Source organism: Ruegeria sp. CDSA020, from assembly GCF_059612345.1.
Map to the genome: position 1 here is coordinate 1 of NZ_JBXWQK010000010.1, position 111,269 is coordinate 111,269.

Below are 111,269 nucleotides of genomic sequence, written 5' to 3' on the forward strand. Positions count from 1 at the left end.
ACGGTAACGGTGAGGCCGAGGCCAAAGTCAAAGCCGAAGTCGCAAACCTCTGCGCCAGATTCCCTATCTATCCAAACCTGTAAGAATTCAGTCATCCAAGAACAAAACGGCGCCAATCCGGCGCCGTTTTTTTTGTGGTCAGATAAGCCCCTGCCACAACATGAAGATCAGCAACAAAGCAGAAAAGGCCAACAGGTTAAAAGTCAGCCCGCCCAGCATTCCCAGAAACCATCCCATCCTCCGATCCGCCAAATTGATACCCCCCAGATGTTTTTGAACCTCTTCCGAGGCCTGGATCAGTTTTGGATTGTCCAGCACAAGTCGCAGTTTTGGATGGGCCGCCATCTGCTCTGCTTGTGCCAGAACCATTGCCTGTTTGTATATCCGGCGCGGCAGTTGCCTTTTGGCCTTTTTGACCGAGGCGGTCAGCGTTTTGTCGCGCACACCCAACTTGTCACGCAACAGCTGTATGGTCTGCGCAATTTGGGTTTGTATATCTGTGTCTTGCGGCATGCTGCGGCCTCCTGAGCTGACAGTTTACCCATGTGGAACAGGGGCCACAATGGGGCTGGCCGTTTCAGATTGCGGCGGGTATCACGGTTATATGCTGAACACGATCATACATGGTGAACCAACCGACAAGCCCCCTTTGCTGATCGCCCATGGCCTATTTGGCTCGGCCCGGAACTGGGGGGTCATCGCCCGCCGGCTATCTGACGAGCGGCAAGTTGTGGCGGTTGATATGCGCAACCACGCAAACAGCATGTGGACGCATGACCATGGGTATTCCGATCTAGCAAATGATCTGGCCGAAGTTATCGTCCAGTTCGGCGGACAGGCAGATGTCGTCGGACATTCGATGGGCGGCAAGGCATCCATGACTTTAGCCCTGCTGCACAGCGCAAAGCTGCGCAAACTGGTGGTGGCAGACATCGCCCCGGTGGCCTATAGCCACAGTCAGATTCAGTTTATTGAAGCGATGCGCGCGGTGGACCTTTCCCGGGTCGAGCGTCGCTCGGACGCTGAACAACAACTGGCCGACAACGGAGTCGAAAAATCCCTTCAGAGCTTTTTCACGCAGTCACTCGACATCAACGGACAGCGTTGGCTTTTGAACCTGGATACTTTGGCCTCTGAAATGCCCAAGATCATGGGCTTTCCTGAAATAGACGCATCCTGGGGTGGTCAAACACTGTTTTTGTCCGGGGGGGAGTCCGACTATGTGCTGCCTGAACATCGCTCAGTGATCCGCGGAATGTTCCCTTCGGCACGTTTTGCAAAAATACCTGGTGCAGGACATTGGTTGCATGCGGAAAAACCGCGTGAGTTCGAGGCCGCCGTCAGGACATTCCTCAACGCCTGACCTGACCTTTCGACCGATCACAGCTCGGGTTCTGGCGTTTCCTATTGGCTAGGCGACTTCGCCCCCGCCATTCACCCAATCGACCAAGCCACCCAGGTTATAGACCTGCTCATACCCCATGTCCTGCAACAGCTTTCCCGCAAGGGCGGCGCGGCCACCCGAGGCACAATACAAGACAACTGGGCGATCTTTGCGAAGCTCTGGATCATGTGATTGCAGAGTGTCATCGGCCCGAAACTCCAACATACCGCGCGGGATATGATGAGACCCCGAAGCACGCCCTGTCTGCTGCAATTCCGCTGCATCGCGGATGTCCAGAAGCAGGCCACCTCGCTCCAAGATCTCGACCGCTTTGGCTCTCTGGATTCGCTCGACGGTGGAGTTCGCAGCTTCCATCATTTGTTTCACGGTCAACGGCATATGGTGTCTCCTGAAGAAATTTACGGGATGCTAACATGCAGGAACTGGAAGGTGTAGCCTGACAGGCCCTCACCTTAGGCTGGATAGATATTGGACATTTAATGCACGACACCGATTTTTGCGCTGGACCAATCCCGGTATTCAATTCCCGCCGAACCCGAACCAAAGCAAATCGGGAGAGGTTCCGCTGCATCGAGACTTGAAAATCAATCAGGGTGTCAGAGGTGGTGCGGGCGGTGGGACTCGAACCCACACGGGCATACGCCCTTCAGATTTTAAGTCTGATATGTCTACCATTCCATCACGCCCGCACAGCGCGTTGGGCCAGTTTTTAGGCTGAAAGCACCAGTAAGGCCATAAGGCTATGAACACAATGCGTTTCGCCGATGCAACCTGCGGAAATTCAATCGCCGCCTTTGACCACCACCCCATTTACGCAGGCCATCAGAAAAAGTCCTCGGAGAAACTCTTCGTTGCGCAAAGCGCCTGCGCTGTCCCAAACATTGTGACTTTAGCAAAATCAAGGAACAGAAGGAATCTTAGAGTGAAATGGTGCCCCCACACGGACTCGAACCGCGGACCTACTGATTACAAATCAAGTAGCAAGGGTGTTGCAAGGGCGTGCGAACCATTGCGATGCGTTGCATCTAAGAGATTGATTTCATTCCATTAACGGTGCCAGCCGCATTGCGAGGCGTTATCATTTGTTACATGCGAATGCGACGCGTGATTTGTGAAATTGTCTGCCATATGTCTGACAGCAGCACAGGAAAAGTGATCTTATTTCTTGTTGATGCGCAGATCCCCGTCGCCCTACGGATGAAGAGGCCAGACCAGAAATAGGTCGGCCAGTTTGAAAGGGTTTGGATATGGTTGAACGTGTCAGATTGACGGATCGCTCGGTGGCTGCGCTTAAGGCGCGGGACAAGCGCTATGACGTATCGGACAGCCTACGGGTTGGTCTTCGTGTTCGAGTAACCCCGACTGGGATCAAAACTTGGGTGTTTGAAAAGCGCATTCGTGGCGGTCCCCTGCGTAGCCACACCCTTGGCCGTTTTCCTGCCATCAGCCTGTCTGAGGCACGGGAGAAAGCAATCGCGCTTGAGAAAGAGGCCATGGAAGGCGTCGACCGCAAGGCCGAGCAAATCCGCAATACAACGGTCGCCACAGTTTTGGACGCTTACAAGACGCTTCATCTCGACAACCTAAAATCCGGCGCTGAGCGTTACCGCCAGTTACAGACCGCGTTGGCTGACCACTCGACCAAGCCGATTTCCAAGCTGACCCGGCGCGATATGCAGGCTTTCATTGACGCGACCGCAGCAAGTGCCCCGATCCATGCAAACCGCTACAAGGCGGCATTGAGTGCATTCGGCAAGTTCGCATGGCAGCGGTCATATACGGATGAAAACATCGGCGCTGGTTTGTCAAACGCAGTGCGGGAAAAACCACGCGACCGGGTTCTGACGCTGGACGAAATCCGCGCCATCTATGACGCCGCCGAGTTCCTTAGCCCCCTGTGGACACCGATAGTTCGCCTGCTCATCCTGACTGCGCAACGCCGCTCGGACATTGCGCACCTACGCTGGTCTGAGGTCGAACTGGAGAAGCAGCGCTTCACCCTGCCTGCTGCTCGCACCAAATCAGGACGCGCCCATATCGTTCACTTGTCAGAGGCCGCACTGGCGGAACTGCCAGAGCAAGGCGATTGGGATTTGCTTTTCACGACCACAGGAAACAGCCCGGTTTCGGGGTTCAGCAAGATGAAGCGGGAACTGGACAAACTTCTGCCTGATCTTGAGCCTTGGCGGTTTCATGATTTCCGCACATCCTTTGCAACAGTAATGGCGGAATCCGGGGCCAATGAAGGTGTGGTGGATCGCATCCTCAATCACGCCGCCACAGGGTCGGCGGCGTCAGCGGTCGCGCGGGTTTACAACATGTCCAGCCAATTGCCCCAGCGCGCCAAGGTATTGGATGATTGGGCCGCATTGATCACGCAGCGAGAATCCAATGTGGTGAGACTGGCGGTATGACAAGCGCAACCGATCCCGTGGGCCTGCTGACCCACTACCTACAGCGCACCTATCCCGAACCGATCATTGCTGCAATTCGGACCAGCGATGCCGTGCTACTGCGTGAACTTGGATACCCGGCAATCCCTGATCGAGTTCAGGCGTTCAATGACTATTGCGCTCTTGATCCCGACGCACAACGGGACTTGGTACTGCGGTTGTTAAACGTGGCGGCGGAAAAGCAAAACCAAGCAGCATGGGACGAGGCAGCGGATTTGGTTAACCGAATGACCGCGGCATATAAAATCTGGGGTGTGGAACACCGTCACTTCCGCGACCTTCAATTTGAACTTAATCTGGTTCCACGTCCAAAACCCGGAAAACGGCGGCCCAACGCGACCGCCGATCAGCGGAAGGCGCTGATGAAAACTTTAGTTACCATCCTTGTCGAAGAGTTCGGGCTACAAGCTTCGCACAATGATGCCAACGATAACGATTGCGCCTGCGCAATTGTCGCCCGCGTCTGCGCCGCCCATTTCGAAGACACACGGTTCACCGAATCTGCGGCGCATACCGCGTACTATCGAAACTAACGCTCTGCCCCTCACGCCCATCCCCGATATGACCTCGACGCCCCAAGTGTCGCGCTGTTGCTAGGATCGCAAGGCGATCACTCCCACAAATGCCCCAACACACACGACGCCCCTAAAACCGCCTTACAACGCGGAATTTGAAAGTGGCCAAATAGACGCCCCATGCCTCGAATGACAGAAGCGCCCCGCCCAACTGTGGTCGCTGTGTCTCTGTGTGAAATTTGGGGGGCCTCCCCATACATCACACGCGCACGCTGAACACGCCGCTTACGTTGATTGCAGAACAGCAATTGAGGGCGACACAATGGACGAGATCAGACTTCTCCGGCGTCAGCAGGTTGTCGATTTGACGGGTCTGTCCGTCTCGACCCTGTACGCGAAAATCCGAAACAACGAATTTCCCAAACCGCTCAAGACGAGCGCAAACACCGTGGCGTGGCGATATTCAGACGTCGCGGCATGGGTACAATCACTCCAAGAAGTGGAACGCTGAAATGACCGAGGCAATTACGAAAGAACTGAACTTGAGCGGCGAGATTAAGCGGGCGTTGAAAACCCATGGCAAATCCTTCACGCCAGACGCGGTTCAACACCTCATCGACGAAACCAAGTCCCTCATTGGCGATCTCGAAGGCGAAATTACCGAAAAACAGAAGGTTGTCCGGGACATCACCACCGAAGACGACGACCGCGAAAGTGCAAAACGTGATCTGTTGGCGCTGCAAGGGCAATTGGACATGTTCAGCGATGCCTTGCCACGATTGGAGGAATTGCATCGGCTGGTCACAGTCCGGGTGCGAGATGAACAGCAAAAGCGCGATTACACGGCGCTGCAAAAGGAGGGGGCAGAACTACACACCTTGATGCGTGAGTTTATGCAAGCTTGTCCCGGTTTCGCGCGACTGTTGGCTCGCACGGCGCGGTATCACGATGCCATCCGCCGTTTCAATCAGCCACCGCAGGCAGGCCACCAGTTCATCAACCCGAAGGATCGACTGGAAAGCAAATATGAACCGCTGCCTCATATCGCCCCTGACGCTTTTGTCCGCCAATCCGTGATCTGCGACATGACCGGGGCTGTTCTGTATTCTGGTGCTACACCCAAAGCCAGTCACCCAGCCCCAATAGCGGCAAACCCTGTGGACACCGTTAAACACGCCTCCGAAATTGAGCAGGTAAAGCAGACTAGGGAAATGCAATCCCATGCCCAAAACCGTCTCAAGGCATTCGCTGTGACGGCTCAGGCGCAAGGCGTTACAATCGAGACCGTAGCGTCATGGCAAAACATGACCGACGTTGACCTTAAACGAGTTCAAGAACAGGCTGACGGCAAGTTCTTGGCAGAGGCACAGCGCGAACTTGAAAAGGCCATTGGCGCGGAACAGCCCCCTGCGAAGATGGACGGGCCGAGCGGTGGGCATTGAGCCTGTATCGCCCTCAAAAAATCGGCTCGCTGACAAATGATCAGCGGGCCAATCTCAAACTACCCATAAAAATCAAAGGGGTAATCTGACCTGCTGCTTCCAAGCAGACGTATGTCAGACAAAATCCCGTTTTCGATACGGAATGAGGCAGAAGTCATGCCGCGATTGACCACACCATTTGATGCTTCCGCTGTGGCCCCCATCCCAAGCGCCACAATACGCTTTGCTATGATCCCACCTGAAATGAAAGCCAGCCGCAGCTGGTTAGTATCCACAGGCGGGAAAAAGAAACCGTTCCCCGTCCGCAATGGCAAAGTCATCGTTGATAACGCCGACACCGGGGCGAGATGGAAAAACCCGGATTACCTTTGCTCGTATGAAGAAGTTCTTGAAGCGGTCGAGCAAGACCCCAGCCTGAACCTCATGTTCGTTTTGGGCGTCGGCAATGATTTCATCTGCCTCGATCTCGATCCCATGGAGAAAGTCGCCGCTGCATTTGTGCCGATGGCGACAAAGCTCCGCGAGGCGCTGGCGTCGGCGCTTGGTGGCTTCACCTATTGTGAGCGGTCAATCTCTGGACGCGGGTTGCACTATATCGGTCGCGGCCCTGATGTGCAGCACCATAAAGAAAAGCTGCCCGTCCGGGATGTGGAATTGGATTTGCTTTTCACCAGCTGCCTTCTGATCACAGGCAACGCGGTCGATGATTGCACCGACACCCCGGACATTAGCGAGGCGGCAAATAACCTGCTGCGCGACTTCGCCAAGAAGCCAGTGGCGCGACCCACTGTGGACACCAAGATCACACCTTATGTAAGCAGCGAGGCGCGATTGCGGGCTATCATCGGCAACGGCATCCATGGTCGCGCGTTCCGCACTGGTGAGTGCGGCGACGTTTCACAGGCCCGTATCGGTATCATTCACACATTAGCCGAGTTCTGCACGGATGAGCAGCGGGCTTACAACATTCTCGCCAGCAGTCCACTTATGCAGATGGATGATGGCAGCGGCGAAACGCGCTTGGCCAAGATGGATCGGCTCTGGGCCGATGACTGGAAAGCTGCTCAAGTCACCACCGAGGCGAACCGCAGGCAGCGGGCTTTGTCCGAAGGTCAAGACGGGGTGATTGAAGACCTGACCCGCGAAAGCCTGTCGGAACAGAGCGACTACGTGAATTACCGCGTTCAGCATCATGCCCTTACCCTGTTGCAGCAAGCCGTGATGCGGAGACACTGCGACACCGACGCGTTGGCCCCGGTTGTTGGCTATCTCGAACGCGGCGTCCGGGACTTGGGGGAAGTACGGGATGTATTTGAGAAACGAGATAAGCAGCGGGCAGTTGAACGTTTGCTGGCAATCCAGATGGCGTTTGAAGCCTTTGGGCACGACTTGCCCGAGTCTGCCGAAATGAACCGGTACATGATGGCTATGGTGCTTGAGGAAGCGCAGATAGACCGCCGAAATGTTTTTCGAAAATACAAGGAAATGTACCACATCATCGAGAACTACGGCGGTAAGAAAATGGTATTCCTCAACCAGCCGGACGGTTTCACAGGGGCATATGCCTGCTGGACAGAACCCGAATTTGCCCGCGCCCGCCGCCAAGACAAGGTGTTGGCTGGTTGGGATGAAAACGGCGCACCCATCATCAAACCGGCCGCGCAGGAATGGTTGGATTCCCCAATGTCACCCCGATATTTCAAGCGGGAGATGTGCTACGGGGTGACAGAGCGGGTTGTCATGCGGCCCGAGGGGCGTGTCCTGAACACATTTGAGGGTTGGGGCACTCAGCCGGTCGCCGGGGAATGGCCTGCTATCCATTATCTGATCCGCGACATTGTTTGCGCCGGAGACGAGACATGCGCGGCCTACGTTCTCGACTATCTCGCACATATGGTACAACAGCCATCGGACTTGCCCGGAACAGCCATCATCCTGCAAAGCGAAGAACAAGGCACCGGGAAATCAACCTTCATGGAAATTCTGCGCGAGTTGTTCGGCCCGAAATACTGCGGAACAACGGCAGACGCAGATACGTTTGTCGGTCAGTTCAATTCCGCCGCCAAGGATAAGTTGCTCCTTCATTTTGAAGAGGCGATAGCGCCGAACGACCGCAAACTTGAAAGCAAGCTCAAAGCCCTGATTACCAATGAAACCTTGAGCTACAACGCCAAAGGCATTGCGGCAGTCGAGGCACGAAACTGCGCCCGTGTGTTCATGACTTCCAATGCCGCCTATGTCGCGCACCTCGCCCGTCATGACCGGCGCATGTTTGTTCTCAAGGTATCACCCAAACATGCCGAAGATCGGGCATTCTGGGGTCAGTTCCGGGCGACCTACAAGCCCGAGTTGGGCGCGTTCATGCACCACCTGTGGACACGGGATATTGGTCACTTCAAGGCGACACGCGTTCCATACACCGCCGGTCGGGATGAGCAGAAAATGGAGTCCGCCACCGGCCCAGACCGGATTTTGCGGGAGTTGCTACGGGAGGGAATTTTGCCAATCGGTTCCGAACTCAAGGCCGAAGGATGGGCGGTCCGAGCGAACCTTCTGCATGAACACTTTGTCCGACAAGGCTACGCAGGTAAAGGCCTGTCGGCGCGGGGTGGCAGCGCCGCCGTGAAACCAGTCACCACAGGGGCGAAAAATGCCCGATCAACGATTAACGGCGTTTCCAGCGTTGCCCGCCACCTGTTCCTGCCACCGCTTCCCGAGGCGCGGCAAATGTTCCTGGATCACATGGGCATTCAATCATTTGATTGGGGCGACGATAGCGACGACTGGGCCACGGCCTGATACCGGCTCTGTCGCCCTCTGAGGCGCGGTATGTGGGGTCGATAGGCGTTTTCGTGGCCTCCCGCCCCCAATCACAAATCAGCCCCGTAGAACCAACGAAACAATGGCGAATAGCTAACATATCCTTGGACGCTGCTAACTGTCGTCGTTGTCGGAATCGTCTTCAACGCCTTCTGCAATGTGACGGTCAAGTTTGAATGAGATTGCGCGATCCACAAAGTGGGGCAATTCCATCATCAGAATGTGGCCCGACTTAGTTTTCATCATCCGTTCACCCCAAGGGCCACGGGTAGTCATCTCGACAATCTTCATCAAGTTGTGACCAATTTCCCTTGCTTGAGACGGTGATGCGTTCTTTAGATCGCGTCGAGCCTCAATCAAGACCTCTGCCAGCCAAGGCATTCTATCTCGGACGAAGCCGGCTAGCAGGGCCAGAGATAGATCGCTGTCCCGACTGTCCATCATCCTATGCATCATTTCGTCCAAAAAACGTGGATCAAGATCACGGGACCGAGGGTACGAGTACCTGATTTCACGTTCCATCATTTCCGGGTCAAAGTCTCGCATACGAGCGCCGAGGCCGCGGACCTGTGACACCAAATCTTCAAGGATTTCGGTCTGCGGACGCATATGCTTCTCTGCTTCTCCCTTGTCCGGGATTTCAGCGAGCTTGCCCTCAAGTTGTGTCCACAGTGCTGGAACCAATTGCTCAATGGTCGCGTCGGCAGCTTTGTTCTCGGCAACATCGTTGATGGACTTGGCAACATCAAGCATGCCTTGTTGATCAACTTTGATGGCTTGGAATTGAGACAACGGGCCACTCAAATCGCTAAGCTCAAGTCCGAAGAGTAGTGGAATGACTTTCGCGTCCTGCATGGACTTGGATAAAGCCCCGGCTTCGAACAAAATCCATTCAGAGTTCAGGTTTTCAGGTGTGATGCACAGAATGCCAAAGTTGGAGGTTTCGAGTTCACCCGCAATTGCCTGCGCCCAGCGGTCGCCCGCTCCAATGTCCTTATCCGACACCCAAGGTTCTGCGTATTGCAGAATTAGTGGCAACCATTCCTTGAGCGCTACAGCCATCGCTTTGCTGCGTTTCCCGCTCCAACTAATGAATACTTTCATAGAATCCCCAAACCGAATTTACTTGATCGCCACAACATCGCTCCATTCTGAGTTGTGCGCAAGCAAACCTGTGGCTTTGGGGGGCGTCCTTTTCGATTCAAAAGAACCAGCGGCGTTGCTGGTCATAGATACCCAGATGCTCAATCATGGTGTCGTGACCGCGCACGTCCTTGCCACGGGTGCGCATGATGCAGGGGTTCAGGTGTGACATGCGCAGCAGGGATTTGCGGAGCAGGATCATATGGGCGACTTTGGGATAATCGGCGGCTGGGTATAAGTTGGAAACCTTGTCGCCGATCTTCGCCCATGCCGCCCGGGCCACTGTGGACACCTTTTGTGGCCCCTTTTGCTCCATAAGGGCCATCATCGCGTATCCTGCATATGGGTCGCTCTCTTCATACTCAGCCCGGTAGTCGATCCGGGTTAGCCCATGCCCGCCGCCGTTAACCGGCTTCCATTCAAAACCATGAAATTCGGATTTGCCGCGCCGACCGTCCAACACATAGACGCGGGCGTGGGTCACTCTGGGGCCAGACTTGCGACGGAAATATTCAACGGCGTTGTCCTGCATGTCTGCCAGCGCCAGTTCGAAATCCGGGAAGCAGAAGAACTTCCGCGCATACAGGCTTTTGTCGTTTGAAAGCAGGTTGAACGCACCAAACATGAGGCGGTTTTGGATCGCCCAATCCAAGTCCTTGCGCATGTCCTTCTCGTCAAAATCCATCCCGGTCGGCACGTCATTTTTAAGCATCGTTTTGTCCTCATTTCACGCCCCCATTTTATGCGCTTAGGCGATTGCTCCCAAACGGTAATCCATGTTTCCACAGGGTAATGAGATGGCGTTTGCACCCCGCAATCTGAGACCGTTTGCCACGCAGATTCAGCCGCCATATTGTTGTGGGCAGATGTGAGGATTTCGACATGACACCCGAAGTAGAACAAGGAGTCCGGCAGGCGCTGGAACTCAAGGCCCGTTCTGGTAACGTAGACGCCGCCAAGTTGCTGTTTGCAGAACGCGCCAAACAAGTGCGCCCCGTCAAATTTGATGACTGCCCCAACGTGGACGAGTTGCAAAAACGCTTTGGCGAATACATGGGCCAAGAGAGTTTGACCGCAGCCGAGGCCGACGCCGCCTCCAAAGCATTCGACCGGCTATTCAAAACCATCGTGGCCCGCGACAAGCTCGCCAAAGAGCAAGCCGCCAATACCAGCCGAACATCCGGCTTAATGATGGTCCCGGTTATGAATGTCGAAACGTGGGAAGCCGAGGCGGAGCGGTCTCAAGCGGCCCTGAAACTACACGCCCGCGCATAGTCGATCTGATCAATCCCCATTCCAGTGTCCACAGGGTTCGTGTCACCAGTGGACATCCTCGCCCCCGTGTCACTGGCATGGGGGCTTTTTTTTGTACTCATTGAGCCGGGTTCTGGGGGGATATTCATGCTGGCTCGTCGGGCCTACCCCCGCACATTTATCCGTGTTTATTCGATATATCCGGTAGGCTGTTTGGCGTCATACCTGAACCTGCCCCCTATTTGTTACGTTTCAAAATAACACATCAACGCATTGAAATCATTCACAAAAAAATGGATTTGTGACGTTTGTTACGTTGTGAGGGGGGCCTGAAATCGTGTGTTTTTCGGACGATTTTCGCGGGGGATACGTGGCACAAGTACGCGTTGCCTATGTAGTATATACGTATTTTTGATATTTATATTATGATGAACTTATATACGTAACAAATATAACAAACATAACAATATAATAAAAACAATGAGTTAGGTGGAGTATATCCGTTATGTTTCTGTTATGTCCGTTACGTTCCAGCGGGTTTGATGCGGATTGAGCGGTATCGCCCTGCACACCCCGATGCGCCCTGCTGAGTTTACTACCGCTTGGGCACGAGGTGCCGAGACGTGCGAGCGCGGCGTTGGCTGCATGGCCTAGTATAACATACCCCCCCTATGTAGTGGGGGGTGGGGTCCGATCTGGGTGGAGGTGTCCATTTACTTATGCGCCGCATTTTCGGCTGAAAAAGGCGCTTGAGATAAGCGGCCCCATGACCGCGCCCCCCTGTGGTCACTGTACCAACCTGCGAATTACAGGAGGAGTGGTTTTCCCGTCAAAAAGGTCGTGGTGCAAGATCGCCAACGACTTCATGTGGTCGGACAAATTCTGTCTGACTTGGGTTTGCGTCAGACGTTGCACCCCCATTGGCCGGGATCACAGCCCTGTCGCGCCCTAATACGTCCACGAATGCAGGCCGTCTGCGATAAAGGGGCGGATTGCACGGCGATGAAGAGCTTGCGGGTGATGGCTATGCGTCAATCAGGGCTGACGCCCCTATAATCCGCTTATCGTGTATTTTCGCCCAACTGAGGCCCCCAGAATCATGGCCCCCTGTGGCTACCAATGTCGGCCTGCGCAAAATGTCTGCCATATGTCTGATCGCGCGACCAACAGCAAAAGTGCGCGAGCAACAATCGCGTAACTTATTGATTTTTAAAGATTAAATGGTGCCCCCACACGGACTCGAACCGCGGACCTACTGATTACAAATCAGTTGCTCTACCAGCTGAGCTATAGGGGCACTTGGTGTCGATTAATGCCTCTCGTTACGGACTTCAAGACAGAATTTTGCCGCCGCTTAACGATTTTCTGTATTCATGGCACTGGGTCTGGCCCAGAGATTTTACTCCGCCTGGTTTGACTGTGCGGAGTACAGCCTGTAACCCAGCAGATAATGTGCACGAACGCGAGGGTAAAAACCGAATATGCAGGTTGCAATCCACGCAGGTGCTGCGTTCACCGATGAAGGTCTCGTATTGCGGTCCCTTCAACGCAACACCGGCGCGTTGCATCAAAATGGTGCATCCGTATTTGGCCCGCGCCGATATCGACAAATTTTCGAACCCGCCTTTGCTGCCATTGAAAACCAGGATGAAATCGGTGCCGCAATGGAAATGCTCCGGGATGGGTTGCGATCAGCTCCGAAGGTCGATCGTTTGATTTACTCATGCGCCAGCTTTGCAGGTGATGTTGGAAATGCACTGGACGACGGGCAGCTATACCCAAATGCGGGACGCCGAATGGAGTTGCTTGAAAAGTCCTTTCCTGACCACGAAATTGAGCTTTGTATGGGTTTTTTAAGCCCTGGCAGATTTATTCCCAAAGCTTTGATGTCGCTACCTGAACAGAGTCGCCTCGACAAAATGCGAAGTACCGATATCAGCTGCCTCAGCTGGATCAGCATGGTCGAGGACATCAGAGATCTTGCGCCCAATGTCAAAATCACACTCTGGAGCAACGAGGACGCACCACTGATCTGGGGAGATATAGTCCGTGCAATCGCGGCCCTTCCCTCGGACAACACGCTGGTTGATGAGTTTGATTTACTGCTGTCACTTCTAGACGATTCAGGCAAATCCAAAGGTCTGGCATTGATTGATCAAAGCCTGGAACAGGACGAACATTTGCGTGACGACCTTGCCACGGTTTTGGAGGAACACGCCAAAACCGAGCTCACAACAGAAGAGCTTGATCTGCCAGATTGGAGCATGGAAATCGTCGACGCGTTTGCAGAATTATATGCGCAGGACATGGACCGGCTTGAGTCCATGCCCGGAGTGCAGGTTCTAAAACCTTGAGTCTATAGCGGGAAAGCAGCCGTTACATTCCCAGCGCTTCTTTGTACATTTCCAACACCGCCTCTTCCTCGGCAATGTCGTCTTTGTCACGTTTGCGCAATGCGATCACTTTCCGCATGACCTTGGTGTCGTAGCCCCGCGCTTTTGCCTCGGCCATCACTTCTTTTTGTTGCTCCGCCAAATCTTTCTTTTCCGCATCCAGACGCTCGATCCGTTCGATGAACTGGCGCAGCTCACCCGCGGTTACACGGTAATTCGCGGCGGCCTGATCTTCGGTATTCTCTTCCATCTAAGTCTCTCCCAAAGGCTGGTTTGTCATGCTGAAAAGGTGGGCAACAAGCGGGATACATCGGGGCGAGCCAAGCCGCAAGCATGCAAAAAACCAGTCTCGCTTGTGCGGGCCAGCGCGATCAGTTAAGCGCTCAGGTCAGACGTTGAAAGATGGAAAACGATGTTCGAATTCATCACCTGGGGCGGTGCCGCCCTGTCACTTATCGGCCTGGCTGGGCTGGTTTGGTGCATTCTGCACGTAATGAAAGCGCGCAAATCCGGCCTGTCTGACGATGAACTGCGCGCCGTTGTTCAACGGGTGCTGCCCTGGAACATGGGCGCGCTCTTTTTGTCGGTGATAGGTCTTATGCTGGTTATACTTGGAATCTCGTTCGGTTGACTGCGGCTATCAAACCGGCAGATTGTCGAAACGCGCTTCCATAACGTCCTCGCACAGGGCCGCATCCAGACGGCGCAGGCGCGCAGGAACCTCAACACCCTGCAGACGCATCTTCTCGATGACCTTTGTGACACTGGGCTGAAGGGCAAGGCGGGTATCAACACTGGCGCCCTTCAGTTTTTTCTCAAGTTGTTCGGCTTCGGAATACAAATCGATTCTCGGCATATCCATCCTCCCAAATGTCATCAGTTACCTATAATTTAGTAACGGTTTTAAGACTTACATCACTCTGTTATTCTATCGCGCGAATATTCGCCCGACCGCCCCCTAATATCGGCGCGCTTTCGCAGGATGCCAGAATTTTAGCCCAACTTTGCCGCTTCTGCCTTGACCGGCATCAAATCACCAAATGTTGATTGCTTCACATTCCGTTATTAATATATGACTAAGACCTAACCGGCGGAGGAAACCATGACGCCCAAAGTGAAAGCATTTTTTGACGCCGAGACATTCACGGTGTCTTATCTGGTTCAGGATCCTGAAGGCGATGCCTGCGCGATCATAGATAGTGTTCTGGATTTCGATCACGCATCCGGCCGGACCAATACGCGATCTGCGGATGAGATCATCGGATATGTCCAATCCAATTCGTTGCGAACCGAATGGATTCTGGAAAGCCATGTCCATGCCGACCACCTTTCAGCAGCCCCCTATTTGCAGCAGAAACTCGGAGGCAAGATTGGCATCGGTGATCAAATCGTCGCCATCCAGGAAACTTTCGGGAAAATTTTCAACGAGGGTACCGAGTTTCAGCGCGATGGTAGCCAGTTCGACGCCTTGTTCCGCGACGGCGACGGATTTCATGTCGGCCAAATGAGAGGGGACGTCTTGCACACCCCCGGGCATACGCCCGCCTGCATGACCTATGTCATCGGCGACGCGGCATTTGTCGGAGACACGCTGTTCATGCCGGATTTTGGCACCGCGCGATGCGACTTTCCCGGCGGATCGTCCGGAGATTTGTACAACTCGATCCAGAGGATCCTTTCACTGCCGGATGCGACACGCATCTTTGTCGGGCATGACTACAAAGCTCCTGGGCGGGACGAGTTTGCGTGGGAAACAACTGTTGAAGAGCAAAAGGCCTTGAACGTGCATATCGGGCAAGGTCGACCTATCGAGGAATTCGTTGAAATGCGCGACGCCCGCGATGCCACTTTGGCCATGCCGCGGCTGATCCTGCCCTCTTTACAAGTCAATATGCGGGCGGGTCAGATGCCGCCTGAGGATGAGAATGGCGACGTGTTCCTGAAACTACCAGTGAACAAACTTTAGACGGCTAGTGCCGAACTTCTTGGGGGAACAAATCAGTGTATTCAGAATGGATATGGGGACTGGTAGGCGGCCTGTTGATTGGTCTTGGCGCAGCAGTTTACCTGCTTGGAAACGGTCGTGTAATGGGGGCGAGCGGTATCTTGGGAGGGCTTGTCGATCGCTCTGACCGCTCGGCCGAGCGGCTGTATCTCCTCGCTGGGATGATTGGGACGCCGTTGATGCTAAGCCTGTTTTTGTCGCCGGGGCCGCAGACAAACCTGACCTCGAATTTGACGGTTGTGATCGGGGCTGGGCTGCTTGTCGGTATCGGGACACGAATTGCCAACGGGTGCACCTCTGGACATGGGGTGTGCGGCATTTCCCGGTTTTCGGTGCGCGGGATCGTGGCAACGATCCTTTACATTGCGGCCGGGGCAGTGACGCTGGCCTTATTTCGCCATGTCTGGGGGTTGATCTGATGCGCAATCTGATATCGCTTCTTTCGGGCTCCTTGTTCGGAGCAGGCCTATTGATTTCCGGCATGACTGACACAACCAAGGTTCAGGGGTGGCTGGATATTTTCGGCAACTGGGATCCGACACTCGCATTTGTGATGGGGGGAGCCATTGTGCCCATGATGATCGCATGGAGGCTGGTTCCAGATCGCAAACCGCTGTCGGGTGGGAAATTCCCGACGATGGTTCAGCATGAACTGGATCGCCGCCTTATCATCGGATCGGTCATGTTTGGCATGGGATGGGGATTAGCGGGACTGTGTCCCGGTCCAGCCATCGCGTCTCTTACGTATGGCGGAACCGGAGGCGTTGTTTTTCTGGTTTCCATGCTCGCAGGGATGTATGCCGCTCCTGCCCTAGGTGCAAAACTGGACAGAACCGTAAACGCGACCTAAGCAGTAGCCATGGAGATTCGACCGATAACCCCCCGCTATGCCGTCTCGCCGCAAATTTCGGTCGAGGATGTTCCCACTATTGTCGAGGCAGGCTTTGTCAAAGTGATCTGCAACCGGCCGAACAGCGAAGTTCCCGAGGATCTCCAGTCAGATGCTATCGGACAGGCCGTGCGTGCTGCCGGGTTGGAATACGAAGTGCTAGAGCTGACGCATCAGACCATGACGCCCGAAAACGTCTCCTTGCAACGTGACCTGGCAGAATCCTGTGCCGGTCCGGTACTCGCATATTGTGCATCGGGCACGCGTTGTTCTGTGATCTGGGCATTGGGGCAGTGCGAAAGCATGAGCACCGAAGACATCCTTCAGGCGACGACCAAGGCAGGCTATGCGTTGGACAACCTACGTCCAACCTTGGAAGAAATACGCAGATCAGTGACTTGAGCTGTCTGCTAACTGCCTTTCAGCGCGCTTTCATCCCCAGATAAACCAGCCAGTTGAGATATCTCGGCAACCATGTGTTCCGAATTCTCAAGGTTCAATTCTGTCCCCTCCTGGCCCAGCGCGCCGGGGGAAAATGGCATTATCTCCTGCCCGTGTTCGGTTGGCGCCTCTTCGCGTATACTGGCTGAACTCGCCTCAAGGAACTCATTTGCTTCGGGCTGGGAAAATATCTGAGTTTGGTAGGTTTCGTTCAGGCGCACCGCACGCAGTCCTCCGCATTGGCCGAGCCGTCCGATCGCGGCCCGGCTGCGGTCGATCGCCACAATCTCGGTACGATCCAGCCGCGCCCCGATCAATGGCAACACATCCCCCACCGCCAGTTCTGTCAGCGTCGCCAGGGACAAGGGCATCCGGCAGACCACCGTATTCAAATCTGCTCTCAACACGCCCGATGCCTGATCAAGCCTGCCCTCTGGCTCATCATGAATCACCTCCGTCTCGGCCGTTTCAGCCGGTCGGATAGGCAACAATACTGAAAGCTGACCTTGTCTCAGCCCACCGCCAAGTTCGACTGTCAGTTCAAAAACTCGGTATTCCTCTTCCACCATCGCCAGGGTCAAAGTTCGCAGATCCGCAAGGCGCGAAGCATATTCAAAACCGATCAGGCACATGCGGTCACTCGCCGTTTCGACAAGTGATGCCGCGCGGGACAGCCCCTCTTCGATCCAAGAGGACACCATGGCCGCGTCGGTATCGGTGAACCCCCGCGCAGAAGGCGCTCCCGGCATCACCTCGCCTATTGTCTGAGCCTGCACGACAGCCGACACTAACCCTATATCCATACAGATCGCAGCCAAGCTGCTGTCAGAGCCTGAAAAGAGCAGCAATATCCAATCCTCATCCAAAGACTGTGTCAGCCCACCTGGTGGCCGACAGGATTGTTTGGCGCCGATAACCGACAACGGCATCTGCAAACGATCTTCTGCCGCGCGAGCAAAAGCCAGACGCAGCGCACGTAGGATCGAGCGAGGCTTGTCACCCTTTTCCTCCTGACTGATCGAAAGCTTGCGCGCCAGAGCCGCGCTGACAGATTGCGTCATGCCTAAAACCGCTGATTGTTCCTGCATTCTCTTTCAGGTCTAACCCGGCGATAGTTACCAACCTGTTTATACAGCCGTCACTGCGCAGCCTGTCGGTAGGCCTGTGGCAGCCTGACCCGGAACGCAGCCCCACCATGGCCGGGCAAGTAGCTGATATCGCCCCCCAGTCTTTGCATAATCTCACGGCAGATCGCTAATCCCAGCCCCGCACCACCTGCCTTGTCGCCTCCGACGCGGGCAAATTTCTCAAAAACCATCTGCCGGGCATCTGGAGGAATGCCAGTGCCGTTATCAGCAAAATCAATGACGACCTGCCCCCCGACATCATGCGCAGAAATGGTCAGAACCGGTTCTTTGGCATCACAATATTTCTGAGCGTTCGAAATCAGGTTGATAAACACCTGCCCCAGACGGTCCAAATCCGTATGCAGGACAACGCGTTCGGAGGTTTTAGACCGCCGAACGGTCAGTCTTTGGCTGTTTCCAGCCAAGGCGCTGGACACGGCACGGTCCAAGACCGACCGCAGGGTGTCACCGCTCTTGTTCAAATTGACTCGTCCACTTTCCAGAACACTCAGGTCCAGCAAGTCATCCAGCAGCCGTGTCAACCGAAGCGCCTCGTCATGGATGATGGCAGCGTAACGCGTTCTCTCTTCGCCGGTCAGGCCTTCTGTATCCCGCATGATCTCGGAAAATGCCCGGATCGAGGTCATGGGGGTTCGCAATTCGTGGCTGACCTGGCTAAGGAACCCGTCCTTCTGTTCGGAAATCTGGGTCAGTTTGGTGTTTGCCTCGCGCAGTTGGCGCGCCGTACGGCTGAGTTCAGCGGATTTCGCTTCCAGTTGGCTGGAGTATTCCAACATCTGCGCGGATTCGTCGGCCACAGCGAGCAAATCCTCGACCGAAACGGAGGAACCACCAACAATCTGCCCGATCATCGCATGCGCTGTCGCCGCCCCGACCGAGCCGCTGAGTTCACGTTCCAACCGCTCCAAAAACCCAGGCGTAGGTTCGGGCAGGCTGGAACGCCCACCCTGCTGTTCCGCCTGCGCCTGAAAGAACTCTTGCGCCGGACCTGCGCCCAAAATGCGCTGGGTCATGATCATCAGGTCCTCGCTTTGCGCTACCGATCCGGTCCAACCGCGCAGCGCGACCGAATGGTCGAATACGTTGACGAATTGCGCCCCCTGCAAACGTTCGAGCGGGCTTGGAAAACTCAGCAAAGAGGCCGCGCAAAATGCCAATGTGTTCAGAGAAAGCGACCACAACACCGCGTGTACCATCGGGTCCATTCCGTCGATTCCGAACAGGGCCTGCGGGCGCAACCAGCCCCATCCGAACGGCCCGTTCTGCAGGACGCTATCCGACATAATCGCGCTGCCCATTCCTGGCAACAAAAGCGTGTAGATCCACAACAAGAATCCCACAGTCAGTCCGATCAAAGCCCCTGTTCGCGTCGCCCCGCGCCAGAACAGCCCGCCAACCAGCGAAGGCAAAATCTGGGAAATCCCGGCAAAGGCCACCAGACCAATCGAGGCCAGCGCGGCCCCGCCGCCGGAAATGCGGTAATACGAGAACCCAAGCACCATGATCACGGCGATTGAAATCCGCCGGGACAGCAAAACCACATTGCGGACATCACCGGATACGGCGCCAGTGCCCTCCTGCCGGCTAAACCAGATCGGCATCACGACGTGATTTGACACCATGGTCGATAGGGCCATTGCCGTGACAATCACCATCGATGTGGCGGATGAAAAGCCGCCAATAAAGGACAGCATCGCCAGCCATTCATTGCCCTGCGACAGGGGCACCGTCAGCACGAACAGATCCGGATTCGATCCTTCGGGCAAAAGGTCCAATCCTACGACCGCGATTGGCACCACAAAGAGGCTCATCAACAGCAGATACAGGGGGAAGGCCCATGCGGCTGTCCTCAGATGCCCTTCATCGGCGTTCTCGACCACCATCACCTGAAACATCCTCGGCAGACACACAAAGGCCGCAGCCGATAGAAATATAAACGTGGTCCAGCGTCCGGCATTCACATTCCACTGCCCGATCTCAGAGGCATCGATGCGGTCCATCATCGGACCGACTCCTCCGGCTATACCCCAGACAACGAAAATGCCCACGGCCAGCAGCGCAAAGAGTTTAACGACAGATTCCAATGCGATGGCTGTGACAACACCATGATGGCGTTCGTTGGCATCCAGATTGCGGGTACCGAACAGAATGGCGAACACCGCCAGCCCCGCCGCAACCCAGAACACACTGGACCCTTCGCGGTAAAGACCGCTTGGGTCAGCCTCGGCAAAGATTGAGAATGACAGCGTAATGGATTGAAGTTGCAGCGCAATATAGGGCGTCCCGCCCAACACGGCCAGAATTGTGACGCAAATCGCCAGAGTGTTCGACTTGCCATAGCGAGACGAAATCAGGTCAGCGATTGAGGTCACCCTCTGGCTGCGGCCAACCCGAACCAGCTTGCGCAATCCCCACCACCAACAGATCATGACCAGCGTGGGGCCCAGATAGATCGTTACGAACTCCAGCCCCGACCGGGCGGCGTTCCCTACCGCGCCATAAAAGGTCCAGGCGGTACAATAGATCGACAGCGACAGCGTGTAGATCAACGGAGATCGCAGCCACGCCCCCCTGCCCGCCGCGGCCATTCTGTCGGCGGCAAATGCGACGCTGAACAACAGCACCACATAGCCCAAACAAACCAGGATCAGCACGTTCAGCGTTGCCATCAGTCTTGACCTGGCTCGGAATCATCGCCGGTTGATATGCGTCTTGCGGCGAACCCAAAGAGAACGCTGGCAACGATCAAAACCGCCCAGCATGTGAAGATATAGAGAATCGCAGAAGACAGCGGCACCCCGTCCGCTGCATCGCCCCCACGCGGCCACAGCAACGGAATCGCAATCAGCGCGCCCCCCAGAATGGGCAGCAATCGGGCGGCGTCGGTCAGCCTGCGTCGGCGGTAACTTTGACGTTCAAGAAACAGCGACGGCCGCGCACCAGATGGTTGGCGGTCGTCCTGCATGCTCATGACCGCGAGGCCTGCGCGTGCAAATCGCGGACGGCGGTCAGAACTTCGGCATTGGAAAACGGCTTTGTCATGAACCGGCTGACCCCTGCATTCTCGGCCATCTCACGATCTTTCGATTGGCCACGAGCCGTTAGCATCAGAACCGGAAGATTTCGCAGCTCTTCGAGTTCGCGCAAGTCGCGCAAAATCTCCATCCCGCTTTTGCCCGGCAGCATCACATCCAGAATCACAAGATCGGGCTTTGCTCCCAGAATCACCAGCAGCGCATCCGTCCCTTCAGCATGCGTTTCAACCTGCCATCCCTCGCGGGTCAGCAAAAACCGAATGGCTTCAGCAATGTTCGGCTCATCCTCGATCAACAGAACCTTTCGGCTCATATATTTCATTCCTCCCCGAGACGGGCTGCACCACTGTCAACCTGTCCGAAACAGCTTATGCGCAGTGTCACGAAACTGTCAAAAACCTTCGCTCAGAATCGATGGCTCTCGGCGCGATTCACAGTCCTTATTGGGACATACACGGCAACTTGGGCCAACATGGGCAACCGCCTGACTGCCCAGAGGGCTTTCTTCGACGGATCGAACCAGCATGACCGAACGATAAACCGGCGCATCGTCATAGCCGGAAATGGATTGCGGCCAGGCATAGGCATAACAATCGAATTCCGCAGCCGTTCGCCCCAACTGGACGATCCGTTTTCGGATCGGAACCAGCGGCCGGTTCAGCGCCTGAAACAGCGGCCACAGAGGACACGCCTCGCCGAATCTGGGCATGGCAAAACCGGGCACCGATTTGCTGAACAAAATGCTGCCCGAGGCATCACAAATCACCAGCCCGGTCGGGCGCGACAAATACCCTTTAGGCAAGGCGGCCAGCCGCCTCAGTACGCTGGCAACGTCGACTGAATACTCTGCTGCCAAAAGCAAAGGATCTGTAACTCCCCGATCCAAAGCCCCTTTGAGCGCATCCAGAGGCAAAAGCCGAGCGTCGGATTCGTAGACGTCCAGAATATCCCGCGCCACTTTTCGCGCGGCAGAGGAATCAATCTCATTCAGATTAACATCTGCGCTTCCGCCTCCGGATTCGATTTCCGGGAAATGGTGATCATGCCTGTCAAAAAATGCTTCGACATCTTCCAGAGGGACCCCGCGACGATCCTCGGCCCCCTCGGAATCATCCAGATAGGCCACCAGCGATTTGGAGCTATCGGCCAGGCGTTCGGCATCCTGGTGCAGGTTCCGGTGGAATCGGTCTTGCCACTCGGGTTCAATCTCTTGCGTTTCAGCAAGAATGGCAGCGGTGGAACGAATCGCGGCGGCTGTCGAAAGGACCTCGTGCATGGATGCCGCCAGATGCGGATCGTGGGTCAAACGATCCGACAGGGTTTCAATCGTTCGCTCTAACGACACCACTCGGCTGTGCATTTGCGCCAAAACGCCCGCCCACCCTGGAAACCTACTTGCGAATTCCTCAAGCCCGTCCACTTCGGCTTTCTGGCCAACTGCATCTGCCGCAGCCTCGCGCAGCGCAGAAATCAGCGTCGCCTCGATCCCCTGGGTTAGCACCGAAGGCTCAACGGTCAGAGCCGCAGCGATATCCACCAGCAGCTTTCCTCCGATCCTGCGGCGGTTATGCTCGATCAGGTTCAGATAGGATGCCGAGATTCCAACCTGCCGTGCAAGCTGGGCCTGACGCAATCCTGCGATCTGCCGCCTTTCGCGAATACGGCTGCCTGTTAACGTGTCCCGCAAAAATTTCCTCTTTTTCCGCTGGCTCCTTTGGTCAACCTCAGAAGCATTTTCAAAACTATTATTTAAATATAAGTATTTAGCAACTAATTTTCTTGAGCAATTTACTTTCTTCACAAACGCATCCCGCAATTCCAAACACCCGGTCCACGGTGTAACCCATTTGCATATTTCGAAAATCACAGGCCTTCCCCTTCTATTTTCGGCAAAACACCTGCACCATGGACATATGAGCGACCCAGCCTTTGAATATGCGCCGATCGGATTGGTCGAGTTGGAGAACCGCGTGATCCGCCGGTGCAATCTGCAGTTCGCACGCACTTTCGGCGGTGAAGAGGCCGATTACCGCAACATGCCCCTGCTACACCTCTACCCTTCTGTCGCAGATTGGGAACGTATCGGCGCACGGAGCCTGCAAATCATGCGCGACACCGGATATTACACGGATGAGAGGGTCATGCGTCGCCGCGATAGCGACTTATTCTGGTGCCGCGCGCGCGGACGTTCGCTAACGCCTGAAGATCCATTCCGCCATGGCATCTGGAGTTTTTCGGATATTTCCGAGGAACGCCCTTTGGTCGAGCTAACCAGCCGTGAGCGCGAGGTTGCCATTCTGTCCTGCAAGGGCTTGTCGGCCAAGGAAATCGGTGCGGAACTAAACCTGAGCTATCGTACAATCGAAGCCTACCGTGCGCGGCTGCTCGAAAAATTCGGGGCACGTAAACTGCCTGAACTGGTTGCGAAACTCTCCGGAATGCCGCTGTAACGCTGTTTACCACTGGTAATCTTCAGCAAAACCCCCATCTGACAGGCCGAGACTGTGCTTTTCATGGCCGTACGCTTAGCTTATAACGCTGCGTAATCAGACCAAAGCCCGCGCGAAACAGACGGGCCAAAGGGGAACCGTCGAGGACACTCATGACAGATACCAAACACGAAGCGGATGTGGCGTTTATCAAGGCACTGGCCGAACTGCTGCGGGAAAACGACCTGACCGAGTTGCAGGTAAAGCGTGATTATGGCGAAGATGACAGCCTGAACGTACGTGTTAGCCGCATGTCACCCGTCGCCGCTCCGGTCCAGGTTGCGGTCCCGGCGGCCGCGCCAGCCGCAGCCCCGGCAGCCGCACCTGCAGCAGCTGAAGCACCCGCAGCAAGTGACGATCCAGCCAGCCATCCGGGCGCTGTGACTTCGCCCATGGTCGGCACCGTGTACATGCAGCCCGAGCCGGGTGCGCCGTCCTTCATCTCCGTCGGTGCCAGTGTTTCCGAAGGCGACACGCTGCTGATCGTCGAAGCGATGAAAACTATGAACCACATCCACGCGCCTAAATCCGGCACTATCAAGCGTATTTTGGTGGGTGATGGCGATGCTGTGGAATTCGGCACTCCTCTGGTCATTGTTGAGTAAGGCGGCCCCATGTTCGACAAGATCCTGATTGCCAACCGAGGCGAGATCGCCCTGCGCGTCATCCGCGCCGCACGCGAGATGGGGATTAAGACAGTCGCCGTCCATTCAACCGCAGACAGTGACGCGATGCATGTACGCATGGCGGACGAATCGGTCTGTATCGGCCCCCCGCCCAGCCCACAAAGCTATCTGTCGGTGCCTGCGATCATCTCAGCCTGCGAGATCACTGGCGCTCAGGCGATCCACCCGGGCTACGGCTTTTTGTCTGAAAATGCCGAGTTTGTGCAGATCGTCGAAGATCACGACATCACCTTCATTGGCCCCACCGCTGAGCATATCCGCGTGATGGGGGACAAGATCACAGCCAAGGACACGATGAAAGCCTTGGGCGTTCCCTGTGTGCCTGGTTCAGATGGTGGCGTGCCGGATCTGGCCGCAGCCAAGCGGATCGGTGAAGAATTCGGCTATCCTGTCATCATCAAGGCCACCGCCGGTGGCGGCGGACGCGGCATGAAAGTCGCGATGAGTGCGGATGAGATGGAAAGCGCCTTTATGACCGCGCGCGCCGAAGGCAAAGCCGCATTTGGTAATGACGAGGTCTATATTGAGAAATATCTGACCACACCGCGCCACATCGAGATTCAGGTCTTTGGCGATGGCAAGGGCCAAGCGGTTCATCTGGGCGAGCGCGACTGTTCCCTGCAGCGCCGCCACCAAAAGGTATTCGAAGAGGCACCCGGCCCCTGCATCACCCCCGAAGAACGCGCAAGGATCGGTAAGGTCTGTGCCGATGCGGTTGCCAAGATCAACTATATCGGTGCAGGTACGATCGAATTTCTGTACGAAAATGGCGACTTCTTTTTCATCGAGATGAACACCCGCCTACAGGTCGAACACCCGGTCACTGAGGGCATCTTTGGCGTAGATCTGGTGCGCGAACAAATCCGCGTTGCCGCTGGTCAGCCAATGTCATTCGGTCAGGATGATCTGAAAATCAATGGTCACGCCATCGAGGTTCGGATCAACGCCGAGAAATTGCCAAACTTCTCGCCCTGCCCTGGAAAAATCTCGGCCTACCATGCGCCGGGCGGTCTGGGCGTGCGGATGGATTCAGCGTTGTATGACGGGTACACGATCCCGCCCTACTACGACTCACTGATCGCCAAACTGATCGTGCAGGGCCGCGACCGGCCCGAAGCACTGGCCCGTCTGGAACGCGCATTGGGAGAGTTGATCGTGGACGGAATCGACACGACGGTTCCCTTGTTCCACGCGCTGCTGCAAGAAAGTGACGTCCAAAGCGGTGATTATAACATCCACTGGCTGGAGCACTGGCTTGCGGAGAATATGGCCGACTAACTCTGCTGGGTCGGAAGGTTACCGCTTTCCGACCCTGAGGCGCCTGGCATGAGCCTTTCCCCGGAATTACTGCTCCATGGATATTCCATCGGTATCTTCCCGATGGCTGAACATCGCGATGATCCGGACCTGTTTTGGGTTGATCCTAAGTTTCGCGGCATCTTCCCTCTGGACGGATTTCACATCTCACGCAGCTTGGCCCGCAGGATTCGGAACTGTGGGTACACGGTGTCAATCAACAGGGATTTTGCCGGCGTTGTTGATGGCTGCGCTGATCGCACGGATACCTGGATCAATCAGGAACTTCGCACCCTTTACCAAAAGCTGAACCAATCCGGTCACGCCCATTCACTGGAAATCTGGGACGGCCCGAATTTGGTTGGGGGCGTTTATGGCGTTACTCTTGGCGCTGCCTTCTTTGGTGAAAGCATGTTTTCCCGACGCAAGGATGCCTCAAAAATTGCGCTTGCTTATCTGGTCGACCGGTTGCGGTCCTGCGGGTTCAAACTGTTCGATACACAGTTTTTAACCGCGCATCTCGCCTCGCTCGGCGCGATTGAGGTGCCGCGGGCACAGTATCGGAACGCGCTGGAAGAGGCAGTGACTATTGCAGCAGATTTCTCTGCTGATCTCGATCAATCGCCGGATGGCGTGATACAGCGGATCACCCAGACGTCATAGCGCGAATGATCAAGCGCATTCAGGGCTGGCGAGGTGGCAATCATCCACCCGTCAAACAGCTGATCCGTTCCGCCTTGTTCCCAAATGGTCAGGTAGGCAAACGCGTCCCCTGTTGGGTTATCTGCAGGATAGCGGCAATCACCCAGCGCGACATCCAGCCCAAAGACTGTCTTGGATTGGCCGTTTTGCAGTTCGACATCAACGGTCTGGCCATTGACCTTATCCAGCCCTCTGAGCATTGCACCCGGTCCGGATTGAACCTTTTGCTGTGCCGCTACCCCAGAGGCTGCCAGTATTGCCGCGATCAGAGCATATCGCCTCATTCGCCGCCATCTCCGGCGACGAACTTAACCAAAAGCGAAATCAGGCTGACTGCGCCCTGTGTATCCTCGACCTGATCGCCCGGTTCAAAGTTAAAGAGCGATCCGCCTGGCATGACTTCTACAAAGTTACCACCCAGCAACCCTTCGGATGAGATCACGATAGCACTGTCATCGGGGACCAAAATTCCATCAGAAATCGCAAAAGTCGTGTCCGCCCGGTAGGTTTCCGGGTTCAGGGCCACTCCTGTCACGGTGCCGATTTTGACCCCGGCAAGCCGCACGTCCGTTCCGACGCCGACGCCTTCGAGCGAGCGGAAAGAGGCGTTAAGCTCATAACCAGAACCGCCCTGGGACAGGCCTGTCGACTGGCTCGCATAGACGCCAAACGCTATTGCCCCGGCCAGAACAGCGCCTCCGACCAAAACTTCTGAAACTTTGTAAGATGACATTGCTCGCCTCGTCTTATTCCGGGTTCCAGGCCTCATAATCCGAACGCTCGACCGGATCCGGGCGGCGCAAAGACCCCGCCGGTGCATAAGCAAGCGCGGTTCCTGTCAGGTTTTCCTGATGCGGTTTTTCCCAGGATTTATGTGCCAGAGGTTTGTCGGTTGGCGGTTCGTCCCAGGTGCGGTGCAACCAACCGTGCCAATCGGGATCAACCCTGCTGGCCTCGGCCTCGCCGTTGAAGATCACCCAACGCCTGCTGTCATCCGCGGTACGATAAAATATATTGCCTTCATTATCTTCACCGACTTTCACGCCTTTGCGCGCGGTGTAAATCTGGGTGTTCAGGGTGGCCCCGTTCCACCAGGTCACGGCGCGCAAAAGACTGTTCAGGATTCCCATCGGCTGCCTCCGGCATTTTTGTCTCTGCAGATATGGACCAAAGGTCCGCCAAGGTCCAGTGCTAGGGTAACGTTGCGCATCAATCCGGCAAAACTGCGGTCACTTCAATCTCGATGCGGTCCTCTGGCGTGATCAGGTTGCATTCGGTCACTGTCGCCGCCGGCGGGTTTTCACCAAATGCCTCAACCAGCAAGGGCCAGCACAGTTCAAATTCCGACATGTCCGGAAGGTAGTAGTTTACCCGAACCACATGCGCCAAATTTGATCCAGCCTCATCCAAGGCCTTTTCAATCGCCTGCAGCGCGGATTTGCACTGTCCGACGATATCTTTGGGAATGACTTCGCCTTGTGCGCAGGTTCCGGCAACAAAGACAAAACCGTTTGCAACCACTGCCCGGCAATAGCCGACTTTGGCCTCATATTGGCCGCCCGAGGAAATTCGCCTTATCGTCATCCTGCCCTCCCAAACACAAAATGGCGCGGGATCACCGCGCCATCTGTTGCAATTCAAATTCAGTGATTACCCGGCCGAAGCCGATTCCGCCGCATCCGCATAGATGATCAGCGGCTGCTTGTCCGAGGATACAGCCTCTTCATTGACGACAACTTCGGTCACGTTCTTCATGCCAGGCAATTCGAACATCGTGTCCAGAAGGATGTCTTCAAGGATCGAGCGCAGCCCGCGTGCACCGGTCTTCCGTTCAATGGCGCGTTTGGCGATAGCCTTGAGCGCATCGTCGGTAAAGCCCAGCTCGGCATCTTCCAGTTCGAACAGACGCTGATACTGTTTGACCAGCGCGTTCTTGGGTTTTGTCAGAATGGTGACCAGCGCATCCTCGTCAAGATCCTCAAGCGTGGCCAGAACTGGCAGACGTCCGACAAATTCCGGGATCAGACCGAATTTCAGCAGGTCTTCAGGCTCCAGCTCTTTGAAAATCTCACCCACGCCGCGGTCATCATTGTCCCGCACATCGGCACCAAAGCCCATGGCCGAGCCTTTGCCGCGCTGTGCGATAATTCTATCCAGACCCGCAAAGGCACCACCGCAGATGAACAGGATATTCGTCGTGTCCACTTGCAGGAATTCCTGCTGCGGATGCTTGCGTCCACCTTGCGGCGGAACACTGGCGACGGTGCCTTCCATCAGCTTCAGCAGCGCCTGCTGCACGCCCTCGCCCGACACGTCGCGCGTGATCGAGGGATTCTCAGATTTGCGCGTGATCTTGTCGACCTCATCGATGTAAACGATGCCGCGCTGCGCGCGTTCGACATTGTATTCGCTGGCCTGCAACAGTTTGAGAATGATATTTTCGACATCCTCGCCCACATAACCGGCTTCGGTCAGCGTGGTCGCATCGGCCATGGTAAAGGGCACATCCAGAATGCGCGCCAGAGTTTGCGCCAACAACGTCTTGCCGCAGCCTGTCGGGCCGATCAACAGGATGTTGGATTTGGCCAGCTCGATATCGCTGCCGGCCTTCTGAGCGTGATTCAATCGTTTATAGTGGTTGTGAACCGCTACTGACAGAACCCGCTTGGCCGTAGCCTGACCGATCACATAATCGTCCAGAACTTCGCAGATGTCTTTCGGCGTCGGCACTCCGTCAGAAGATTTCAGCCCGTTGGCTTTCGTCTCTTCGCGGATGATGTCCATACACAGCTCGACGCATTCATCACAGATGAACACGGTCGGACCTGCAATCAGCTTACGCACCTCATGCTGGCTTTTGCCACAGAAGCTGCAGTAGAGCGTGTTTTTGCCGTCACCGCCTGAATTCGTCGCCATGATCTACCTTTCGGGCTCCATCCTATGCCCCTTGCGGGGCCGCGCTTGCGCCTGTTCGTGCAGCTTAGGCCAGCACTGTGGCGGCTACAATCTCAAAATACCCCCCGTATCGGCGACACGAGGGGTCTGGGCTTAGCTCTCTTCGCCGCTCATCTTGGCGCGGTTTTCAACGATCTCGTCGATGTGACCCCATTCCTTAGCCTCTTCCGGGCTCATGAAGTTGTCACGGTCCAGCGCCTTTTCAACGGCCTTTTTGGTCTGTCCAGTATGGCGTACATAGATATCATACAGGCGATCCTTCAGCTTTTGCGTCTCAGCTGCGTGGATCATGATATCACTTGCCTGACCCTGGTATCCGCCACTGGGCTGGTGCACCATGATGCGGCTGTTCGGCAGGGAAAAGCGCATCCCGTTCGCGCCACCGGCCAGCAGAACCGACCCCATCGAGGCCGCTTGACCGATCACCAATGTTGAACATTTCGGTTTGATATACTGCATTGTGTCGTAAATCGACAAACCGCTGGTGACCACGCCACCCGGCGAGTTGATGTAGATCGAGATTTCCTTGTTCGGGTTTTCCGCCTCAAGGTGCAGCAGCTGAGCAACCACAAGATGGCTCATCCCGTCGTGGATCGGGCCGTTGATAAAGATGATCCGCTCTTTCAGAAGGCGCGAGAAGATATCATATGCGCGCTCACCCCTGCTGGTCTGCTCAACGACCATTGGGACAAGCGTGTTCATGTATGTGTCAACGGGATCGAACATAAGAAACCTGCCTGCTTTGCTATGGATCGGGACACTACCCGAAAATCTGTTACCTGAGTCTTAGTATCGCCACAGTGGGGCTGCAAGGGGTGCAGGAAACTTCATGCCCTGCAAATGCAAATTGATATTCAGCGGTGACTAAAGCGATACGCTCTTCAAAGTCGAAATCTGCGTCGAACTCTCACAAGTTCCCCTTTTCCCCTCACCTCATTTTGATTCATGCATATGAGAGTAAATGTTCATAATTAGCTGACTTGCGACCTTCTCCAGGCAGCAACACAAACAGGCGCCCAAAGTGTGGGCTGGTAAGGAAACAGAGGATGGCCCTTCCACAACTTTCACAGGAAATATCTCCGGAAAATTTCGACAAAATGGTTGAGAATGCAACGCATGCTGCAAATTTTCTCAAGGCCATCAGCCACGAAGGGCGTCTCATGATCCTGTGCCACCTGGTATCGGGAGAAAAGTCAGTAACAGAACTGGAAGAGCTGCTTTCGGCGCGGCAAGCGGCTGTTTCGCAACAACTGTCGCGGTTGCGACTTGAAGGGTTGGTGACGCCTCGCCGCGAAGGCAAGGCGATCTTTTATAGACTTGCCGATGAACGGCCACGCCGGATGTTAGAGGTTGTCTACGAACTCTTTTGCAACGAAGAATAAGAGCAATCCGCTGTCCCGGCTACTTACGACTTACTTTTGGAACAGTCTTGATAGCCGGCGGACATGGCCATTAACAAACTATCATAGTGCGAAATTCCCGTGTCAAAACTCACGCCTACGGGATCCAATTCAAAGATCGTGGCCCCGGTTCCTTCGATCGCTGTCCGCACCAGCCTTGTGTCAAATTGCGGCTCGGAAAAGGCACAAACAATTCCTTCATGCTCAACCTTTTCACGCAAAGCCGCCAATCGCGCCGGCCCGGGAGAGGACGCATCGCCAAGACTGACTGCGCCGGATGACTCCAGCCCAAATCGCTTTTCGAAATACTGATAGGCATCATGAAACGTTATGAATGACAGCGTCTGCATATCTGTCAGATCTGTCATAATTTTTTCTTTCAGCTCAACCAGTTCCCGATCTGCGGTCGCCGCGTTCTGCTGATAAGCATCGGCGTTTTCAGGGTCCGCCTCTGAGAGCGTTGCGGCAATTACCTGAACCCAGATACGTGCATTTTCGGGATCCAGCCAGGCGTGGGGGTCAACCCCTTCGTGATCATGGCCATGGTCGTCTGCATGGCCCGCATGGTCGTCGTGATCGTCATGACCCGCATGATCGTCGTGATCCGCGTGATCGTCGTGATCCGCGTGATCGTCGTGGCCATCATGATCCGCACGGTCATCATGGTCATCATGGTCATCATGGTCGGTAGCATCCCGGAATTCATAGAGAATTGTTCCATCCGCATCCAACAAAGAGACATGCAGCGCATCCGGCGACAGCGCGCCCAAGGGTTTAACCAGCCAAGGGGTCAGCTCTTCTCCGGTCCAGAATACGATCTCGGCGGATTGCAAAGACCGCGCCTCAGAAGGCCGCATCGCGTGATCATGCGGAGACGCGCCGGGTGGAATGATCAAGCTGGGCTCACCCACGCCGTCCATCACCCGGGCGACCAGCGAATGGACAGGCGCAATATCGACGGCCACGCTTGGCGCCTCGGCGATTGCCTGGCCCGCAAACGCAAGTGAGCACACATATAGTGTAGATCGGAACATTTTCCCTCCAAATTGATATGTTATTACATTCGTTGAGCGCTTGTTAATCCGGACGTTATTACATATCAAGTTCAAAATCATTGGAGCCCCGTCATGAGCACAGTTGGATTCAGACAACACGATCACGCCCACTGCGTTCACACTGCGCTGTCTCAGGCCGAAAACAAGTGCAGAACAAAGCGCCTGCAGTTCACCACTGTCCGACGCCGTGTCCTTGAGATCCTGTTGGAAAAGCACCGGGCAATGGGCGCATATGATATCCTGGCTGTGCTAGCTGCAGAAGGGCTCGGGTCGCAACCTCCGGTCGCGTATCGTGCACTGGATTTCCTTGTGCAAAACGGGTTTGTGCATCGTATCGAGCAACTGAATGCCTATACAGCCTGCGCCCACCCGACCCATGACCATGTCCCCGCGTTTCTGATCTGCAGGTCCTGCAAAGCGGTGGCTGAAACGGAAACCGAGCTGACACAGGGCCGATTGGGCGCTGCGGCGAACACCTCGGGGTTTCAAATCGAACGGGTAGTGGTCGAGGCCGAGGGCCTATGTCCCGAATGCGTAGGGTCGGCGGCATGAATACTCCCCTTATTTCATTGAAAAACATGTCCATTCGGATCGACGGCCGCACGATCCTTGAACATGTGAATGCGGCAGTTTCCGAAGCAGAGATCGTGACCATTGTGGGGCCCAACGGATCTGGTAAGTCGACTCTTTTACGGGCGATCATTGGGGCCATTGCCCCATCAGAAGGCCAGGTAAGCCGCGCACCCGGCCTGCGCATCGGTTATGTCCCGCAAAAACTGGCTTTGGACGCCGCTCTACCGATGACCGTGCAACGTTTCCTGGGCTTACCCAAACGGATCTCGGCCCGCAAAGCGCTGGATGCACTAGAACGAGCGGGCGTCCCGGATCTGCGCAACCGGCAAATGACCCAGCTTTCGGGCGGTCAATTTCAACGAGTTCTGCTGGCGCGCGCACTCCTTGATGATCCTCAGGTCTTGCTTTTGGATGAAGCGACGCAAGGCCTGGATCAACCGGGTGCAGCTGCCTTTTATCAACGCATTGAGCAGGTCAGACGCGACCTTGGTTGTGCGATCGTGATGGTCAGTCACGATCTGCACGTTGTTATGGCGGCCTCAGACCGTGTGCTATGTCTGAACGGACATATATGCTGCGAGGGGTCGCCTCATACCGTCGCGGACGCACCTGAATACCGGGCCTTATTTGGCAGCGGAACCAAGGGCATGATGGCCCTTTACCAACATCAACACAGCCATTCGCACGACCATGACCACCACCACGACCAGGAAACAACCAACTGATGTTAGACGATTTTATGGTTCGTGCGGCGCTGGCGGGTATTGGCGTTGCACTCGCGGCGGCCCCTTTGGGGTGCTTTGTGGTATGGCGCCGGATGGCCTATCTGGGCGAGGCCACAGCGCACGCGGCTGTTCTGGGTGTGGCACTGTCTCTGGCGTTTTCGCTTCCGATGCTGCCGTCGATTGTGGCGTCAGCGCTTGCCATGGGGCTTACCGTCACGCTTTTGCGTGGCAAGGGGTTGGCGATGGATACATTACTAGGCGTAATAGCGCATACAGCCCTGGCCGCAGGACTAGTCACCGTCGCCTTGCTGTCCGACGTCCGGCTGGATTTAAATGCCTTTCTGTTTGGTGATATCCTGGCTGTCACCAAAGGCGATTTGGCAACCATTTGGGGCGGCGGCGCGTTGATCCTGGCAGTCATGATCTGGCGCTGGTCAGCCCTACTTGTCGCCACGCTGAACCCGGACATGGCCTATGCATCCGGCATTGACCCAAAGCGCGAGGAGGTGTGGTTGACGCTGACCATGGCGCTGGCCGTTGCCGTGGCAATCAAAGTGGTAGGGGTTCTGTTGATTGCCGCCCTGCTCGTCATCCCGGCAGCCGGCGCGCGGTCTTTAGTGAGAACCCCTGAAAATATGGCGTTCGGGGCCGCCATCATCGGATCAGCTGCCGCCCTTGTCGGGCTGTGCGGTGCGTATCTTGCCGACACTCCGGCAGGGCCCAGCATCGTCTGCGCCGCAGCTGTGATCTTTCTGGTGACAGCAGCCATCGGGCCACTTTTTCGCAAAGAATAGAATGCCGGTTCAAAACTCTGGTTCACCATTAGCAAAACTGCTACGAAAATCGGGACTTATACAAAAGGAGAGACCTATGATCCGAGCCGCACTTATTGGACTGGCCCTTTGCACACTCGCCGCATGTGAAACCGCTAAAGGCGCCGGTAAAGATATTGAAAAAGCAGGTGACGCAATTCAGGGCGCAGCCACCGAGGTTCAGGAAAACATCTGATTCCTTTCGGAATGTAGCGATCAAGATCGGGCGACATACAAGATATAGTTGCCCTCTGCACCCGGACCCGCTATCCTTGCGGACACAGGTGCATAGACGCGGCATTGCATTTCTGACACGATCACGGGGTTCTTGCTTAAACGCTAGAACCCCGTTCCCGTTTTAGGGGGAATTAAATCGCTGCCTGTATGAATCCGGGGCCCGGAAAAAGGAAAAGGCGTCAGGTGCGCAGACGCGGTCTTTGCACGTGCCCAAAGGACACCCCTGACGCCTTACCGGTTCGACACGCCCGAGGGACGTCCCGATCCAGTTGCTTTGTCCCCCTAAGGGGCCACAGCCGCTGAACAGAGCCCGAGGGCCCCGCACAGCACGCATTAACCTTCTGAGAGCTTGATCACCTGTTTCAAACTTGACGCCCAAATCAGCGGATCACGCACCGGTAAGTCTTTGCAGTAGAACAAAATCCTAAGATTTCCCTTCACCGCAGCGACCCCCTTGGTCTTTGCGTCCCACCCAGGATCCTAAGAACCTCTGCGGTAACCTAACTGTTACATCGCGGTCATAAACGGGCAAGAAAATAGCACTGCAGCATAAAAAATAGCCGGGGATAAACTGTTGATATCTCGCTGGAGAGTGATGTGGATAACTCTAGATTTTGCGTTCCTGCGCAGAGTTGCCAATGGACAAGTGAAATTGCGTGCTCGGCCCGGGATTTTGGACTCTTTCTGCAGGCGCGAACGGACTGCACGACCCTTCTGGGGGTTTTGGTGAGCGATTGCGCCGATCCGATCCCTGATATTTCGAATCAAACCCGCCGTGAACGGGTCGCTCTTTGGCCACGGCCTCCGAGGACCGAGGCATTTTCTGACCAATCAGGGCCACCTGCCCGCATTTTGCGCTGAAAGCCTGTTCTGAATTTGAGAAGCGCTCCGACCCGGTTGGGTTACCTACTAAGCGCTGCGGCAATTCGCAGCCAGTACCCCCTAAATTCCAACCGGACCAGAGACGCTTCAGTTCACCTGGAGACCAGAGACGAGCCCGGAACTCGTTCGATCGCGCAGGCTACGCAAATTCAAAATTACATACAGCCCAAGGATCTTGCGCCAGCCCACGCAGCCAACCTAAATGAAGGGGCATTTACCGCTTCGATAGTTGAATTTGCTGCCACTGGCTCACCTCCTGTGCTGGGCCTTTCGCTGGCCTTTTACACAGATTGGGTGGCTGAGGGCCGGTTGCAACTTACCTGAAGGAAGCTTCATGAAGGCTTTAAAAAAGCCTAACCAGTTTGTCGCGCTTAGGCCCAGGCCAGCGCGGTGCCGATCACGACCAGGGAAATGCCAAACACTTCGCGATGCGAGAAGTTTTCACCAAACAGAAAGAATGAGGCGATGGCGATGAGAACAACCTCGGCCCCCAGAATGCCAGTATAGATTATGCCCAACCGTTCGTCGCGCAGCGCGGCGAGTTCGAGCGTCGCCCCGGCCAGCAGGGTCGCGACGATCAGCAGACCAAGCCCCAGGCCAGGGATTTTCCACCAGAACTTCATCGCGACCATGGCAACGGAATAGAGACCCGCTGACCCGAGGGCAATGAATGGGATCATGGACGTGGACATCTGCGCCTCCTGCTAGGGTTCCGCAAGGTAAACTTTAGCAGGCCAGCCGGGATACGGCTGTGAGGTTGGTCACAATGGGTCGAACAGGCCTTATCCCGCGATCTTTCGGGTCACCAGATACGAAACCGGAAACGCCGCAATAAAGCCAGCTCCGGCAGCGATCAGGATAGGGTATAGCGTCGTATACCCCATCGACAGAACCGCAATCACAGCGGACCCGGCAAAGGTAGAGCCAAGGAAGATATGTACGATCAGCATTAGGGGAAGCATGGGGGCCTCATATCAGGGATTCAACTTCCGCGGATCCTAGGATTGAGAGCGCATGCGGTCTTTGATCTGGGTCAGAGTGAGAGGCGTCTTGGAATTCGTCCAGTGGTCGAATTCAGCCGCGAACGGGCGGAGCCCCGAAACGAAAACGCGCCGCCCGTTTTGCCGGAGGCAAACCTCGGTTTAACGGAGGCGGGTCGGCGCGGCCCGGCGGTGCTGCCGGGCGGGTGGTTCGACTAAGGGTAAACTCCGCAAAACCAAATGTATCGCTGGCAAGGAGCGTTACCTTATTCGGACGATCACTAAATATAGGCTACCTAAGCAGGCAATCAGAGTTTTTAACCTCAAAACTCTCAAACCCTGCCCGCACCAACTGGTTTTCAACTTCTTCCAAAGAAAGATCGCTCTTAGGGCCAATGATAACTTCCGAGATCGCCTTTCTCGAATCGTGTGATCCCTTGCTGTACTTCCCAAACGGAAGGGGAATGAATTTTATTCGCCCATTGTCACCACGGCTCTTGAGCTCAAAGCAGACTTCGTTCCCGTCTGGATATTCATAGCTTGGTATTCGAACGCCATTTATGTATCCCGGCCCGCCTATCTCTACAGCAGCGTGGGTCCCACGAACTTCTCCTTCGTATTCCCAAGAAGCGTGTTTTGTAGAAACCACGGCAGAAACTAGTGGAACTGTAACGTTCAACCACTCTGCAAAACCAAGTCTTTGCGCATTATCTACCATTCCAGCCAATAACCGAATAAGTAGTCCAAGAAATTCCGTCTCTGAAACTTCTTTCAAGTACTCAACCTTTTGAATTCTAATCGGCATGTCTTTGATTGCCGTTGGCCTAAACCCAATGCTCAGGCCTTCCGAATTCGAAGCGTACTCTCGCCACATTGGAAGCGAGTCACCGTAGTGTGAAAACGAACAGGACATAATACCGCGTCGCTCAAAGTAGTATTCAAGCTTTGAGGCGAGCTCAACAATAAATGTGTTTCGTGTCTCGGGTGGCATCATTTCCCCAAGACTTTGAATTGAAGATAGAAGCAGTTCCCTGCCTAGATTTATTTCCCTGGGATCGTTGGTTGTAGTCAAATCTGAAAACCAAAGAGATTTAGTCTCTAATATGCCTTTGAAACCCAAGGCGGACGTGTAGTGATACAAAGTACTGTTTGGATCGTATTCTAAAAATGCCATCGGAACGCTTCGTGCTTCTTGGATACCAAATTTGCATCCAAAGGCGTTAACAGAAGTAAAATTAGGCAGCTTTTAGCTGTCCATCTTCAACGCTGAGATAAATGCCTCCTGCGGAATATCCACTTTCCCGAACTGACGCATCTTTTTCTTACCTGCCTTCTGCTTGTCCAGCAGTTTGCGTTTCCGCGTAGCGTCGCCTCCGTAACATTTGGCGGTCACGTCCTTGCGCAGGGCCGAGAGGGTCTCGCGGGCGATGACCTTACCTCCGATTGCGGCTTGGATCGGGATTTTGAACATGTGGCGCGGGATCAGGTCCTTGAGCTTCTCGCACATCGCCCGGCCCCGCATCTCGGCCCGGTCGCGATGCACCATGGTCGACAGCGCGTCGACCGGCTCGTCATTCACCAGCACCGACATCTTGACCAGCGCGTCCTCGGTATAGCCGGTCATCTGATAATCAAACGAGGCATAGCCCTTGGTCACCGATTTCAGGCGGTCGTAGAAGTCAAAGACGACCTCATTCAGTGGCAGGTCATAGACGACCATGGCGCGGCTGCCCGCATAGGTCAGGTCCATCTGGATGCCGCGGCGGTCCTGACACAGTTTCAGCACGTCGCCCAGGAATTCGTCCGGCACAAGGATGGTCGCCTTGATGCGTGGTTCCTCGATATGGTCGACCTTTGACGGGTCGGGCATGTCGGCGGGGTTGTGCAGTTCGATCATCTCGCCGTCTTTCATGAAGACGTGATAGATCACCGAAGGCGCGGTGGTGATCAGCTCGATATCATACTCGCGCTCAATCCGGTCGCGGATGACCTCAAGGTGCAACAGGCCAAGGAAGCCGCAGCGGAAGCCAAAGCCCAAAGCGGCCGAGGTTTCCATCTCAAAGCTGAAGCTGGCGTCGTTCAGCGCCAGCTTGTCGATCGCATCGCGCAGGTCTTCGAATTCGGAACTGTCGACGGGGAAGAGGCCACAGAACACCACCGGTTGCGCGGGTTTAAAGCCGTCCAGCGCGATTTCTGCGCCATTGCGGTCATTGGTGATCGTGTCACCGACGCGCGTGTCGCGGACCTGTTTGATCGAGGCGGTGAGAAAGCCGATTTCGCCGGGACCGAGGCTGTCGACCATCTCCATCTCAGGCCGGAAGACGCCGACGCGGTCGACATGGTGCAGGGTGTTGTTCGACATGAACTTGACGCGCATGCCCTTTTTCAGGGTGCCGTCCATGATGCGGACCAGAACGATGACGCCGAGATAGGCGTCGTACCAGCTATCGACCAGCATCGCCTTGAGCGGTGCATCCAGATTACCCTTGGGGGCCGGCAGATGGGTGACGATGGCCTCCAACGTCTCATGGATGCCCTGCCCGGTCTTGGCGCTGACCTGAATCGCCTCGGACGCGTCGATGCCGATCACATCCTCGATCTGTTCGGCCACGCGGTCGCAATCGGACGCAGGCAGGTCGATCTTGTTGAGCACCGGCACGATGTCATGATCGGCGTCGATGGCTTGGTACACGTTGGCCAGCGTCTGCGCCTCGACCCCTTGGGTCGAGTCCACAACCAGCAGTGAGCCTTCGACCGCACGCATCGAGCGGCTGACCTCATAGGCGAAATCCACGTGGCCGGGAGTGTCGATCAGGTTCAGCACGTATTTCTCGCCATTGTCGGCGGTATAGTCGATGCGGACCGTGTTGGCCTTGATGGTGATGCCACGCTCCCGCTCGATATCCATGCTGTCGAGCAGCTGTTCCTTCATGTCACGATCCTTGACTGTCCCGGTCTCTTGGATGAGCCGGTCAGCAAGGGTGGATTTGCCATGGTCGATATGCGCGACGATGGAGAAATTGCGGATGTGAGCGAGGTCTGTCATGGGTTGGGGATATGCGTCGGAAATGGGCTGCGGTCAAGGTAGGACGAGACCCGACGAAACCCTTTAGTTGCTAGGCTTCGATCCGATCAGACCAGCCCATTTCTAACCAGTTCAGCATTCATCCAATGCGTCTCACTTTGCACATGAACTTCACGTACGTACTTCGCGAGATGAGTGGGCATGTTTTCTTCCTCGAATGCTGCTGTTGTGCGAACGACAAACCCCTCTTGTGTGTCTAGATCTAGGGCTGCAATTACATCAGCGACGACCTGAGCTGAGAACCGTCCCCGATACAGTTCGGAAACAGGGCTGATTCCAAGTTTTGTAAAGCGTGACAGCGTCGCATCCCATGGCTGAACGACGCCAGCTTTGATCCACGCGAATCCCAAAAAATAAGTCGGCAATTCCAAATACACGATGGAATGACGTGCGAATAGATATTCGCCAACAATGCGCTCATCCTTTGTAAGTTGCGGTGCGATACCAGCTGCGAAAGCCTTCATCCAGTCTCGCGACGGGTGATATCTGGCGTCGATACTGCGAGGGTGACAGCCTTGACTGTGGATGGTCGTATTCTCACTGTTCATCTTTTCGGTAAACACGGCTTCGTCCGCTGATGCCAACTCATCAACACTCGACATGATCTTGTCATCGCTCGTAGCACCGGGAGATTGCGGCAAGTGGAATGTACGCCCGTATTTCTTTAGCATTTTGGTCTCACGCTAGAGTTCTAAGCGAAGTCAGGCCAGAAAACGCGACATCAATTATGTGCGCAATCACTTTTTCGCAGCACATGATTGATCCGAAATCCACTTTGATTCATACTCCGCCACAGACCGAGAGGGGCATCAGACCCGTCCGGGCAGGCAAAAACGAGGCAAGAGCATGAAACAGTTCCTCCTAATCGCATTTTGTGCGGCATCGCTGACGGCGATGGCTCCGGCACCCAGCGAGGCTGCGCAGATCAAACGGGCGTGTCTGGCGTCGGACCGGTCGGCGGCGACGCGGGCGCGGTGCAGCTGCATTCAGCGCGTCGCAGATCAGGCGTTGACGCGGGGCGATCAGAAGACCGTCGCCAAGTGGTTCACCGACCCCCATCAGGCGCAGGAGTTGAAGATGTCGCAGACTTCGCGCGATGATGCGCTGTGGGACCGGTATAAGAACTTTGGCCAGATGGCGCAGGCAATCTGCAACTAAGCCGGTCACGCTGCTTGACCTGATGCGCACTGCACCTCAGAAATGGCGCAGCGAAAGGTGTATCAGATGGTAATGAAAGGGCTGACCCTGCGGGGCCTTGAGGTGTTCGAGGCTTTGGCGCGGACAGGATCGGTGGCACAGGCCGCCGAGATTACGGGGCTCAGCCAGCCTTCGGTTTCTCAGCAGTTGCGCAATCTGGAAAAGGCATTGGGCACTGATCTGGTCGATCACGGGCGACGACCAATGCGTTTAACGCAAGCCGGCCGCAGTTTTCTGGCGCGGGTCGAGGTCGTGCTGGCCGAACTGCAAATGGCCCAAAGCGAACTGACCGTGATGGATCTGGGGCATCTGACCACCCTCTCCATCGGTTTGATTGACGACTTCGACAACGATCTGACCCCGCGGCTGGCGACTTTGCTGGCCGACAGCCTGACCCGGTCGAAATTCAAACTGATCACGTTGCCCAGTCTAAACCTGTTCGCCGAGCTGGAGGCGCAGAGGCTGCATATGGCTGTATCCGCGCATTCCGGAGAGGTCCTGAAGGGTGTGATTGAATACCCTCTGGTTCAGGACCCTTTCATTCTGGTGACCCCAAAGGGTATGGGGAATTCAATACAGGACCTGCCCTTTCTGCGATACGCCCGAGATCAGCTGATCAGTCGCCAGATCGAGGCGCATCTGGCGCGCCAGCAAATGGAGTTCGAGGAACGGTTTGAAATCGGCTCGCACCTGGCGCTGATGGCAATGGTCGCACAGGGGCTTGGCTGGGCGATCACAACACCACTGGGATATATGCGTGCGACGCGGTTTCATGACGGGATGGAGGCGCATCCGGTCCCGTTCGGTGACTTCGCCCGCACAATTTCGCTGTTCACCCGCTCTGACTGGTCGGACCAAGTACCCAAAGAGGTTGCAGACATGATCCGACGGCTGATGCGGACCCAGATTGTTGATCCGGCAGTCGCGCAGGTGCCGTGGCTGGGCGGGCAGTTGAAGGTGATTAGTTTGTGTAGGGCACCGCAGATATTGGAAGCATAATTATCAACGTGCCGTGTGTTTCTGCCACCATCTTCATACAGAACTGAACCAGGGTTAGCTGTGCGAACCGAAGCAACCGCTCGACGAATCTCTGCTACAGCAGTCGCAAACCTGTGATAGCAAATTGGAATGGCAACGATATCAACACAGACCAGACCAACTTTTCCCTATCCGATTGCGGTTGCCGGCGTTCTTTTCGCCTCAATTTGTTTCGGGCTGGTTCCTTATTTTAGCCGAGGGCTGACCGAGCAAGGCGTCGCGCCTTATGCCGTCGCGTTCTATCGCTACATCGTTACGGCAATTCTGCTGCTGCCTGTTCTTATAATACACCGAAACGCTTGGCGCGAGATTGCTTGGGGGCTTTCGGCAGGCGCGGTAATGGGCCTTGGATGGATTGGATATGTGACGGCGCTAGAGACATTACCCGCATCGACTGTGGGCGTTCTCTATATGACCTATCCGGTTTTCACGCTGATCATTGCCTGGGCTTTGTTCGCCGATACACCCACAAGGCGCGCATTGTTCGCCTCGGGCCTCATTACGTTGGCGGCACTCATTGCAGGATCGCCCGCATCCGTTCCGATACAGCACATACCAACGCTTCTGATGTCGCTAGCAGCGCCAATCGGGTTCGGCTTCGGGATATGTGTCTTGGTTCACAGGTTGTCCCGCATCGCACCGCTTGCGCGCATTGCTTCGGTTTCCTTGGGATCGGTTCTCGGGCTGTTGCCGCTGATGTTGAACGCCGATGTTGCCAAGTTGCTCCCGCAGGGGCAATCCGACTGGATTTTGATCGTCGGAATTGGCCTGGTCACAGCGCTTGTGCCACAGCTCATTTATACGATCTGCTCACCGTTGATCGGCGCTTCTCAAACTGCGGTCGTCGGCAGCATTGAATTGCCGACAATGTTTGCTGTGGGCTTTCTTGCCTTTGGCGAAGCAATCACAACGCCACAGGCCGTAGCCTGCGCTTTGGTTTTGGGTGCGATTGCGATCACCAGAAGCCGGACGACACGCACCTTATCCACTGTGATTGCGAAAGAACCAAACAGGTGAGCTTGGCCCCGATGCAGGCGTCGATTGATTTTACATCTGAATGTCGAAGACATCAGAGCTTTTACAACTAAGCCCTCAGATGTGCGTCAAGACCTGCGACGGCCTTTTCGATCAAATCCAGCGTGCCCTCGAAATCACGGGTGTAATACGGATCGGGCACATGATCCGCGCCTGTCTCAGTAGCGAAATCAGTCAGCGAGCGAACCGGAGTTTCGTTGCCACGGGGACGCAAGTTTTCGATATTGGTAAGGTTCTCTGCATCCATTCCGATGATCAGGTCAAAGCGGTCAAAATCTTCGGCCACGAATTTGCGCGCGCGCAGATCGCTGATGTCGATACTACGGGCATGAGCAGCCTGCTGCATTGGGCCATAAGGCGGGTCTCCGATGTGCCAGCCAGAGGTTCCGGCGCTGTCAGTGGCATGATGCGGCGCACGGGCGCGAAAAGCACCTTCGGCGGCCGGAGACCGGCAGATATTGCCCAAACAGACGAAAAGGATACGGTGTGTCATACAACCGGGTGTAACGCGTGAGGCGGAAATGCAAAAGATCGTCATTCTGACCGGTGCCGGGATTTCCGCCGAAAGCGGGCTGGGCACATTCCGCGACGAAGGAGGTCTGTGGGCGCAGCACAGGATCGAGGATGTCGCCACGCCCGAAGGCTTTGCCCGCAATCCGGCGGTGGTGCACAAGTTCTACAACGCGCGCCGTGTGCAGGCTGCACAGGCGCAACCCAATCCGGCCCATACCGCGCTGACCCATCTGCAACGCAACTGGCTCGGCGAGGTTATCATCGTGACCCAGAATGTCGACGGCCTCCACGAAGCCGCAGGATCCGAGAATGTGATCCATATGCACGGCACACTCGCTGGGGCCTTATGCACCACCTGCGATCACCGCTGGGCCGCCCCGCCCAAGATGTCGGTGGGTGAACCCTGCCCCGCCTGCGGTGGCCCAACCGCCCGACCCGATATTGTATGGTTCGGTGAGATGCCCTATTTTATGGACCTGATCTACGATCACTTGGCCAATGCTGCTATCTTCGCTTCAATCGGCACCTCGGGTCAGGTCTACCCCGCCGCAGCATTTGTGCACGAGGCGACAATGTCAGGCGCACGAACCGTCGAGTTGAACCTAGATCCGTCATCCGGCGCCTCGAGTTTCGATCAGGTGATACTTGGCCCTGCATCCGAAACCGTGCCACGCTGGGTTCAAAAGCTGCTGCGCGAATCTTAGCCCGCCAGACCGGCACCAAAATTATTGATACGACAATCGAAATAAGAGGCTCCCATGACCGACCCCCACCACACGCGCGAAGAAATCCTGGACGATTCCAGTATGGAGGGCCGCGATACATTTGGCGACCAACTGGCAAATCTGTGGTGGACCTTCCTGTTACGCGGGTGTCTGGCCGGAGCATTGGGGATCGCCGCGCTGTTTTGGCCAACGGGCAGTATCTCTTTGCTGTTGCGACTGGTCGGCCTGCTTTTGGTTCTAGATGGCGGCCTGACCCTACTGGGCTTTGGACGGCGCGGATTGATCGGCGGCGTCGGCATCGGGGCTCTATTGATTGGGCTTGTCCTGTTGATCTGGCCCGAGGGTGTTGCGCGGCTGACGTTTTTCCTGCTGGGTGCTTGGGCGCTGATCGTCGGCATCGGTTCGTTGCTGGCATGGCGGCAGATACCCAGCAACAACCCGGATGCCGTGATGGTGCGAAACTCGGGGATCATTGCGCTGATCATTGGGTTGGTGCTGTTGTTCTGGCCCGGCAGTGGCATGGTCGCACTGGGGTGGGCCATTGCCTTTTCCGCGCTGGCTTTCGCCGCCGTGATGTTCTTTCTGGCAGTGCGCTTCAAACGGGCACATGACCGCGTTTCGATGCGGGTTGTTAACCGTTGAAGCGATAGGCAAACAGGCCGGGCAAAGCCCGGCCTGACGCGTGGATGACGGCCACATAGCGGCTTGAAGGATGACGTGACCTTAGTTCGAGTGGGCGCCCATGTCTTTTCGTTCCAGATCAACCGGCACGTCGATCTCAACCTCACCGGCTTTTTCAAAAACCAGCGTTACAGGCACAGTTGCACCATGTTCAAACGGCGCAACCAATCCCATGAACATCACGTGATCGCCCCCGCGCTTGAGCGCATGCGCACCACCGGCTGGGATGACGAATCCCTCTTCGACATGGGTCATCTGCGCCACGCCATTGGCATCGATCAGATGCGTGTGCAGCTCAACCCGTGCAGCCGCCTCCGATTCCGCGCGAACAAGACGGTCATCCGCCTCGCCTGTGTTCTGAATCACCATAAAGGCCGCGCCCGCTTTCGCCGTTTTGCCGGCGGAGCGCGCATAGGCATCTTCTAATGTGATGGTTTCCTGCGCCATTGCAGTGGTGGCAAATGCGGCCGCAGCCAGGGTTGCCAAAAGTTTGGAAGTGAGGGACATTGTGCCTCTCCTATGTCAAGTGTCTGAAAAAGTTAAATTTAATCAGGCTCTTGCAGGTGGCGCGCGGGCGGGCTGAAACGGAACGGGCGCTGCTATTAGGCTCCTGTCGCCGCGCTCTAAAAATGGCCCGGCATAACTTGGTGCATCGGGCAGCACATGTGAAACGACAGCGATAGCACCCAGCAACGTCAGCGCATAGTCGGGGCAGAAATGCGGGGGCTTCGCCGGTTGCCCCTCCGCATCCATATAGATCACAACAGGACCAACACCAGTACACAGCACCATCTGCCCGACTGCGGTATCAACGCCACGCGACGCAGCCACCCCCTGACCAGTCAGACTGACCAGCAGCGACAGGGCAAATGATAGAAATCTGTTCCGAAAGTGTTTCATCCTGCCTTCGGTATACGCCCGAGACAAAAAGGGCTTCAAGCACAATCGAATGCGCCAGAAGCCCTCGGGTCATTTTGGTCAGTACGAGGTCAGTTGTCCAATCCGGGACGTTTGACAGACCCTTTGGTCAGGCTGGTATGCAACCTGTTCACCTGACGCTGCATCCGCACACATGTCCCAAACGTCTTGCCAAAAAAGGCCGCCAACAGGGAGAGGGAATCAAAGGATTTGAAAGACATGAGATCGAACTCCGCCAATAGAATATGAACAAACATATTCAAACATCAGAACACTGTATGTGAACAAGATCACGCTCTGACGGCGAAATCGTCTAAACTCAATCAGACAAAAGAAAAGACCCTGCACCGTTCGGGTACAGGGTCGAAATCTTTGGTGAAAAAGAACGCTTAGACCGCAGCTTGAGCCTTGGCGATTTCTTTTTTCACTTTCAGTGCGTTGGTGGACAGCTCGTCATCCTTGGCTTTGGCCAGGAACGCATCCAGACCACCACGGTGGTCAACTGAACGCAGGGCAGCGGCCGAGATACGCAGCTTGACGCCACGACCCAGGGTTTCCGACTGCAGGGTTACGTCGTTCAGGTTGGGCAGAAAACGACGACGAGTTCTGTTTTTGGCGTGGCTGACATTGTTGCCAGTCATCGGGCCTTTTCCGGTCAGTTCGCAACGGCGCGACATGGTTTCTTCCTTTGTATCTGCGGGCTGGGTACAGGACCCGTGGCCAAATCACAAGGGGCGCAACCCGAAGTCGCGCCCGAAAACTGGTTGGATGCGTTTAGTGGGAATCACAGGAAGGGTCAAGACGGGCCGTGCGAAATCTTTGCACCCATCTTAAACTCTATAAGACCTAGGCGCCATTGCGTTGAAGCAAGGGTTTGTTGTTCTTCAAATGCCGCTGGATCAGATGGGACTGTTGGCGTCCACATGGAATGAACCGGGCCGGGTTTTCACCATGATTTTCGATCAGTTCCGGAAAGATTTCGAAAATTTCTCGCCGCGCCTCCGACCCGAGGGATTTCAGGGCCTCGACTCCGGTGAACAGGCTTTCGGTTGGGGCATCTTCGGCAAAGATGACATGATGGCGATCAAATAGCAGGTGAAAATACTCAACCGATTGCACGGCCTCATCGATATAGATTCCCGGCAGTGCGGTCAGTTTGATCGCCGGAATCAAAACTTCGGTGGTGCCGAACATGCGTTCCGCGATTCTGGACTGCACCAGCATCCTGTGCTGGCGTGAGACCAGAAGATCGCGATGCGGCAAACCCTCGCCCAGCGCACCTGCAAGGATTCGTACCGGCAAGAGCCGGGGATTTTCCAGCAAGGCGGTGCGGTCAAACTGTCGACGACCGATCCAGCGTATAGGCTGAGGGTCGCACCCCATGGTCGGGACCATGTCCCCGATCCGCAGCGCTTGGATTGCTTTCATGCCGTCCTGCGTCAGGATGTGCGTGTCACGGGTAAAACAAGGAACGCCACTTCCGTTCTCAAAGGCAGAATATGTGACCGTGATACCGGATGGTAGGGTGAATGTCCCGCTGGACAGGGTATAGCCTACGCCATCTACGACGTTAATGACGCCAAAATTGGTATCGGTGATGACGGTACCCACCGGCAAGTTCAACGTGTCGGTCCCGCCGCCGCCACGCAAATCGCCACTGACGCTGGTGCTGGTGAAATTCAGGGTATCGTTGCCGCTCCCTAGCCGGATGTTTCCAACACTCGAGCCACTGATATCGACAGTGTCGTCATCCGACCCGCTGGCAATCCTGCCACCAATGGTGCTACTGGTGACGGTGATCGTGTCGGAGCCGGCATTGCCGATGACATTCCCGGTAATCGTGCTGTTATTGATGTCGACGTCGTCATCGCCACCCCGGCCGCGGATATTATCAATCGGAGTTCCAGCCGGTGAACCGTTCAGGGTCCCCGTGTCATTGTTAACGTCGATATCGTCGTTGCCGTTGGTCCCAGTAATATCGGGCATAGCTGACGGTTCCCGCATATCCGGCCTGGCGACAGATGCGCGGCCTTAACCTGAGTTTGCATCAAGTTTGGGTCAACTTGCAACCTATGGGCGATAACCCACCGATCCGAAATCAGAAAGAGAATGAGATCAAAGGCTTGAATAAGGCCTTAGCCAGCGACTAAAGCAGACAACATATGTTCCGCCGCAACCGACGGACTGAGCTGACCAGTGCTGACCTGCGAGCCCAGACGCTCCATTTCCGAACGCGCTTGTGGAGTCGCCAGGCGTGCCAGAAGGGCAGACCGAACCTCTTGTTCGAACCAATATTGTGCTTGCGTGGCGCGGTTGACCTCCCAGTGGCCATTTTCACGGCGCCATTTACTGAGGGACTGCATCTCCTCCCAGGCTTGAGCCAGCCCATGTTCCTCGACCGCTGAGACAGTCATCGCCTTGGGAAATCCTTCCGGGTCCTGGGGTCGTTTACGCAAAAGACGCAGCGCCCCGGAATAGTCGGCGCAGGTGCGAGTGGCGGCAGATTTCAAGTCACCATCCGCCTTGTTGACCAAGATCATGTCGGCCATTTCCATGATACCGCGCTTGACGCCCTGCAGTTCGTCACCGCCCGCCGGGGCAAGCAACAGCATAAACAGATCCGACAACTCGGAGACAACCGTCTCCGATTGCCCGACACCAACCGTTTCGATCAAAACAACATCGAACCCAGCGGCCTCACATAAAGCGATGGCCTCACGTGTGCGGCGGGCAACGCCGCCCAGGTGCGACTGGCTGGGTGATGGACGGATAAAGGCGTTTTTCTCGCGGCTCAGGCGTTCCATCCGGGTCTTGTCCCCCAGAATGGACCCGCCCGACCGAGTTGAGCTGGGATCTACTGCAAGAACTGCAACACGCAGCCCCTGCCCTGTCAGCATCATACCAAAGCTTTCGATGAACGTGGACTTCCCGACGCCGGGCGTTCCTGACAATCCGATCCGCAGGGCCTGGCGGCCCTCTTTGGTCAATCTGGTCAGCAGTTCCGTCGCCTGCGCACGATGATCGGCGCGACCGCTTTCCACCAGCGTGATACCACGGGCCAGCGCGCGCCGGTCTCCGTTCAAAATCCTGTCACTCAGGCTGTCCAGTTCCATTTCGCCCCCAATCAGTTGCGGCAGTTCTAGTTGCCGTCCCAATGAGGGGTTTGTCCAGACCAGAGCGCACAAGAATTTACCTCTGGGATATGCGCTCTCCGGGCATAAGAGACGGAACTGGACCTTGTCGTACCGTTGGCGGATAAAGCCCGCATGATACGCCTGCCCATCGACGACGCCATTCCTGACCTTCTTGCCGCCCTAAAGGCTTCGGGCCGCGCAGTGCTGCAGGCACCTCCGGGCGCGGGGAAAACAACACGAGTGCCGCTGGCGATATTCGAGGCGGGGCTATGCGATGGCAAGATCGTGATGCTGGAACCCCGCCGCTTGGCGGCCCGGGCTGCTGCCGAGCGCATGGCCGATACGCTGGGACAGCGCGTGGGCGACACAGTTGGTTATCGCGTGCGGGGCGAGGCGAAGGTATCGAAATCGACCCGGATCGAGGTCGTCACCGAAGGTATCCTGACCCGGATGCTGCAAGTCAAACCCGATCTGCCCGGCATTAGTGCGGTGATTTTCGATGAATTCCATGAACGGTCCCTGAACGCGGATCTCGGCCTGGCCTTGTGCCTTGAGGTCGCCGGGGCATTGCGGGACGATCTGATCCTGCTGGCAATGTCGGCAACGCTAGACGCTGAGCCTGTGGGACGGTTGATGGAGGCCCCCGTTGTTACGTCCCAAGGGCGCAGTTACCCGGTCGAAACACGTTGGCTGGACCGACCGCTAGGACAACAGGCGCGAAAGCTGGACGCATTGGTCGATCTTGTGGTTCAGGCCGAGCGCGAAACAGAAGGTGGGATGTTGGTGTTCCTGCCCGGAGAAGGCGAAATCCGCCGGGCAGAGGCCGCCTTGGCTGGCCGGCTATCCAGCAAAGCTACGGTGCGACCACTATTCGGCGCGATGCCTTTTGCTGCCCAGCGCCAAGCGATTGCACCGGTCGAAACCGGTCGCAAAGTGGTTTTGGCTACGTCCATTGCCGAGACCTCGTTGACCATTCCAGACATTCGCGTGGTCTTGGACATGGGACAGGCTCGGCGGGCGCGTTTCGATCCGGGGTCGGGTATGTCCAGACTAGTGACCGAGCGGGTGACGCGCGCCGAGGCAACGCAGCGCGCTGGCCGCGCTGGTCGTGTCGCCGAAGGCAAGTGCTATCGCTTATGGTCGAAGGGCGAAGAAGGCGCGCTGGCCGCCTATCCCCCGGCCGAGATCGAGGCAACCGACCTGACCGGGCTGGCGCTGGAACTGGCACTTTGGGGGGCGGACCCCGAAGAACTGTCTTTCCTGACCCCTCCACCCGAGGGCACGATGACAGAGGCACGCACGTTGCTGATGATGCTGGGCGCGCTGGATGGGAAGGGACGGATCACCGACCACGGGCGGTCACTAGCGGCGCTACCTCTGCACCCGCGATTGGGACATATGCTGGAACAGGTCGGCCCCGCCGCCGCACCTTTGGCCGCTCTCATGGCCGAGCGCGATCCCTTACGGGGTGCTCCGGTGGATATGTTGCTTAGGCTCGAAGCCATGCGAGATATGCGCGCCTTTCAACGCAACCGTGTCTGGCAGGTCAACATTGGTGCGTTAGAACGGATAAAAACCGAGACCAAGCGGCTGCAAACCAAAGGCAACCTGTCCGACTTCAGCCCAGCGGCAACAGCCGCACTCGCCTATCCCGATCGCATTGGACAACGGCGCAAAGGGGATGAGCCGCGTTATGTGTTGTCAGGAGGGAAGGGTGTTGTGCTGGATGGCAGCGATACGCTGGCTGCCGCGCCTTATCTGGTTGTGACCGATACCGATGGCAACCCCCGCGAAGCAAAGGTGCGCATGGCCGCACAGATCTCGGAAAAGGAAATTCGTGACTTGTTCGAGGATCAGATCACCTGGATCGAGGTCTGCGACTGGTCAAAACGTGACCGCCGTGTCGTTGCGCGCAAACAAGAACGGCTAGGCGCAATCACGTTGAGTGATCGTGTTTGGAAAGAGGTTCCGGACGAAGCAGTTGCATTGGCGATGCTGGATGGCGTCCGTGATCTTGGCCTGCGACTGAACGGGGCCGCTGCGCGATTGGCGGCACGGGTGGAACTGGTCCGGACCGAAGGCGCAGAGCTGCCTGATTTCTCGATCGAGGGGTTAACCGACACGCTGCAAGACTGGCTGTTGCCGATGCTTTCCGGCGTCCGCAATGCTGAAGACTGGAAACGGTTCGACCTGTTGCCAGCGTTGCGCGCCCGACTGGACTGGGCCCAGACGCAGGAACTGGACCGGCGCGCTCCAGGGTCGTTTGAAACTCCTCTGGGGCGAAAGGTGCCGATAGATTATGGCGGTGCAGTACCGGAAATCTCGGTGCGGCTGCAGGAACTGTTTGGCGTAACGCGCCATCCAGTCATTGGCGGTGAGGCCCTCAAGATCACGCTTCTTTCACCGGCCCAACGACCCATCCAGATCACGCGCGACCTGCCCGGTTTCTGGGCTGGGTCATACGCGGATGTGCGCAAAGATATGCGCGCGCAATATCCCAGACACCCTTGGCCCGAAGATCCGACCAAGGCCGACCCCACCCTGCGCGCAAAACGTCGAAATTAGGCGGCCGTCGGGAATTTTCGTCGAAAATTCTTGGCATGAAGATGCGGAAAGCACGGCGATTCCGGGCGTTCATTGAAGATTATCTGTTTCATTGCTATGTGGGCTGCTCAGGTAAAACCCGGGTACGCGAACGACAAACATGACAAAATGGCTGCGAAATATTTGGGAAGAGGTCGCCCGGCCTCTGTTCCTGCGCCCCCATCGGGTGCAGTTTGGCGCCTTGTGCACCCGCGAAACGCAGGACGGGCTGCAGGTTCTTTTGATCACCAGCCGGGACACCGGACGCTGGATCATCCCCAAAGGTTGGCCGATTGATGGCCTGGATGGCGCCGAGGCTGCCCGGCAAGAGGCCTGGGAAGAAGCCGGCGTGTGCGCCCAATCCCTATCCAAAGACCCTGTTGGGCAATATACTTATGACAAGATCCTAAAAGACGGAGCCAGCCAGACTGTGGTGACCAATGTCTATCGGATCGAAGTGCAGGAACTGGCCGATATCTACCCCGAGGCCGAGGAAAGGACCCGCGAGTGGGTTTCGCCCGTGATAGCGGCCGAACGTGTTCAGGAACCCGAACTGCGCGCTTTGCTGCTGCAGCTGTGACACCTCCACAAAAAGTGATGACGCCACGGTTGCTCGTCTGAGCTAAACCGTATAGCCGCGGGTGTTCTTTTGGAAACCGCCCGCAATAGCCTGATGTCGAACCCAAGCTCCAAACCCCGTTGGCAATCGCTGGACAGCGATCTGGCGCGCATCTCACGCGTTGAGTATGCCAATGCCCATGTGGCACGCCCCATGCTGGCGCCGGGTATCGCCTTCGCCTTTATTGCGCTGGCCGGGCTGACGGCCGCAGTGGTTTTTGGGCGGGCTGATGGCGGGTTGATCGTTGTCGCGGCAGCCGGTTTTGGGGCCTATATGGCCATCAATATCGGCGCAAATGATGTTGCCAATAACATGGGCCCCGCTGTCGGGGCCAACGCGCTGACCATGACCGGCGCAATCGTCATCGCAGCCATCGCAGAAAGCGCGGGGGCCTTGCTGGCAGGTGGGGATGTCGTCTCGACGATTTCGAAAGGGATTATAGACCCGGCATCGGTTCACGACAGCACCGTCTTTATCTGGGCGATGATGGCGGCTCTGATTTCTTCAGCCATGTGGGTCAACTTGGCCACCTGGGTCGGCGCGCCTGTTTCGACCACACATTCGGTGGTAGGGGGCGTCATGGGGGCGGGCATCGCAGCAGCTGGCCTAAGCGCGGTCAGTTGGACCACGATGAGCGCCATTGCCGCCAGTTGGATCATCTCTCCTGTGTTAGGTGGAACTATTGCCGCTGGCTTTCTGGCTTTGATCAATGCCAAAATTCAGTATCAGGACGACAAGATCGCCGCTGCCCGCCGTTGGGTGCCGATACTCGTTGCTGTCATGGCTGGTGCCTTTACCACCTATTTGGCCGTCAAAGGCCTGAACAAGCTGGTCAAAGTTGAGCTTGAAGTCGCTTTGCTGTTCGGTCTGGCCACCGGATTTCTGACATGGCTGGTGACAGTCCCTTGGGTGCATCGCAGATCAGAAGGACTAGAAAACAGAACGAAGTCTCTGAAAACGCTGTTTGGGCTACCACTTATTATTTCAGCAACATTTCTTAGCTTTGCCCACGGCGCCAATGACGTGGCAAATGCGGTTGGTCCGTTGGCGGCAATCGTGCATACGGCGCAGTTCGGGGATTTCGCTGCACAAGTCGCAATTCCAACCTGGGTGATGGTGATCGGAGCGCTGGGAATTTCCTTTGGGCTGTTCCTGTTTGGCCCAAAATTGATCAGGATGGTCGGCAGTCAGATCACCAAGCTCAACCCAATGCGCGCATTCTGTGTCGCCCTTTCTGCGGCGATCACTGTGATCCTGGCCAGTTGGCTGGGCCTGCCCGTCAGTTCCACCCATATCGCAGTGGGAGCGGTCTTCGGAGTGGGCTTTTATCGCGAATGGCATGCCGAGCGGCGCAGAAAGAACGCGAACCACCAACGACTGCCCGAGCGGCGCCAAGCACAGGAAGAGAAAAAACGCCGGAAACTCGTCCGTCGCTCGCATTTCATGACGATCGTGGCTGCCTGGATCATAACGGTCCCCGCTACCGCAGTGTTATCAGCCGCTATCTTCTGGACACTGACGGCTTTTCTCTAACCCATCAGCTTCGGATTTGCTCGGGAGTAAGCGGGGATTTTGGGTTCTGTGCAATCTTTTCGCGAACCTGCGCGCAGATTGGGGTCGCAATGTCTTGCTGCTCGCCCAAACGGATGATCTCGCCTTGCAGATTGTCGATTTCCGTTGGGCGCCCTGCCATCAGGTCATAGGCCATAGAGGTGCGCGCCGAAGGGTCAATGATCAGCATCCGGGATGCGATCCGCGAAAACAAAGGCGTAGGCAGACGCAGGATATGCGGTGTCATCCAGGCGGGCAGCGGCGTCATTGACACAATCGGTTGTCCTGCGGATCGCAACACGGTCAGAGCTTCGGACATCTGATCTGCCATCAGTTGGCGCCAGTTGCGGTCCAGCAACTGCTGTTTCAACGTCAACCCGGACAGCGCATTCAGCGCGTTATTGAGATTGATCACCAGCTTGCCCCATTGGACGGCTTCGATCTGGTCACTCTCTGACACCGGTAGGTCGGGGCCAGTCAGCTTTGCGCCCAAATCGCCGAGGCCGGATTGGATAACGATTTCACCTGAAGTCGCGCGATGAAATCCGCCGGTATCTGTCGGTACGACGTTGAACGGCACCATACCGGCGCGGACATCGTGGTGCGGAAGCATCGTACGTAAGGTGCCTGCGTTTTCCAGCCCATTTTGCCAAGAGAGGATCACAGCGTCTGGAGCGTGTTTCCCGATATCCTTCGCCATCTCTTCCGTCGCGCCGGTCTTTACCGTGACAATGACTATTTCAGCATCACTCAGTTCCGCCGGATCTTCGGTCAGGGACAGGTTGGTCACATGACACCGCAGGCCTGAAAAATCTGTGACCATCAGCCCCTTATCCCGGATCGGGTCGAGGATTCGTGCCCGCCCCAACAGGGTGACATCGTGACCGGATCGGGCCAGCAAAGCCCCGCAGTAACATCCAATGCTGCCCGCCCCCGCGATTGCGATCCTCATGACGCCCCTCCCCTTCGGCCAAAGATTGCCGCGATCCGCCTGTCAGACAAGGCCAACTGACGCCAGGTCAGCGCGCGCGCCTCGGACGGGTGCGTTCAAGGTCTTCTGAAATCGGGATGAAGTCTTGATCGTCCCCCGGAGGCAGTTGAAAAGCCCCTTTGGCCCAGTCCGCCGTTTTCCATTCGCGGGTGGCTGCTTCTATCTTTTCCTTTGAGGACGACACGAAGTTCCACCAGATATAACGATCCTCGTTCAACGTCGCACCTCCAAGCAACATTAGCCGCGCACCCTGCGGCCCTGCCTGAACGGAAAGGCGATCCCTTGGCCGAAACACCATCATACGACCTTGGGTGAACTGATCGCCGGCAATCTCAACCGTTCCTTCCGTCACATAAACACCGCGGTCCTCCTGATCATCAGGCAAAGGAAAAGAGGCCCCGGGGGCAAGCTGCACGTCCAGATAGAAGGTTTCAGACAGTGTCGTGACCGGGCTGCTTTCACCATAAGCCGAGCCAAGGATGAGACGAGCGCTGACCCCAGCATCCTGAATATGGGGCAGCGCAGATTGTTTGTGATGTTCGAAGTCCGGTGCAATATCTTCCTGGTCCTCTGGCAGCGCGATCCAGGTCTGAATGCCAAAAAGACTGTGTCTTTTGCTGCGCGTTTCCTTGCTGGTGCGTTCAGAATGGGTCACGCCACGTCCTGCAATCATCCAGTTGACCTCACCGGGATAGATCATCTGATGGGTGCCCAAGCTATCACGATGCTCAAATTCCCCTTTATACAGGTAGGTGACCGTGCCCAACCCGATATGAGGGTGAGGCCGGACGTCTATACCGCCTTCTGTGATGAATTCTGCAGGGCCGACCTGGTCAAAGAAAATGAACGGGCCAACAAGCTGTCGTTTGACCGAGGGTAGCGCGCGGCGCACCTCGAACCCACCCAGATCACGTGCGCGAGGAATGATCAGTGCCTCTAAAGACGGGTTCTCAGTCAAACGATCGGGGTTGTGAGACGGGTTCCAGCTCATTCCAGTTTCTCCCTTTTTCGGCAGGCAACGGTTCGCCCCTGCAAGATGCAGGCCGCTGCACCTGAAAGAAACCTCAATAATTGCACAACTCCGGTGGATTTTTGTCCGTTATGATATATCATTAATGTTATTACATAACAATTCTAACAGAAATTCCACCTGAGAAAAGAACCATCCAAACAGCTCGCTACCCGATCACCTGTTTGACAGGGAATGCAGGGCATTTTTGCTGCCCTGCAAAGGAATGTTGCTTACGACTAAAGAAGGTGTCAGTCGCCGTGCTTCAGATCGACAAATTGCCAAACACAATCACGCCAGGCGTTTGGCATAAGACGCACGGTTCAGTTCGACCTCTTGTACCGTGATGCTGCCAACCTCGGGCATGGCAACAGTCAGAACATCCAAAACGGTAGCGTTCAGTTCAGCTCGCGTAGCCCCATCCCGGCCCTGCATCAATAAAAGCGTCGCATGGACAAAGGTCTGCGGTTCGGTCCCGATCCGAAAATAGGTGACCGGGTTGGCCCGGATCTTAAGGGCCGGTGCATCAAACTCAGCATGTTCAGAAAGCACCGCAAACAACTTCTCGCAGACCGCATGGAAATCATGTTTCTCTTCAAGGCCCTGAGAGAATTCGAGGACTATATGGGGCATTGTGCACTCCGGAAATCATGAGAGAGCACACGGCTCTCTCTTGCCATTTTCATGTGTTCAGACGCCCAGACACCAACGCATAACGGCCTTCTGGGCGTGCAGTCGGTTTTCGGCCTCGTCAAAAATGACCGAGTTCGGCCCATCCATGACATCGGATGTCGCTTCTTCTTCGCGGTGCGCGGGAAGGCAATGCATGAACAGCGCATCGGGTTTGGCATGGGCCATCAATTCGGCGTTTACCTGATAAGGACGCAGCAGGTTGTGGCGCCGTTCTTTCGCGGATTGAGAGTCGTGCATCGAAACCCAGGTATCGGCGACAACCAGATCGGCCCCATCTACAGCCTTGTAGGGGTCCCGTTCCACAACAATCTTGGACCCTTTTTGACGGGCAAAACCCATGAAATCCTCTTCGGGGTCGAATTGCGCCGGGCCCGTAAAAGTCAGATCAAACCCGAACTGGCCCGCCGCGTGAAGGAACGAGGCACACACATTGTTACCATCGCCAGTCCAAACGACTTTCTTCCCGGCGATCGGTCCGCGGTGTTCCTCGAACGTCAGCACATCGGCCATGATCTGGCAGGGGTGAGTGCGGTCGGTCAGGCCGTTGATCACCGGCACGTCCGAGTATTCCGCCATCTCGGTCAGGATGGTTTCGTCAAAGGTCCGGATCATGATCATATCGACATAGCGCGACAGCACGCGGGCGGTGTCGGCGATGGTTTCGCCGTGACCCAACTGCATGTCCTTGCCCGAAAGGACCATCGTCTGACCACCCATCTGGCGCACGCCTACATCAAAGGACACGCGCGTCCGGGTTGACGGTTTTTCAAAGATCAGGGCGACCATGCGGTCTTTGAGTGCCAATTCGTCATCCGGTGCCGCCTTTGGCTGCCCCAGACGCGCCTGCTTCATGGCAGCAGCCTGGTCGATCATGCCCCGCAAAGCGGCGGCATTGGTTTTGTGAATGTCGAGGAAGTGCTTCATGTCGTTTCGCTTTTCTAATCGGGTGGGCTCAGGCAGACGCCAGATTGCTTTCGACCTGCGCGGCCGTTTTCTCCAGACGAATAACCGCCTGTGCAATGTCGTCCTCTGTGAGGGTCAAAGGCGGCAATAGGCGGATCACATTGTCAGCGGCGGGAACGGTGATGAGGCCGTTATCATATCCCGCATTCACCACATCCAAGTTGGTCGCCTTGCATTTCAGACCCAGCATGAGCCCTGCGCCGCGCACCTCTTCGAACACGTCCGGATGATTTGCAATCAATCCTTCGAGCTTCTGGCGCAACATGCCCGCCTTGCGATTGACCCCGTCCAGAAAGGCGGGGGTTGCAACCTGGTCGATCACCGCGCAGCCCACCGCACAACCGAGAGGGTTTCCGCCATAGGTCGACCCGTGCGTACCTGCCGTCATGCCGCTGGCCGCGTCTTCGGTGGCCAGCACCGCACCCAGAGGGAACCCTCCACCGATGCCCTTGGCGACCATCATGATGTCAGGCGTGATGCCCGCCCATTCATGGGCAAAAAGTTTACCGGTACGCCCAACGCCGCATTGGACCTCGTCGAGGATCAGCAACAGGCCATTGTCGTTGCAGATCTGACGCAGCGCTTTGAGCTCGGCATCAGGGACGGGGCGAATACCGCCCTCGCCCTGAATGGGTTCGATCAAGATCGCCGCGGTCTTGTCCGAGATCGCATTGGTGACACCGTCAAGATCACCAAATGTCAGGTGTACAAAGCCGGGCAGCAGCGGGCCAAAGCCTTTGGTCATCTTCTCTGACCCCGCAGCGGCGATGCCTGCCGAGGACCGACCGTGAAACGAACCGTCAAAGGTGATGATGTCGACCCGTTCGGGCTGATCTTTATCGTAGAAATATTTGCGTGCCATTTTCACAGCCAGCTCGCAGGCTTCCGTGCCTGAATTGGTAAAGAACACCGTGTCGGCAAAGGTATGTTCAACCAGCTTATCAGCCAGCGCCTGCTGCTGAGGGATGTTATAAAGGTTCGACACATGCCACAGCGCGTGGGCCTGTTCCGTCAGCGCGTTCACCAGCGCCGGATGCGCATGGCCCAGTGCATTCACAGCAATCCCCGCGCCCATATCCAGAAAACGTCGGCCATCCGCCTCGGTCAGCCAAGCGCCTTCGCCCTTCACAAAGGTCAGGGGCGCACGATTATAGGTCGGCAGAACGGACGGGATCATCGGATCATCCTTTTCGATATGTTGAGCCCCGTGAGTGATACACGAGGGCCATGTTCGTCAACTGATTTGGTGGGAGATGCGCCGATTTGGGCAGCGCAAAAGGATCAAACGGGCCGGTTACGCGGCAAAGCGTCGGCGTCGAAGTCGCAGGATATCAGCGTGTTTGATCATGGATGCCGTATAGCGCCGAAGATTTGCGATGAAAAGAGCTTTGTTGCTGCAACGCTGCAACCCCCGTATCAGCCTTCGCTCCAGCGGCCTAATCGACCCATACCGCGCGTAAAAGCCCAGGCCAGAATGCGGGGCATGCCCTTGTTCACCAGCGCATCCAGACAATGGGACTGAAATTCCTCGAACGAGGCACCGGGATGTCGAAACGCACCGTCCGCGTAACAGAGTGAACAATACCGTGTGCTGCGGGTTCCGTCCGCTTCGCTGCCGCCCCCTTCGGTATCCTTGCTAAGAGGCATGCCGCAGCTTTGACATTTGGATCCCATCATCTTTCCCCTTGCAGGCTTTGACCACGAGCCATAAGATCAAAACCATAGAGTATAGTCAATGGTTTTACATATGCGTATCGGAGAACTGTCCCGCCGAAGCGGGCTGCCCCGCGACACATTGCGGTTTTACGAGCGGCACGGATTGATTGCCTCGCGCCCCGGGCCAGAAGCGACAAACAGCTATCGCGACTATCCGGATGACACGCTGATCACGCTGGAACAGATCGGCGATGCACAGGCGGCGGGGATCAGTATCGCCCAACTTGCAACCCTGCTGGGGCAACTTGGTGCGGCTGATCCCGAAACCTTTGACGGCGTAGCATTTCTTCAGGAACGGATCGAAGAGGTTGAGGCGCGGATCGAGCGCGCAAATCGTTTTCTGGACAGCTTGCGACAGGCCAAACAGGCTCTTGCTACACCGTCGGGACAGCCCTGACCGTTTTACCCCTTGCCTTTCGTCCACCCGTACAGCACCGCTTACGCATGTTCGTTCCCAAAGCGCATAACCCGCCCCTAGCGGCACTGTTGATTTTTGTCGCCAGTGCATTCCTTGCAGCAACTACCCTGCTGGCCAAAGCTTTGGGGACAGATACGCTAGGTGCTCCTTTGCATCCAATGCAGATCAGCCACGGGCGGTTTCTATTCGCCTTCCTGGTCATCGTTTCGGCAGTGGGCATCATGCGCCCTAAACTGCGGCGGCCCCATTGGGGGCTGCATATCGGTAGGACAAGCTTTGGCTGGCTGGGAATCACGCTGATGTTTGCATCGGTCGCGTTCATACCGATGGCGGATGCGACGGCGATTTCGTTCTTGAACCCGGTCTTTGCGATGGTTCTGGCCATTCCCTTGCTGAAAGAAGGCGTCGGCCCCTGGCGCTGGCTGGCGGCGGCGGTGGCCCTGATCGGGGCAATGGTTCTGCTGCGCCCGACACCTGCGAGCTTCCAACCTGCGGCGTTACTGGCGCTGGCGGCGGCGGTCGTCATCGGGATGGAGCTGATCTTTATCAAAAAGCTGTCAGGGCGAGAGAGCCCGATCCAAATTCTATTGGTGAACAACGCGATGGGCCTGACCATCGCATCAGTCGCGGTGAGTTTCGTGTTTCAGATGCCCAACCCGGCGCAATGGGCGGCCCTTGCGGGGATCGGCGCATTGATGGCTTGCGCACAGGCCTGTTTCGTTAACGGCATGGCGCGGGCAGATGCGTCTTTCGTAGCGCCGATAAGCTATGCGACACTGCTGTTCGCTGCGCTATATGATTTTGCGATATTCGATGTGGTCCCCGACGCGGTCAGCCTGATTGGATCTGCCATCATCTTGGCCGGAGGGCTGATTCTTGTGTGGCGCGAGGCGCGGCACCGTCAGGCCTTGAGCCGATAGCCCGTTCGCAGCATCTGCCAGGTCAGTGCACCGACCACCAGTGTTGCAGCCGTGCAGATCAACATCCCAAGGTAGGGCGAGCTGTCCGAAACCCCAATCATACCATAGCGCAGCCCGTCGATCAGATAGAAAACCGGGTTGGCGTGGCTTAGCCGGTACAAAACCGGCGGCAATGCCTCGACCGAGTAAAAGGTTCCAGAAAGAAACGCCAAAGGCGTGACGATGAAGTTGGTAATCGCAGCCATCTGGTCGAACTTATTGGCGAAAATCCCGGCAAAAAGGCCCAGCGCGCCCATAAAGGCCCCTCCCAGCACTACAAAGATCATGGCGATCAGTGGGTTCTGCGGGACAATACCGAGCACCAGCGCCAGCGCGGTTGCAACGACGACAGCGATCAGAAAGCCACGGGCAATGCCGCCCGCAAGGTATCCCAGCAGAATCTCTAACGGCGAAAGCGGCGGCATAAGGGTATCGACGATGTTGCCCTGTACCTTCGAGATCACCATCGAGGACGAAGTATTGGCAAACGCATTCTGGATCACCGTCATCATCATGATGCCCGGCGCCAGAAAGGTCAAAAATGGCACGCCCATCACATCAGGCCGGCTGGGCCCGATAGCGATGTTGAAGATCAGCAGAAACAGCCCCGCAGTCACCAGCGGTGCCAAAAGTGTCTGCGTCCACACCGCCATAAACCGCAAAGTTTCCCGCCGGGCCAGCGTATAGAGACCCATCCAGTTCACCGCACCAAAGCGGCGTGCCTCCTGATCCATGAGATTCTGCATGATCTGCCCTCTACCTGATTCGAAGACCGCTTGTAACTCGGACCGCAGTGTTTAAAATAGGGGGCTGAGACGAATTCCCAAGGCGGCCCGAATCCGGGGCCGCTTTCCGCTTTTGAAAGGCAAATGATGTCCTGGACTGACGAGCGTGTAGAGCTGCTTAAAAAGATGTGGGGCGAGGGCCAGTCGGCCAGCCAGATCGCCAAGGAACTGGGCGGTGTGACCCGCAATGCGGTTATCGGCAAAGTCCACCGGCTGGGCCTGTCGAATCGCGCAACCGGCGCGACCCCCGCCAAGGCTGAGCCAAAGGAAAAACCAGCGCCCGCGCCCAAGGCCGAGGCCAAGCCCAAACCCACGCCCAAGACGGAACCGGCACGTCCAGCCGCAGCGCCGGCAGCCGAGGCCAAGCCCGCTGTTCCGGCCCGCCGTCAGATCATCCCGGCCGGTCAACCGCTGCCGCCGCAACCTTCAGCGAACGAGATCAGCCCCGAGGCGCTGGCCAAGGTCAACGAGGTTGAGAAGAAAGCCAAAAAGCTGACGCTGATGGAACTGACCGAGAAGACCTGCAAATGGCCCGTCGGCGACCCCGCGACCGAGGATTTCTGGTTTTGCGGTCTGCCCGTTGAGGCAGGCAAACCTTATTGCGAAGCGCATGTGGGTGTGGCGTTCCAGCCTATGAGCTCACGTCGCGACCGGCGGCGGTAAGGCTTTGACGAAGGCAGGCACCTAGCAAAAGAGCGCGGTGCCCGCAGCAGGCCGGAATGTAGGTAATACACCTGTTTTGGCTCTGCGTCATCTAAGAGCGATCACACTGGAATCGAAGAAGAGTCGTAATCTGCCAAAAGCGGCCGCCGGTTCCGTGCATGCCGAGCGATCAATCGCTTTTGCCGCCCCCCCTCTGGGATTTTGTAGTTGGTCTTTTGCATCGGGGTTTCGACAAGATCGGGGAACAGCGTAAAAAGCTCTTCCATGGCTGCTGCCGGTAGAGATTTCAGTGCTTCATCGCCAAGCAAAAGGCTCTCGGTCGGGGCACCATCTGCATAAATTACCTCATGTTCAGAAAACACCAGGTGGAAATAAGTAACTTCTGTAATTCTGTCGTCGACGTATATCCCCGGAAGCTCGACCAACTTTATAGCTGAGACCAGAACCTCGGGGCACTCAAACATGCGCTTAACGATCGCCGAGGATATCAGCATCCGGTGCTGACGGGACACGAGCAGGTCGCGTCTGGGCAGGCCCTGCCCTAGCGCGCCAGCGCAAATGCGTACTGGGTAAAGCTTGGGATGGCGGCGCAAATCCCGCGCGCTGACATGTCGCCGAATGATTTGTGACAAAGGCTGCGTGCAACCATGATCCGTCAAGACACGATCACCTTGCTTCAAACTCTCGATCAGGACAGGGCCCTGATCGGTCGCAATCAACGTTCCTGCCGTAAGGCACGGTATGGTGCCCGGTGTCGGAGTGGTGTTCACCGAATAGGTTCCACCATCGTCGGTGGAAATAAGTGAATCTCCCGCCCCGGCCTCGCCGATAACCGTCGAGCTCATCCCATTGGCGGGGCCAGCTGTCGCCGTTATCGGGCCGGGGCTGGGGGGATCGCTGAAAGAGCTGAACTGATAAACCGTTGACCCGTCGGATAAAGAGATACCATTGGTTTTACCGAGCCCGGTAAAGGTGGCGGAACTGGCTGAGTCAATTACATAGACGTCCCGGCCTGCGACTGTCGTCGGGGTGATCCCATCAAGCGTGTTAGTGCTGCGGATGGATCCGTCAGAGTTGTAGATCGTAACAACAAGCCCAGAAACATCCGCACCCGCGTCAACAGCGACCTCGATAAAGTCCTGTGGTGGGCCTCCAAGGTACTTGAGTTCGGAAAAATATGGGTCTGCCATATGTCAATTCGCCTTTGTGTTCGGCGTGAGTATGATGATCCGATACTTGTTTCAATATATGAGTACTAGGGTCTCACTAACCAGTAAATGTTCCCAGTGATTTTTGTTCGCAGCTGGAACCGAATTACTGCGCTGGATGCGATGGCAAATCCAGCATCGGCACCCAACCGGGCAGTTCGTTTGGCGAAACCGAGACATGCAGCCGCTCGGATCGGTCGCGGCCTACTTTGCGGTGCTTGCGCAGTAGGAAAATCTTACCCCAACCGCGCCATGTGCCGACCGAACGCGCATGAGGGTCGATCACAAAGCGGTCTCTCCATCCCTCCGGCAAGGGCAGGCCGTGCAGCTCTGCCTTGTCCAGCATCCAAACCAGCGAGATGTTGCTAAGAGGACGGGCTTCTTCAAACCCGTTCAACTGGCCACCCACATCGCCATGGGTGCCTCGGAACCAGACTTGCTCGATATGGCCTTTAAAATCGGGGGTACATTTCCACAGGACCGGCTCGAATACCTCGCGCGTTTCATCCAGCGCCATCGCGTGGTAGCCGTGGCGCGTAGCGGGACCAAGCTGATGGTTGTGGAAGGCGTGGCGATCCTCGGCCCACCGCCAAAGCAGCGGTAGACGCAAGCCCAGCGCTTTTACTGTATCCCACACGCCGATCATTTCGATTGCAACATCTTCATGGCAGAACTGCCGGCGAAACGAAGCGGCGGCGCTACCATTGGCATTGCATTCATAGTGGCGGTAGGCCTGTTTGATATTCCTAACGGTCGCGTGCTCGGCCTTGAGCAGGCCAATCATGTCGATCACACCCGCAAGGCTGCGCACACCGTAGGCCCCACGTGAGTAGCCGATGAAATAGATACGGTCGCCGGGCTTATACCGCGAGGCCAGATAGCCATAGGCCCGGCGTATCTGGCGATTGATCCCCCGCCCCATCATCACATCCAACGAGGACTTCCAGCTTTCCCATTGCACGCCGGCCTCATAGAAGACGGATACCTTGCTTCCCATCTCGCAGCACAGCCGCAGCGCCTGCCCCGCATGAGTTTCATATCCGGGCTCAAGCGTCGACATGGTGCCGTCTAGAATGATGACATGGCTGACAGGTTCACGATGGCGCGTTTCGGCCGAATGCTCGGAACGCAGCGGCCGTCCAAGCCACCCCAGTACCTTTCTACTCAGCCGCGACAGTTGCATCGTTCAGCAGTTCCCATACTTTGTGCGGCGTAAAAGGCATATCGGCCTGCCGCACCTCGTGATCCCAGAGCGCATCCTGAACCGCATTTGCCACTGCAGCCAGCGCGCCCACGGTGCCGGCCTCTCCGCATCCTTTCATTCCCAACGGGTTAGAGGTTGACGGTACCGGCGCCGAGGTAAACTTAATCATGGGTATCTCGGCTGCGCGGGGCAAGGCGTAATCCATCAACGATGCCGTGAGCAGTTGCCCCTGCGCATCATGGACAACATGTTCGGACAGCGCCTGACCGATGCCTTGTGCGACACCACCATGAACTTGCCCCTCGGCCAGCATCGGATTGATAAGATTACCGAAATCATCGACCACAGTATAGCGGTCTACCCATGTTTCGCCGGTACAAGGGTCAATCACGATTTCGGCAACATGTGCCCCGTTGGGATAGCTACGGTCGTCCAGCGTGATGCTTGCCTGATGCTGCAACAAATCAACGCGCCCGTCGGCACGGGCCATATCCGCGGCCTCGGTCAAAGTGGGCGTCAGGTTTGATCCCGGCGCGCGGAAGGTTTCAAAATCAAAGCGCACGTCGCTTTCCTCCACCCCCATCTTATCTGCGAGATAGGGCGTGAATGCGGCAACCATGACGTCGATCGTGGCAAGCGTCGCTGTGCTTTGCACCGTAACTGATCGCGATCCCCCGGTTCCCCCACCATTCGGAAGCTGGTCGCTGTCACCTTGAACTACGGTGATGCAATCCAGGGGAACCCCGGTTTGGTCAGACAGGAACTGAGCATAGACCGTTTCGTGCCCCTGCCCGTTGGATTGGGTTCCGACAAAAAGTTTCAAGGTGCCATCCTCAACGAACTCGATCTTTGCGTTCTCGGAAGGGTCGCCCAAAATGCTTTCGATATAGTAACAAATCCCCTGCCCCCGGAACAAACCGCGTTCAGCATCGGCGATCTTGCGGGCGGCAAAGCCGCTGGACTGTCTTTGGCTTTGGGACAGGACCATGTCGAAATCGCCGACATCATACGTTTCGCCGGTCGCGGTCTTGTAAGGAAATGCCTCAGGCCGGATGAAATTCTTGCGCCTCAACTCCCAGGGATCTACGCCCAGTTCTCGGGCCGCGCGGTCGATAGCGCGTTCAAGGACATATATGGCCTCGGGTCGCCCTGCGCCGCGATAGGCGTCAACCTGCGTTGTATTGGTAAAGAACCCCTCGACCCGCAGATAGGTGGTTTGTACATCATAGGCGCCCATCAACACTTTGCTGAAGAGATTGGTTTGTATCGCCTGGCCGAAATGGCTGTTATAGGCCCCAAGATTTACCTTGCTGTGCACCCGATAGGCGGTGATCCGGTGATCGCTGTCAAATGCCAGCTCGGCCAGCGAAGACAGGTCGCGGCCATGGTGATCGGACAACATTGCCTCGGAACGGTCAGACATCCAGTGAACAGGCTGGCCCAACTTCATCGCAGCTACGGCCACACAGAAATATTCGGGATAGGGCATGACCTTCATGCCGAACCCGCCACCGACATCCGGGGTCGTGACGCGGATATCTTCGGGGTTGAGTCGCAACTTTTGCGCCAGCTGACCACGCATGGCCCAAACTCCCTGCCCGCCATAGGAAAAGTGCAACCGCCCATCAACCCAATGCGCCTGACAGCCCCGCGGTTCAATCGACGTGATGATCACTCGATTGTCTTCCACATTCAGTGCAACGGTATGAGCCGCCTGCTGAAACGCAGCAATAGTTGCCGCCTCATCGCCCAGCGCCCAGTCAAATGCCCGATTATCCGGAGTTTCCGCGTGCAGCGTTTCTCCGCCCGCACACACGTCCAGTTTTACGGGCAAGTCTGAGGTTTCGACCCAGATCAGCTCGGCCGCATCGCGGGCCTGTAAGGCGGTGTCGGCAATGACTACAGCGACGGGTTCTCCGACAAACCGTATGCGATCCGCGGCCAGCATATGCCGGTCCGGCGCAGCGGCTTTCGAACCGTCTCGGTTATTCAGGATGGCCGCATTCATACACGTGTCGATCCCGGCGGCCTTCAGGTCGTCCAGCGTCATGATCAGCCGCACCCCTTCGGCCGCGCGCGCGTCATCCAGAACCAGCGCCCCAATCACCCCATGCGCCAACTGGGATCGCACGAATACCGCATGCAAAGCCCCGTGCGGCAGGACATCGTCCATATATTGCCCCTGCCCGGTCAGAAACCGCTGGTCCTCGGTCCGTTTGACGGGCTGGCTTTTGCCAAACTTTTCCACCGCGCGCTCCTGTCTCTGCCTCTAGGCGACATTAGGCTGCGATGCATCATTGTCCATAGCCCCGGCGCTTGGCCCTTTCCCTTTTGCTATCCTTTCGATATTGCAAGCGATAACCCGAATTTGTTGACGCAGGACGCATCCAATGGCGATGGAAAAGACATTCAACGCGGCCGAGGCCGAGGCCCGCATTTACGAGGCTTGGGAACAGGTCGGAGCCTTCAAGGCGGGCGCGAACAGATCGCGCGATGAAAGCTTTACCATCATGATCCCGCCGCCCAACGTGACGGGGGCGCTGCATGTGGGACACGCATTCAATAACACGCTGCAGGATATCCTGACCCGCTGGCACCGGATGCGCGGCTTCGACACGCTTTGGCAACCCGGTCAGGACCACGCGGGCATCGCCACGCAGATGCAGGTTGAAAAGATGCTGGCGGCGCAGGGCAACGAAGGGCGGCGTGAACTCGGGCGCGAGAAGTTCCTTGAGAAAGTCTGGGAATGGAAGGGTGAATACGGTGGCACGATCATTGAACAGCTCAAGCGTCTTGGCGCCAGCTGCGATTGGTCGCGCAACGCGTTTACCATGGCAGGTGCACCGGGTGACCCGCGCACAGGGCATGAGAATTCTGCAAATTTCCACGATGCCGTCATCAAGGTCTTCGTAGAAATGTACGAAAAGGGCCTGATCTATCGCGGCAAGCGTCTGGTCAACTGGGACCCGCATTTTGAGACCGCAATCTCGGATCTTGAGGTCGAGAATATCGAAGTCGCGGGCCATATGTGGCACTTCAAGTACCCGCTGGCGGGTGGTGAGACCTATACGTATGTCGAAAAGGATGAGGACGGGAATATCGTGCTTGAGGAACAGCGCGACTATATCTCAATCGCCACGACACGGCCCGAAACAATGCTGGGCGACGGCGCGGTTGCGGTTCATCCGTCAGATGAGCGCTACGCGCCAATCATCGGCAAACTCTGTGAAATTCCTGTTGGACCGAAAGAGCATCGTCGCCAGATTCCGATCATTACTGATGACTATCCCGATCCCGATTTCGGCTCGGGCGCGGTGAAGATCACCGGCGCGCATGATTTCAACGACAACATGGTCGCCAAGCGTGGCGGTATTCCGATGTACCGTCTGATGGACACGCGTGGCGCAATGCGGGCCGATGGAGTGCCTTACGCCGAGGAGGCGGGCAAAGCGCAGGAATACGCACGCGGCAAAGCATTCACCGAGAATGAGATCGACGCGATCAACCTGATCCCCGACCACCTGCGCGGGCTCGACCGGTTCGAGGCGCGCGCCAAGGTTGTCGAAGAGATCACCGCCGACGGTCTGGCCGTCATGACCCGCGCCGACAATCCGGTTCTGGGCACAAAGCTGGGTGAGAACGACGACCCGGCTGCACTCGTCCCGCTGGTCGAGAGCAAACCGATCATGCAGCCCTTTGGCGACCGCTCGAAGGTCGTGATCGAACCGATGTTCACCGACCAGTGGTTCGTGGATGCCGAAAAAGTCGTCGGCCCCGCGCTGGACGCGGTCAAGGACGGTACGGTCAAGATCATCCCGGAATCGGGCGAGAAGACCTATTACCACTGGCTGGAAAACATCGAGCCCTGGTGCATCTCGCGCCAGTTGTGGTGGGGGCATCAGATTCCGGTTTGGTATGGCCTCGACCTGTCGGCCGAAAACTTCAAGGATGACGAGAACGACGGCAACCTTGATCTGGTCGAATTGGGTCGTTTGCTGAACGAAGGTGGTATGTTGCACCGTGGCAATGTCATGGAATGCGCGTCGAGTCTGGAAGCAGTGACTGAAAAATTCCTGGACGATAATGCAAACATTCCCAGTCCGCTAAGCCACGCAACTGTAATCGAAGTTGCCGATAAGCAAGAAGCGATCCATCAATTCGCCGAAAGCCTTGCTCAGTATGCAGTTGAACAAGACCCGACGAAGCTGGTTTATCCGGTTTGGCGTGACCCCGACGTTCTCGACACCTGGTTCTCCTCCGGCCTCTGGCCCATCGGCACGCTGGGCTGGCCCGAGCAGACCGAGGAGCTGGAACGCTACTTCCCCACGGACGTTCTGATCACTGGCTTTGACATCCTGTTCTTCTGGGTCGCCCGGATGATGATGATGCAACTGGCGGTGGTCGATCAGATCCCGTTCCACACCGTCTACCTGCACCAACTCGTCCGCGACGAGAAGGGCAAGAAGATGTCAAAGACCACCGGCAACGTCATCGACCCGCTGGAGATCGTGGACGAATTCGGCGCCGACGCGCTGCGCTTTACCAATGCCTCGATGGCGGCGATTGGCGGCGTGTTGAAACTGTCTCGCGAACGCATCACCGGCTATCGCAACTTTGGTACAAAACTTTGGAACGCTGTTCGCTTTGCCGAGATGAACGAAGTCTTCACCGACGCCGTACCGCAACTAAACGTCGCCGATCTGAAACCCAAGGCCGCCGTAAACCGTTGGATCATAGGCGAAACTGCCCGCGTACGGGCCGAGGTCGACGCCGCACTGGAAAGCTATCGTTTCAACGATGCGGCCAACGGGCTTTACGCCTTTGTCTGGGGTAAGGTCTGCGACTGGTACGTTGAACTCTCCAAACCGCTGCTGCAGGGTGACGATGCCGAAGCACAGGCCGAGACCCGCGCTACCATGCGCTGGGTTCTGGACCAGTGCATGGTCTTGCTGCACCCGATCATGCCCTTCGTTACCGAGGAACTGTGGGGGCTGACAGGCACGCGCGCCAAGATGGTCGTACACGCCGACTGGCCGACTTACGGCACCGAACTGGTCGACCCAGAGGCGGATCGCGAAATGAACTGGGTGATCTCGGTGATCGAGAACACCCGCTCGGCGCGTTCGCAGATGCGGGTGCCAGCGGGGCTGTATGTGCCGATGCTGGTGACAGAGATTGACGCGCATGGCCAAGCTGCATGGGACCGTAACGAGGCGCTGATCAAGCGGCTGGCGCGGATCGACAGCTTGACCAAAGTGGACGCATTTCCCAAGGGGACGATCTCGATTGCCGCGCCGGGTGCGACGTTCGGTTTGCCGCTGGCGGATATCATCGATATCGGCGCCGAAAAGGAACGACTTGAGAAGGCCAAGGGCAAACTTGCCAAGGAATTGGGTGGTTTGCGCGGTCGTCTGAACAATCCGAAATTTGTGGCCTCGGCCCCGGAAGAGGTTGTCGCCGAAGCCAAAGCCAACCTCGCCGCCCGTGAAGAGGAAGAGGTGAAACTGAACGAAGCGCTAGCCCGTCTGGCCGAAATCGCCTGATCTTCGTCTACTCCAAGCCGTTCTAGATACCAGACCCCGCCACGCCCGCGTTGGCGGGGTTTTCGTTCCCCGGCCCAGATTTCGCCCTGTTCACCTCCGCTTACGATTGCTAGCAAGTGCGGGTTGATAACGCTGAGGGCAGGATGACACGCGCATTTCCACCAATGCAGACCATCTCAACCGGATTGGTTGTGGCCATCGTCGGCTTTTTCAGCTCATTCCCCATCGTACTGCAGGGGCTGGATGCGATGGGTGCGTCACCGGAGGAGGCCGCATCGGGCCTGATGACCGCCGCCATCGCCATGGGGCTGGCCGCCATCGTGCTGAGCTTGCGCTACAAGTTGCCGATCAGTGTCGCCTGGTCCACGCCGGGTGTCGCGCTGTTGGCTGTATCCGCCACACCTGTCGAGGGATTCTCAGGAGCTATCGGTGCGTTCCTGTGCGCTGGCGCTTTGACGGTTGTGGCTGGGTTGTGGAAGCCGCTGGGAAGGTTGGCAGCTGCAATCCCGACCACGTTAGCGCAGGCAATGCTTGCCGGGGTTCTGATGCCGCTATGTATCCTCCCGTTCAAAGCGGCCGTCGAGATTCCGTGGCAGGCGCTACCCGTAATCCTGACATGGTTCATCGCGGGGCGGTTCAACCGGCTTTTTGCTGTTCCCGCGGCAGTGATCGCAGCAGCCATTATAGTCATCCTGAACGCCGGAGATACAACGATCATGCCCGAGCGTCTGATTGCAGCACCGATCTGGGCCATACCTACATTCTCCCTGGCCTCGGCCATAGGGATCGGAGTGCCGCTGTTCATCGTCACTATGGCGACACAGAACATCCCCGGCATCGCGGTGATGCGCAGCTTTGGCTTTGCGCCCGTGCCGGGCAAATTGTTCTCGGCCGTCGGAGGGGCCAGCCTGTTGTCCGCCCCGTTCGGAGCCCCCGCCACCTGCCTAGCCGCCATCACAGCCGCGATGTGTTCAAATCAGGATAGTCATCCCGATCCTGCGCTGCGTTATTGGTCGGCCATCATGGGTGGCGTATTCTATTGCCTGTTTGGTATTTTTGCCGTGGCCATCACCGGATTTGCCGCCCATGCCGATCCGTTGCTGATGGGGACGCTGGCCGGGGTCGCGCTGATCGGTGTGCTGGCAAATGCGATCCACGCTGCGCTGGAGGTTGTGGCCGAGCGTGAGGCGGCGATCCTGACTTTTGCTATCACTGCGTCCGGTATCACAGTCTTCGGGCTGGGGGCCGCGGTCTGGGGTTTGCTGGCTGGTGGCATTGCCTATCTGGTGACTAACCGGCTGCGATAGCCGCTTAGCCTTGAGGCCACAGCCAAAGCAAAACCAGCTTAAATTTGGATCATTGGGAACTCTGGTGGAACGCCGGATCAAGAAAGCACAGACCAAAGTCCAACCCAGAGAATTCGTTTCATGTAACGCTGGAAAAGATGCGCAAAGCCTACACCCCACTGCCTGACACGCAGGTCCGCGATGCGCATCGGGATTCATGTGGTGACTACTTGAACTTCGGCTTACGACCCTGCATCTGCGCCATGACAACCTCCATCTGATCGGGTTTGCCGATCAGCTCCACCTGTTCGGCAGATTCGGCCAGCAGAACGTCGGCTCGCGAACGGGTTTCGGCCACGTCGATCAGGCGCTTGGCGGCACGGATGGCTGAAGGGCTTTGGCCTGCGATGTCTTCAGCCAGAGCCAGCGCCTCGGTCAAAGGATCGTCCGAGAGTTTCGTGACCAGCCCCCAATCAGCCGCCTGCGGCGCGCCTATTGGACGTGCAGTATACGTCAGCAAGCGCAGCACGTCCGAGCGCACAAGCTCGGGCAGCAGAACCATGCCGCCCATGTCGGGAATGATACCCCATTTCATCTCCATCACCGCCAATTTCGCCTCGGGGTGGGCAATGCGGATATCCGCGCCCAGTGCGATTTGCAGTCCGCCACCATAGGCCACACCCTGAATGGCACAGATGACTGGAACGGGGACACGGCGCCAGATCAAGGCAAGCTCCTGCATTTCGTTGGCGTCGTCATGGCTGCGGTTCATCAGCCATTCGGTTGGGTCCTTGTGGGCCATGCTGGCGAAACTGGCCATGTCGAGACCGGCGCAGAAGCTTTTACCCTCACCCGACAGCACCACGGCGCGGGCGTCGGAGACCGCCACCTCTTGCCCGGCAGACAGGATCGCCTTGATCATGGCTTCGTCCAGCGCGTTCATCTTGTCGCCACGGGTTAGCGTGACATGGGCGATATGGTCTTTGTATTCGATGGAAACGCGAGACATTGGTCCCTCCGGAAATCAGTGTTGCGTCAACCATGCCAGCAAGATGAGGACAGTGCCACCACGACGTCAGGGCAAATCAGCGACGGGCATCCGGCCATACCACGGCGAATCCAGCGTCATGACATAGAACAGGTCACCAACGACCTGACCCGCCGTGGTGATGCCCAGCCGCCCGCCGGGGTCCTGCAAGGTTTGCAGGATTGTGCCATCCCCGTCGAATTGGACGATCATGCCGCGATGAATCGGCGCCGGTCGCACCAAGGGACCCAGCCGCCAGATCACCTTGCGCAAAAAGGGATAGGGCATCAAAGCTTCACTCGGCACCCGTGGGCTGGCGAAGGCCATCCAATAAGTGCCGTCGCCCTGCGCCGTGAGGTTATCGGGGTATCCCGGCAGGTTTTCCATCAACACCTCGCGCTGCCCAGCACTCGGCCCAGTTAGCCAGAGCTTGTGCACCCGCGCACGACCAGTTTCGGCGATCAGCAGAAAATCCGTCTGCGGGGAAAGCGCTACACCATTGGTATAGACAAAGCCCTCGGCCACCTTTTTTGTTGTGCCATCAGGGGAATAGCGGGCCACGTATCCCGTATCCGACTGCTCCCAGATGGTCAGGACCGAGGTGGCTTTGGTACCGCCCATGGTTTCGGGATCGAACCGATCAGACGAGTTCGAGAAATAGACCGTACCGTCCGGAGCCACGTCCAACTGATTGGCATAGACCACCGGAGACCCGCCAATCTCGGACACAAGGGATACCAGCGTGCCGGGCCCGGTCCAGCGCATCAGCCCCCGGTAGCTATCTGCGATATATAGCGCGCCGTCCGGCCCAGCTTGCAGACCCAAAGGGCGCCCACCCAGGTCGTCGATCTTGACCGGGCTGTCGCCGTCGATCCGATAAAGCGCGCCGGACATGGATGTCGTGTAGATCGTGCCATCCGGCATGATCGCGATGTCTTCCGGGCCTTCCTCGCCATCCGGCAAAGAGACTAGTTCGAGGCTGTCCAAAGCGTTGTTCTCGGCAAACACGCCGGTAAAGCCCGGAGCTTCGGGCGGCTCCCAGGCCACTGGGTCCACGCCAACAGGCCAAAATATCAAATAGGCAAGCCCCACAAAAGCCAAACCAATCGCGATGCGCATGGACACTCCTTTGTTTTTGTTGATGCCAGACTGTGGGCACTGTGCAGGCAAAGCAAGGTTGCCTGTCGGATGACCTTGCGTTTATCTGTCTGCATGACCAATCCACGCTATACCCCGCTTGCCCAATCTCTTCCTGCTTCTGTGCCTTTTGTCGGCCCTGAAACACAGGAACGACAGCGCGGTGCACCATTTGTGGCCCGGCTGGGTGCGAATGAGAATGTCTTTGGCCCTTCGCCGCGCGCTATCGAGGCCATGCGGGGGGCAACTGGCGATATCTGGATGTATGGCGATCCGGAAAACCACAACCTGCGCCACGCCCTGGCTGAGTACCACTCCGTCTCACCCGAAAATATCGTGGTTGGCGAAGGCATTGATGGGTTGCTGGGCTATCTGGTGCGCTTGCTGGTTGGGCAAGGAGATACGGTTGTGACCTCGGACGGGGCCTATCCGACCTTCAACTATCACGTCGCCGGGTTTGGCGGGGTGATACACACGGTTCCCTATCGCGACGATCACGAAGACCCTCAGGCACTCTTTACCAAGGCCGCTGAGGTCGAGGCTAAGCTGGTCTATCTGGCCAATCCTGACAACCCTATGGGCAGCTGGCATTCGGGCACTGATATCGTGGCTGTATTGGATGCGCTGCCCGATGGCTGTCTGCTGGTTCTGGACGAGGCATATGTGGAATGCGCCCCCGACGGGACTGCAGCGCCGGTTGCCGCAGATGACCCGCGTGTGATCCGGATGCGCACGTTTTCCAAAGTGTACGGAATGGCCGGCGCGCGTATCGGCTATGCCATTGGGGCGCCAGGCCTGATCTCGGCGTTCAACAAGGTGCGCAACCATTTCGGTATGAACAAGGCTGCACAAGCAGGCGCGTTGGCTGCGCTGCAGGATGAGGTTTGGCTGTTACAAATCCGTGCCCGCATCTCAGATGCGCGCGAGCGGATCAACGCGATTGCGTTGGAGAACGGGCTGCACCCTTTACCCTCAGCCACCAATTTCGTGGCCATCGATTGCGGTCAGGATGGGGTGTTTGCCAAGGCTGTTCTGGAGTCGCTGGTGGCGCAGGGGGTTTTCGTTCGGATGCCTTTTGCCGCGCCTCAGAACAGGTGCATTCGAGTGAGCTGCGGCGATGCCTCCAATCTAGGGGCTTTTGCCGCCTCTTTGCCAAAAGCGCTTGCTAACGCCCGGGCGCTGAACGTCTGAAGCTCTCGCTACTGGCCATCGGGACGGGGGCTGTCTGCCCCCATCGCGCCGTTTGCGCGATTCCCCCCGAAAGTATTTTGAGCCAGATGAAGATACAGATTAGCACTGAGATCGGGAGCTGGTCTCAGGTCACAAGCGCGGTGGCGGCGGCTTCTAACGCACCCGTGCCGCGCGGAATATCAAGGGCGGCCATGGCAGTTTCCACGCCGCCAAGCATCGCCATGACCATCTGTGCATTGATGTGACCCATATGGCCCAGGCGAAAACAGCCGTCCCAATCTTCCATCCCGAGGCCTATTCCCAAAGTCAGGCCCAGCGATTGTTCGGTATAGGACCGCAATGGGGTTCCGAGCCCTCCACTCAGGCGCAGCGCGGTGACCGCATGACTTCGGTCCGCGCGGTCAGCTACGTTCAACGACAGCGCACCGCCCTGTGCCCAGATTTCGCAGGCGGTCCAAATTGCCTGAGCGAGGCGTTGATGGCGCGCCCAGACATTTTCGATCCCTTCCGCGTGGATCAGGTCGAGCGCGGCCCGCAGCCCATAGAGATGATGGGTCGGTGCGGTACCATCGAAGTATTGGTAGAATAGCTCGGGATTGGCTCGTGGTTGCCAGTCCCAATACCGGGAAACACGCGGCATTGCTGCCCGTTTTGCCTGCGCCTTGTCGTTGAAGAATACAAACCCCATGCCCGGTGGGGTCATCAGCCCTTTTTGACAGGCGGTAACAGTCACGTCGACACCCCAGGCATCCATCTCGAATTGCTCACATCCCAGCGAGGCGATGCAGTCCGCCATCATCAGCGCCGGGTGACCCAGATCATCCAGCAACGCGCGCAGCGCCGGGAGGTTGTTGCGAATTGAGCTCGAGGTATCCACGTGAACTGCAAGTATAGTCTTGATATCATGCGATGAATCAGCACGTAGCACCTCTGCAATGCGATCGAAATCCCAGACCGAGCTGGTTCCGAAATCAATCACATCCACCTTGGCGCCGATCCCTTCGGCCATTTCGGCCCATCCATGGGTAAACCGCCCCGATGCGGGGGCAAGCACTGTCTCACCGGGCGCGATGGTGTTCGACAGTGCCGCCTCCCACGTGCCATGGCCGTTGGCAATGTAGATGGCCACATTATGGGCCGTGCGGGCAACGCGACGCAGATCGCGGATCAGATCGGGCATCATCTCGATCAATTCGCCGTCGTAGATATTAGGTGACGGTCGGTGCATCGCCTGCAGCACAGCGTCAGGCATGACCGAGGGGCCTGGAATGGCCAGATACTCGCGCCCACGCGCGAGGGAGATTGGATGTGTCATGGGATCAACCTGTTTGAATTGGCCCTACCCTAACGTGGCCAATTTCGGCGTCAATCCATCAGCTTGGCGGCATCCCGGGCAAGCGTTTCGATCCCGGACCAGTTGCCTTCTGCGACCATCTGTTTGGGTGCAACCCAGCTGCCGCCTGCACAGATCACGTTGGACAGAGACAGGTAATCTCGGGCATTTGAAGGCGATACACCGCCCGTTGGGCAGAAGGTGATTTGCGGCAAGGGCGCGCCGATAGCCTTGAGCGCAGGCGCCCCGCCCGAGGCCTCGGCCGGGAAGAATTTCAGCATGTCATAGCCTTTTTCCAGCAGGGCCATCGCCTCGGTGGCGGTTGCGGCGCCGGGCAGCAGAGGCAGGTCTTGGGCTTCGCATGCGGCGATCAGGGCGTCAGTGGCACCGGGCGAGACGCCAAACTGTGCGCCAGCCTCTTTCGCGGCGCGCACGTCATCAGGCGTGATCAATGTACCCGCCCCGACGACGCCACCGGGAACCTGCGCCATCGCCCGGATCGCATCGAGCGCTGCCGGGGTGCGCAAGGTGACTTCGAGCGCAGGAAGACCGCCCGCGACCAGAGCTTCGGCCAGAGGTCGTGCGCTGGCGGCGTCGTCAATTACAAGAACCGGGACAATCGGGGCAAGGGCACAGATTTCACGGGTGCGTTGTGTCTTGGACATAGGTCTTACACTCCGAAGATGCTGGCGCCGGTATCCGCGGTGCCGACAGCGTTGCGAAACGCGCCGAACAGATCGCGCCCGACACCATGTTGGTTGGCAGAAAGGTCAGCCGTGGCCGGAGTGCGGTCAAGCACACCTGGGGTGAGGATTTCGAGCGCGCCGTTTACGGCATCCACGCGCAGAATGTCGCCATCCTGCAAATAGGCGATCGCGCCGCCATCCAGAGCCTCGGGGCAGATATGAATGGCAGCAGGAACCTTGCCGGAGGCGCCGGACATACGGCCATCGGTCACCAGCGCCACCTTTTGCCCCCGGCCCTGAAGGATCGACAGCATCGGCGTCAATGAATGCAATTCGGGCATGCCATTCGCCTTGGGTCCCTGAAATCGCACAACGACGATGACGTCATCCGTGAACTCTCCGGCTTTGAACGCCGCCTTGACCGCATCCTGAGTTTGGAACACCCGTACCGGGGCCTCGACCACCTGATGCTCGGGGGCAACCGCCGAAACCTTCATCACTCCGGTACCCAGATTGCCGCTGAGCCGCGAGAGACCTCCTGTAGGTTGGAACGGGTCTTTGGCGGGGCGCAATATCTTGTCATTCAGGCTTTGGCCTGCGCCGTCCTCCCAGGTCAGGTCGCCGTCTTTCAGCTTGGGTTCTTTGGTATAATTGTGCAGCCCCTGCCCCGCGACGGTCAGCGTGTCGGGGTGCAGCAACCCGTCTTCGAGTAGCGTGCCAATGCAATAGCCCAGCCCGCCCGCGGCGTGGAAATGGTTCACATCGGCCAGTCCGTTGGGATAGACTCGCGCGACCAAAGGCACCACGGCGGAGATTTCGGAAAAATCCTGCCAATCCAGCACGATACCGCCCGCGCGCGCCATCGCGATCAGGTGGATCAGCAGGTTTGTCGACCCGCCCGTGGCCATCAGACCGACGATGCCGTTCACAAAGGCACGTTCGTCAAGTATCTGGCAGACCGGCGCATAGTTGTTGCCCAGCGCACTGAGCGACAGAGCACGGCGCGCACCTTCTTCTGTCAGCGCATCGCGCAGCGGTGTGTTTGGATTGACAAAGCTGGATCCCGGAAGGTGCAGGCCCATGAACTCCATCAGCATCTGGTTGGTATTGGCGGTGCCATAAAAGGTGCAGGTGCCGGGGCCATGATAGGCGGCCATCTCGGCGGCCATGAGCTCGGCGCGGTTGATCTCTCCGGCGGCGAATTTCTGACGGATCTTGGCCTTTTCGTCATTTGGCAAACCGCTGGTCATCGGGCCTGCGGGCAGAAATACAGCTGGCAGATGGCCGAACGCCTGCGCGCCGATCACAAGGCCGGGCACGATCTTGTCGCAGACCCCCAAAAACACGGCAGCGTCATAAGTGTTGTGGCTCAGCGCCACGCCTGTAGCCAATGCGATCACATCGCGCGAGAACAGCGACAGTTCCATCCCCGCCTCGCCCTGCGTGACGCCGTCACACATTGCCGGTACGCCACCTGCCACTTGCGCGGTTCCACCTGCGGTGCGGATCGCATCGCGGATCAGGCCGGGATAGCGCTCGAACGGCTGATGGGCTGACAGCATGTCGTTATAGGCGGTGACGATGCCCAGATTGCCCGCCGTACCAGTGGCCATCGATTGTTGGTCATCGCCTGCGCCGGCATAGGCGTGGGCCTGACCGCTGCAGGACAGATGCGCCCGCGCCGGGCCTTTGGACCGGGCCTGTTCCATCCGCTCAAGATGCGGGCCACGCAAATCGGCGCTGCGCGCTATAATCCGTTGCGTGACGTCGGTGATAACTGAATTAACCATGTCTAACCTCCGATCTGACGCCAGCGGCGCCCGTCGCGATGCATCAGCATCAGAGCTTCTTCAGGCCCGGAACTGCCTTGATCATATTTCGATGGCCGGTCGCCCCGGTTTTCCCAACCCTGAATAATAGGGTCAACCCAAGCCCAGGCGGCTTCGGCCTCGTCGCCACGCATGAACAGGGTCTGGTCACCGCGGATCACATCCATCACCAGCCGTTCATAAGCGTCCTGAGCCCGCGCATCTGCGCCCAGCGCCTCGGCAAAACTCATATCCAGCGACACATCCGACAGCCGGAATCCGCCCGGACCGGGATCTTTGATGGTGGTGCGCAGGGTTATCCCTTCGTCCGGTTGCAGACGGATCACCAGCACATTTCCATGCAATGGCCCTACATTGGGGAAGATAGTGTGTGGAGGATCCTTGAAGTAGACGGCGATTTCCGACTCGCGCGCACGCAAACGTTTTCCGGTGCGCAGATAAAAAGGCACCCCAGCCCAACGCCAGTTACCCAAATGAACCTTTAGCGCAATATAGCTTTCTGTCCGGCTTGCAGGGTTGCCGACATGGTCCAGATACCCGTCACCGCCCTCACCCGTGCGGTATTGACCGCGGGCGATATCCGCAGGCATCACCGGCTCAAGCGCCTCGATCACTTTGACCTTTTCATCGCGAACCGCGTTGGGAGAGAACTTGGACGGCGGCTCCATCGCAGTCAGGCACAGCAGCTGTACCAAGTGGTTCTGGATCATATCCCGCATTGCACCCGACTGATCGTAATAGGCCCCGCGCCCCTCGACGCCGACGGTTTCAGCCACGGTGATCTGGACGTGGTCGACATGTGTTGCGTTCCACAACGGCTCGAACAGGGAATTGGCAAAGCGCAGGGCCATCAGGTTCTGCACGGTCTCTTTGCCCAAATAGTGGTCGATCCTATAGATCTGATGTTCTTCGAAACAGGCGCGCAGCCCTTCGTTCAGCGCTTTGGCCGAGGCCAAATCATGACCAAACGGCTTTTCCACAACGATACGACTGTCAGGCGTTGCAAGATCGTGATCGTTCAGCCGTTTCGCAATGCCCGAGAACAAGCTTGGGCCGACAGAAAGGTAAAACGCTCGCACAACGTCTGGGCGCAATGACTTGGCCAGATTGTCCCAGCCCGCATCACCCAAGGCATCAACCTGTACATATTCCACGCGTGACAGAAAGCGGTCCAGAACGTCTTTTTTGAATTCCGGCGCGAACTCTTTCATCGAGGCGCGTATCTGATCCCGAAACGCGTCGCTATCAATGGCGGATCGGGCAGACCCGATAATCCGGGCTTCGTCTGGCATCTGGCCGACTTCGAAACGATGACACAAACCCGGCAGGATTTTTCGCTGCGCCAGATCACCGGTCGCGCCAAACAGCACCAGATCGAACGGGTTAACGGGAATTACGCGTGAAACCATCGTCGGGCTCCTTCAATCCTCTGCTGAACCACAATAGCACTTAAAGCTGACAGCGCCGGTGAATAGGAAATGTTATCGCTAACATTCCCCATTTCCTTAGGCAAAGCGAGAAAAGAAAGCAAGGGTGGATTTGACGCACTACCCCTGGCTGCGTAACCATTCCATCACAGCCGGTCGCACGGATTGCTCTCCGCGATGACGAGCGTCCGATATGATCTTGCGCACTGCTTGCAGATCTGCCCGCAACAATACGCTTTTGACCGGCCCAATCGACGCCGGGCGCATCGACAACGTCCGGATTCCCATCGCGGCCAGACACAGCGCCTCGACCGGGCGTCCTGCGTCTTCACCGCAGAAGCTGAGCGGCGTATCCGAGATGTTGCAGCGTTCTACGATCCGTTCGATAAAAGTCAGGAAACTGACATTCAGCGAGTCATAGCGGCGGCGGACCAACTCGTTTTCTCGGTCGGCAGCAAAGAAGAACTGTTTCAGATCATTGCCACCAATCGAAATGAAATCGACTTCGTCAAAAAACTTCTGCGGTGCAAAAGCGAGTGAGGGTGTTTCCAACATCGCTCCGACTTCAATACTTTCAGGCAGGGCATGGCCCAGACGTTTCTCGCGGTCGATGGTCTTGTTCACTTCCCATCGCGCTTCATAATACTCTTCCGCTTGTGCCACGAATGGGAACATGACCGTCAACGGACGACCATTGGCGGCCCGGATCAGAGCCTGCAGCTGCATCCGCATCACGCCCCGTTTATCCAGGCCAACCCGAATTGCGCGCCAGCCTAAGGCCGGGTTCGGCTCCTCGATATGTTTCATGTAGGGCAGAACTTTGTCGGACCCGATATCCAGCGTGCGAAATACCACGCGCTTTTTATCGGCCGCATCCAGAACCCGCTGATATTGCGTCACAAGCTCGGAACGCTTGGGCATCTTATTCCGGATCAGGAACTGCAGCTCGGTACGAAACAGGCCCACGCCTTCGGCACCGGAATTGTTCAGCGAAGGCAGGTCCGCCATCAGACCCGCGTTCATCACCAGATTGATCCGCTCTCCATCCCGCGTCACCGTTGGCGTTTCGCGGATCGAGGCATAGCGTTCCTGCGCCTTGGCCTGCATCGCGACCTTATCACGGAACGCGCTGACCACGGTATCTTCTGGTCTGAGCTGCACAGTGCCCTGATCGCCATCAACCAGGATATGGTCTCCGTTCAGGGCCTCGGTCGTAATGCGCCCAACATGGACCACCAGTGGTATGGCCAAAGCACGGGCAACAATGGTGGCATGGCTTCCGACCGAGCCCTCTTCGAGCACGATGCCTTTCAAGGACCGGCCATATTCCAGCAGGTCACCTGGACCGATATTCCGGGCAACCAGGATTGGGTCCGGTGGCAGGTCGGCACTGTTTGTCTGCCCTTGCCCGGTCAAAATGCGCAGCAGACGGTTGCTGAGATCGTCCAAATCCGCCAATCGCTCGCGCAGATAGGGGTCGGAGACTTGGCTCATGCGCGCGCGCGCCTGGGATTGTTCCTTTTCCACCGCAGCTTCGGCGCTAAGCCCAAGTGCAATGTCCTCCTCCATCCGGCGCATCCAGCCTTTGGAGTTGGCGAACATGCGATAGGCTTCCAGAACCTGTAGCTGTTCCTTGTCGCCGTTCTTGGATATCTCGAGCATCTTGTCGACACCGACGCGCAATTCTTCGACCGCCTCGGTCAGACGTTCCTGTTCGCGATGCGGGTCATCGGCAATCGGGTTGGTAACAACAACGCGCGGTTCGTGCAGCCAGACATGGCCTTCGGCCGAGCCCTCTTGTGCTGGGCCGCCTGTAAACTGAACCGGTTGCTGGTGGCGTGGCGACAGGGCCGCGCCCTCGCCAACGAATGCTCCCAGTTCAGCCATTTCGGCCAGAACCATTGCAACCACTTCCAGCGCATAAACTTCGTCCGCAGAATATTCGCGCGCGTTGCGGGACTGAACAACCAGAACGCCAAGCTTTTCACCCAGCCGCTGAATCGGTACACCCAGAAAAGACGAGAAACGCTCCTCGCCCGTTTCCGGCATATAGCGAAAGCCCTTGGCTGACGGCGCATCGGGCGTATTCACGATTTTGCCGGATTTCGCGACGCGCCCCACCAGTCCTTCGCCCATGCGCATACGGGTCTTATGAACGGCCTCGGGCGACAGGCCTTCGGTCGCACAAAGTTCCAGGGTTTCTTCGTCGCGGAACAGATAGATCGAGCAGACCTCGGCCCGGATACTGTCTGCGATCAGGTGAGTGATCCGGTCAAGACGTTCCTGACCGGCAGCTTCGCTCGCCATCTCTTCACGCAGCCGCCCCAGCAGCTTACGGGATTCTGTTTCAGTGCCGTCTGCCATAGCCCAACCAGTCTAAGGTTTCAGGCGTGACCCTTGGCTGAATTGCTCAGGCCGCCTTGTCCAATTCAAAGGCATCATGCAGTGCCTGAACCGCAAGTTCCATGTATTTCCTATCCACCAAGACGGAAATTTTTATCTCAGAGGTTGTAATGACCTTGATGTTGATACCCTCATCCGAGAGTATCTTGAACATTTTGGCCGCAACACCCGATTGCGAACGCATTCCAATCCCGACCACAGAAACCTTGCAGACATCATTATCTGCGACCAGGTCGGCATAGTTCAGCTCTCCCCGGTCTTTCACAGCCAACAGCGCCTTTTCGGCGCGCGTCACCTGATCCGTGGGGCAGGAAAAGGTCATATCCGTGCGCCCTTCGTCCGAGATGTTCTGAACGATCATATCCACATTCACGCCCGCGTCGCTAAGCGCCGTGAAGATGATCGAGGCGATACCGGGGCGGTCCGCCACGGAAACCACGGTCATCTTGGCCTCGTCACGAGAATAGGCCACACCGGCCACAACATTGGATTCCATGATATCCTCCTCGTCGCAGACCAGCGTACCGGCCTCGTCGGATTGTTCTTCAAAACTTGAGAGAACGCGCAATTTCACTTTATATCGCATCGCCAGCTCAACCGAGCGGGTTTGCAGCACCTTAGCCCCAAGCGAGGCCAGTTCCAGCATTTCTTCGAATGAGATTCGATCCAGCTTACGCGCTTTTTGGCAGATGCGCGGGTCGGTCGTGTAAACACCGTCTACATCGGTATAGATGTCGCAGCGCTCGGCCCCGAATGCGGCAGCAAAGGCCACCGCAGTGGTATCCGACCCGCCACGGCCAAGTGTCGTGATACGGCCTTCAGGGCTGAGACCCTGGAAACCCGCGACAACGGCCACTTTCATGCCCTCGCCGAATTTCTGGTTCAGGTTGTCGGTCGGGATATCCTCGATCCGCGCCTGGCTGTGGGCGCTGGTGGTCAGCAGCGGCACCTGCCAGCCCTGCCAACTGCGGGCTGGTATGTCCATCTCTTGCAATGTCAGCGCCATAAGGCCGGCGGTGACGTTTTCCCCCGAAGACACCACGGCGTCATATTCGCGCGCATCAAACAGTGGCGAGGTTTCGTTGACCCAACCCACCAGCTCGTTGGTCTTGCCCGACATGGCCGAGACGATGACGATCACGTCATAACCCTTGGCCACCTCAACGCCGATGCGCTTTGCAGCACGGCGGATACGGTCCAGATTTGCGACGGATGTGCCGCCGAATTTCATCACGAGTACGGGCATGGGGGCTGATGTCTCCGCGCCTTGGAATTCAGATCCCGTGCGTCTTATGCGAGGGGGGCCGCAAGAGCAAGAGTGCAATACCGCATCAGTCGGGGCCTAGCATCGCTTTACAACCGCGTATGACGGTGTAAGCCTGACGCATCAAATTCACAACGAGGTATTCAATGCACCGTCTTGCCCTTGTCCTTGCCCTATTTTCCACACCTGCAGCGGCGCAAGTCGCCTCGCTGACCGGCACCGACGGTCAAAACGCCTTGGGGAAAGTACCCTGTGCGACCAGCCCAGGCGAGGCGATGCGCACTTGCAACGCCGAAATGCGGCGCCGTGACGACGGCAGCTCTACGCTTGCGGTTGCGATGGGAAATGGCGAAGTCCGCAACATCTATTTCACCGATGGCATCCCGGATTCGACAAATTCGGCAGCTAAGATCACCTATGAAAACCGAGGCGATGTTATGGTGATTTTCGTTGATCCCGGTGAGGTATATGAGATCCCTAAAGTCGCTCTTGCCCGTCAGTAAGGGTGCGACTGGCCTTCATAGGTTTCAAAGCACCCGGTACTTTCAAGTGACAGAGTATCGAAACGGTTGATCAGGCCCTGAACAGCCTTATCAACCGTGATATCAGCCCCGGTCCCACCCATATCCGTCTGAACCCAGCCGGGATGGTAAATGCCTACTGAAATGCCGTCGCCGCGCAGGTCCACAGCCAGATTGCGCCCCAGATTCAGAACAGCAGCCTTGGACGAGCGGTAGATATAGCTGCCACCAGGCGCCCGCGTGTGCGAGGCCATCTGCGAGGATAAAATCGCAATCTTTCCCTGTGCCGCGCGCAGATTGGGCAACAAGGTCTGAACTGTCAGAAAGACCCCCGTCACATTGGCAGCGAAACTCTGCGCCCACATTTCGGCGGGGTAGCCATCGATGGTTTGGGATTTATCCAGATATACACCGGCGTTGCAGACCAGCAGATCAACAGGGCGCATTGCCAGTTTTTCCGCCATCGCTTGATGTTGTTTCGGGTCTGTTACATCCAGCGCCACCTCTGCGCTGCCATCCCGAGCCGTGCCCGTTACGTCGCATCCTTGCGCACGATACCTGTCCGCCAGAACCTTTCCGATCCCCCGCCCAGCACCGGTGATAACAACATGCATGGGCTAGTTCGTCTTGCGCGAAGGTACGAAAGGCAGCGGAGCAACAGGTACGCCGTCATCGATCAATGCCCTGGCTTCTTCTGGCTTGGCCTCGCCATAGATCGCACGTTCCGGTGCATCGCCCAAATGTATCTTACGGGCCTCTTTGGCAAAATCCTTGCCAACGTAATCCGAGTTGTCCTCGACTTTGCGCCGCAGCTCGGAAAGGGCTTTCTCGACATCAACGCTTGGCGTTGCCATGTTGACGACCTCATCCCGAGATGCCGGAGCCGTGGTACGAGATTCGACCGCACGTGCGGGGCGGACGCGCGGGGTCATGATTGCTTTTTCAACTTGCGGATCACCGCACACGGCGCACGTCACCAAGCCTGCGGCGGCAAGTTTGTCGTAAGCACCGGCTGACTGAAACCAGCTGTCAAAGCTGTGGCCACTGCTGCATTTCAACGCATATTGAATCATGTTCTGTCCAAAGGTCGGTTGCCAAATAGATACCAACCACTATTGCAATGGCAAGCCCCCCGAGGGGGACATCAGTGGTACAAATGCTCTACATTGCGTAACAATGATGCAAGATCGGGTGAATTAACCCGAGATGCGGCATCTCCTAGCGGAAACCACCTGCGCTTACGCTCTTGGCTTTCAGGGTATCGCACTGCCAAGGATTTGACCACCAGCGGATAGACATCGACCAGATAAACCGCTGATCCTTTCTTGTACCGCCGCTTGTAATGCAGGAACTGCCCAAAGGCATTTGGAGTGCAAGTACCGGTCACACCCGCCTCTTCCCAGGCTTCTTGACTGGCTGTCCCGGAGGGTGAGAGGCCTTCGATCAAATTCCCCTTGGGTATTATCCAACGACCGGAACCACGCGTTGTAATGAGCAACACCTGAGGCGTGCCGCGTTGGACACGATAGCACAGAGCTGCCGATTGCCGTACGACTCGTACAGTGCCCGCTTGATGCAGGTTGAGTTGCCTTTGCTCGATCACGTCCTGCTGCCTCTCCAGGGAACGTTTTATCCGCCCGCCCGATGCGCTTTTGCGCTTATTTAGCGGGCCCGCATCTGAAGAATGCCATATGAAGCGTTATTTTTCAATCCCTTGCATCCGGGCCTCAAGTTTGCGGATCAGAACCTCATGCGGAATATCGGCATCTACTGACAGCCGCCTCAGGCCAAAATGGACGCGGGCGATCTGTTGGTAATAGCGCGTATAGACATAGTTCGTACCGCCGCCGGCTATGGCGCCCAACACAGGCACAGATTGCGCAGCCAGTTTTTGCCCCAAAACCACCGCCAGTTTCGGGGCAACGGCAGATATCAGCTTTTGCAAAGCTGGGCCTGTCAGGGTCAGGCGCGCCGAAAAGAAACCCAGATCCGCGCCGTCATCGAAAGACATCGGACCAGCGGCTGACAATACCCGGACACAGTCGAATTTGACACCATCCTCAGAAGGGTCAAACCCTTCGCGCGCCGCAGCGCCTTGAATTGAACGCAGCAGCATGGTCGTGGTTGCCGGTAACTCCATCAATGCGGTCGGAACGCCACCGATACCACCTGCAGCTCCCATGGCTGTCGTCAGGGCCGTATTGACCCATGGCAACTGATCGGGCACCGCCCTACGCGACCCTTCAGCCGCGTTCATCGCAATCCAAAGCGCCTTTTCTGTCGCCCCGGTTAGGGCTTCGCGCACAGATGGCGGCAGCTGTTCAAGCAACGACTCTGCCGAGCCACCGACACTGTTCAACAACTTGACGCCCGGCCCTCCGGCGGATTGGTAATATCCGGCCAAACGGTCCAGTTCCGCTTCGGCATTGAGTTTTCCGACAAGAACCATGTCCTGCATAAGTACCCTCCTGCCCCTAGAACATCGGCACTTACCGCAGCGATTTCAATAGCTCAGCGGCTCCAGCGGGTTACCGGACCAGTTATTCCGTCCCATCCGCCGGGTATCAGGTCCACGCCAAGAACCCGATCCGGGTTGGTTGGCGGGGGCATCTCGACCCCGGTCAGACGGGTGAATCCAAACCGAGCATAATAGGGTGCATCCCCGACCAACATGACCCTGTCCCAACCCTTGGTTCGCCCGGCCCGCAATCCTTCGTGGATCAAAAATCCACCCAGTCCTTCACCTTGATGGGTCGGGTGGACGGCCACAGGGCCCAAAAGCAGCGCGTCCTGATTGCCAACATGCACGGGCCAGAATCTTATTGCACCGGCCAGGATATCCTGCCCGTCCCGCACCACCTGTGACAAGCCTGACATTGGCGGGACATCATCGCGCAGGCGATACGAAGACAGCGCTTCGCGCCCGGGCGCGAAGCACAAATCGTACAAAGCCTCGACTTCCCACCAATCGTCCGGCTCCTCCGGCCTGATCACGAATTGCTGCACCCTGCCCTCTTTTCCTAGCTGGAATTCGCCCTAGCACTTCGTTACGCCTTGGGCAAACGCTTGGAGACCTTATGTTCTATCGCCCAGAAGACGGCCACGGCCTGCCACACAATCCGTTCAACGCCATTATCACCCCGCGCCCGATCGGCTGGATATCAACCCGTGGCGCGGATGGGACCAACAACCTCGCGCCCTATTCGTTCTTTAATGGTGTTGCCTACACACCCCCGCAGGTCATGTTTGCCTCGACCGGAACCAAGGCCGATCAGGACGGTGGAAAGGACAGCATCGCCAATATCGAGGCAACAGGCGTATTCTGCGTGAACGTTGTCGCCCACGCCCACCGCGACGCAATGAACGCCAGTTCAGCCGCGCTGCCCAAACATGTCGACGAGTTCAAACACGCCGGCCTTACCGCAATCGAATGCGAGACCATCCCCTGCGCCCGTGTCGAAGGTGCCCCAGCCGCATTGGAATGCAAGCTCACGCAGATCGTGACCCTGCCCGGACAGGCGAACCGGGTTGTGTTCGGCGAAGTGACAGGAGTGCATCTGCACGACGACCATATGCGGGATGGCAAATTCGATGTGACGTCTTTCAAACCACTGGCACGGCTTGGCTACCGGGATTATTCGGTCGCGTCCGAGCTGTTCAGCCTTTCAAGACCGGATGACTAATGCCTTTACCTGACGCATCGCGCCGATACCCAATCACATTGCCTGACGGCTCGGACCACCCGGGAACGGTCTTCCTGTCTCAGGCTATCGACCACCCCAGAATAGAAGCCGGTGAATATAGCTATGCGTCGGATTTCGACGCACCAGAGGATTGGGCGCAACGCCTTGCCCCTTATCTATTCCCGTTTTCCCGCGAAAAACTTATCTTGGGTAGATTCTGTCAAATCGCCCACGGGGTCCGGTTCATCACTTCATCGGCCAATCACGCCATGAGCGGGGCGACATGCTATCCTTTTCCCGTTTTCGATCCCGAAAAGCTGTTGGAATATCAACCTGACAGGCGCGATACCGTGATCGGAAATGACGTTTGGATCGCATACGGTGCCTTGATCATGCCTGGCGCTAAAATCGGAGATGGCGCCATTATCGGTGCAGGATCCGTCGTGCGCGGAACAGTACCGCCTTATGCAATCGTGACAGGCAATCCTGCAGAGGTACGACGGTATCGGTTTGAGGCCGGTACAATCGACCGGCTGCTTGCTTTGAAGTGGTGGGATTGGCCAACTGATCTGATTACCGAAGCCGAAAGTGCTCTGCTGTCCGGAAACGTCGATATGCTGGAGCGATTAGCCCCCTAAAAAAGGCGGCCCATTTGGCCGCCTTTCACAATCAGTGCCCACCCAGAATGCCGGTGCGAACAGAATAATCGACCGCCAGCGCGTAATCGGGGTCATCATCGCTGTCGACCATCAAATGGCCTGCCTTGTTCAGCAGTTTGTGACAGTCACGACTGAGGTGGCGGAGCATGACGCGCTTTCCTGCGGCTTCATATTTCGAAGCGATGTTCTCGATGGCCTGCAATGCCGACTGATCCACCACACGGCTTTCGGCAAAATCGACAATCACGGTTTCCGGGTCGTTTGAAACGTCGAATATCTCAACAAATCCCTCGGACGAACCAAAGAACAGCGGCCCTTGAATCTCGTAGACCTTTGCGCCTTTTTCCGTCAGTGAATCGCGGGTGATTGCATGGATACGCTTGGCGTTATTCCAAGCATAAGCCAGAGCCGAGACGATCACACCAACAACAACCGCTACCGCCAGGTCCTCCATCACGGTCACGACAGTCACCAGCACGATGACAAACGCGTCCATCAAAGGCACTTTGCGCATGATCTTGAACGAGTTCCAGGCGAAGGTCCCGATCACCACCATGAACATCACCCCGACCAAAGCGGCCAATGGAATCTGCTCAATCAGCGGGGAGGCGAACAGGATGAATACCAACAGGAACAGCGCCGCTGCGATACCTGCAATGCGCGTGCGCCCACCTGATTTCACGTTGATCATGGACTGACCTATCATGGCACAGCCGCCCATGCCTCCGAAAAAGCCAGTGGCCACATTGGCAAACCCTTGGGCGATACATTCTTGCGAGGCACCACCACGTTTGCCGGTGATTTCGCCAACAAGGTTCAGGGTCAGAAGCGACTCGATCAGGCCAATCGCTGCCAATATGACGGCGTATGGCAGGATGATCTCAAACGTCTCCCAGTTCAGCGGCACCATCGGGATGTGGAACGGCGGCAAGCCACCTTCGATCGAGGCAAGATCGCCCACCCGTGGGACGTCCAGTCCAAAACCAATCACCAATGCTGCGACTACCATGATCCCTGCCAAAGGCGCCGGGACAATGCGTGTAATGCGCGGCACGATAAGGATCACCGCCATAGTCAGGCCGACCAGACCCAACATGGTAAAAAGCTGAATACCGGAAAGCCATTCGCCACCGCTCATGCCATGGCCCGTGTTTTCCATGCTGCCGGGAACTTTGAACTGGCCCATCTGGGCCAGAAAAATCACGATGGCCAATCCGTTCACAAACCCCAGCATCACTGGATGTGGTACCAGCCTGATAAAACGCCCCCAGTGCATCGCCCCTGCGATCAGCTGCAGTATTCCCATCAAAACCACTGTAGCGAAGAGGTATTCGACCCCATGTTCTGCCACCAAGGCAACCATCACCACGGCCAGCGCCCCAGTTGCGCCCGAAATCATTCCCGGACGGCCACCAATCAGTGCAGTGATCAGCCCCACCATGAACGCAGCATACAAACCAACCAGAGGATGCACGCCCGCGACAAACGCAAAGGCCACCGCCTCTGGGACCAAAGCAAGTGCAACCGTCAGGCCGGACAGCAGCTCGATCCGAAGGCGCGAGACGGTCAGCCCCTCATCCGGAACCCAACGAAGATCAGGTTTGGCGATACGATTGGCAAAGCTTGCCAGCATAGCTCGGGGCATAGGGCGTCCTGTTGGTTTATGGGTTCGCGCGAAAAAGGGACTTCTATCTGTGAACCGGTTTTTGAGCCACCGCATCAGGCGGGAGGCTGATATGCGCAGCACGCATAGCACATATCTCGCGAATAGGTGAATTGATGTCGGTTCGTTGCCGTCACACCTTGGCTTGACGCTCTGCCTGGCTCGGATAGCAACGACCCGAACCCCTGCGAAAAAAGTGATAAATCCACCGGGCGATCACCCTTGTCAAACCATGCAGCGCAGCGCACAAATCGCTGAACAGGCACCAAAATCGGAGAAAACCAGTGACCCAGACCAAGATTGCCGTCATCGGCGGATCAGGCATTTACGACATCGACGGATTGGAGAATGCGCAATGGGTCTCGGTTGAAACGCCTTGGGGTAAGCCTTCGGACCAAATACTGACCGGCGCGCTGAACGGGATAGAGATGGCGTTCCTGCCTCGCCACGGGCGTGGCCACATTCATTCGCCGACGGACGTGCCCTATCGCGCCAACATCGACGCGCTGAAACGTCTGGGGATCACGGATGTGATCTCGGTCTCGGCCTGCGGATCGTTCCGCGAACATATGGCGCCCGGAGATTTTGTTGTCGTCGACCAATTCATCGACCGCACCTTTGCGCGGGAGAAAAGCTTTTTCAGCTCCGGCTGCGTGGCCCATGTCAGCGTCGCCCACCCGACCTGCCCACGTTTGTCAGATGCTTGTGAGACTGCTGGCAAGGCTGCCGGCATCAACATTCATCGCGACGGCACCTATCTGGCGATGGAAGGGCCGCAGTTCTCGACACTGGCGGAATCCAAAATGTACCGCGAGCATTGGGGCTGCGATGTGATCGGAATGACCAACATGCCCGAGGCGAAACTCGCCCGAGAAGCCGAGCTTTGTTATGCTTCGATCGCGATGGTCACCGACTATGACAGTTGGCACCCGGACCATGGCGAGGTCGACGTGACCGCCATTATCGCCACCCTGACCGGGAACGCCGAAAAAGGCCGGGCGCTGGTCAAGGGCTTGCCAGAGTTGCTGGGGGCAGAGCGCCTGCCCTGCCCGCACGGGTGTGACCGGGCGCTGGAATACGCGATCCTGACCGCGCCAGAAAAACGTGATCCGGCGCTGCTGGCGAAACTGGACGCAGTCGCGGGGCGGGTGCTCTAGCGATTGGTATCAGCGCCTATTCCGGTCGGCCGCATCAGTACTTAACCGAAAGGCAGCCTTTTAAGTTCGGTATGGGCGGCAGGGAACGAAGAGGATAGGAATGAAACGGCTCGAGGCCCTGGACGCCGCACGCTTTCTGGCATTTTGCGGCATGGTGCTGGTGAACTTTCGCATCGCGGCGCAGGTCAAACCGGTAGATGACTGGGCATCGGCGCTTGTCGATGCACTGGAAGGTCGTGCTGCTGCATTGTTTGTCATTCTGGCCGGGATCGGTATTGGCCTGTCCAGCCCTTCTGCTGGAATTCTGTTACAACGGGCTGCATTTCTGTTCGTACTTGGCCTGATCAACATGACCATGTTTGAGGCCGATATCCTGCATTTCTATGCATTGTATTTTGTTGTCGGCGCGGCGTTTCTGTCCTCGTCCATCTTTGGTTTGTGGCTTGGCGCATGCAGTGTCGTTGTCCTGGCCGTTCTCGCCAATCTTATCTTTGACTATGATCAGGGATGGGACTGGGTTTCCCTGACCCATACCGACCTGTGGACGATACCGGGCTTTGTACGAAACTTGCTGTTCAATGGTTGGCACCCCGTTCTACCTTGGGCAGCGTTCTTGCTGATCGGTATGGCGATTGGGCGATCGCAACTACAGACGGTCTGTGTTCAGCACCGGTTGATCATGTGGGGATTTGGTGCAGCGGTTCTGGCCCTGTTTCCGCAAAAGCTGACAACCGATCCTGACCTGGCCGCCTATCTGGGCACTCAATCCATCCCTCCGGGGCCGTTTTACATTTTGGCCGGGGCTGGAACCGCCTGTGTGGTGATCGGCCTGTTGCTAAAGCTCTGGCCGCGGATTCAAGGGCTGGGCGCCGCGATGGCGCTGACTGCGCCTGGGCGGCAAAGCCTGACGCTGTATATCGCACATATCGTGATTGGGATGGGCATTCTGGACGAGGCCGACCTGCTGGACGGATCGCTCAGCGCGCCACAGATCGTTGGCTACGCCTTGGGTTTCTGCGTGCTGTCCTCAGGATTTGCGCTGCTATGGTTCCTGCGCTTCAGACGCGGACCGCTTGAGGCGTTGATGCACCGCGTGACCCGGCCCTCAGGGGCTTGACCTTTGCTCGTCACCAAAGCTTGATACTGGCGTATCTTAATCGGAGATCACATGCCCTTTGACATCTGGCTGGCCTTTGTGGCCGCATCCACCGCTTTGCTGCTGATCCCCGGCCCCACTGTTCTGCTGGTGCTCAGCTATGCGCTGTCCAAAGGCCGCAGCGTTGCCGTAGCCTCGGCCACCGGGGTGGCGGTTGGCGATTTGGTGGCCATGACGACCTCATTGCTGGGATTGGGAGCATTGGTTCTGGCCTCAGCTACGTTGTTTTCCGTATTGAAGTGGATTGGCGCGGCCTATCTGGTGTGGCTGGGTATCAAGTTACTCCGCAGCGCCCCTTCGGCGGGGCTGCAAGCGGTTGAACCCGGCGCAGATATCACTGCGCGAGGCGTCTTTGGTCACGCGGCCGCTGTAACCGCCCTGAACCCCAAATCGATTGCGTTCTTTATCGCCTTCGTGCCGCAATTCCTGCGCCCTACCGAACCTTTGGGCCCTCAATTCGCGATCCTGATAGGCACTTTCGTTGGGCTGGCCTGGTTGAACACATTGGCCTATGCCCTATTGGCAGATCGGCTGCGCCATATGATCGGCCGCGCAAGCACCATTCGCGCATTGACGCGTTTCGGGGGACTGACCCTGATCGGTATGGGGATCGCCACATCAATCCTGCGTCGCCCGGCCTGAGGGCCTATTCTGCAGTGTGATCATTCATAAATCCGCGAATAAACCGCCTGATTTCTCGCGCCGCCGACGTGTCGAGTTCCCTGCACAGCTCTACAAAAGCATCGCGCTCGCCACGATCCAGCCGCAGAACCAGCTGGCTGTCCTTTTTGGCTGAAACCTTACGATCTGTCCCTGACATGCACTTTGTCTCCAAAAGACTTCAGAAGGAATGAAACGTATATACTAAGTATATAGAAAACATATGATGGGCAGCTAACAACCTTGCGGAATCTTTGCAAGTAGCCTGTGTTCAATTCAGGTAATTCTTTTTCGGAACCAACGCATTGGCTAAAAAAAGACGACGTCTTGGGAAACCTATCTGGTTTTTTCGGTGAGATAGGCAATCGCACGTTCTAGGAAGATTGCAAGCCAGCACATTCATTCTGTTCTTGCATGACCGTCCCCAATGGGCCAAACAACCCTGCGTGTTTTGACGCCAGAAGGGGTTGGTCATGTCAAGAAACAAGTCGGTCAAGGATTACATCCGAACCATCGTCGATTTTCCGCACGAAGGGATCATGTTTCGGGATGTCACCACCTTGTTTGCAGACCCGCGCGGGTTTCGTATGGCGATTGATCAGATGTTGCACCCCTATGCCGGCGAACAGATCGACAAAGTCGTGGGGCTTGAGGCGCGCGGTTTCATATTGGGCGGCGCCATCGCTCATCAGCTGAGCGTCGGTTTCGTCCCCATCCGCAAAAAGGGCAAGCTGCCCGGCACAACAATCAGCCAGGATTACACGCTGGAATACGGCGAGGCTATCGTCGAGATTCACGATGATGCCATCCAACCGGGTGAGAAAATTCTCGTCGTGGATGACCTGCTGGCCACCGGAGGCACCGCCGCCGCCGGGATCAAACTGATCGAACGGCTGGGCGGCGAGATCGTGTCATGTTCCTTCATCATCGATCTGCCTGAACTGGGCGGGCGCAAGGTTCTGGAAGAGATGGGCATGGATGTTCATGTCCTGTGCGAATTCGAAGGGCTCTGATCGATCCCGCAGTTACAGCCGCAGGACAGCGCCGGGGTTCATGATCCCTTTGGGGTCCAACGCCGATTTGATCGCCCGCATCGCGCTCAATTTGACCGGATCGCCATATCGCTCCAGATCTTCGGTCTTCAATCGCCCGATACCGTGCTCTGCGCTGACGGATCCCTGGAATTCATGCACAAGGTCATGAACGGCCCTTTTTACCTTCGCACTTTCGGCGTCATACTCTGACCGGGAATGCCCGTTTGGCGGAAACACATTGTAATGTAGGTTCCCGTCGCCCAGATGCCCGAAACAGTTCACCCGATACGGACCAAGCGCGGCCACAACATCTGCACCACGCCGGATAAATTCTGGGATGGCCGAGATCGGCACCGAGATATCGTGGCTTGAGACCGACCCGATCAGCCGGTTTGCATCCGGAATACGCTCGCGCACGGCCCACATGTCCTGCCGCTGCGCCTCACTTTGGGCAATCACCGCATCGGTGACCAGCCCACGTACCTCAGCGGCCTCGTACAGCACCTCAAACGCGGTTTCAGGTGATTGGCCCATCGACAAGCCAATCTCGATCAGTACAGACCATTCGGGCGGCTCGGCAAAGGCCTGCCGCGTGTCTGGCAGAACCTCACTCAGGAACAAAAGCCCCTGTTGGTGAATCAGTTCAAATGCGCTGACGCTGTCCCCCATGAGGTCCCGCGCCAGCGCCAGCAAATCAACCGCCGCTTCGGCAGAGGTGACCTGAACCATGGCCGTTCCAACCGCCTCAGGGCAGGGAAACAGCTTGAGTGCCGCCGCAGTGATGATCCCTAGCGTCCCTTCGGCTCCGATCAAAAGATTGCGCAGATCATACCCGGTATTGTCCTTTCGCAACCGGCTGAGCCCATGCCAGATTTCGCCGCTTGGTAGAACCGCCTCAAGGCCCAGACACAGGTCACGGGCGTTTCCATAGCGCAACACGTTAACCCCCCCTGCATTTGTCGACAGGTTCCCTCCGATCCTACATGACCCCTGTGAGGCAAGGGAAAGTGGAAATAACCGGTTCGCGCCTTCGGCAGCCGCCTGCACATCTGCAAGGATCACACCGCCTTCTGCAATCATCACATTCTCTGTCGGATAGACAGCCCGGATCGCTGTCATCCGCTCTAGCGAGATCAGCAAAGGCGCAGGCCCGTCCGACGTCACCTGACCGCCAACAACACCGGTGCCGCCCCCATATGGCACCACCGGGACCGATGCCTCGGCAGCCAATCGGATCAGAACCGCTACCTCTTCGGCCGTTCTGGGCACCGCAAGCACCCCCGCCTGCCCGGAAATCCGACGGCGCGGCTCCTCGAGATATCGCGCGGTGACCGGTCGCAGCACTTCATCCGGCAACGCGGCGCGAATTGATTGGGCGAATTGATCGTCTGCGGGATTCAGGGTCATGCCCATTCCTTGCCCAAGGCAACAGGTCCCGACAAGCCCTATTCCAACTCGATCAGGTATTGCGGCTCTAACACAACCACCGTTGGCCGGTCCGGAAGTGAGCGCAGGGATACGGTGATTTCCGACACGCCATCGCGCTCAACCGGGAAATCGCCCCTGACATCCGCCAGAAACCGATCCAGCGAATAGTCCGAAAACCAATGCATCGGAATAATGACCGAGCTTTTCAATCGTTTCAGAACCGAGATCATCTCGGGCAGCGGCATGGTCGTCCCGCCATCAACGGCGGCCATGACAACATCTAACCGCCCAAGGGCCGCAAATTGCGCGTCCGATGGGACGTGGTGCAGATGACCCAGATGCCCGATACACAAGCCCGCCACCTCAAACACAAAGATCGAATTGCCACGTTCTTCGACCCCGCCATAAACAGAACGGATATCGGTCGAGACATTGCGCACCAGCATCTCGTCCAGATCCAGATGATGTTCGATCCCCTCCCCGAACACGCCCCACCCCTCCAGCACATGCGGAATGGCGGGATCGGGGTATTCGGTCCAATGGGTGCCATGGGCGTGGTTCATCGTCACCACATCGGGAATCAGACTGGCCCCGCCGATGAACCCGGTGAAATCCGTCACGGCGTTCAACCCGCCCTGCGTCTGGATCAGGAAAGACGCATGCGCGACATAGCTGATCCGAACCGAATGCTCCGGCACCGGATCCTGCCAGGCTGCTTTATGCAGGTACTCGATCCCCGGCGCCGCATCCGCAATGGCGATGCAATGGCTTGGCCGACGCTCCTGCGCCACAGCCCCGCCCGAGATCACCATCAATGCAAAAACCACCCAGCGCATGACGTGATTGTAGCGCAAGAGCTCGCCAAGTCATGCCCCTAGTTCATCTGGCCAAAAATACCTCGGGGTTTGGGGCAGAGCCCCAATGGCCTCACCGAGGCCACCTACCCCGCTTCTGTCTTCCCGCGCCGGTCCGACCGCAGACAGGCATATAACACATGCGTTCGCCAGCGCCCGTCAATCTGCAGATAGGACTGCGCCACGCCTTCGTATTTAAAGCCCGAGCTTTCCAGCAATCCGCGCGAGGGTTTGTTTTCGGGCAGGCAGGCCGCCTCGATCCGGCTCAGGTCTAAACGCGTGAAGGCATGATGGACCACCGCGCCAATAGCCTCGCGCATATACCCGTTGCGAGCAAAGGCTTGGCCCGTCCAATAGCCCAGGGTCCCCGCCTGTGCTGGGCCACGGCGCACATTGTCCAGGGTGATCGCACCGACCAGCAGGTCATCAGATCGCCGGAACAGAAATAACGGAATCGCCGTCCCACTCGCAACCGAGCGCTGCGCCCAGTAGACACGGTTAGTAAAGGATTTCCGGCTCAAGTGGTCCGAGGCCCAGATCGGCTCCCACTGGGTCAGAAAATCTCTGGACGAGCGCCGCAGCGCTGCCCAGTCATTAAAATCGGAGTGCACGGGCGGGCGCAAGCTGAGCCGCTCGGTTTCAAGTTTCAGCTTGCGTCTGCCCAGAAGCATCACGCCGCGCGCCTCTCCTGCAAGTCCGCGAGTGTGGGTGCACCTGATACCGGACCATAAAGCGCCAGCGCCGCTGGCGCTTGTGCTGCTATCTGCTCGGCAAAGCTGCGGACATCTTCGGTGCTGACCGCGTCAATCTTGGCAACAGTATCCTCAAGCGACGGCACCCGTCCCCAGATCTGCACCAGACGCGCCAGACGCTCGGCCCGGTTCGAGGGGCTTTCCAGCCCCATCAGCATTCCGGCCTTCATTTGCGCACGAGCACGGGCGACCTCTTCGGGGCTCATATCCTCGGCGGCACGCTTCATTTCGTCAATGGTGATCGTCGCCAACTCACCGATCTGATCCGCAGATGTGCCCGCGTAGATCGTGGTAGTGCCGGTGTCGGCATAGGCGCCGGCCTGGGCAAAGATCGTATAGCAAAGCCCGCGTGTTTCCCGAACTTCCTGAAACAAGCGCGAAGACATACCCCCGCCCAGCGCGGTCGAATAAATCTGCGCGGTATAGATCGCGTCGTCGCGATAGCCGGGGCTTTCCAGCGCCAAAGCGAAATGAGCTTGCTCCAGTTCTTTCTCCTGCCGCGCCTCACCACCGGTAAATCGGGCCACTTCAGGGATCAAACCCTTGCGTGGTTGCAGGTGACCAAACATCTCTTCGGCCGTTTTCATCAGTGCATCATGATCAACCGCACCAGCAGCGGATAGGATCATCTGTTCAGGGCCATAATGCTCGGCCACGAAACCCGACAGATCCTCGCGCGAGAATGCGCTGACGCGTTCAGTGGGGCCAAGTATGGTCCGGCCCAGGGGCTGGTCGTGATAGCTCTGCTCTTGCAGCCAGTCAAAGATTACATCGTCGGGCGTGTCATAGGCCTGACCGATTTCCTGTAGGATCACACCGCGTTCGACCTCAATCTCGCGCGGATCGAAGATCGGGTTCAGGACGATGTCACCGATGACATCCATCGCCAGCGCCACATCGTCTTTTAGAACGCGCGCGTAATAGGCCGTCACCTCGCGCGAAGTATAGGCGTTGATATACCCGCCCACATCCTCGATCGCTTCGGCAATTTGTAGCGCGGATCGCCGTTTGGTTCCCTTGAACGCCATATGCTCAAGGAAATGGGCTATGCCATTTTGTTCGATCCGCTCATTGCGCGCACCGGCGGTTACCCAGATGCCTATGGCCGCAGATTGCAGCCCCGGCATATGTTCACTGACGATACGGAATCCGTTCTTCAGTTGGTCTTGTCTGACAGTCACTCGGCGATATGCCCTTTGATATGATCCTCAAGGGCGCCCAGATCATTGGCGATGCGGGTCACCCGTTCCGGACGTTCATACAGATCAGACATGCGAGAGGGAAGAGGCGGATGTACGCCACTCGCCTTCTCGACCGCAGCCGGGAACTTGGCCGGGTGTGCGGTCGCCAAAGTGATCATCGGGACGTTCGCGTCGCGGTGCTCCTCGGCAACTTTGATACCCACGGCAGTATGGGGGCAGACCAGTTCGGTGCTGTGGGCCAGCGTGGCTGTGATCGTCGCCAGTGTTTCCTCTTCGGACACGCGGCCCGAGTCGAAGCTTTCGCGCAACGCTTCCATCGCGCCTTGGTCGACATTGAAGCCGCCCGTCTTCAGCTCGTCCATCAGCTGAGCCACAGAATTGCCATCCTCGTCATAGGCATAATACAGCGCCCGTTCAAAGTTCGAGCTGACCTGAATATCCATCGAAGGGCTGATCGAAGGGATCGTGTCTCCCTTGAAATACCCTTCGCCTGCCAGACACCGATGCAGAATGTCATTCTGGTTGGTCGCCACTACCAGCCGGTCAATCGGCAAGCCCATGCGTTTGGCCAGATAGCCCGCAAAGATGTCCCCGAAATTACCCGTAGGCACGGTAAAGCTGACCTTGCGATGCGGTGCGCCAAGGCTGACGGCGGCCGAGAAGTAATAGACGATCTGTGCCAGCACGCGGGCAAAGTTGATCGAGTTCACCCCCGCCAGTTTCACACCGTCACGGAAGTCGAAATCGTTGAACATATCTTTCAGCGCGGCCTGACAGTCGTCAAAGTCCCCGTCGACGGCCAGAGCATGCACATTGCCGTCCGCAGGTGTGGTCATCTGACGACGCTGCACCTCAGATACACGGCCATGCGGATACAGGATAAACACGTCTACCGCATCCAGCCCCCGGAACGCCTCAATCGCGGCAGAACCGGTATCACCGCTGGTCGCGCCCACGATAGTCACCCGATCCGCGCGACGCTTCAGCGCTACCTGGAACAACTGACCGATTAGCTGCATGGCGAAGTCTTTGAAGGCCAGTGTCGGGCCGTGAAACAACTCCAGCAGGAAGTGGTTCTCGTTCAACTGCTTCAACGGTGCGCGGGCGTCATGGCCGAACCCTTTATAGGCGCGGGCAATGATCTGTATGAACTCATCTTCCCCAAATGATCCGCTGACATAGGGCCACATCACACGAAAGGCGATCTCCTCATAGGACAGGCCTGCCAAAGCAGCGATGTCATCCTGGCTCATCTCCGGGATCTCGGCGGGCAGATACAGGCCGCCGTCGCGGGCCAGCCCGGTCAGCATCGCCTCTTCAAACGTCAGTTCGGGCGCCTGCCCACGGGTTGAGACATATTTCATTGCGCTTCACTTTCTGATGGGGCGCGGCCGCGCCACAGGAAATAAACGGTCATCGCAGCCCAGACCAGTGCCAGACCAAACCATGTGACTGCGTATCCCAGGTGATCATTCGGGATGCCTGCCGTATTCACCGGCAAAGGTGTCAAATTCGGATCGGTCCGGGATCGTGCGATCACCAGAACCGGGTCGGTTCCCAGAGCTGCAGCAAGATTGGGAACATCGCGGGCAAACCAGATATTGGCATCCACATCTGGCTCGGGCGTATAGCTGTCGATCTCATCCGGCCAATGCAAATTGCCCGTCAGCGCCATCTTCCCTGTTTGTCTGTCTACCTGCTTGTCAGTGGTCAGGATAAAGCCCCGATCCACTAGTATCTTTTGAATTCCAGTATCAAAAGCTTGGATAACCCGGTAGCCGGCACCAACCTGTTTTACCGAAACCAGAACATGGATTTCACCCGGCTGCATCTCACCCTGGACGAAAACCGGTAGGTACTTGTCCCGTATCTCGGAAGGCTGCTGCGGCAGGGAAACAGGCTCGGCAGAGATCCGGTCGTTAATCTCGGCCAACACGTCTTGTTTCCACCCAAGCCGCTGTACCTGCCAGACGCCCAGCGACACAAGTACGCCCAGACCGGCGAGCCCGAAGATCAGCAGGAAAGTTATGCGGCGCATGGCGGGGTCAAACCTTGTTGCAGAAACCGGCGTCTTGTTAAGGGCGGTGTGAACTGAATTGCAACCACCCATTTGTATCGGGTGCAATCTTGCACCCTGATAGAGAAAAAGCCGCCCTTGGGGGCGGCTTTTGCAATTTTATTACCGGTCCGGCGTCAGATCAAAGGGGCTTGTCCCCAGATATAGACTGCGAAGAACAGGAACAGCCAGACAACGTCAACAAAGTGCCAGTACCAGGCCGCGGCCTCGAAACCGACGTGCTTTTCCGGCGTGAAATCACCCTTCAGTGCCCGGATCAAACAGACCGACAAGAAGATGGTGCCGATAATCACGTGGAAGCCGTGAAAGCCGGTTGCCATGAAGAAGTTCGAATAGAACTGATCACCACCGAATTTCCAGCCCTCATGGGCCAGCAATTCGTAGTACTCAAAGCCCTGCAGAGCGGTAAAGGCGATGCCCAAAACGATACCAATAGCGAGGCCGTTGATCAGCGCCTTGCGGTCATTGTCATGCACCAGCGCGTGGTGCGCCCAGGTGATGGCACAGCCCGAAAGCAGCAGGACCAGCGTGTTGATCAGCGGCAAGTGGAACGGGTCAACCGCGTGGATATCTGGCTGGATGTATTCGGTGCCCGCATAGTCGTACATCGGGTACATGCGGTGTTTGAAGAACGACCAGAACCAGGCGAAGAAGAACATCACCTCGGACATCACGAATAGGATGAACCCATAGCGCAGGCCAATGCGCACGACCGGCGTGTGATCGCCTACACGGCTTTCGGCCACCACTTCGGACCACCAGGCGAACATGGTGTAAAGAACCGCGACAAGACCGGCCCAGAACATGTAGGAGGTGACGCCGTGCATCCAGAGGACGGCTCCGAACAACATCACAAAGCCGCCCGCAGCGCCGATCAGTGGCCAGATCGAAGGGGTCAGAATGTGGTAATCATGATTTTTTGCGTGTGCCATCAGCGTCCCTCACCTACAGGCGTTAGTTCTTGTTTGTATCACCCTGAACATCAAGGGCGGCATAGCCCTCGGGCAGGTCAATTTCGTAGAATGTATACGACAGAGTGATCGTATGCACATATTTGGCTTCCAGATCCTCGACCATTTCGGGATCGACGAAAAAGCTCACCGGCATCTGAACCCGTTCTCCGGGTTGCAACACCTGTTCTTCAAAACAGAAACAGGCGATCTTCTGGAAATACCCACCGGCCGAATAAGGCGCAACGTTGTAAGACGCCTGACCGGCAATTGGGCGGTCCGTGGGGTTATATGCCTCATAGAAGGCCAGGCCCGTTTCGCCGATGCGGATTTCCATCTGGCGCTCGACCGGCTTAAATTCCCAGGCCATGTCTTTCGCCTTTGAGGCGTCAAAGCGAACGGTAACGGTGCGCTCAAGGATGTCCTCTGGCGCGGCTTCAGCCACTCCGGTTGTGCCGCCATACCCGGTGACCCGGCAAAACCAGTCGTAAAACGGCACCGAAGCCCAGGCGAGGCTGCCCATCAGGACAACAACGCCGACGGTTTGCACGACGGTTTTTTGCGGCCCCGTGAGCGCCATCAGTTCTGTACCTCTTGCATGGCCCTGTTAAAATCGGTCCCTGAGACTTTGACGATCGTCAGCCCAAAGATCAGCACGATGAATGCAGCAAGCGTCAGGCCAACGCCCAGATTTCGGCTGAACCGACGTTGATGCAACTCATGGCTTTTGCGCAGGCTCATGCCCAGCCTCCCAGCCCGTAAGGCTTCAGCAGTGCTTCGGCAAGGATCGCGCCGAAATGCAGGAAAAGATACAGCAGCGAGAGCTTGAAAAAGCCACGCTCAACTTTGAAGTTATCAACCTCGGAATCATCTTCGGTCCGACGCGAGATTGCCCATGCTCCGCGCAGGAACAACGCGTTCAGTACAATAGCGACGGTCAGATAGATCGGGCCGCCGATTGCCGAAAAGCCGGTTCCAATCGCAAGCACTGCCAGCAGAACGGTGTAGACCAGAATATGCCAGCGCGTCGCCCGCCGACCATGGGTTACCGTCAACATCGGCACACCCGCATCGTCGTAATCCGACCGCATAAACAGGGCCAGCGCCCAGAAATGCGGCGGCGTCCACATGAAGGTGAGGGCAAACATCAGCCAAGGTTCGACGGACATGGATCCGGTTGCAGCGACCCAGCCGATGACCGGCGGGAAGGCCCCAGCTGCGCCGCCAATCACGATGTTCTGTGGCGTCGAGCGCTTGAGCCACATCGTGTAGACAACGACATAGAAGAAGATGGTGAAGCCCAGAAAGGCTCCGGCGAACCAGTTGGTTGCAAGACCCAACATGATCACCGACAGGCCGGACAGTGCCAGGCCCAAGGCCATCGCTTCGCCCTCTTGTACCTTGCCCGACGGTATAGGGCGACCTTTGGTGCGCTTCATAACGCGGTCGATATCTGCATCCCACCACATGTTCAGCGCGCCGGATGCGCCACCTCCGATGGCAATGAACAATATCGCGCAGAACCCAACGAACGGATGTACCGGTACCGGCGCTGCCAGCAGACCAACAAGCGCCGTGAATACAACCAGCGACATCACGCGCGGCTTCAGCAGGGCGAAGTAATCGCCAAAGCTGGCCTCATTCGCATACGCTTGTGCGGTCGTTTGGCTTGCATTGATGCTTGCGTCGCTCATCTCGGGTCCTTTTGGGGCGAAGGCTGTGCGATCTCTCGCACAGCCTGCATCTTGTAGCAGGCGGGACGCATCCCGCCCTTACTGAAATCAGTTCGAAGCGACCTGATAGTTCTGCGGCAGGCCCGCATACTCGTCGATCGCACCTTTCAGCCACGCGTCATACGCCTCTTGGCTGACAACTTTGACAGTGATCGGCATATAGGCATGGTCTTTGCCGCACAGTTCCGAACACTGGCCGAAATAGATGCCTTCCTTTTCGGCCTCAAACCACAGCTCAGCTAGGCGTCCGGGTACACCGTCCTGCTTCACACCGAAGGACGGAATGGTCCAGGAATGGATCACGTCGGACGCAGTCACTTGCATCACGATGACCTTGCCAACCGGGACAACTACCGCTGTGTCGGTGGCCAGCAGCCACTCATCGTCGCTATACCCTGCGTCTGCCAGCTTGGCCCGCATCGCGTCATCCAGGACAAATGCCGTCACGTCCGCATCGGCGGGGCGAGTACCTTCGTCCAACGTGGCTGGGTGGCCGAGCAGATAGCTATCGAATGCAAAATCGTGATCGACATACTCATATGTCCAATACCACTGGTTGCCGACAACCTTGATAACAACATCACCTTCGGGAATTTCCTGCTGCTTGAACAGAACCGGCAGAGAGAAAGCACCGATGAATACCAGAATCAGAATCGGACCCAACGTCCAGACGATCTCGACCGGAGTATAGTGCGAGAATCGCGCTGGGGTCGGGTTGACGCGTTGGTTATAACGCATGATGCAGTAAACCAGCAGGCCCGCAACGAATATGCAGATCGCGGTAATAATCACCAGAATCATATTATCCAGGCGATGAATCCCCTCGGCAAGGCTTGTGGCTGCGGGCTGGAATCCTATGCCGCCGTCAACCGGCTGACCGATAATCTCAAGCTCCTGAGCCATGGCGGGAAGGCTGGAGAGGGCTGTCATAAGCCCCGAAAGCTTCAAAGCGTTCTTCATTTTCTGTCCTGATCGTTTGATCTTTGCGTCCCTGGCGAAAAGGTGTGAATCGGCCACACCTCACCCGTTGTCTTTGGCCGCGTTAAAAACCATATTCCTGCGGGTAGATAAAGCAAAATGCTTGCGTCAAACAGACGCTATTTTTGATCTGGATCAAACTCGAAAGGTCCCAAGAGATGCCCAACGACCCGTTTCGCCCGTTTGAAAGCGCTCTTCCACATGACGAAGCGCTTGCGGTACTGCAATCCGCCACCGCCGGGGCCGAGGACGGAGAACTGTACGTTGAACGCCGGAAATCCGAGTCTCTGGTCTTTGATGACGGGCGCTTGCGGACCGCTTCTTATGACGCGTCCGAAGGTTTCGGCCTGCGCGCCGTACAGGGCGAAGTGGCAGGCTATGCGCATTCAACGGACGTCTCGATTCCTGCCCTGAAACGGGCCGCCGAGACCGCGCGGCTGGCGGTCGGTGATGGTGGCGGAACGCTAGCTGATGCCCCCCGGGCCACCAACAAGCGCCTTTATACAGACGAAGACCCGATCGAATCTGCCAGTTTTCCCGTCAAGATCGAAACATTGCGCGAGATTGACGCCTTTGCCCGCGATCTTGATCCGCGTGTAGTACAGGTCAGTGCCACTATTGCTGCTGCGGTGCAGGAGGTTGAGATTCTACGCCCTGACGGCATTCTGGTCCGCGATGTCCGCCCCATGACCCGGTTGAATATCTCGGTCATCGTGGAACAGAACGGCCGTCGTGAGAGCGGCTCGACCGGTGGAGGTGGCCGGATCGGCCTGGACGGGCTGATCGACCCAACCGACTGGCAGGATAAAGCCCGCGAGGCCCTTCGCATCGCCATGGTCAACCTCGAAGCTGTTCCCGCCCCTGCGGGCGTGATGGAGGTCGCACTGGGCCCTGGCTGGCCCGGCATCTTGCTGCACGAAGCGATTGGCCACGGTCTAGAAGGGGATTTCAACCGCAAGGGCAGCTCCGCCTTTGCCGGGCTGATGGGGCAACAGATCGCGTCCAAAGGTGTCACGGTCGTTGATGACGGCACAATCGCCGACCGGCGCGGGTCAATCAGCGTCGATGATGAGGGCACACCCAGCTCGCGCACTGTGCTGATCGAAGACGGCATCCTGACCGGATATATGCAGGATCGCCAAAACGCCCGTCTGATGGGTGTTGCGCCAACCGGGAATGGGCGGCGTCAAAGCTATGCCCATAAACCAATGCCGCGGATGACAAATACAATCATGCTGGGTGGCGATGCCGATCCCGCCGCTTTGGTAGCCGATATAAAGGATGGCATCTGGGCCGTAGGCTTTGGCGGCGGCCAGGTGGATATCACCAATGGCAAGTTCGTGTTTTCCTGCACCGAGGCATACCGGGTTGAAAACGGCAAAATCGGCGCGCCGGTCAAAGGGGCAACATTGATTGGCGATGGCCCCTCTGCCCTCAAACGCGTTCGCGGGTTGGGCAACGACATGGCCTTGGATCCGGGAATGGGCACGTGTGGCAAGGATGGCCAATGGGTGCCCGTCGGCGTCGGTCAACCTACGGTCCTGATGGATGGGCTGACGATTGGAGGATCGGCGGCCTAAGTAAAATCGGTCACTGCTTCCAAAGCGCAGGGTTAACGCCCCGCTTTGGATATGCATTGATACTTTGCGGAGAGGCGTTTTCCGACTTCCGACTCGGCTGTATTTTTTGCCGTTGTTTTTCAACAACCTACGCAACTGAGACAACCGAGACTCGAAATATATCCGGAAAATTTGACAGGATTCACACGCTGTTAACCCTGGCAGCCGTAAACCAGTTCTGCAATCAGACGGAGCAACGGATGACCGAAGAGCAGCTTTCTTCCAATCACCCCACACTCCCACCCACCACGGAAGAGGATCGGTTTTCCTGGCTTCGTCTGTTGCGTTCTCGCAAAGTGGGCCCGGCGACGTTTCGGCGGCTGCTTCGCGAACATGGCTCGGCGCAGAATGCGCTGGCCGCGCTGCCGGAAATGGCACGCGCTGCCGGAATAGAAGGGTATGAAATCTGCCCGCCCGGCGTGATTGAGGCGGAACTCAAGGTCGCAAGAGCTGCCAATGCGCGGCTTTTGTGCCTAGGGTCCGCCGATTTCCCATCCGCTTTGCATGACCTGAATGATGCTCCACCAATGTTGTGGGCAATCGGCGACCTCTCTCTTTTACAGCGCCCCTCGGTCGCTATGGTCGGTGCCCGCAACTGCTCATCTCTGGGCGCGCGAATGGCGCGCGGATTGGCGACCGATCTGGGAAAACAGGGTTATGTGATCGTTTCTGGCCTGGCCCGCGGGATTGATACCGCGGCGCACCTAGCCACGGTTGAAACAGGCACCATCGCCGTTATGGCGGGGGGGGTCGACGTGGTTTACCCCGCCGAAAACACCGATCTTGCCGCTGAAATCGCAGGTTCCGGGCTGCGCGTCTCGGAACAACCGATGGGCATCACGCCACAGGCGCGCCATTTCCCGCGTCGCAACCGGATCATCTCGGGCCTGGCAAAGGCCGTTATTGTGGTCGAAGCCGCCGCCAAATCCGGCAGCCTGATTACAGCGCGCGACGCCTTGGACCAGGGGCGCGATGTTCTGGCTGTGCCCGGACACCCGTTTGACGCACGCGCGGCTGGCTGCAACCTGCTGATCCGCGACGGTGCTACTTTGATAAGGTCTGCAGAAGATGTGATCGAAGCGCTACCGCAGCAAGCGAACCTATTCGAACCCCAGCAAATGCTCCAAAAGAATTTACCCCGCACACCATGCTCAACCAATGACCTGGAACGCCTAATTCTGACCCGGCTCGGCCCCTCTCCTATCGCCGAAGACCAGTTGATCCGCGATGTTGAGGCAACGGCGGGTGAAATTGCCCCGGTTTTGGTCGATCTGGAACTGGACGGACGTATTCAACGCCAACCCGGGGGTCTTCTTTCATTGTCCGCCTGAGTGTTGAATATCCAATCTTATACAGGCATCCCATTGAAATCGCGTATAAATCCTTGCTTTCAAAGGAACGCATTGACAATTCGCTCTTGCCCTACACATCTTGCACACTCATAGAAGGCGCCAATTCCGTCGAGCGAGGTTTCCCCTTAAATGCCTGTAGTTGTTGTAGAATCCCCTGCCAAGGCCAAAACAATCAATAAATATCTTGGCCCGGACTACACGGTTCTGGCGTCTTACGGCCATGTTCGAGATCTGCCGCCCAAAGATGGCTCGGTCGATACCGAGGATGAGTTTGCGATGAAATGGGAGGTCGGGAACGACAGCCGCAAACATGTCAAAGCCATCGCCGACGCGCTGAAAGAAGACAACGCCCTGATCCTCGCCACCGACCCCGATCGTGAGGGTGAGGCGATCAGTTGGCATTTGCAGGAAGCACTGACCAAACGCCGGTCGATCAAAAAGGATACGCCTGTCAGCCGGGTGACCTTCAACGCCATCACCAAGGACGCAGTGACCGAGGCGATGCGAAACCCCCGTCAGGTGGACATGCCACTTGTCGAGGCCTATCTGGCCCGCCGTGCCCTGGATTATCTTGTGGGGTTTAACCTGTCGCCCGTCTTGTGGCGCAAACTGCCTGGTGCAAAATCCGCAGGCCGCGTGCAGTCTGTCTGCCTGCGCCTGATTGTCGAGCGAGAGATGGAAATCGAGGCGTTCAAACCGGTGGAATACTGGTCGGTGCGCGCCCTGTTCGAAACACCCCGTGGTCAGACCTATGAGGCACGCCTGGTCACACTGGCCGGTAAAAAGCTGGACAAGCACGATCTGTCCAACTCAACCCAGGCCGAACTGGCGGTGCAGGCGATCACCAGCCGCGCGCTCAGTGTCACTTCGGTCGAGGCGAAACCCGCCGCTCGAAATCCCAGCGCGCCCTTCATGACCTCGACCCTGCAGCAAGAGGCCAGCCGCAAGTTCGGCATGGGTGCGCGTCACGCGATGCAAGTGGCACAGCGCTTGTATGAGGCCGGCTACATTACCTATATGCGAACCGATGGCATCGACATGGCCCCCGAGGCCGTGGCAGCTACGCGCGAGACCATCGCCGACCGCTATGGCGCGGAATATGTGCCGGACAGCCCTCGCATCTATAAGAACAAGGCAAAGAACGCGCAGGAAGCCCACGAATGCATCCGGCCTACGGATATGACCCGCGATACCAAGGCGCTGAAGGTAACGGACGACGATCAGCGCAAGCTCTATGACCTGATCTGGAAACGCACCATTGCCTGCCAGATGGCTGCTGCACGGCTGGAACGTACAACTGTCGAAATCGGCAGCGAAGATGGGCAGGTTGGCCTGCGCGCGACCGGTCAGGTGGTGATGTTTGACGGGTTCATGCGTGTCTATGAAGAAGGCCGCGATGATGTCGCCGATGAGGATGACAAACGCCTGCCCCAGATCATGCAGGGCGACCCCGCACGGTTCTCTAAAACCACGTTGCGGGATCAGTTCACCAAAGCGACAAGCGATGGCACGGACCGGGCCGCGAAAGAGGCCATTCTGTCAGACAATGAATCAGTTCTGGCGCTGCAACATCACACTCAACCGCCGCCGCGCTATACCGAGGCGACGCTGGTCAAGCGGATGGAAGAGCTGGGGATCGGGCGACCGTCGACCTATGCCTCGATTGTCACAACGATTCAGGACCGGGAATATGTACGCAAGGACAAGAACCGGCTGATCCCCGAAGAAAAGGGACGGATCGTCACGATTTTTCTGCTGAACTTCTTCCGTCAGTATGTCGGTTATGAATTCACCGCCAATCTGGAAGAACAGCTGGACGATGTGAGTGCAGGTGATCGGGACTATAAGGATCTGTTGGGCAAATTCTGGCGCGACTTCTCGGCCGCGATTGGCGAGACATCGGAACTGCGCATTTCCGAAGTGCTGGACAAACTGGACGAAGCATTGGCACCGCAGCTCTATCCGCCACGCGAGGATGGATCTGACCCGCGTGTCTGTCCGAAATGCGGCGCAGGCCAGTTGCACCTGAAAACTTCACGCACTGGCGGGTTCGTCGGCTGCGGCAACTATCCCGAATGCACCTATACCCGTCCTATCGCCGGTGAAGGTGCCGAGGGTGAAGAGCGCCTGCTGGGTGAAGATTCGGGTGATGATATCTGGCTGAAGACCGGTCGGTTCGGACCTTATGTTCAACGTGGAGAGCCAACGCCCGAGAACAAGAAACCTCCGCGCGCCTCGCTGCCACGTGGCTGGAGCAAGGATGATATGGATCTGGACAAGGCGCTGACATTGCTATCCCTGCCCCGCCAGATTGGTGAGCACCCCGAGGGCGGTATGATCAGCTCGAATTTCGGGCGGTTCGGACCATATCTGATGCACCAGCTGGCGGACGAGGCCAAACCGGTTTATGCAAACCTCAAAGACCCTAATGACGTGTTCGAGATCGGCATGAACCGCGCGGTCGAATTGCTTGCTGAAAAGCGCTCCAATCCGGGACGCGGACGCCGGGCTGCGGCCAAAGCGCTGAAAGAACTGGGGGAACATCCCGATGGTGGCGCAATGCAGGTTCTGGATGGGCGCTATGGTCCATATGTGAAGTGGGAAAAGGTCAACGCGACCATTCCCAAAGACATCAAACCCGAGGACGTAACGCAGGAAATGGCCATCGAACTGGTCAATGAGCGCGCGGCCCTGAAAGGGACCAAGAAAAAGGCGGCGCCCAAGAAAAAAGCCGCCAAGAAGACAACCAAGAAGGCCGGTTAGGTAGAAATACCACCCTTCGCCCGGTTTCATTGACTTCCCCGTGACGTGACGGCACAACCTGCCCAACACCATCTCATTGGGGGAGTTTTCCATGAAGAAAATCTATGCCAATGCCAACGAAGCGCTCGATGGCGTGCTTTCGGATGGCATGTTGATCGCCGCTGGCGGGTTTGGCCTGTGCGGGATTCCCGAGCTTCTGCTTGAGGCAATCAAGACCTCGGGTGCCAAAGACCTGACCTTTGCCTCGAACAATGCGGGCGTGGACGATTTCGGTATCGGTATCCTGCTGCAAACGAAGCAGGTCAAAAAGATGATCAGTTCATATGTGGGCGAAAACGCCGAATTCATGCGTCAGTACCTCAGCGGTGAGCTTGAACTGGAATTCAACCCTCAAGGCACCCTGGCCGAACGGATGCGCGCAGGTGGTGCCGGGATCCCGGGTTTCTACACAAAAACGGGCGTAGGCACTGTTATTGCCGATGGCAAAGAACACAAAGACTTCAACGGCGAGACCTATATTCTCGAAGAAGGTATTTTTGCAGATCTGGCGATTATCAAGGCGTGGAAAGCCGACGACACCGGCAATCTGGTGTTCCGCAAGACCGCCCGAAACTTCAACGTGCCCGCCGCCACTTGCGGTAAGATCTGTGTGGTCGAAGTTGAAGAGATCGTGCCCCGTGGCTCTCTGGACCCTGACATGATCCACCTACCTGGAATTTACGTGCATCGCATCATTCAGGGCAATCACGAAAAGCGCATCGAACAGCGCACCACCCGCAAGAAGGAGGACGCATAATGCCCTGGGACCGGAATCAGATGGCCGCCCGCGCGGCGCAAGAGCTGGAAGACGGCATGTATGTAAACCTCGGCATCGGTATCCCGACGCTGGTGGCAAATTATGTTGGCGACAAGGATATCACCCTGCAATCCGAAAACGGAATGCTTGGTATGGGTCCCTTTCCTTTCGAGGGTGACGAAGACCCGGACCTGATCAACGCAGGCAAGCAGACGATCACCGAACTGTCTCGGACTGCTTATTTCGACAGCGCTACGTCTTTCGCCATGATCCGGGGCGGCAAAATCGCTGCGGCAATCCTGGGTGCCATGGAAGTGGATGAAAAAGGCGATCTGGCCAACTGGATGATTCCCGGCAAGCTGGTCAAAGGCATGGGCGGCGCCATGGATCTGGTGGCCGGCGTTGGCCGTGTGATCGTGGTTATGGATCACACCAACAAACACGGTGAATCGAAAGTGCTGAAGGAATGCACTCTGCCCCTGACCGGCAAGGGTGTTGTGGATCGCATCATCACCAATTTTGGAGTTCTGGATGTGGTCGATGGCGGCCTGAAGATCGTAGAGCTCGCAGATGGTGTCAGCAAAGATGAGATGCGCGCCGCGACACAGGCGACGCTAGTCGACTGATCTGGTCATGTACCGGCAAGGCCCGCGTCAGTGCGGGCCTTGGTCAGTTGAGCGCGGTTTGAAACACGCACCCGTCAGAAATCAACTCGGGCGGTGTCGAACACAGCGCTCGCGCCACCTGAAAAGCCGCGAGAACCTTGGGCACATAATCCCGTGTTTCCGCATAAGGCGGTACACCACCATGTTTGCGAACCGCACCCTCGCCCGCATTATATCCGGCCAGGACCAGGATCGGGTCGTTTCCAAACTCTTCCATCAGCCAGTTCAGGTATTTCACTCCGCCCGAGATGTTCTGTCCCGGGTGAAGGCTGTCCTCGACCCCAAATCGTTTCGCGGTCGCGGGCATAAGCTGCATCAATCCCTGCGCCCCAGCCGAGCTTTCCACCGTTTCGCGGCCCGCCGATTCAACCGAGATGACGGCCAGCACCAACGCAGGCGACACATTTGTCCCTACGGTCGAGCGTAAAATGTCGATCCCTTGCCGTTGAGCAATATTCTGAAGCGTCTGCAATCGGGGCGAGGCTACGTTTATGGCGGCAAGCGCATTTATCGAGTCCTGCAAACGACCCGAACTGGCCTCATCTATCCCGGGTGAGATCCTGTCCCAGAACGCTTTATAAGACCCGACAGGTTTGTTTTGCGGCGTAATTCCCGGAAGCCCCGGAGGCGTAACACGTGTCCTTGCGATAATCTCAGGAACTACGATCTCAGCCCCTGTGCTGGGCGCCGAAGGTGCTGAGGCATGTTCTGTAGGCGATATCTGAACCGTAATGCGCGGGCGCTGACCAGGCTTGGCTGCTTTGATCCGTTTATATACGCCACGCGGTTCGACCTCGTTGGCGGGGACAGACACAGGTGCGGATACCACTGCCAGCGCCAAGCCGGCGCAAGTTATTGCGTTCCGGAGATTCATTTGCCTGCCTCACGTTCTCTTTTGCGTCGATTTGAACCCCGAATCTGTCTGTAAGGCCAGAAAAACAATGTGAATTGGGGCAATTTCGCCTCATTTGGCGCCATTTTGCATCGGGTTTTATCGGTGTCCGCACGGAGGGAGAAT

The 111,269-nt window shown here is 57.1% G+C and carries 114 protein-coding genes and 3 tRNA genes; 48 read left to right on the forward strand and 69 right to left on the reverse strand.

The features are described 5' to 3' along the window. Window positions 1–138 precede the first annotated feature (138 nt). Window positions 139–513, reverse strand: a complete 375-nt coding sequence (locus AC2FJW_RS16440) for a hypothetical protein (protein WP_142638198.1) — start codon at window positions 511–513, stop codon at window positions 139–141. Between the two features lie 49 nt (window positions 514–562). On the opposite strand from AC2FJW_RS16440, the gene AC2FJW_RS16445 reads away from it, so the two are divergent. Next, the gene (locus AC2FJW_RS16445; protein WP_496750779.1) at window positions 563–1,363 is read left to right on the forward strand and encodes an alpha/beta fold hydrolase; all 801 of its coding nucleotides are present in this window, start codon (window positions 563–565) and stop codon (window positions 1,361–1,363) included. A 48-nt stretch (window positions 1,364–1,411) separates the two neighbouring features. On the opposite strand, the gene AC2FJW_RS16450 is transcribed toward AC2FJW_RS16445, so the two are convergent. The 3 genes from AC2FJW_RS16450 to AC2FJW_RS16460 all read right to left on the reverse strand — a co-directional run bounded on the left by AC2FJW_RS16450 (window position 1,412) and on the right by AC2FJW_RS16460 (window position 2,421). Beyond that, complete coding sequence (locus AC2FJW_RS16450; RefSeq protein ID WP_496750707.1) at window positions 1,412–1,783, reverse strand: rhodanese-like domain-containing protein; 372 nt, start codon at window positions 1,781–1,783, stop codon at window positions 1,412–1,414. 225 nt (window positions 1,784–2,008) lie between these two features. Then, window positions 2,009–2,094: transfer RNA gene (locus AC2FJW_RS16455), tRNA-Leu, on the reverse strand. Window positions 2,095–2,333: 239 nt separating this feature from the next. After that, window positions 2,334–2,421: transfer RNA gene (locus AC2FJW_RS16460), tRNA-Thr, on the reverse strand. Window positions 2,422–2,652: 231 nt separating this feature from the next. Between AC2FJW_RS16460 and AC2FJW_RS16465 the strand changes: the two genes are divergently transcribed. From AC2FJW_RS16465 to AC2FJW_RS16485, 5 genes are all read left to right on the forward strand, one after another. Beyond that, entirely contained in the window at window positions 2,653–3,819 is a 1,167-nt protein-coding gene (locus tag AC2FJW_RS16465; RefSeq protein WP_496750708.1) for a tyrosine-type recombinase/integrase, read from the forward strand. Further along, window positions 3,816–4,391, forward strand: coding sequence for a hypothetical protein (locus AC2FJW_RS16470; protein ID WP_496750709.1), 576 nt, complete (start codon window positions 3,816–3,818; stop codon window positions 4,389–4,391). The genes AC2FJW_RS16465 and AC2FJW_RS16470 overlap by 4 nt, the downstream gene beginning before the upstream one ends. A 304-nt stretch (window positions 4,392–4,695) precedes the next feature. Then, window positions 4,696–4,884, forward strand: coding sequence for a helix-turn-helix transcriptional regulator (locus tag AC2FJW_RS16475; protein ID WP_366871110.1), 189 nt, complete (start codon window positions 4,696–4,698; stop codon window positions 4,882–4,884). Window position 4,885: 1 nt separating this feature from the next. Further along, complete coding sequence (locus AC2FJW_RS16480; RefSeq protein WP_496750710.1) at window positions 4,886–5,815, forward strand: hypothetical protein; 930 nt, start codon at window positions 4,886–4,888, stop codon at window positions 5,813–5,815. Window positions 5,816–6,043: 228 nt separating this feature from the next. Continuing rightward, window positions 6,044–8,614, forward strand: coding sequence for a DUF5906 domain-containing protein (locus AC2FJW_RS16485; protein ID WP_496750711.1), 2,571 nt, complete (start codon window positions 6,044–6,046; stop codon window positions 8,612–8,614). 135 nt (window positions 8,615–8,749) lie between these two features. Here AC2FJW_RS16485 and AC2FJW_RS16490 read toward each other — a convergent pair whose 3' ends face one another. After that, window positions 8,750–9,739, reverse strand: a complete 990-nt coding sequence (locus tag AC2FJW_RS16490; protein ID WP_496750712.1) for a toll/interleukin-1 receptor domain-containing protein — start codon at window positions 9,737–9,739, stop codon at window positions 8,750–8,752. Between the two features lie 97 nt (window positions 9,740–9,836). Continuing rightward, on the reverse strand, window positions 9,837–10,490 hold the full coding sequence (locus AC2FJW_RS16495; protein ID WP_496750713.1) for a hypothetical protein: 654 nt from the start codon (window positions 10,488–10,490) through the stop codon (window positions 9,837–9,839). Window positions 10,491–10,660: 170 nt separating this feature from the next. Between AC2FJW_RS16495 and AC2FJW_RS16500 the strand changes: the two genes are divergently transcribed. Then, window positions 10,661–11,053, forward strand: coding sequence for a hypothetical protein (locus tag AC2FJW_RS16500; protein ID WP_496750715.1), 393 nt, complete (start codon window positions 10,661–10,663; stop codon window positions 11,051–11,053). Between the two features lie 1,200 nt (window positions 11,054–12,253). Here the strand turns inward: AC2FJW_RS16500 and AC2FJW_RS16505 are convergent. Then, window positions 12,254–12,329: transfer RNA gene (locus tag AC2FJW_RS16505), tRNA-Thr, on the reverse strand. A 499-nt stretch (window positions 12,330–12,828) separates the two neighbouring features. Between AC2FJW_RS16505 and AC2FJW_RS16510 the strand changes: the two genes are divergently transcribed. Then, entirely contained in the window at window positions 12,829–13,386 is a 558-nt protein-coding gene (locus AC2FJW_RS16510; protein WP_246097250.1) for a hypothetical protein, read from the forward strand. A gap of 22 nt (window positions 13,387–13,408) precedes the next feature. Here AC2FJW_RS16510 and AC2FJW_RS16515 read toward each other — a convergent pair whose 3' ends face one another. Beyond that, window positions 13,409–13,675, reverse strand: coding sequence for a DUF2312 domain-containing protein (locus AC2FJW_RS16515; protein WP_142638157.1), 267 nt, complete (start codon window positions 13,673–13,675; stop codon window positions 13,409–13,411). A 162-nt stretch (window positions 13,676–13,837) separates the two neighbouring features. Between AC2FJW_RS16515 and AC2FJW_RS16520 the strand changes: the two genes are divergently transcribed. Continuing rightward, complete coding sequence (locus AC2FJW_RS16520; RefSeq protein ID WP_142638212.1) at window positions 13,838–14,056, forward strand: carboxymuconolactone decarboxylase family protein; 219 nt, start codon at window positions 13,838–13,840, stop codon at window positions 14,054–14,056. A gap of 9 nt (window positions 14,057–14,065) precedes the next feature. Here AC2FJW_RS16520 and AC2FJW_RS16525 read toward each other — a convergent pair whose 3' ends face one another. Further along, entirely contained in the window at window positions 14,066–14,281 is a 216-nt protein-coding gene (locus AC2FJW_RS16525; protein ID WP_142638155.1) for a hypothetical protein, read from the reverse strand. Window positions 14,282–14,527: 246 nt separating this feature from the next. Here AC2FJW_RS16525 and AC2FJW_RS16530 point away from each other — a divergent pair, with 246 nt between their 5' ends. Genes AC2FJW_RS16530 through AC2FJW_RS16545 form a run of 4 tightly spaced genes read left to right on the forward strand, consistent with a single transcriptional unit; the run spans window position 14,528 to window position 16,721 of the window. Beyond that, complete coding sequence (locus tag AC2FJW_RS16530; protein ID WP_282022110.1) at window positions 14,528–15,391, forward strand: MBL fold metallo-hydrolase; 864 nt, start codon at window positions 14,528–14,530, stop codon at window positions 15,389–15,391. A 35-nt stretch (window positions 15,392–15,426) separates the two neighbouring features. Next, entirely contained in the window at window positions 15,427–15,849 is a 423-nt protein-coding gene (locus AC2FJW_RS16535) for a YeeE/YedE family protein (protein WP_496750718.1), read from the forward strand. Beyond that, a complete protein-coding gene (locus AC2FJW_RS16540) occupies window positions 15,849–16,280 on the forward strand; it encodes a DUF6691 family protein (protein ID WP_496692839.1) in 432 nt (143 codons plus the stop codon). The genes AC2FJW_RS16535 and AC2FJW_RS16540 overlap by 1 nt, the downstream gene beginning before the upstream one ends. A 9-nt stretch (window positions 16,281–16,289) precedes the next feature. After that, entirely contained in the window at window positions 16,290–16,721 is a 432-nt protein-coding gene (locus tag AC2FJW_RS16545; protein ID WP_142638147.1) for a protein tyrosine phosphatase family protein, read from the forward strand. An 8-nt stretch (window positions 16,722–16,729) separates the two neighbouring features. On the opposite strand, the gene AC2FJW_RS16550 is transcribed toward AC2FJW_RS16545, so the two are convergent. From AC2FJW_RS16550 to AC2FJW_RS16570, 5 genes are all read right to left on the reverse strand, one after another. Next, entirely contained in the window at window positions 16,730–17,848 is a 1,119-nt protein-coding gene (locus AC2FJW_RS16550) for a FliM/FliN family flagellar motor C-terminal domain-containing protein (protein ID WP_496750719.1), read from the reverse strand. 50 nt (window positions 17,849–17,898) lie between these two features. Beyond that, window positions 17,899–20,577 carry an ATP-binding protein gene (locus AC2FJW_RS16555; RefSeq protein WP_496750720.1) on the reverse strand — a complete coding sequence of 893 codons (2,679 nt, stop codon included), beginning with the start codon at window positions 20,575–20,577 and terminating at the stop codon, window positions 17,899–17,901. Beyond that, window positions 20,577–20,879 (reverse strand): hypothetical protein, encoded by a 303-nt coding sequence (locus tag AC2FJW_RS16560; RefSeq protein WP_496690133.1) that lies wholly within the window; start codon window positions 20,877–20,879, stop codon window positions 20,577–20,579. Before AC2FJW_RS16560 ends, AC2FJW_RS16555 begins: the two co-directional genes overlap by 1 nt. Further along, window positions 20,876–21,256: a response regulator transcription factor gene (locus AC2FJW_RS16565; protein WP_496703392.1), complete on the reverse strand. Its 381-nt coding sequence runs from the start codon at window positions 21,254–21,256 to the stop codon at window positions 20,876–20,878. Before AC2FJW_RS16565 ends, AC2FJW_RS16560 begins: the two co-directional genes overlap by 4 nt. Window positions 21,257–21,334: 78 nt before the next feature. Then, window positions 21,335–22,630, reverse strand: a complete 1,296-nt coding sequence (locus AC2FJW_RS16570) for a helix-turn-helix domain-containing protein (protein WP_496750721.1) — start codon at window positions 22,628–22,630, stop codon at window positions 21,335–21,337. 226 nt (window positions 22,631–22,856) lie between these two features. Between AC2FJW_RS16570 and AC2FJW_RS16575 the strand changes: the two genes are divergently transcribed. The 4 genes from AC2FJW_RS16575 to aat all read left to right on the forward strand — a co-directional run bounded on the left by AC2FJW_RS16575 (window position 22,857) and on the right by aat (window position 26,077). Continuing rightward, window positions 22,857–23,393, forward strand: a complete 537-nt coding sequence (locus AC2FJW_RS16575) for a helix-turn-helix domain-containing protein (RefSeq protein WP_142638135.1) — start codon at window positions 22,857–22,859, stop codon at window positions 23,391–23,393. A 152-nt stretch (window positions 23,394–23,545) separates the two neighbouring features. After that, complete coding sequence (gene accB / locus AC2FJW_RS16580; protein ID WP_281995796.1) at window positions 23,546–24,037, forward strand: acetyl-CoA carboxylase biotin carboxyl carrier protein; 492 nt, start codon at window positions 23,546–23,548, stop codon at window positions 24,035–24,037. Window positions 24,038–24,046: 9 nt separating this feature from the next. Continuing rightward, the gene (accC, locus tag AC2FJW_RS16585) at window positions 24,047–25,396 is read left to right on the forward strand and encodes an acetyl-CoA carboxylase biotin carboxylase subunit (RefSeq protein WP_496692843.1); all 1,350 of its coding nucleotides are present in this window, start codon (window positions 24,047–24,049) and stop codon (window positions 25,394–25,396) included. A 48-nt stretch (window positions 25,397–25,444) separates the two neighbouring features. Next, window positions 25,445–26,077 (forward strand): leucyl/phenylalanyl-tRNA--protein transferase, encoded by a 633-nt coding sequence (gene aat, locus AC2FJW_RS16590; RefSeq protein ID WP_496703390.1) that lies wholly within the window; start codon window positions 25,445–25,447, stop codon window positions 26,075–26,077. Here the strand turns inward: aat and AC2FJW_RS16595 are convergent. From AC2FJW_RS16595 to AC2FJW_RS16620, 6 genes are all read right to left on the reverse strand, one after another. Next, window positions 26,032–26,400 carry a DUF2155 domain-containing protein gene (locus tag AC2FJW_RS16595; RefSeq protein WP_496750722.1) on the reverse strand — a complete coding sequence of 123 codons (369 nt, stop codon included), beginning with the start codon at window positions 26,398–26,400 and terminating at the stop codon, window positions 26,032–26,034. The genes aat and AC2FJW_RS16595 overlap by 46 nt on opposite strands. Next, complete coding sequence (mlaD, locus tag AC2FJW_RS16600; RefSeq protein ID WP_496703388.1) at window positions 26,397–26,849, reverse strand: outer membrane lipid asymmetry maintenance protein MlaD; 453 nt, start codon at window positions 26,847–26,849, stop codon at window positions 26,397–26,399. The genes AC2FJW_RS16595 and mlaD overlap by 4 nt, the downstream gene beginning before the upstream one ends. A 13-nt stretch (window positions 26,850–26,862) precedes the next feature. Beyond that, complete coding sequence (locus AC2FJW_RS16605; protein WP_142638122.1) at window positions 26,863–27,246, reverse strand: NADH:ubiquinone oxidoreductase subunit NDUFA12; 384 nt, start codon at window positions 27,244–27,246, stop codon at window positions 26,863–26,865. A gap of 79 nt (window positions 27,247–27,325) precedes the next feature. Beyond that, on the reverse strand, window positions 27,326–27,700 hold the full coding sequence (locus AC2FJW_RS16610; RefSeq protein ID WP_496750724.1) for a Rid family hydrolase: 375 nt from the start codon (window positions 27,698–27,700) through the stop codon (window positions 27,326–27,328). Window positions 27,701–27,766: 66 nt separating this feature from the next. Then, window positions 27,767–29,032, reverse strand: coding sequence for an ATP-dependent Clp protease ATP-binding subunit ClpX (gene clpX / locus AC2FJW_RS16615; protein ID WP_142638118.1), 1,266 nt, complete (start codon window positions 29,030–29,032; stop codon window positions 27,767–27,769). A 132-nt stretch (window positions 29,033–29,164) separates the two neighbouring features. After that, window positions 29,165–29,797 (reverse strand): ATP-dependent Clp protease proteolytic subunit, encoded by a 633-nt coding sequence (locus AC2FJW_RS16620; RefSeq protein WP_496698089.1) that lies wholly within the window; start codon window positions 29,795–29,797, stop codon window positions 29,165–29,167. A 320-nt stretch (window positions 29,798–30,117) separates the two neighbouring features. Between AC2FJW_RS16620 and AC2FJW_RS16625 the strand changes: the two genes are divergently transcribed. Continuing rightward, window positions 30,118–30,453 carry an ArsR/SmtB family transcription factor gene (locus tag AC2FJW_RS16625; protein WP_496698088.1) on the forward strand — a complete coding sequence of 112 codons (336 nt, stop codon included), beginning with the start codon at window positions 30,118–30,120 and terminating at the stop codon, window positions 30,451–30,453. 23 nt (window positions 30,454–30,476) lie between these two features. On the opposite strand, the gene AC2FJW_RS16630 is transcribed toward AC2FJW_RS16625, so the two are convergent. Then, window positions 30,477–31,505, reverse strand: coding sequence for a zinc ABC transporter substrate-binding protein (locus tag AC2FJW_RS16630; RefSeq protein ID WP_496750726.1), 1,029 nt, complete (start codon window positions 31,503–31,505; stop codon window positions 30,477–30,479). 93 nt (window positions 31,506–31,598) lie between these two features. Here AC2FJW_RS16630 and AC2FJW_RS16635 point away from each other — a divergent pair, with 93 nt between their 5' ends. The 4 genes from AC2FJW_RS16635 (at window position 31,599) to AC2FJW_RS16650 (ending at window position 33,832) form a co-directional block, all read left to right on the forward strand. Then, window positions 31,599–32,078, forward strand: coding sequence for a Fur family transcriptional regulator (locus AC2FJW_RS16635; protein WP_142638114.1), 480 nt, complete (start codon window positions 31,599–31,601; stop codon window positions 32,076–32,078). Continuing rightward, on the forward strand, window positions 32,075–32,824 hold the full coding sequence (locus AC2FJW_RS16640; RefSeq protein ID WP_496678354.1) for a metal ABC transporter ATP-binding protein: 750 nt from the start codon (window positions 32,075–32,077) through the stop codon (window positions 32,822–32,824). Before AC2FJW_RS16635 ends, AC2FJW_RS16640 begins: the two co-directional genes overlap by 4 nt. Further along, window positions 32,824–33,618 carry a metal ABC transporter permease gene (locus AC2FJW_RS16645; RefSeq protein WP_271950389.1) on the forward strand — a complete coding sequence of 265 codons (795 nt, stop codon included), beginning with the start codon at window positions 32,824–32,826 and terminating at the stop codon, window positions 33,616–33,618. The genes AC2FJW_RS16640 and AC2FJW_RS16645 overlap by 1 nt, the downstream gene beginning before the upstream one ends. A 76-nt stretch (window positions 33,619–33,694) precedes the next feature. Then, window positions 33,695–33,832 (forward strand): entericidin A/B family lipoprotein, encoded by a 138-nt coding sequence (locus tag AC2FJW_RS16650; RefSeq protein ID WP_142638111.1) that lies wholly within the window; start codon window positions 33,695–33,697, stop codon window positions 33,830–33,832. A gap of 1,294 nt (window positions 33,833–35,126) precedes the next feature. On the opposite strand, the gene AC2FJW_RS16655 is transcribed toward AC2FJW_RS16650, so the two are convergent. From AC2FJW_RS16655 to AC2FJW_RS16675, 5 genes are all read right to left on the reverse strand, one after another. Continuing rightward, the gene (locus AC2FJW_RS16655) at window positions 35,127–35,447 is read right to left on the reverse strand and encodes a hypothetical protein (RefSeq protein WP_142638110.1); all 321 of its coding nucleotides are present in this window, start codon (window positions 35,445–35,447) and stop codon (window positions 35,127–35,129) included. 90 nt (window positions 35,448–35,537) lie between these two features. Further along, window positions 35,538–35,717 (reverse strand): CTP synthetase, encoded by a 180-nt coding sequence (locus AC2FJW_RS16660; protein WP_142638109.1) that lies wholly within the window; start codon window positions 35,715–35,717, stop codon window positions 35,538–35,540. 310 nt (window positions 35,718–36,027) lie between these two features. Next, window positions 36,028–36,909: a DUF2971 domain-containing protein gene (locus tag AC2FJW_RS16665; RefSeq protein WP_496750727.1), complete on the reverse strand. Its 882-nt coding sequence runs from the start codon at window positions 36,907–36,909 to the stop codon at window positions 36,028–36,030. A gap of 72 nt (window positions 36,910–36,981) precedes the next feature. Continuing rightward, a complete protein-coding gene (lepA, locus tag AC2FJW_RS16670; RefSeq protein ID WP_281973236.1) occupies window positions 36,982–38,781 on the reverse strand; it encodes a translation elongation factor 4 in 1,800 nt (599 codons plus the stop codon). Window positions 38,782–38,867: 86 nt separating this feature from the next. Continuing rightward, on the reverse strand, window positions 38,868–39,491 hold the full coding sequence (locus tag AC2FJW_RS16675; protein ID WP_496750729.1) for an RNA ligase family protein: 624 nt from the start codon (window positions 39,489–39,491) through the stop codon (window positions 38,868–38,870). Between the two features lie 175 nt (window positions 39,492–39,666). Between AC2FJW_RS16675 and AC2FJW_RS16680 the strand changes: the two genes are divergently transcribed. From AC2FJW_RS16680 to AC2FJW_RS16690, 3 genes are all read left to right on the forward strand, one after another. After that, the gene (locus AC2FJW_RS16680) at window positions 39,667–39,978 is read left to right on the forward strand and encodes a hypothetical protein (protein WP_142638101.1); all 312 of its coding nucleotides are present in this window, start codon (window positions 39,667–39,669) and stop codon (window positions 39,976–39,978) included. A 66-nt stretch (window positions 39,979–40,044) separates the two neighbouring features. Beyond that, window positions 40,045–41,016, forward strand: a complete 972-nt coding sequence (locus AC2FJW_RS16685) for a LysR family transcriptional regulator (RefSeq protein WP_496750780.1) — start codon at window positions 40,045–40,047, stop codon at window positions 41,014–41,016. Window positions 41,017–41,145: 129 nt separating this feature from the next. Further along, complete coding sequence (locus AC2FJW_RS16690) at window positions 41,146–42,072, forward strand: DMT family transporter (RefSeq protein WP_496750731.1); 927 nt, start codon at window positions 41,146–41,148, stop codon at window positions 42,070–42,072. Between the two features lie 67 nt (window positions 42,073–42,139). Here the strand turns inward: AC2FJW_RS16690 and AC2FJW_RS16695 are convergent, their stop codons facing one another. Then, entirely contained in the window at window positions 42,140–42,583 is a 444-nt protein-coding gene (locus AC2FJW_RS16695) for a low molecular weight protein-tyrosine-phosphatase (RefSeq protein ID WP_496750733.1), read from the reverse strand. Between the two features lie 28 nt (window positions 42,584–42,611). Between AC2FJW_RS16695 and AC2FJW_RS16700 the strand changes: the two genes are divergently transcribed. Together AC2FJW_RS16700 and AC2FJW_RS16705 are read left to right on the forward strand one after the other, a co-directional pair. Further along, complete coding sequence (locus AC2FJW_RS16700; protein WP_496750734.1) at window positions 42,612–43,307, forward strand: NAD-dependent deacylase; 696 nt, start codon at window positions 42,612–42,614, stop codon at window positions 43,305–43,307. A gap of 54 nt (window positions 43,308–43,361) precedes the next feature. After that, window positions 43,362–43,970 (forward strand): HdeD family acid-resistance protein, encoded by a 609-nt coding sequence (locus tag AC2FJW_RS16705; RefSeq protein WP_281973240.1) that lies wholly within the window; start codon window positions 43,362–43,364, stop codon window positions 43,968–43,970. A gap of 81 nt (window positions 43,971–44,051) precedes the next feature. Here AC2FJW_RS16705 and AC2FJW_RS16710 read toward each other — a convergent pair whose 3' ends face one another. From AC2FJW_RS16710 to meaB, 5 genes are all read right to left on the reverse strand, one after another. Next, on the reverse strand, window positions 44,052–44,516 hold the full coding sequence (locus tag AC2FJW_RS16710; protein ID WP_142638090.1) for a copper chaperone PCu(A)C: 465 nt from the start codon (window positions 44,514–44,516) through the stop codon (window positions 44,052–44,054). A 42-nt stretch (window positions 44,517–44,558) separates the two neighbouring features. Next, complete coding sequence (locus AC2FJW_RS16715; RefSeq protein ID WP_496750736.1) at window positions 44,559–44,909, reverse strand: hypothetical protein; 351 nt, start codon at window positions 44,907–44,909, stop codon at window positions 44,559–44,561. Window positions 44,910–45,316: 407 nt separating this feature from the next. Next, on the reverse strand, window positions 45,317–45,604 hold the full coding sequence (rpmB, locus tag AC2FJW_RS16720; protein WP_142638086.1) for a 50S ribosomal protein L28: 288 nt from the start codon (window positions 45,602–45,604) through the stop codon (window positions 45,317–45,319). A gap of 169 nt (window positions 45,605–45,773) precedes the next feature. Beyond that, window positions 45,774–46,913: a Hint domain-containing protein gene (locus AC2FJW_RS16725; RefSeq protein WP_496750738.1), complete on the reverse strand. Its 1,140-nt coding sequence runs from the start codon at window positions 46,911–46,913 to the stop codon at window positions 45,774–45,776. Window positions 46,914–47,062: 149 nt separating this feature from the next. Beyond that, a complete protein-coding gene (gene meaB / locus AC2FJW_RS16730; protein WP_142638208.1) occupies window positions 47,063–48,040 on the reverse strand; it encodes a methylmalonyl Co-A mutase-associated GTPase MeaB in 978 nt (325 codons plus the stop codon). 153 nt (window positions 48,041–48,193) lie between these two features. Here meaB and hrpB point away from each other — a divergent pair, with 153 nt between their 5' ends. The 3 genes from hrpB (at window position 48,194) to AC2FJW_RS16745 (ending at window position 52,796) form a co-directional block, all read left to right on the forward strand. Then, window positions 48,194–50,626, forward strand: a complete 2,433-nt coding sequence (hrpB, locus tag AC2FJW_RS16735) for an ATP-dependent helicase HrpB (protein WP_496750739.1) — start codon at window positions 48,194–48,196, stop codon at window positions 50,624–50,626. A 139-nt stretch (window positions 50,627–50,765) separates the two neighbouring features. Further along, window positions 50,766–51,224, forward strand: coding sequence for an NUDIX hydrolase (locus AC2FJW_RS16740; protein WP_496698060.1), 459 nt, complete (start codon window positions 50,766–50,768; stop codon window positions 51,222–51,224). A 93-nt stretch (window positions 51,225–51,317) separates the two neighbouring features. Then, a complete protein-coding gene (locus AC2FJW_RS16745; RefSeq protein ID WP_282027761.1) occupies window positions 51,318–52,796 on the forward strand; it encodes an inorganic phosphate transporter in 1,479 nt (492 codons plus the stop codon). A 4-nt stretch (window positions 52,797–52,800) separates the two neighbouring features. Here AC2FJW_RS16745 and AC2FJW_RS16750 read toward each other — a convergent pair whose 3' ends face one another. From AC2FJW_RS16750 to AC2FJW_RS16775, 6 genes are all read right to left on the reverse strand, one after another. Further along, window positions 52,801–53,766 carry a 2-dehydropantoate 2-reductase gene (locus AC2FJW_RS16750; RefSeq protein ID WP_496703364.1) on the reverse strand — a complete coding sequence of 322 codons (966 nt, stop codon included), beginning with the start codon at window positions 53,764–53,766 and terminating at the stop codon, window positions 52,801–52,803. A 67-nt stretch (window positions 53,767–53,833) separates the two neighbouring features. Next, on the reverse strand, window positions 53,834–54,796 hold the full coding sequence (locus AC2FJW_RS16755; protein WP_282027759.1) for a pirin family protein: 963 nt from the start codon (window positions 54,794–54,796) through the stop codon (window positions 53,834–53,836). A gap of 309 nt (window positions 54,797–55,105) precedes the next feature. Continuing rightward, window positions 55,106–55,447 (reverse strand): 5-carboxymethyl-2-hydroxymuconate Delta-isomerase, encoded by a 342-nt coding sequence (locus AC2FJW_RS16760; RefSeq protein WP_496698054.1) that lies wholly within the window; start codon window positions 55,445–55,447, stop codon window positions 55,106–55,108. A gap of 57 nt (window positions 55,448–55,504) precedes the next feature. Further along, window positions 55,505–56,431: an ornithine carbamoyltransferase gene (gene argF / locus AC2FJW_RS16765; RefSeq protein WP_271950442.1), complete on the reverse strand. Its 927-nt coding sequence runs from the start codon at window positions 56,429–56,431 to the stop codon at window positions 55,505–55,507. Between the two features lie 28 nt (window positions 56,432–56,459). Further along, a complete protein-coding gene (locus tag AC2FJW_RS16770) occupies window positions 56,460–57,647 on the reverse strand; it encodes an aspartate aminotransferase family protein (protein WP_496694249.1) in 1,188 nt (395 codons plus the stop codon). Between the two features lie 239 nt (window positions 57,648–57,886). Then, window positions 57,887–58,144 carry a zinc ribbon domain-containing protein gene (locus AC2FJW_RS16775; RefSeq protein ID WP_496750741.1) on the reverse strand — a complete coding sequence of 86 codons (258 nt, stop codon included), beginning with the start codon at window positions 58,142–58,144 and terminating at the stop codon, window positions 57,887–57,889. Between the two features lie 61 nt (window positions 58,145–58,205). Between AC2FJW_RS16775 and AC2FJW_RS16780 the strand changes: the two genes are divergently transcribed. Continuing rightward, a complete protein-coding gene (locus tag AC2FJW_RS16780) occupies window positions 58,206–58,583 on the forward strand; it encodes a MerR family transcriptional regulator (protein ID WP_496703360.1) in 378 nt (125 codons plus the stop codon). Window positions 58,584–58,630: 47 nt separating this feature from the next. Beyond that, window positions 58,631–59,524 carry a DMT family transporter gene (locus AC2FJW_RS16785; RefSeq protein ID WP_496690153.1) on the forward strand — a complete coding sequence of 298 codons (894 nt, stop codon included), beginning with the start codon at window positions 58,631–58,633 and terminating at the stop codon, window positions 59,522–59,524. On the opposite strand, the gene AC2FJW_RS16790 is transcribed toward AC2FJW_RS16785, so the two are convergent. After that, entirely contained in the window at window positions 59,506–60,309 is an 804-nt protein-coding gene (locus AC2FJW_RS16790) for an ABC transporter permease (RefSeq protein WP_496703358.1), read from the reverse strand. The two genes, AC2FJW_RS16785 and AC2FJW_RS16790, sit on opposite strands and share 19 nt — an antisense overlap. Before the next feature lie 126 nt (window positions 60,310–60,435). Here AC2FJW_RS16790 and AC2FJW_RS16795 point away from each other — a divergent pair, with 126 nt between their 5' ends. Next, window positions 60,436–61,011 carry a GcrA family cell cycle regulator gene (locus AC2FJW_RS16795; RefSeq protein WP_142638060.1) on the forward strand — a complete coding sequence of 192 codons (576 nt, stop codon included), beginning with the start codon at window positions 60,436–60,438 and terminating at the stop codon, window positions 61,009–61,011. 101 nt (window positions 61,012–61,112) lie between these two features. Here AC2FJW_RS16795 and AC2FJW_RS16800 read toward each other — a convergent pair whose 3' ends face one another. The 3 genes from AC2FJW_RS16800 to AC2FJW_RS16810 form a co-directional block, all read right to left on the reverse strand. Beyond that, complete coding sequence (locus tag AC2FJW_RS16800) at window positions 61,113–62,201, reverse strand: Hint domain-containing protein (protein ID WP_496750742.1); 1,089 nt, start codon at window positions 62,199–62,201, stop codon at window positions 61,113–61,115. A 124-nt stretch (window positions 62,202–62,325) separates the two neighbouring features. Further along, window positions 62,326–63,402, reverse strand: a complete 1,077-nt coding sequence (locus AC2FJW_RS16805) for a T6SS phospholipase effector Tle1-like catalytic domain-containing protein (protein WP_496750743.1) — start codon at window positions 63,400–63,402, stop codon at window positions 62,326–62,328. After that, the gene (locus AC2FJW_RS16810; protein ID WP_496750745.1) at window positions 63,380–65,671 is read right to left on the reverse strand and encodes a xanthine dehydrogenase family protein molybdopterin-binding subunit; all 2,292 of its coding nucleotides are present in this window, start codon (window positions 65,669–65,671) and stop codon (window positions 63,380–63,382) included. Before AC2FJW_RS16810 ends, AC2FJW_RS16805 begins: the two co-directional genes overlap by 23 nt. A gap of 142 nt (window positions 65,672–65,813) precedes the next feature. On the opposite strand from AC2FJW_RS16810, the gene AC2FJW_RS16815 reads away from it, so the two are divergent. Both AC2FJW_RS16815 and AC2FJW_RS16820 read left to right on the forward strand, forming a co-directional pair. Then, on the forward strand, window positions 65,814–68,966 hold the full coding sequence (locus AC2FJW_RS16815) for a valine--tRNA ligase (RefSeq protein ID WP_496750746.1): 3,153 nt from the start codon (window positions 65,814–65,816) through the stop codon (window positions 68,964–68,966). 143 nt (window positions 68,967–69,109) lie between these two features. Beyond that, on the forward strand, window positions 69,110–70,273 hold the full coding sequence (locus AC2FJW_RS16820) for a benzoate/H(+) symporter BenE family transporter (protein ID WP_496750747.1): 1,164 nt from the start codon (window positions 69,110–69,112) through the stop codon (window positions 70,271–70,273). Window positions 70,274–70,478: 205 nt separating this feature from the next. Here the strand turns inward: AC2FJW_RS16820 and AC2FJW_RS16825 are convergent, their stop codons facing one another. Together AC2FJW_RS16825 and AC2FJW_RS16830 are read right to left on the reverse strand one after the other, a co-directional pair. Next, window positions 70,479–71,261: a crotonase/enoyl-CoA hydratase family protein gene (locus AC2FJW_RS16825; RefSeq protein ID WP_496698039.1), complete on the reverse strand. Its 783-nt coding sequence runs from the start codon at window positions 71,259–71,261 to the stop codon at window positions 70,479–70,481. Window positions 71,262–71,327: 66 nt separating this feature from the next. Continuing rightward, window positions 71,328–72,398 carry an SMP-30/gluconolactonase/LRE family protein gene (locus tag AC2FJW_RS16830; protein WP_496750749.1) on the reverse strand — a complete coding sequence of 357 codons (1,071 nt, stop codon included), beginning with the start codon at window positions 72,396–72,398 and terminating at the stop codon, window positions 71,328–71,330. Between the two features lie 93 nt (window positions 72,399–72,491). Between AC2FJW_RS16830 and AC2FJW_RS16835 the strand changes: the two genes are divergently transcribed. Then, the gene (locus AC2FJW_RS16835; RefSeq protein ID WP_496750750.1) at window positions 72,492–73,607 is read left to right on the forward strand and encodes a pyridoxal phosphate-dependent aminotransferase; all 1,116 of its coding nucleotides are present in this window, start codon (window positions 72,492–72,494) and stop codon (window positions 73,605–73,607) included. Between the two features lie 124 nt (window positions 73,608–73,731). On the opposite strand, the gene AC2FJW_RS16840 is transcribed toward AC2FJW_RS16835, so the two are convergent. From AC2FJW_RS16840 to AC2FJW_RS16865, 6 genes are all read right to left on the reverse strand, one after another. Beyond that, window positions 73,732–74,922, reverse strand: a complete 1,191-nt coding sequence (locus AC2FJW_RS16840) for a pyridoxal-phosphate-dependent aminotransferase family protein (protein ID WP_496750751.1) — start codon at window positions 74,920–74,922, stop codon at window positions 73,732–73,734. Window positions 74,923–74,972: 50 nt separating this feature from the next. Next, window positions 74,973–75,605: a bifunctional 4-hydroxy-2-oxoglutarate aldolase/2-dehydro-3-deoxy-phosphogluconate aldolase gene (locus tag AC2FJW_RS16845; RefSeq protein ID WP_142638043.1), complete on the reverse strand. Its 633-nt coding sequence runs from the start codon at window positions 75,603–75,605 to the stop codon at window positions 74,973–74,975. Window positions 75,606–75,610: 5 nt separating this feature from the next. Further along, the gene (gene edd, locus AC2FJW_RS16850; RefSeq protein WP_496698031.1) at window positions 75,611–77,416 is read right to left on the reverse strand and encodes a phosphogluconate dehydratase; all 1,806 of its coding nucleotides are present in this window, start codon (window positions 77,414–77,416) and stop codon (window positions 75,611–75,613) included. A 2-nt stretch (window positions 77,417–77,418) separates the two neighbouring features. Next, the gene (gene zwf / locus AC2FJW_RS16855; RefSeq protein WP_142638040.1) at window positions 77,419–78,864 is read right to left on the reverse strand and encodes a glucose-6-phosphate dehydrogenase; all 1,446 of its coding nucleotides are present in this window, start codon (window positions 78,862–78,864) and stop codon (window positions 77,419–77,421) included. A gap of 138 nt (window positions 78,865–79,002) precedes the next feature. Beyond that, entirely contained in the window at window positions 79,003–81,246 is a 2,244-nt protein-coding gene (gene ptsP, locus AC2FJW_RS16860) for a phosphoenolpyruvate--protein phosphotransferase (RefSeq protein ID WP_142638037.1), read from the reverse strand. 46 nt (window positions 81,247–81,292) lie between these two features. Further along, window positions 81,293–82,531 (reverse strand): aspartate kinase, encoded by a 1,239-nt coding sequence (locus AC2FJW_RS16865; RefSeq protein ID WP_496703335.1) that lies wholly within the window; start codon window positions 82,529–82,531, stop codon window positions 81,293–81,295. A gap of 164 nt (window positions 82,532–82,695) precedes the next feature. Here AC2FJW_RS16865 and AC2FJW_RS16870 point away from each other — a divergent pair, with 164 nt between their 5' ends. Beyond that, complete coding sequence (locus tag AC2FJW_RS16870; protein WP_142638033.1) at window positions 82,696–83,052, forward strand: hypothetical protein; 357 nt, start codon at window positions 82,696–82,698, stop codon at window positions 83,050–83,052. Here AC2FJW_RS16870 and AC2FJW_RS16875 read toward each other — a convergent pair. The 5 genes from AC2FJW_RS16875 to AC2FJW_RS16895 all read right to left on the reverse strand — a co-directional run bounded on the left by AC2FJW_RS16875 (window position 83,046) and on the right by AC2FJW_RS16895 (window position 86,076). Then, window positions 83,046–83,684, reverse strand: a complete 639-nt coding sequence (locus AC2FJW_RS16875) for an SDR family NAD(P)-dependent oxidoreductase (protein WP_496750753.1) — start codon at window positions 83,682–83,684, stop codon at window positions 83,046–83,048. The two genes, AC2FJW_RS16870 and AC2FJW_RS16875, sit on opposite strands and share 7 nt — an antisense overlap. 3 nt (window positions 83,685–83,687) lie before the next feature. Beyond that, window positions 83,688–84,143 carry a DUF1178 family protein gene (locus tag AC2FJW_RS16880; protein ID WP_496750755.1) on the reverse strand — a complete coding sequence of 152 codons (456 nt, stop codon included), beginning with the start codon at window positions 84,141–84,143 and terminating at the stop codon, window positions 83,688–83,690. A gap of 71 nt (window positions 84,144–84,214) precedes the next feature. Then, on the reverse strand, window positions 84,215–84,673 hold the full coding sequence (locus AC2FJW_RS16885) for an NUDIX hydrolase (RefSeq protein ID WP_496750756.1): 459 nt from the start codon (window positions 84,671–84,673) through the stop codon (window positions 84,215–84,217). A gap of 96 nt (window positions 84,674–84,769) precedes the next feature. Next, complete coding sequence (locus AC2FJW_RS16890) at window positions 84,770–85,528, reverse strand: EcsC family protein (RefSeq protein ID WP_496750758.1); 759 nt, start codon at window positions 85,526–85,528, stop codon at window positions 84,770–84,772. A 53-nt stretch (window positions 85,529–85,581) separates the two neighbouring features. Then, window positions 85,582–86,076 (reverse strand): GNAT family N-acetyltransferase, encoded by a 495-nt coding sequence (locus AC2FJW_RS16895; protein WP_496698023.1) that lies wholly within the window; start codon window positions 86,074–86,076, stop codon window positions 85,582–85,584. 71 nt (window positions 86,077–86,147) lie between these two features. On the opposite strand from AC2FJW_RS16895, the gene AC2FJW_RS16900 reads away from it, so the two are divergent. Together AC2FJW_RS16900 and AC2FJW_RS16905 are read left to right on the forward strand one after the other, a co-directional pair. After that, the gene (locus AC2FJW_RS16900) at window positions 86,148–86,753 is read left to right on the forward strand and encodes a flavin reductase family protein (protein WP_142638022.1); all 606 of its coding nucleotides are present in this window, start codon (window positions 86,148–86,150) and stop codon (window positions 86,751–86,753) included. Further along, on the forward strand, window positions 86,753–87,391 hold the full coding sequence (locus AC2FJW_RS16905; RefSeq protein WP_496750760.1) for a CatB-related O-acetyltransferase: 639 nt from the start codon (window positions 86,753–86,755) through the stop codon (window positions 87,389–87,391). Before AC2FJW_RS16900 ends, AC2FJW_RS16905 begins: the two co-directional genes overlap by 1 nt. Before the next feature lie 31 nt (window positions 87,392–87,422). Here AC2FJW_RS16905 and AC2FJW_RS16910 read toward each other — a convergent pair whose 3' ends face one another. Continuing rightward, window positions 87,423–89,057, reverse strand: coding sequence for a SulP family inorganic anion transporter (locus tag AC2FJW_RS16910; protein WP_142638018.1), 1,635 nt, complete (start codon window positions 89,055–89,057; stop codon window positions 87,423–87,425). Between the two features lie 302 nt (window positions 89,058–89,359). On the opposite strand from AC2FJW_RS16910, the gene AC2FJW_RS16915 reads away from it, so the two are divergent. The 3 genes from AC2FJW_RS16915 to AC2FJW_RS16925 all read left to right on the forward strand — a co-directional run bounded on the left by AC2FJW_RS16915 (window position 89,360) and on the right by AC2FJW_RS16925 (window position 92,030). Then, window positions 89,360–90,232 (forward strand): S-methyl-5'-thioadenosine phosphorylase, encoded by an 873-nt coding sequence (locus tag AC2FJW_RS16915; RefSeq protein WP_496698019.1) that lies wholly within the window; start codon window positions 89,360–89,362, stop codon window positions 90,230–90,232. A gap of 100 nt (window positions 90,233–90,332) precedes the next feature. Further along, entirely contained in the window at window positions 90,333–91,349 is a 1,017-nt protein-coding gene (locus AC2FJW_RS16920) for a DUF418 domain-containing protein (RefSeq protein WP_496750761.1), read from the forward strand. 51 nt (window positions 91,350–91,400) lie between these two features. Beyond that, complete coding sequence (locus AC2FJW_RS16925; protein WP_496750762.1) at window positions 91,401–92,030, forward strand: LysE family translocator; 630 nt, start codon at window positions 91,401–91,403, stop codon at window positions 92,028–92,030. 4 nt (window positions 92,031–92,034) lie between these two features. On the opposite strand, the gene AC2FJW_RS16930 is transcribed toward AC2FJW_RS16925, so the two are convergent. Beyond that, window positions 92,035–92,208, reverse strand: a complete 174-nt coding sequence (locus AC2FJW_RS16930) for a hypothetical protein (protein ID WP_281995766.1) — start codon at window positions 92,206–92,208, stop codon at window positions 92,035–92,037. Window positions 92,209–92,521: 313 nt separating this feature from the next. On the opposite strand from AC2FJW_RS16930, the gene AC2FJW_RS16935 reads away from it, so the two are divergent. Beyond that, complete coding sequence (locus AC2FJW_RS16935) at window positions 92,522–93,061, forward strand: adenine phosphoribosyltransferase (protein WP_142638010.1); 540 nt, start codon at window positions 92,522–92,524, stop codon at window positions 93,059–93,061. 12 nt (window positions 93,062–93,073) lie between these two features. On the opposite strand, the gene AC2FJW_RS16940 is transcribed toward AC2FJW_RS16935, so the two are convergent. The 11 genes from AC2FJW_RS16940 to coxB form a co-directional block, all read right to left on the reverse strand. After that, window positions 93,074–94,489, reverse strand: a complete 1,416-nt coding sequence (locus AC2FJW_RS16940; RefSeq protein WP_496750763.1) for an FAD-binding oxidoreductase — start codon at window positions 94,487–94,489, stop codon at window positions 93,074–93,076. A gap of 38 nt (window positions 94,490–94,527) precedes the next feature. Further along, a complete protein-coding gene (locus AC2FJW_RS16945; protein WP_496708223.1) occupies window positions 94,528–95,346 on the reverse strand; it encodes an MBL fold metallo-hydrolase in 819 nt (272 codons plus the stop codon). Between the two features lie 104 nt (window positions 95,347–95,450). Then, window positions 95,451–96,035 (reverse strand): GNAT family N-acetyltransferase, encoded by a 585-nt coding sequence (locus AC2FJW_RS16950; RefSeq protein ID WP_271950493.1) that lies wholly within the window; start codon window positions 96,033–96,035, stop codon window positions 95,451–95,453. Then, window positions 96,035–97,297: a M16 family metallopeptidase gene (locus AC2FJW_RS16955; protein WP_142638002.1), complete on the reverse strand. Its 1,263-nt coding sequence runs from the start codon at window positions 97,295–97,297 to the stop codon at window positions 96,035–96,037. The genes AC2FJW_RS16950 and AC2FJW_RS16955 overlap by 1 nt, the downstream gene beginning before the upstream one ends. Beyond that, the gene (gene thrC / locus AC2FJW_RS16960; RefSeq protein WP_496750764.1) at window positions 97,294–98,682 is read right to left on the reverse strand and encodes a threonine synthase; all 1,389 of its coding nucleotides are present in this window, start codon (window positions 98,680–98,682) and stop codon (window positions 97,294–97,296) included. The genes AC2FJW_RS16955 and thrC overlap by 4 nt, the downstream gene beginning before the upstream one ends. Then, window positions 98,679–99,356: an SURF1 family protein gene (locus AC2FJW_RS16965; RefSeq protein ID WP_496750765.1), complete on the reverse strand. Its 678-nt coding sequence runs from the start codon at window positions 99,354–99,356 to the stop codon at window positions 98,679–98,681. The genes thrC and AC2FJW_RS16965 overlap by 4 nt, the downstream gene beginning before the upstream one ends. A gap of 155 nt (window positions 99,357–99,511) precedes the next feature. Further along, complete coding sequence (locus AC2FJW_RS16970) at window positions 99,512–100,327, reverse strand: cytochrome c oxidase subunit 3 (RefSeq protein WP_142637996.1); 816 nt, start codon at window positions 100,325–100,327, stop codon at window positions 99,512–99,514. 22 nt (window positions 100,328–100,349) lie between these two features. After that, a complete protein-coding gene (locus AC2FJW_RS16975; RefSeq protein ID WP_496703997.1) occupies window positions 100,350–100,925 on the reverse strand; it encodes a cytochrome c oxidase assembly protein in 576 nt (191 codons plus the stop codon). After that, entirely contained in the window at window positions 100,925–101,086 is a 162-nt protein-coding gene (locus tag AC2FJW_RS16980; RefSeq protein WP_185956706.1) for a cytochrome c oxidase system small membrane protein, read from the reverse strand. The genes AC2FJW_RS16975 and AC2FJW_RS16980 overlap by 1 nt, the downstream gene beginning before the upstream one ends. Beyond that, entirely contained in the window at window positions 101,083–102,039 is a 957-nt protein-coding gene (gene cyoE / locus AC2FJW_RS16985) for a heme o synthase (protein ID WP_496750767.1), read from the reverse strand. Before cyoE ends, AC2FJW_RS16980 begins: the two co-directional genes overlap by 4 nt. Window positions 102,040–102,126: 87 nt before the next feature. After that, complete coding sequence (gene coxB, locus AC2FJW_RS16990; protein WP_142637990.1) at window positions 102,127–103,038, reverse strand: cytochrome c oxidase subunit II; 912 nt, start codon at window positions 103,036–103,038, stop codon at window positions 102,127–102,129. A gap of 176 nt (window positions 103,039–103,214) precedes the next feature. Between coxB and tldD the strand changes: the two genes are divergently transcribed. The 5 genes from tldD to AC2FJW_RS17015 all read left to right on the forward strand — a co-directional run bounded on the left by tldD (window position 103,215) and on the right by AC2FJW_RS17015 (window position 110,212). After that, window positions 103,215–104,636, forward strand: coding sequence for a metalloprotease TldD (tldD, locus tag AC2FJW_RS16995; protein ID WP_142637988.1), 1,422 nt, complete (start codon window positions 103,215–103,217; stop codon window positions 104,634–104,636). A gap of 239 nt (window positions 104,637–104,875) precedes the next feature. Then, window positions 104,876–106,006, forward strand: a complete 1,131-nt coding sequence (gene dprA, locus AC2FJW_RS17000) for a DNA-processing protein DprA (protein WP_496750769.1) — start codon at window positions 104,876–104,878, stop codon at window positions 106,004–106,006. A 150-nt stretch (window positions 106,007–106,156) separates the two neighbouring features. Next, window positions 106,157–108,790, forward strand: a complete 2,634-nt coding sequence (gene topA, locus AC2FJW_RS17005) for a type I DNA topoisomerase (protein WP_496690175.1) — start codon at window positions 106,157–106,159, stop codon at window positions 108,788–108,790. Window positions 108,791–108,881: 91 nt separating this feature from the next. Beyond that, window positions 108,882–109,586 (forward strand): CoA transferase subunit A, encoded by a 705-nt coding sequence (locus AC2FJW_RS17010; RefSeq protein WP_142637982.1) that lies wholly within the window; start codon window positions 108,882–108,884, stop codon window positions 109,584–109,586. Beyond that, a complete protein-coding gene (locus AC2FJW_RS17015; protein ID WP_496750770.1) occupies window positions 109,586–110,212 on the forward strand; it encodes a CoA transferase subunit B in 627 nt (208 codons plus the stop codon). The genes AC2FJW_RS17010 and AC2FJW_RS17015 overlap by 1 nt, the downstream gene beginning before the upstream one ends. A gap of 43 nt (window positions 110,213–110,255) precedes the next feature. Here AC2FJW_RS17015 and AC2FJW_RS17020 read toward each other — a convergent pair whose 3' ends face one another. After that, complete coding sequence (locus AC2FJW_RS17020) at window positions 110,256–111,125, reverse strand: lytic transglycosylase domain-containing protein (protein ID WP_496698001.1); 870 nt, start codon at window positions 111,123–111,125, stop codon at window positions 110,256–110,258. Window positions 111,126–111,269: the final 144 nt, after the last annotated feature.

Coding starts and splice junctions, on each gene's coding strand:
- AC2FJW_RS16755 (WP_282027759.1), bottom strand. CDS start 54,796: ATGAGCTGGAACCCGTCTCACAACCCCGATCGTTTGACTGAGAACCCG.
- AC2FJW_RS16785 (WP_496690153.1), top strand. CDS start 58,631: ATGTTCGTTCCCAAAGCGCATAACCCGCCCCTAGCGGCACTGTTGATT.
- coxB (WP_142637990.1), bottom strand. CDS start 103,038: ATGAAGAACGCTTTGAAGCTTTCGGGGCTTATGACAGCCCTCTCCAGC.
- AC2FJW_RS16965 (WP_496750765.1), bottom strand. CDS start 99,356: ATGCGCCGCATAACTTTCCTGCTGATCTTCGGGCTCGCCGGTCTGGGC.
- thrC (WP_496750764.1), bottom strand. CDS start 98,682: ATGAAATATGTCTCAACCCGTGGGCAGGCGCCCGAACTGACGTTTGAA.
- AC2FJW_RS16685 (WP_496750780.1), top strand. CDS start 40,045: ATGGTAATGAAAGGGCTGACCCTGCGGGGCCTTGAGGTGTTCGAGGCT.
- AC2FJW_RS16595 (WP_496750722.1), bottom strand. CDS start 26,400: ATGAGGCGATATGCTCTGATCGCGGCAATACTGGCAGCCTCTGGGGTA.
- edd (WP_496698031.1), bottom strand. CDS start 77,416: ATGGTTAATTCAGTTATCACCGACGTCACGCAACGGATTATAGCGCGC.
- AC2FJW_RS16795 (WP_142638060.1), top strand. CDS start 60,436: ATGTCCTGGACTGACGAGCGTGTAGAGCTGCTTAAAAAGATGTGGGGC.
- AC2FJW_RS16625 (WP_496698088.1), top strand. CDS start 30,118: ATGGCCCTTCCACAACTTTCACAGGAAATATCTCCGGAAAATTTCGAC.
- zwf (WP_142638040.1), bottom strand. CDS start 78,864: ATGGTTTCACGCGTAATTCCCGTTAACCCGTTCGATCTGGTGCTGTTT.
- AC2FJW_RS16635 (WP_142638114.1), top strand. CDS start 31,599: ATGAGCACAGTTGGATTCAGACAACACGATCACGCCCACTGCGTTCAC.
- AC2FJW_RS16475 (WP_366871110.1), top strand. CDS start 4,696: ATGGACGAGATCAGACTTCTCCGGCGTCAGCAGGTTGTCGATTTGACG.
- ptsP (WP_142638037.1), bottom strand. CDS start 81,246: ATGGCAGACGGCACTGAAACAGAATCCCGTAAGCTGCTGGGGCGGCTG.
- AC2FJW_RS16805 (WP_496750743.1), bottom strand. CDS start 63,402: ATGCAACTGTCGCGGCTGAGTAGAAAGGTACTGGGGTGGCTTGGACGG.
- hrpB (WP_496750739.1), top strand. CDS start 48,194: ATGATACGCCTGCCCATCGACGACGCCATTCCTGACCTTCTTGCCGCC.
- lepA (WP_281973236.1), bottom strand. CDS start 38,781: ATGACAGACCTCGCTCACATCCGCAATTTCTCCATCGTCGCGCATATC.
- aat (WP_496703390.1), top strand. CDS start 25,445: ATGAGCCTTTCCCCGGAATTACTGCTCCATGGATATTCCATCGGTATC.
- AC2FJW_RS16825 (WP_496698039.1), bottom strand. CDS start 71,261: ATGTCTCGCGTTTCCATCGAATACAAAGACCATATCGCCCATGTCACG.
- AC2FJW_RS16605 (WP_142638122.1), bottom strand. CDS start 27,246: ATGGGAATCCTGAACAGTCTTTTGCGCGCCGTGACCTGGTGGAACGGG.
- argF (WP_271950442.1), bottom strand. CDS start 56,431: ATGAAGCACTTCCTCGACATTCACAAAACCAATGCCGCCGCTTTGCGG.
- AC2FJW_RS16975 (WP_496703997.1), bottom strand. CDS start 100,925: ATGGCGCTCACGGGGCCGCAAAAAACCGTCGTGCAAACCGTCGGCGTT.
- AC2FJW_RS16490 (WP_496750712.1), bottom strand. CDS start 9,739: ATGAAAGTATTCATTAGTTGGAGCGGGAAACGCAGCAAAGCGATGGCT.
- AC2FJW_RS16485 (WP_496750711.1), top strand. CDS start 6,044: ATGATCCCACCTGAAATGAAAGCCAGCCGCAGCTGGTTAGTATCCACA.
- AC2FJW_RS17020 (WP_496698001.1), bottom strand. CDS start 111,125: ATGAATCTCCGGAACGCAATAACTTGCGCCGGCTTGGCGCTGGCAGTG.
- AC2FJW_RS16775 (WP_496750741.1), bottom strand. CDS start 58,144: ATGGGATCCAAATGTCAAAGCTGCGGCATGCCTCTTAGCAAGGATACC.
- AC2FJW_RS16465 (WP_496750708.1), top strand. CDS start 2,653: ATGGTTGAACGTGTCAGATTGACGGATCGCTCGGTGGCTGCGCTTAAG.
- AC2FJW_RS16620 (WP_496698089.1), bottom strand. CDS start 29,797: ATGTTCGATCCCGTTGACACATACATGAACACGCTTGTCCCAATGGTC.
- AC2FJW_RS16530 (WP_282022110.1), top strand. CDS start 14,528: ATGACGCCCAAAGTGAAAGCATTTTTTGACGCCGAGACATTCACGGTG.
- AC2FJW_RS16540 (WP_496692839.1), top strand. CDS start 15,849: ATGCGCAATCTGATATCGCTTCTTTCGGGCTCCTTGTTCGGAGCAGGC.
- AC2FJW_RS16870 (WP_142638033.1), top strand. CDS start 82,696: ATGCACCGTCTTGCCCTTGTCCTTGCCCTATTTTCCACACCTGCAGCG.
- AC2FJW_RS16640 (WP_496678354.1), top strand. CDS start 32,075: ATGAATACTCCCCTTATTTCATTGAAAAACATGTCCATTCGGATCGAC.
- AC2FJW_RS16710 (WP_142638090.1), bottom strand. CDS start 44,516: ATGTCCCTCACTTCCAAACTTTTGGCAACCCTGGCTGCGGCCGCATTT.
- AC2FJW_RS16890 (WP_496750758.1), bottom strand. CDS start 85,528: ATGCAGGACATGGTTCTTGTCGGAAAACTCAATGCCGAAGCGGAACTG.
- AC2FJW_RS16650 (WP_142638111.1), top strand. CDS start 33,695: ATGATCCGAGCCGCACTTATTGGACTGGCCCTTTGCACACTCGCCGCA.
- AC2FJW_RS16445 (WP_496750779.1), top strand. CDS start 563: ATGGGGCTGGCCGTTTCAGATTGCGGCGGGTATCACGGTTATATGCTG.
- AC2FJW_RS16830 (WP_496750749.1), bottom strand. CDS start 72,398: ATGCGCATCGCGATTGGTTTGGCTTTTGTGGGGCTTGCCTATTTGATA.
- AC2FJW_RS16815 (WP_496750746.1), top strand. CDS start 65,814: ATGGCGATGGAAAAGACATTCAACGCGGCCGAGGCCGAGGCCCGCATT.
- AC2FJW_RS16700 (WP_496750734.1), top strand. CDS start 42,612: ATGCAAAAGATCGTCATTCTGACCGGTGCCGGGATTTCCGCCGAAAGC.
- dprA (WP_496750769.1), top strand. CDS start 104,876: ATGACCGAAGAGCAGCTTTCTTCCAATCACCCCACACTCCCACCCACC.
- AC2FJW_RS16665 (WP_496750727.1), bottom strand. CDS start 36,909: ATGGCATTTTTAGAATACGATCCAAACAGTACTTTGTATCACTACACG.
- AC2FJW_RS16515 (WP_142638157.1), bottom strand. CDS start 13,675: ATGGAAGAGAATACCGAAGATCAGGCCGCCGCGAATTACCGTGTAACC.
- AC2FJW_RS16800 (WP_496750742.1), bottom strand. CDS start 62,201: ATGGCAGACCCATATTTTTCCGAACTCAAGTACCTTGGAGGCCCACCA.
- AC2FJW_RS16690 (WP_496750731.1), top strand. CDS start 41,146: ATGGCAACGATATCAACACAGACCAGACCAACTTTTCCCTATCCGATT.
- AC2FJW_RS16550 (WP_496750719.1), bottom strand. CDS start 17,848: ATGCAGGAACAATCAGCGGTTTTAGGCATGACGCAATCTGTCAGCGCG.
- AC2FJW_RS16510 (WP_246097250.1), top strand. CDS start 12,829: ATGGAGTTGCTTGAAAAGTCCTTTCCTGACCACGAAATTGAGCTTTGT.
- AC2FJW_RS16930 (WP_281995766.1), bottom strand. CDS start 92,208: ATGTCAGGGACAGATCGTAAGGTTTCAGCCAAAAAGGACAGCCAGCTG.
- AC2FJW_RS17010 (WP_142637982.1), top strand. CDS start 108,882: ATGAAGAAAATCTATGCCAATGCCAACGAAGCGCTCGATGGCGTGCTT.
- rpmB (WP_142638086.1), bottom strand. CDS start 45,604: ATGTCGCGCCGTTGCGAACTGACCGGAAAAGGCCCGATGACTGGCAAC.
- AC2FJW_RS16695 (WP_496750733.1), bottom strand. CDS start 42,583: ATGACACACCGTATCCTTTTCGTCTGTTTGGGCAATATCTGCCGGTCT.
- AC2FJW_RS16980 (WP_185956706.1), bottom strand. CDS start 101,086: ATGAGCCTGCGCAAAAGCCATGAGTTGCATCAACGTCGGTTCAGCCGA.
- cyoE (WP_496750767.1), bottom strand. CDS start 102,039: ATGAGCGACGCAAGCATCAATGCAAGCCAAACGACCGCACAAGCGTAT.
- AC2FJW_RS16630 (WP_496750726.1), bottom strand. CDS start 31,505: ATGTTCCGATCTACACTATATGTGTGCTCACTTGCGTTTGCGGGCCAG.
- tldD (WP_142637988.1), top strand. CDS start 103,215: ATGCCCAACGACCCGTTTCGCCCGTTTGAAAGCGCTCTTCCACATGAC.
- AC2FJW_RS16820 (WP_496750747.1), top strand. CDS start 69,110: ATGACACGCGCATTTCCACCAATGCAGACCATCTCAACCGGATTGGTT.
- AC2FJW_RS16525 (WP_142638155.1), bottom strand. CDS start 14,281: ATGCCGAGAATCGATTTGTATTCCGAAGCCGAACAACTTGAGAAAAAA.
- AC2FJW_RS16715 (WP_496750736.1), bottom strand. CDS start 44,909: ATGAAACACTTTCGGAACAGATTTCTATCATTTGCCCTGTCGCTGCTG.
- AC2FJW_RS16725 (WP_496750738.1), bottom strand. CDS start 46,913: ATGCCCGATATTACTGGGACCAACGGCAACGACGATATCGACGTTAAC.
- AC2FJW_RS16645 (WP_271950389.1), top strand. CDS start 32,824: ATGTTAGACGATTTTATGGTTCGTGCGGCGCTGGCGGGTATTGGCGTT.
- meaB (WP_142638208.1), bottom strand. CDS start 48,040: ATGGAACTGGACAGCCTGAGTGACAGGATTTTGAACGGAGACCGGCGC.
- AC2FJW_RS16900 (WP_142638022.1), top strand. CDS start 86,148: ATGTTCTATCGCCCAGAAGACGGCCACGGCCTGCCACACAATCCGTTC.
- AC2FJW_RS16610 (WP_496750724.1), bottom strand. CDS start 27,700: ATGACGATAAGGCGAATTTCCTCGGGCGGCCAATATGAGGCCAAAGTC.
- AC2FJW_RS16575 (WP_142638135.1), top strand. CDS start 22,857: ATGAGCGACCCAGCCTTTGAATATGCGCCGATCGGATTGGTCGAGTTG.
- AC2FJW_RS16440 (WP_142638198.1), bottom strand. CDS start 513: ATGCCGCAAGACACAGATATACAAACCCAAATTGCGCAGACCATACAG.
- AC2FJW_RS16470 (WP_496750709.1), top strand. CDS start 3,816: ATGACAAGCGCAACCGATCCCGTGGGCCTGCTGACCCACTACCTACAG.
- AC2FJW_RS17015 (WP_496750770.1), top strand. CDS start 109,586: ATGCCCTGGGACCGGAATCAGATGGCCGCCCGCGCGGCGCAAGAGCTG.
- AC2FJW_RS16705 (WP_281973240.1), top strand. CDS start 43,362: ATGACCGACCCCCACCACACGCGCGAAGAAATCCTGGACGATTCCAGT.
- AC2FJW_RS16950 (WP_271950493.1), bottom strand. CDS start 96,035: ATGCTTCTGGGCAGACGCAAGCTGAAACTTGAAACCGAGCGGCTCAGC.
- AC2FJW_RS16945 (WP_496708223.1), bottom strand. CDS start 95,346: ATGCGCTGGGTGGTTTTTGCATTGATGGTGATCTCGGGCGGGGCTGTG.
- accC (WP_496692843.1), top strand. CDS start 24,047: ATGTTCGACAAGATCCTGATTGCCAACCGAGGCGAGATCGCCCTGCGC.
- AC2FJW_RS16500 (WP_496750715.1), top strand. CDS start 10,661: ATGACACCCGAAGTAGAACAAGGAGTCCGGCAGGCGCTGGAACTCAAG.
- AC2FJW_RS16790 (WP_496703358.1), bottom strand. CDS start 60,309: ATGCAGAATCTCATGGATCAGGAGGCACGCCGCTTTGGTGCGGTGAAC.
- accB (WP_281995796.1), top strand. CDS start 23,546: ATGACAGATACCAAACACGAAGCGGATGTGGCGTTTATCAAGGCACTG.
- AC2FJW_RS16770 (WP_496694249.1), bottom strand. CDS start 57,647: ATGATCCCGTCCGTTCTGCCGACCTATAATCGTGCGCCCCTGACCTTT.
- AC2FJW_RS16675 (WP_496750729.1), bottom strand. CDS start 39,491: ATGCTAAAGAAATACGGGCGTACATTCCACTTGCCGCAATCTCCCGGT.
- AC2FJW_RS16835 (WP_496750750.1), top strand. CDS start 72,492: ATGACCAATCCACGCTATACCCCGCTTGCCCAATCTCTTCCTGCTTCT.
- AC2FJW_RS16780 (WP_496703360.1), top strand. CDS start 58,206: ATGGTTTTACATATGCGTATCGGAGAACTGTCCCGCCGAAGCGGGCTG.
- AC2FJW_RS16925 (WP_496750762.1), top strand. CDS start 91,401: ATGCCCTTTGACATCTGGCTGGCCTTTGTGGCCGCATCCACCGCTTTG.
- AC2FJW_RS16565 (WP_496703392.1), bottom strand. CDS start 21,256: ATGAGCCGAAAGGTTCTGTTGATCGAGGATGAGCCGAACATTGCTGAA.
- AC2FJW_RS16970 (WP_142637996.1), bottom strand. CDS start 100,327: ATGGCACACGCAAAAAATCATGATTACCACATTCTGACCCCTTCGATC.
- AC2FJW_RS16450 (WP_496750707.1), bottom strand. CDS start 1,783: ATGCCGTTGACCGTGAAACAAATGATGGAAGCTGCGAACTCCACCGTC.
- AC2FJW_RS16880 (WP_496750755.1), bottom strand. CDS start 84,143: ATGATTCAATATGCGTTGAAATGCAGCAGTGGCCACAGCTTTGACAGC.
- topA (WP_496690175.1), top strand. CDS start 106,157: ATGCCTGTAGTTGTTGTAGAATCCCCTGCCAAGGCCAAAACAATCAAT.
- AC2FJW_RS16520 (WP_142638212.1), top strand. CDS start 13,838: ATGTTCGAATTCATCACCTGGGGCGGTGCCGCCCTGTCACTTATCGGC.
- AC2FJW_RS16745 (WP_282027761.1), top strand. CDS start 51,318: ATGTCGAACCCAAGCTCCAAACCCCGTTGGCAATCGCTGGACAGCGAT.
- AC2FJW_RS16940 (WP_496750763.1), bottom strand. CDS start 94,489: ATGACCCTGAATCCCGCAGACGATCAATTCGCCCAATCAATTCGCGCC.
- AC2FJW_RS16905 (WP_496750760.1), top strand. CDS start 86,753: ATGCCTTTACCTGACGCATCGCGCCGATACCCAATCACATTGCCTGAC.
- AC2FJW_RS16655 (WP_142638110.1), bottom strand. CDS start 35,447: ATGTCCACGTCCATGATCCCATTCATTGCCCTCGGGTCAGCGGGTCTC.
- AC2FJW_RS16920 (WP_496750761.1), top strand. CDS start 90,333: ATGAAACGGCTCGAGGCCCTGGACGCCGCACGCTTTCTGGCATTTTGC.
- AC2FJW_RS16910 (WP_142638018.1), bottom strand. CDS start 89,057: ATGCCCCGAGCTATGCTGGCAAGCTTTGCCAATCGTATCGCCAAACCT.
- AC2FJW_RS16760 (WP_496698054.1), bottom strand. CDS start 55,447: ATGCCCCATATAGTCCTCGAATTCTCTCAGGGCCTTGAAGAGAAACAT.
- AC2FJW_RS16750 (WP_496703364.1), bottom strand. CDS start 53,766: ATGAGGATCGCAATCGCGGGGGCGGGCAGCATTGGATGTTACTGCGGG.
- AC2FJW_RS16935 (WP_142638010.1), top strand. CDS start 92,522: ATGTCAAGAAACAAGTCGGTCAAGGATTACATCCGAACCATCGTCGAT.
- mlaD (WP_496703388.1), bottom strand. CDS start 26,849: ATGTCATCTTACAAAGTTTCAGAAGTTTTGGTCGGAGGCGCTGTTCTG.
- AC2FJW_RS16840 (WP_496750751.1), bottom strand. CDS start 74,922: ATGACACATCCAATCTCCCTCGCGCGTGGGCGCGAGTATCTGGCCATT.
- AC2FJW_RS16545 (WP_142638147.1), top strand. CDS start 16,290: ATGGAGATTCGACCGATAACCCCCCGCTATGCCGTCTCGCCGCAAATT.
- AC2FJW_RS16555 (WP_496750720.1), bottom strand. CDS start 20,577: ATGGCAACGCTGAACGTGCTGATCCTGGTTTGTTTGGGCTATGTGGTG.
- AC2FJW_RS16480 (WP_496750710.1), top strand. CDS start 4,886: ATGACCGAGGCAATTACGAAAGAACTGAACTTGAGCGGCGAGATTAAG.
- AC2FJW_RS16865 (WP_496703335.1), bottom strand. CDS start 82,531: ATGCCCGTACTCGTGATGAAATTCGGCGGCACATCCGTCGCAAATCTG.
- AC2FJW_RS16680 (WP_142638101.1), top strand. CDS start 39,667: ATGAAACAGTTCCTCCTAATCGCATTTTGTGCGGCATCGCTGACGGCG.
- AC2FJW_RS16875 (WP_496750753.1), bottom strand. CDS start 83,684: ATGCATGTTGTTATCACCGGTGCTGGGCGGGGGATCGGAAAGGTTCTG.
- AC2FJW_RS16495 (WP_496750713.1), bottom strand. CDS start 10,490: ATGCTTAAAAATGACGTGCCGACCGGGATGGATTTTGACGAGAAGGAC.
- AC2FJW_RS16845 (WP_142638043.1), bottom strand. CDS start 75,605: ATGTCCAAGACACAACGCACCCGTGAAATCTGTGCCCTTGCCCCGATT.
- clpX (WP_142638118.1), bottom strand. CDS start 29,032: ATGGCGACGAATTCAGGCGGTGACGGCAAAAACACGCTCTACTGCAGC.
- AC2FJW_RS16660 (WP_142638109.1), bottom strand. CDS start 35,717: ATGCTTCCCCTAATGCTGATCGTACATATCTTCCTTGGCTCTACCTTT.
- AC2FJW_RS16740 (WP_496698060.1), top strand. CDS start 50,766: ATGACAAAATGGCTGCGAAATATTTGGGAAGAGGTCGCCCGGCCTCTG.
- AC2FJW_RS16560 (WP_496690133.1), bottom strand. CDS start 20,879: ATGAGCATGCAGGACGACCGCCAACCATCTGGTGCGCGGCCGTCGCTG.